This is a genomic window from Paracoccus pantotrophus (assembly GCF_008824185.1).
Classification (GTDB): Bacteria; Pseudomonadota; Alphaproteobacteria; order Rhodobacterales; family Rhodobacteraceae; genus Paracoccus; species Paracoccus pantotrophus.
Map to the genome: position 1 here is coordinate 307,274 of NZ_CP044423.1, position 109,166 is coordinate 416,439.

Below are 109,166 nucleotides of genomic sequence, written 5' to 3' on the forward strand. Positions count from 1 at the left end.
CTGCGCCCAATAGGCGACGTCGGACTGGCTGAAGCCCGCCTCCATCGCGCCGCCGTTGATGGCGTTCACGTTGCCGACCGAGCCGTTCGAGGCCACTGCCGTCGCCACCAGCCCCGGCACCCCGCAGGAGCCGCCATCCTCGCAGGCGCGCGAGCCGGGCGGGTTCGAGATCGCATTCGCGATCAGCCCGCCGATCGGGTAATAGGTGCCCGCCGTGCCGCCGGTGCCGATGCGGAAGAACGACATCTCCTGCGCCGCCGCGGCCTGGCCGAAGGCGGCGATGGCGAAGGCTGCGACGATTGTCCTGAGTCTCATGGCATGTCTCCGTTTTCCTCGTGGTCCGGGCCGAGGCTAGGCAGAGCCGGCACGCAAGGCAACCGCTGGATGCGCGAAGATGCGCCGCTCCCGCGACGTCTCGGCCCCCGGCTCCCGGTTTTTTGGGGGGCGGTTTTCGCGGGCCTGGCTGGCGGCGGTGGCGGGCGGATCTGTTCTTCCGGTGCCGGCGCCGTCTTGATATGGGGCCGATTCCCGCCTAGCACCCGGCCGGAGCAGAAAGGCGGAACATGTCTGACAAGGATTTCGAGCCGCGGCACCTGGAGACGCTGGACCGCGATCTCGGCCGCTTCGCGCATATCGAGGCGGCCACGGCCTATATCGCCCGGCCGCTGGTGGCGCCGGGGATCGGCCTGGTCTTCGTCATCCTGGCCGGGCTGGCCGCGGCGGTGCTGCTGGGGCAGAGCGGCGAGACGCTGATCGTGGTCACGGCGGCGGTGTTCGGCGCCTATATGGCGCTCAATATCGGCGCCAATGACGTGGCCAACAATATGGGCCCGGCGGTGGGGGCCAATGCGCTCAGCATGGGCGGGGCCATCGTGATCGCGGCGGTCTTCGAAAGCGCCGGCGCGCTGATCGCCGGGGCCGACGTGGTCTCGACCGTGGCCAAGGGCATCGTCGCGCCCGAGGCGCTGGACACGTCCGCGACCTTCGTCTGGGCGATGATGGCGGCGCTGCTGGCCTCGGCGCTGTGGGTGAACCTGGCGACCTGGATCGGGGCGCCGGTCTCGACCACGCATGCCGTGGTGGGCGGGGTCATGGGCGCGGGCATGGCCGGGGCCGGCCTCGGCGCGGTCAGCTGGGAGCAGATGGCGGCGATCGCGGCCAGCTGGGTGGTCTCGCCGCTGCTGGGCGGCGTGGTGGCGGCGGGCTTTCTGTGGTTCATCAAGAGCCGCATCATCTATCGCGAGGACAAGATCGCGGCGGCCCGGATCTGGGTGCCGGTTCTGGTCGGCATCATGGCGGGCACCTTTGCCGCCTATCTGGTGATGAAGGGGCTCAGGCAGCTGGTCGATATCTCGATGGGGGCGGCGCTGCTTCTGGGCCTTCTGGTGGGGCTGGGCTGCTGGCTGGCGATGATCCCGGTGACGCGGCGGCAGTCCGCGGGGCTGGAGAACCGCAACAAGTCGCTGAAGGTGCTGTTCGGCATCCCGCTGGTCGCCTCGGCGGCGCTGCTGAGCTTTGCGCATGGCGCCAATGACGTGGCCAATGCGGTCGGCCCGCTGGCGGCCATCGTGCAGGCGGTGCAGACCGGCGATTTCAGCGGCGAGGTGACCATTCCGCTGTGGGTGATGCTGATCGGCGCCTTCGGGATCAGCTTCGGGCTGAGCCTGTTCGGGCCCAGGCTGATCCGCATGGTCGGCAGCGAGATCACCCGGCTCAACCCGATGCGGGCCTATTGCGTGGCGCTGTCGGCGGCGATCACGGTCATCCTGGCCAGCGCGCTGGGGCTGCCGGTCAGCTCGACCCATATCGCGGTGGGCGCGATCTTCGGCGTGGGCTTTTTCCGCGAATGGGATGCCGAGCGGCGGCTGAGGCAGGCCCGCATGGCCGTTCCCCGGCCCGCCGACCTGCCCGCCGCCGATCTGCCCCCCGCCGACCTGCCCCCCGACGAGCGCCGGCGCCGCAAGCTGGTGCGCCGGCTGCACGTGCTGACCATCGCCGCCGCCTGGGTCGTCACCGTCCCCGCCGCGGCAATGCTCTCGGCCATCCTCTTCCTCGTCCTGCGCCAGATCGCAGCCTGATACCCCCGACAACAAAGACCAATCAGCAGAAGAACAGAAAGGGGCAGCGCAGGGAAAGGCGGACCGGAATTGCTCAGGGGAAACGGAAAATCGCTTCTGGCTGCTGGGGGCTCCTTAACGCAACAGCCAATAGAGCAGCCCCATGCCGGAGGCATATGCCAATATCAGCAGCAGGATATTCCTGACGGCCTGCCTGCGGGAGGTCGTTATCCTGATCGGCTTTATTTCAAGGCTGTCGAGGTCGTTTCGGCCTGCGCCTTTTTTGCTCTTGATGCCTGGGTCTTTATTCTGGCTCATGTCCCGACCTGTAGGCTGCTTCATGCATGCGGCGCGGTGATGCGGTATTGCCCTTTGGCGCACAAATTTGCTCTATCCCGGCTTCCTGGCCTTTCGTGCCGGGGTTTGCATCGCTGGCAGGATGGCTTTGGGGCAAGGCTCTGCGATTTCCGCGCAAGAGAATTTTCAGCGAGCCGCTTTCACGCAGCAAGGCGACGGCAAACCGGACCTCGTCAATGGGCAGTCCCGTTCTGATGGATATGTCTTCGATGCCATAACCTTCTTTCAGCATTTGGCCGATCATTGGACGATTGCCCCCTTTCCCGGGTTCGAAATGCAATCGGCAGTCAGCAGCTCGCGGCCGAGGGGTGCCAAAGCCTCCGATGATCCGGGCTCCGTTGCCCTGTCGGGAAATTCATCACGGACATCGCAAGTCTTGCTGCGAGTATGTGCCTGCATCGCACATCTCCTGTCAGAAACGGGTTCAACCAGTCTCCGTAATCAGGGAGGAAGTCCCTGGGCGCACGCAGCACACGCCTTGCTGACAAGATAGCGATGCCGCCGGGTGGATCAAGGGGCAGGGGGCAAAACCAGGCCATAAGCCTTACCCGTGATCGCTCCGTGCGACGGATTCCCGTTTCGAGCGGACATCCCGCGGCGGCCGACCACATCTGGTTGCCGGTCAGCCCGCCCTGCACCACGGAATAGCCATGGGGATCAGGGTCTCGCGGATGATCGCGTGCTTGCGGTCGGCCAGCTCGACGGTGCCCGCGCCCGCCGCCCCCAGGCCGATCTGCTCGGCGGTCGAGAACTGGAACAGCGAGAACATCATGTTGCTGACCGTGTTCGAGCCGGCGACGAAGGCGCCCATGGCCCTGATCAGCGGCGCGAATATCGGCCAGGCATCGCCCACCACGGACGAGACACCCTGCGCCAGCACGATGGGCAGGCTGGCATGGCTGTCCGAGGCCGAGTTCAGGAACACCTGCACCATCGGCACGGCGAGCAGCAGCGGCCGATGCGCCCGCGATCATGGTCGTGCCCATGATCTCGTCCGGCCCGGCGCGCAGATCGGCATGGCGGTGACGGGATAGGCGACCTTCGCCAGCGCCACCGGCCGCGTGAAGACCGTGGCGATGGGCCGCTGGGCCAGGGACCGGCGGGTGCCGGAGGGCGCGTTCTGCCGGCAGGCGGCGCTACCTCCTGGAGGGATCAAGCCGCCGTCGCGGACAGGAGGAGGGCTCCCAGGTCACGGTGCCGACCGGCGTGTAAAATATTTACATTCCAGATATGCTCGTTGTCAAATTATTAACAAAATTCCCTTTATAAATAAATACTTAACACGAAAGCGGCGATCTGGTTAACATTGTGCTCGAGCTTTCCCGCGGCCGCCCAGGAGGGGGCATTTCGGCATGACGCTGCGGGCAAGGGGAAATGATGCGATCGCTGTGAGGGGGGAGCCATGAGCATTGAATCGATTAAGAAACATCCTGTTCCGGCTGGTTTTGAGGCTGCGCTGGTCACGCCTGGGGACTATGCGCGGCTCTATGCCGAATCGATCTCGGATCCGGCGGGGTTCTGGGGGCGCGAGGGGCGGCGTCTGGACTGGATCCAGCCCTATAGCCGGGTGAAGGACACCGATTTCACCCTGGGCCAGGTCTCGATCAAATGGTTCGAGGACGGGATCCTGAACGCCTCGGTCAATTGCATCGACCGCCACCTGCCCCGGCGCGCGACCCAGACCGCGATCATCTTCGAGCCGGATGATCCGAACCAGCCCGCCCGCCACATCACCTATGCGGAACTGTCGGACAAGGTGAACCGCTTTGCCAACGTGCTCCTGTCCCAGGGGGTGATGCGCGGCGACCGGGTGGTGATCTACCTGCCGATGATCCCCGAGGCCGCCTATGCCATGCTGGCCTGCGCGCGCATCGGCGCCATCCATTCCATCGTCTTCGCCGGCTTCTCGCCCGATGCGCTGGCCAACCGCATCAACGATTCGGGCGCCAAGCTGGTGATCACCGCCGACACCGCGCCGCGCGGCGGCCGCAAGACGGCGCTGAAGTCGAATACCGACGCGGCGCTTCTGCATTGCTCGGACCGGGTGCGCTGCCTGGTGGTCAAGCATACCGGCGACCAGACCAGCTGGATCGAGGGGCGCGACGTGGACGTGCTGAAGCTGATGGAGGAGGTCAGCCCCGACTGCCCGCCGCGGCCGATGGGGGCCGAGGATCCGCTGTTCATCCTCTATACCTCGGGCTCGACCGGCAAGCCCAAGGGCGTGGTCCATACCACCGGCGGCTACCTGCTTTATGCGGCGATGACGCATCAATACGTCTTCGACTACAAGGACGGCGACGTGTTCTGGTGCACGGCCGACGTGGGCTGGGTGACCGGGCACAGCTACATCGTCTACGGCCCGCTGGCCAACGGCGCCACGACGCTGATGTTCGAGGGGGTGCCGACCTGGCCCGATGCCGGCCGCTTCTGGGCGGTGTGCGAGAAGCACCGGGTCAACCAGTTCTACACCGCGCCGACCGCGATCCGGGCGCTGATGGGCCAGGGGCCGGAATGGGTCGAGAAGCACGACCTGTCGAGCCTGCGGGTTCTGGGCACGGTGGGCGAGCCGATCAACCCCGAGGCCTGGGTCTGGTATGACAAGCATGTCGGCAAGGGGCGCTGCCCGATCGTCGACACCTGGTGGCAGACCGAGACCGGCGGCCACATGATCACCTCGCTGCCGGGCGCGATCGAGACCAAGCCGGGCTCGGCGACGCTGCCCTTCTTCGGGGTCAAGCCGGTGGTGCTGGATCCGCAGAGCGGGGTGGCGCTGGACGGCGATGGGGTCGAGGGGGTGCTGTGCATCGCCGACAGCTGGCCGGGTCAGATGCGCACGGTCTGGGGCGACCACCAGCGGTTCATGGAGACCTATTTCCAGCAATATCCGGGCTATTACTTCACCGGCGACGGCTGCCGGCGCGACGAGGACGGCTATTACTGGATCACCGGGCGGGTGGATGACGTGATCAACGTCTCGGGGCACCGGATGGGCACGGCCGAGGTGGAATCGGCGCTGGTTGCGCATGAGAAGGTGGCCGAGGCGGCGGTGGTGGGCTATCCGCATCCGCTGAAGGGTCAGGGCATCTATGCCTATGTGACGCTGATGAACGGGGTCGAGCCCAGCGACGGGTTGCGCGCCGAGCTGGAGAAATGGGTGCGCACCGAGATCGGGCCGATCGCCAAGCCGGACCTGATCCAATGGGCGCCGGGCCTGCCGAAGACGCGTTCGGGCAAGATCATGCGCCGCATCCTGCGCAAGATCGCCGAGGACGATTTCGCCACCCTCGGAGACATCTCAACCCTCGCTGACCCAAGCGTCGTCGACGAACTCATCGAAAACAGGATGAACCGCGCCTGAAGACGGGCGCGGGAAATGCCTCCCCGCCCTTCCGCCGGGCGCCGGGAGGCGCAAATCCCAAAGGCGGAGCGAGACATGTCTGAAAAGGGAGGAAACGAAGGACATGAGTGACAGACAATCGTCAAACGCATATTGGCAGGCCAATCTGAAGCTGATCTGGCTGTGCATGATCATCTGGGCCCTGGTGTCCTATGGCTTCGGGATCGTCTTGCGGCCCTTGCTGGCGGGCATTTCGGTGGGAGGAACCGATCTGGGCTTCTGGTTCGCGCAGCAAGGCTCGATCCTGGTCTTCATCGTGCTGATCTTCTTTTATGCCTGGCGCATGAACAAGATGGACGCCGAACACGGCGTGGAGGAGTGAGGAGCATCCCATGAGCCAGTTTACCCTCAACCTCCTTGTCATCGGGGCATCCTTCGCGCTTTACATCGGCATCGCGATCTGGGCCCGCGCCGGTTCCACGGCCGAGTTCTATGCCGCCAACCGCGGCGTCAGCCCGGTCATGAACGGCATGGCCACGGCGGCCGACTGGATGTCGGCGGCCTCGTTCATCTCGATGGCGGGCCTCATCGCCTTTACCGGCTATGACAACTCGACCTATCTGATGGGCTGGACCGGCGGCTATGTGCTGCTGGCGATGCTGCTTGCGCCCTATCTGCGCAAGTTCGGCAAGTTCACGGTGCCGGAATTCATCGGCGACCGCTTCTATTCCGGCACGGCGCGGATCATCGGCGTGATCTGCCTGCTGATCATCTCGATCACCTATGTGATCGGCCAGATGACCGGCGTCGGCGTGACCTTCTCGCGCTATCTGGAGGTCTCCAGCTCGACCGGGCTGTGGATCGGCGCGGCGCTGGTCTTCGTCTATGCCGTTCTGGGCGGGATGAAGGGCATCACCTATACCCAGGTGGCGCAGTATATCGTGCTGATCATCGCCTATACCATCCCGGCGGTGTTCATCGCCCTGCAGCTGACCGGCCATGTGCTGCCGCAGACGGGACTGTTCGGCACGCATGACGCCTCGGGCGCCAAGTTCCTGGCCAAGCTGGACCAGGTGGTGACCGACCTGGGCTTCCGCTCCTATACCGGGCACCATAACTCGACGCTGGACATGGTACTGTTCACCATGGCGCTGATGATCGGTACCGCGGGCCTGCCGCATGTCATCATCCGCTTCTTCACCGTGCCGAAAGTGGCCGATGCGCGCAAATCGGCGGGCTGGGCGCTGGTCTTCATCGCGCTGCTCTATACCGTCGCGCCCGCGGTGGGCTCGATGTCGCGCTTCAACCTGACCGCGACCATGTGGCCGGGCGCCGAGACGGGCGAGACCTTCAGCCAGCCGGCCGTGTCGCTGGAGGACATCCAGAACCGCGAGGACTTGAACTGGATGCGCAACTGGCAGCTGACCGGCCTGCTGAACTGGGAGGACAAGAACGGCGACGGCCTGATCCAGTACTATAACGAGGCCGGGGCGGCGAACGAGCCGCTGGCCACGGTGATCGCCGAGCAGGGCCTGCAGGGCAACGAGCTGACCACGGTGAACAACGACATCATGGTCCTGGCCAACCCGGAAATCGCCAACCTGCCGGGCTGGGTCATCGCCATCGTCGCCGCCGGCGGCCTGGCGGCGGCGCTGTCCACCGCGGCGGGCCTGTTGCTGGCGATCTCGGGCGCGGTCAGCCACGACCTGATCAAGGGCGCGATCAATCCCGGCATCAGCGAGAAGGGCGAGCTGTTCGCGGCCCGCGTCTCGATGGCGGTGTCGATCCTGGTCGCCACGATCCTGGGCCTGAACCCGCCGGGCTTTGCCGCGCAGACGGTGGCGCTGGCCTTCGGCCTGGCGGCCAGCTCGATCTTCCCGGTGCTGATGATGGGCATCTTCTCGACGCGCATGAACAAGGAAGGCGCGATCGCGGGGATGCTGGCCGGGGTCATCTCGACGCTGGTCTATATCTTCACCTACAAGGGCTGGTTCTTCATCTCGGGGACCAACATGCTGCCCGATACCGCGGATGCCTGGCTGTTCGGCATCTCGCCGGCCTCGTTCGGCACCATCGGCGCGGTGATCAACTTCGCGGTGGCCTATCTGGTGTCCGCCGCCACCAAGGAGCCGCCCGCCGAGGTGCGCGACCTGGTCGAGTCGATCCGCGTTCCGCGCGGCGCCGGCGCGGCGCAGGCGCATTGACGAACAGTCGCGCCCCCTCGCGGGGCGCGGCCTTTCCGCCGTTCGGCAGGGCAGGGACCATGAACGACATCGCCGCATTCATCGCCACGGTTCATCCCTATGACAGCCTGCCGCAGGACGAGCTGGCGCGGGCCGCGGCGGCCTTCAAGCGCAGGGACTATCCGGCCGGCGGCGTGATCTATCGCCGCGGCGACCGGCTGGCGGGGCTTTACCTGATCGAAAGCGGCCGGGTCCGGGTCTCGGATGCCGCGGGGGATTCCGTTTCCGAGCTGATGGCGCGCAACTCCTTTGGCGAAAGGGGGCTGCTGCGCGACGGCGTGGCAGTCACCACTGCGACGGCCATCGAGGATTCGACCGTGCTGATGCTGCCCCGCGCCGAATTGATGCGGCTGATCGGCAGCCATCGTGCGGTTGCACGCTTCTTCGACCGCAGCGGCCTGCCCGGCAGTCGCGAAAGCGATCTGGCGCTGCTGAAGGTCGGCGACCTGATCGGGCGGCGGGCGCCGCTGACCTGCACGCCCGAGACCCCCGCCATCGAGGCCGCCCGCGCCATGCGCGATGCTCGCGTCAGCAGCATCGGCGTGCTGGACGGGGAGCGGCTGGTCGGGCTGGTCACGATCCGCGACATCTCGAACCGCATCGTCGCCGAGGGGCGCGACGTGAACGTTCCCGTCGCGCAGGTGATGACGCCCGATCCGATCACGCTTTCGCCGGCGGAGCTGGGCTATGACGTGCTCAACATCATGCTGGAGCGCCGCATCGGCCATCTGCCGGTGGTCGAGAAGGGCCGCTTCGTCGGCATGGTCAGCCAGACCGACCTGACGCGGGTGCAGGCGATCTCGGCCTCGGCGCTGATCCGCGACATCGCGCAATCGGGGGATGTCGCCGAGATGGCGGCGGCCACCGCACGCATTCCCGCATTGCTGGTGCAGCTGGTCAACGGTCATCACCGGCACGAAACCATCACCCGCATGATCACCGACATCGCCGATGCCGTGACCCGGCGCCTGCTGGTCATGGCCGAGGCGCGGCTGGGGCCGCCGCCCGGCCCCTGGCTGTGGGCGGCCTGCGGCAGCCAGGGGCGGCAGGAACAGACCGGCCTGTCGGACCAGGACAATTGCCTGATCCTGGGTGACGATTGCGACCCGGAGGATCTCTGGTTCGCGGATCTGGCGCGCTTCGTTTGCGATGGGCTGAATGCCTGCGGCTATGTCTATTGCCCCGGCGAGATGATGGCCGTCACCCCGCGCTGGCGCCAGCCGCGCCGGGTCTGGCGCGGCTATTTCCGCGACTGGATCGCCCATCCCAGCCCCGAGGCGCAGATGCTGGCCTCGGTCATGTTCGATCTGCGCGCCATCGGCGGCGATGCCGCGCTGCTGGAGGGGCTGCAGGCCGAAACCCTGGGGATGGCGGCGAAGAACTCGATCTTCGTGGCGCATATGATCTCGAACGCGATGAAGCACCGCCCGCCTTTGGGGCTGATCGGCGGCTTTGCCACCGCGCGCACGGGCGAGCATCGCAACCAGATCGACATGAAGCTCAGCGGCGTCGTGCCGGTGGCGGACCTGGCGCGCATCTATGCGCTGCAGGGCCAGCTGGCGCCCGTCAACACCAGGGCCCGGCTGGTCGAGGCGCAGGCGGCGGGCATCATCTCGGGCAGCGGCGCACGCGACCTGATCGCGGCCTATGACCTGATCCAGACCACGCGGCTGGAAAACCAGGCCGCGCAGATCCGCGCGGGCGAACGGCCGGGCAACCATCTGTCCCCCGCTGCGCTGCCCGATTTCCAGCGCAGCCATCTGCGCGACGCCTTCGTGGTGGTGCGGGGGATGCAATCGGCGCTAGGCCACGGCAAGGGAATGTTGGGATGAGGGGCATATGACCGGGATCGGGGTCGAATTGCTGGGCGTGATCGCGGTCGGCGTGGGCGCGGCGGCGCTGCTTTATGCCGGGATGCACCTGCTGCGCAAGCTGGGGCTGGCGCCGGCGCGCTGGCTGCTGCCGGCGGGCATCGGCCTGGCGATGGTCGGCTATGCGGTCTGGAATGACTACGCCTGGTATGACCGGGCGGTCGCCCGGTTGCCCGCGGGTGCGCAGATCCTGCTGGTGGGCCGCGACAGCCAGCCCTGGGCGCCCTGGACCTATCTGGCGCCGGTGGTGATCCGCTTTGCCGCCCTCGATCCCGCCGGCATCTCGGAGACCGCCGAGGGCACGCGCCGGGCCGGGATCACGCTGGTCGAGCGGCGCGGCCCGACGCTGGTCGTGCCGCAGGAATTCGATTGCGCCAAGGGGCTGGTCCGGCCGGCGCGCGGCGCGTGGTCGCCGCCGGGCCCCTCGGACCCGGCCTATTCCGTCGTCTGCGGAGGAGGGGGATGATGGCCAGCATCCTGGTGGTCGAGGATGAGGACAATATCGCCACCGCCCTGGATTTCCTGCTGTCGCGCGACGGCCACAAGCACCGCCGCATGGCCACGGGCGCCGGCGCGGTCGACGAGATCCGCGCCAGCCATCCCGATCTAGTGCTGCTGGACGTGATGCTGCCCGATGTCTCGGGCTACCAGATCGTGCAGGACGTGCGGGCCGATCCGGCGCTGAACGACGTGCGGGTGCTGTTGATGACCGCGCGCGGCTCGGTGGTGGAGCGCCGCAAGGGGCTGGCGCTGGGGGCGGACGGTTTCATCGCCAAGCCCTTCGAGCTGTCCGAGCTGCGGGCGGAACTGGCGCGGCTCCTGGGCGGGCGATGCTGACGCGGCTTTCGCTCCGGCTGCGGGTGCTGCTGATCTTTGCGGGGCTTGCGGCAGCGATCCTTGCGGCCTTGGCCGTGGCGCTCTGGGTGGCGGGGGCGGGCCTTGCGGGCCGGGGCGTCCCGGTCCAGGCGATGCTGGACGCCCTGGTCCAGGCGGCGCTGATCGCGGGCTTCGGCGCGCTGGGGATGGTGGTCTGGATCTGGCTCCTGTTCGACCGCAACGTGGCCCGCCCGATCGAGCTGCTGGCCGGGGGCTTGCGCACCGGTCAGGCGCCCGAGATCGAGGAGGCCCGCTATCTGGCCGATCTGGGCCCCGCCGCCCGCGATGCCGCCGAGGCGCGGGCGCGTTCGGCCGAGGCGCTGGCCGATGCCATCGCCGAACATGCCGCCGACCTGCAGCGCGAAAAGGCGACGCTGGAATCCATTCTCGCCGATATCGGCGCCGGCGCGGTGATGACCGATCCGGCCGGCCGGGTGATGTTCTACAACGCCTCGGCCGCGCATCTTCTGCCCGGCATCGCGCTGGACCGCCCCATCGAGCGCCACCTGCCCGGTGGCGCGCTGGAGGCCGGTGCGGCGCGGTTGGCGGCGGGGGCGGCCGCGACCGACCTGACCTGCCTGAGCTCGGCCGGGCAACGGCTCTGGGGGCGCATGCGGCGCATCGATGGCGGCACGCTGCTGATCCTGAACGACCGCCCGCCGCAGCGCCCCGCGCCGCGCGACCTGCTGGAGACTCTGCGCCGCCATGCCGCGACCCTGGTGCCGATGCTGGGTGCGCTGGAGGGTCCGATCCCGCCCGCGCTGGCCCAGGCGATCCGGGCCGAGGGGCAGGGGCTTGCCAATGCCCTGCGCGCATTGACCGAGGCGATGAGCGGCGATGCCCCGCGCGGAGGGGCGGGGCTGAACGAGTTGGCCGCCGGGCTGGATCCGGCGCCCGACCTGCCGCCGCGGCTGATGCTGATGGCCGATGCGGCCGGGGTGAACGGGCTGCTGCGCCATCTGGACCGACGCCTGCGCGAACAGGGCGCGACCCCCCGCCTTGCCGCTGAGGTTGAGGCCGAGGCCGAGGCGTCCGAGGCGCGGCTCTTGCTGCTCTGGACCGGGGCGCCGCTGCCCATGGACCGGCTGGAATCCTGGCTGGCCGAGCCGCCCGACCCGGCGCAGCCCGAACTGACCGGGCACGAGATCCTGGCGGCCCATGCCACCGGCATCTGGACCGAGGCGCGGGACGGCCAGGCGCGGCTGGTCCTGCCGCTGCCCATCGCCTCGCACCGGCCGGACCGCGCCGGGCTGACCTATGACTTCGCCCTGGCGCGACGCGGCGCGGCCTCGTCGCGGCTGGCCGACCTGACCTGCGTGGTCTTCGACACCGAGACGACCGGCCTTGATCCCGCGACCGACCGCATCGTGCAGATCGCCGGGCTGCGCATCGCCCGCGGCCGCCTGACCGGCGAGCGTTTCGACACGCTGGTCAATCCCGGCCGGCCGATCCCGCCCGCCTCGACCGCCGTGCATGGCATCACCGATGCGATGGTGGCCGATGCTCCCGACATGGTCACGGCGCTGACCGCCTTTCGCCATTTCACCGAGGACGCGGTGCTGGTCGCCCATAACGCGCCCTTCGACATGGGCTTCCTGCGCCGCGCCGCGCCCGAGACCGGGGCGCATTTCGACAATCAGGCGCTGGATACGATCCTGCTTTCGGCGATGCTCTGGGGCCAGTCGGCGCCGCATTCGCTGGATGCGCTGACCGAGCGGCTGGGCATCGTCATCCCGCCCGAGGAACGTCACACCGCCATGGGCGACACCCGCGCCACGGCCGAGGCCTATCTGCGGCTGATCGCGGCGCTGGAGGCGAAGGGGCTGGAGCGGTTCGAGGACATAATGGCCGAGGCCCGCCGCCACCGCCGCCTGATCGATGACGCGAACAGGCCTGCGGGTGACGCCGCGTCCGGCTCCGGCCCGTCCGCAGGCTGACCGCGCGGCCCCTGCGCGGCCATGGGGAATGCATTCCCGCCGGCCGGATCGGCGGAACGGACAGGCCGCGCCGGCCCGTTCCGCTGCGGCGCGGCCGGGTCAGGCAAGCTCTCGCCGCTTTCCGAGCAGACCCTTGACGATGGTCGAGGCGGGAATGCCGGGGAGGTTGGGGCTCTTCGGTATCGCCCACCGACAGCAGGGGGCGGATGCGGCCTTCCTTGCAGGCGCCCATGGCCAGGGCCGGGGTGAGGAAGCCCGGCTGATTTCGGACGAGACGGGGCGAGGTGACGCGGAATCAGGATGAAGTCGCGTCCTTCCAGGTCTTTCGGCCGCTTCGGCCGGCTGCCGGGCCCGTCCCGGTCGCCGGGGAAAGCCACGGCCATGCCGGAGGAATAGACGGGGATTCCCATCAGCTCCCCAGAGCCCTTCGGACGCAAGGGCGACAAGCCCGCATCCAGCCGTCCTGCGCGCAAAAGCAGAAGCTGCGCTTCGGGCAACAGGCGGCTGAAACTGATCGGCATATCGGGCAAGGCGCGACGGAGCCTGCCGATTTCCGATGGAATGACCTGCATGACGGGCAGTCCCAGCGACAGCGCGACCCGCGTGGTGGCGAGCTGGCTCGAAGCCGTTGAGCAGGCGCACGGCATCGCGCCGAAGCTGCTTGCCGGCATCGGTCGGCGTCACGGGTCGCGCGCTTGGAAGGCTGCGTGTCCAGGTCGGCCGCAGGCTCGCGGACTTGCCGGGTCAGCGCCGGCTGGGCGATGCAGAGGGATTGCGCGGCCGCGCTGATGCTGCCGCGCTCGGCGACCGACAGGAATGGCGCAGCTGTCTCAGATTCATGGCCATGCCTGTCTTGCATGGACTTGATGCTGGTAACGTATTTCACCGTATGGCGTCAGCCTGACATCCCTTCGTCGCCGGAGCGGAACGCATCCCCGCCGCCCGTCGGAGACTGGTCGGAAGGGCGCCGATCGGCGCCATCCCGAATGGCCATGTGCCGTGACGGGGATCGCGCGAAACGGAGGGACGAATGCTGGATATCCTGCAAGAGGCCGGGGCCGGCCGGGATGGCGTGTCAGCCGTCTGGCGACATCGTCCCGCCAATCCCGAACCGCCGTTGCATGGGGCCGGCATGTCGGGGCTGATCGGCCCGGAACCGGACGGCGTGGGCATCGGGAGCCGCAGCGCCGGTATCGGCTCGGGCTTTCCGCACCCTCACCCGAATTTCGACAGGGACGACAACTCGCCCTTTCCGGGCGCGGCCCTGCCTGCCCGATATGCGTTCGAAAGCTTTTTCGGTGGCAGAGAGGCGCGCCAGGCGTGACGCGGCAGTTGCAGAAAGAACGGGCCGCTGAACGCGGTCGAGCGCATCGGCGGCAAGTCACCCCCGGCCCGATCCTTCGGAGGGAGCCTGCGTCGCGACATGAAGCAGCTTGCTCCATGCCCCCGATTTCCGCGCATGTGCACGCGCAGAGGACTTCAGGCAATGGATGAACATTTCGGCGGCGGGGCTCATCGGTGTGTGTCTCCGGCTGATCAGGCAGAGATCGCAGGCCATGAACCGCTCGCGTAACGCGAGGATCACCGTGCGCCCTTCGAACATCGGTGCGACCGCCATGATTTTCGGCACCCAGGTACACATGTCGCTTTGCTCGACCAGCGATTGCGCCAGCAGCGCCGAGTTGGCCTGCACGATCCGCCTGGGGTCCAGCTGGGCGCCATGGCGGGTGAAGACCTCCTCGATCAGCCGTTCGCGCCCGTCGGGCGCGAAGTTCAGCAGCCAGTCCTGGTCCAGCAGGCCGTGGATGCTGTCGCAGCCCATGCGCGGGTGATCGCGCCGGACCATGATGCCCGTCTCGTAGCGAAGGATCGGCTCTATCCGAAATTCCTGCGGCGACATGCCGGGCGAGGGCTGGCCGATGATCAGATCCATCGACCCCGTGCGCAGCAGCGGCTGGGCGATCATGGCGAAACTGTCGAAAAGCTCCAGCTGCACCTCGGGCATGTGCTGTCGAAACGCGCGCAGCACGTCTGGCAGCAGGATCAGCGAGACCCAGGGCGTGATGCCGACGCATAGCCTGCCTTCCAGGCGGCCGCGCCGCAGGCCCATCTGTTCCTCGGCCTGCCGCATCTGGTTCAGGATCAGCCGGGCATGCGCCAGCAGCGCCTGCCCGTGATCCGTGAAACTGAGCCCCGTGGGCGAGCGCACCAGCAGGGGCAACTGCTGCTCTGTCTCCAGTTCGCGCAGCGCGCGGGTGACTGCCGGTTGCGAAATGCCAAGCCGTCGGGCGGCGCTGCGCACGCTGCCGGTTTCGGCGCTGGCGACGAGCGCCTCGAGTTGATGCAGCTTCATCGTGCCACCATGACAACCATTGGTTATATCCATAAGAAAGTTTTGTCTCCGCCGCAACATTCTCGCTGCGCTATGGTGCCTGACAGACCCCATGCCGGGTCGGCGACGAGAGGGGGGAGGAGGATGGACAAGGCGATATTGCCGGAGATCGGCAAGATCAGCGCCGAGGCGGTTCATATCCGCCGCCGCATCCATGCCAATCCCGAACTGGGTTTCGAAGAAACGGCGACCGGCGACCTGGTGGCGGGGCTGCTGGCGCAATGGGGCTATGAGGTGACCCGGATGGCAGGCACCGGGGTCGTCGGGCGGCTGCGCAACGGCGCGGGCCGCGCGCTTGGCCTGCGCGCCGACATGGATGCCCTGCCGATCCACGAGGCCACGAACCTGGCCTGGCGCAGCACGATACCGGGCCGGATGCATGCCTGCGGCCATGACGGCCACACGGCCATGCTGTTGGCCGCGGCGCGCCATCTTGCGGAAAGCCGCAATTTCGCCGGCACGCTGAACCTGCTCTTCCAGCCGGCCGAGGAAGGGCTGGGCGGTGCCGCGCGCATGCTGGCCGAGGGGCTGTTCGACCGGTTCCCCTGCGAGGCGGTCTTCGCCATGCACAACCTGCCCGGCCTGCCCACGGGTCAACTGGCGTTTCGCGCTGGTCCGGCCATGGCTTCGGCCGACAGCGCCCGCATCCGGGTCGAGGGGATGGGCGGCCACGGCGCCACCCCGCATGCGACAATCGATCCCGTGGTCGTGGGGGCCGCCATCGTCTCGGCACTGCAATCCATCGTGGCGCGCAATGTCGATCCGCAGGCGGCGGCGGTCGTCACCGTGGGCAGGCTGCATGCCGGCGACACCGCCAACGTCATCCCCGAGACGGCCGAGATGGAACTGACCATCCGCTGCCTTTCGCCCGATCTGCGGGACATGCTGGAAAGCCGCATCCGCCGGCTGGCCGAGGCCCAGGCGGAAAGCTTTGGCGCCCGCGCGGTGGTGGATTACCGCCGCAGCCACCCGGTGCTGGTCAACCACCCGGCCGAGACGGCCATGGCCCGCCGGGTGGCCGAGGGCTGGCTGGGCCGCGAGGCCATCGTCCCCGACCTCCGCCCGGCCATGGCCAGCGAGGATTTCGCCCTGATGCTGGAGCATTGCCCCGGCTCCTACATCCATATCGGCAATGGGGTGAACAGCGCCCCGCTGCACAATCCGCATTACGACTTCAACGACGAGGCCCTGGCCATGGGCGCGAGCTATTGGGTCAAGCTTGCGGAAGCGTTCCTGGCGCCGGGCGCGGCGGCGGAAACGGCAGGCGCCCAGGGCGGCCATTGCCAAGCCTGAGATCATCACGACAGGGAAACATCATGCTCAACACCATCAGGATTTCGCTTCTTGCCCTGCTTTGCGCGGGCGCTGCCCAGGCCGAGGACCGGACCGGCCAGACCATCCGGCTGGGCGTCGATCCGACCTATCCGCCGCTGGAATACAAGCAGCCCGACGGCTCGCTGACCGGCTTCGGCATCGAGATCACCGAGGCGATCTGCGCGGAACTGCGCGCCAATTGCGTCTGGGTCGAAAGCAACTGGGACGGCATCATCCCTTCGCTCCAGGCGCGCAAGTTCGACGTCATCGCCTCGTCCATGACCATCACCGAGAAACGGGCCGAGCAGATCGCCTTTTCGGACAAGTATTCCAACGCGCCCTCGCGCCTGGTGGCGCGCAAGGGCTCGGGGCTGGAACCGACGGCCGCTTCGCTGCGCGGCAAGCGGATCGGGGTGCAGCAGGGATCGTCCCAGGAAAACTTCGCGCGCGCGGTCTGGATGCCCGAGGGGGTCGAGATCGTGTCCTACCAGACCCAGGACCAGATCTATGCCGACCTGATCAGCGGCCGGCTGGACGCCTCGCTCCAGGCCTCGATCCAGGCCAGCGAAGGCTTTCTGAAAAAGCCCGACGGCGCCGGCTTCGAGTTCGCCGGTCCCGACATGAACGACCCGGCCTATTTCGGCATCGGCTCCGGCTATGGCTTCCGCAAGGATGATGCCGCGCTGCGCGAGGACTGGAACAGGGCCTTCGCGGCGATCCGCGCCGATGGCACCTATCGCAAGATCAACGACAAGTATTTCGATTTCGACGTCTATGGCGACTGAGCCCGGCCGGTTGCGCCCGGTCCCCGCCCCATGAGGGCGGGGCGGGCATCCCGCGCGATCCGCGCGACAAGCCGGTCACGGAGGGAGGGAGCATGTTCCTGAACGGTTACGGCCCGCTGGTGCTGGCGGGGCTGATGATGACGCTGAAGCTGGCGCTGCTGGCGATGATCGGGGCCTTCCTGCTGGGGCTTGTCGGCGCGGGCTGCAAGCTGTCGCGCAGCCGCGGGCTGCGGGCGCTGGGGGCGGGCTATACCACGGTGATCCGCAGCGTGCCCGACCTGGTGATGATGCTGCTTCTGTTCTACAGCCTGCAGATCTGGCTGAACCGGCTGACCGACGCGCTGGGCTGGGCGCAGATCGACATCGACCCGTTTTCGGCCGGGGTGATCACCCTGGCGGTGATCTATGGCGCCTATTTCACCGAGACCTTCCGCGGCGCCTTCGCGGCGGTGCATCGCGGCCAGATCGAGGCGGCGCTGGCCTATGGCATGCCGCCCTGGACGCTGTTTCGCCGCGTGCTGTTTCCGCAGATGATGCGCCACGCCCTGCCGGGCATCGGCAACAACTGGCAGGTGATGATCAAGGCCACCGCGCTGGTATCGCTGATCGGGCTGAACGACCTGATCAAGGCGACGCAGGACGCCGGGAAAGGCTCGGGGCAGTTCTTCTATTTCAGTATCCTCAGCGCCCTGATCTTTCTGGCCCTGGCGACGGTCATCAACCTGGCCGTCCTGCTGCTCGAACGGCGCTTTTCGGCCGGGTCCCGGAGGCATGCCGCATGATCGAGATCCTGCAGGAATACGGGAAAGCCTATCTCTGGACCGACGGCTACAAGATCACCGGCGTGGCGATGACGCTGTGGCTGCTGATCGCCTCGCTGGCCCTGGGCTTCGTGCTGGCGGTGCCGCTGTCGGTGGCGCGCGCCTCGGCCAATCCCTGGCTGCGGCTGCCGGTCTGGCTGTTCACCTATGTCTTCCGCGGCACGCCGCTTTATGTGCAGCTGCTGATCCTCTATAGCGGCGTCTACAGCCTGTCCTTCGTGCAGTCCCAGCCCCTGCTGAACGGGTTTTTCCGCGAGGGGATCAACTGCGCCATCCTGGCCTTCGGCATCTGCTCCTGCGCCTATACGACCGAGATCTTTGCCGGCGCCATCCGTGCCGTGCCGCCGGGCGAGGTCGAGGCGGCGCGCGTCTTCGGCATGACCAGCCTTGGCGTCTATCGCCGGATCGTCCTGCCAAGCGCGCTGCGCCGCGCCTTGCCCGCCTATGGCAACGAGGTGATCCTGGTCCTGCATGCCACCTCGATCGCCTTCACCGCGACGGTGCCGGACATCCTCAAGATCGCCCGCGACGTGAACTCGGCCACCTATGCGCCTTTCAGCGCCTTCGGCATCGCGGCGGTTCTCTATGCCGCCATCGCCTTCACCCTGGTCTGGCTGTTCCGCCGTATCGAGGCGCGGCTGCTGGCCTTTCAGCGCCCCCAGTCGACAGGCCGCGCCGCATGACCCGCCATTTCCCCGAGGAAACCATGTTTCATCCCAAGCCCGACCCGCAATCCCCCCTCGCCGTCCGGGTCGAGGATCTGCACAAGCGTTACGGTCCGCTGGAGGTGCTGAAGGGCGTCGATCTGACCGCGCGCGAGGGCGAGGTGGTGTCGATGATCGGCGCCTCGGGTTCGGGAAAAAGCACCTTCCTGCGCTGCATCAACCTGCTGGAACTGCCCAGCCGGGGCCGGATCGAGGTCGCGGGCGAGGAACTGGCCTTGCGTCCCGGCCGCGACGGCGACCTGCATGCCGCCGATCCGCGCCAGTTGCGGCGGATCCGGACCTCGCTGTCGATGGTGTTCCAGAGCTTCAACCTGTGGCAGCACATGACGGTGATGCAGAACATCGTCGAGGCCCCGGTGCATGTGCTGGGCCTGAGCCGCGCCGAGGCCCGCGACAAGGCCGAGGCGCTGCTGCACAAGGTCGGGCTTTACGACAAGCGCGACCAGTATCCCGCCCATCTGTCGGGCGGCCAGCAGCAGCGCATCGCCATTGCCCGGGCGCTGTGCATGGAGCCGCGGGTGCTGCTGTTCGACGAGCCGACCTCGGCGCTTGACCCGGAACTGGTGGGCGAGGTGCTGAAGGTGATCCGCGGCCTTGCCGAAGAGGGCCGCACGATGATCCTGGTCACGCACGAGATGAAATTCGCCCGCGACGTGTCGAGCCAGGTGATCTTCCTGCACAATGGCCGGATCGAGGAGCGCGGCGCACCGGCACAGGTCTTTGGCGATCCACAAAGCGAACGCTGCCGGCAATTCCTGTCGCGCACCTGCTAGCCTTGGCCGGGCCGGCATGATCGGGCCGCGGCCCCGGGGCGGGGAGGATGCCATGGCGGCGGGCATCGCGGCTCGGGCCTTGCGCGCCCCGCCGGCGCCGGCACCTGCCGCGATTCCGAGAGTGCAACCTGGCGCTGCATCTGCTAGACTGACAGATGAGGACGGTTCGGCCCGGCGTATTCCGCGGGCGGGGGCCGGGTTCTCCGGCTGACGCCTCGCCCGGTTCCGGGCCCTCCAGGAAGGGAGGATGCAGCCATGCATCGAGACACGATTGGAAACCCGCTGAGCTGGAGCGCGCAGAGGCTCGCCGGCATGGGCCGCGGCGCCGGGGCGGCGGTGGACGGGATCGGCAGCCACGAGATGACCCTGCCGGTGGTCAACCGGATCGGCCTGGGCGACATCCGCGACGCGCTGCGCAAGGGCGTCGAGGACTTCGCCGCGCTGCGCACCGACGTGATCACCGCGGTGGCGCTTTATCCGGTGATCGGCTTCGTCCTGGCCGCCTGGGCGTTCAATGCCGGGCAGGTACACCTGCTCTTTCCGCTGGCGGCGGGCTTTCCGCTGGTCGGACCGGTCGCGGCGATCGGCCTTTACGAGATGAGCCGGCGGCGCGAACGGGGCGAGGACACGAATTGGGGCGCGGTGCTGGCCACGCTGACCGGCAGGGTGCTGGGGCCGGTGCTGGCGCTGGGCTGCCTGCTTGCGGTGATCTTCGCCTTCTGGCTGCTCGCCGCGCATGCGATCTGGGTCGTCACCCTGGGGCCCGGACCCTATGACAGCCTGCTGGCCTTGTTTCGCGACGCATTTACCACCAGCGCGGGCTGGACGATGATCCTGGCCGGGTTCGGCGTCGGCTTCGTCTTTGCGGCGGTGGTGCTTTGCGTCAGCCTGGTGTCGTTCCCGTTGCTGATCGACCGCCCGGTGGGGGTGCCGGTGGCGCTGGCGACCTCGCTTGCCGTCGCGCGCCGCAACCCCGGCGCGACCGCGCTCTGGGGGTTGATCGTGGCCGTGTCGCTGGTGCTGGGGATGATCCCGCTGTTCGCCGGGCTGATCGTCGTGCTGCCCATCCTCGGCCACGCCACCTGGCATCTTTACCGCCGCGCGGTGGCCTAGAGGGATCGGGAAAACCCCATGCGGCGGCAAGCCCGCCATGTCCCACTGTCCTGGGGATGACGACGGGAATCCGGATGGGCTGCCGTGAGCCGAGGGCCGGCAGCGCGAACAGCATCGTCTGTCCGACAGCCGCTCCTGATAGATGGGACAGCGCGGTCCAGGCGGTGCCATAGCCGCCCTCCATGCCGGCGACCGGTTCCTCCATCGCCGTGCCGGAGGAGACGCCCTGCGCGGGCGCGCCGGTGATCTCCAGCGAACGGATGCCGCCATAGCGCCCGGCTCTGCGCCTGCTGGTTCCAGTCCTGCGCGGTGAAGGCGGCGAGGCGTGTCAATGCCCGGTGCATGTGAATACCGTAGCCAGCCAGAAGCACCGCGCCCTGCTGCGCAGCCGCAAGCTCCTGCAGGAAAAGGCTCTTGCGATCGAAAGCGACATCCGCGGCCTGTTGTGCAATTTCGGGCTCAAGGTGGGTATTGTTGGTGCGGGAGGATTCGAACGTAAGCGCTGTGCTGAGCCCACCTTCCTGCTGAATCCGTAAGCTGCGATGCGGCCCTGTGTGGGGATTTGCATGGGAGGTTTCATTGGGAGGCCATGGGGAGCGCAGTATGGAGGCCGTTGGGTTCGTGGAGCTTTTGGCGGCTCCGGCAGCCAAGCGGCGTTGGTCGGACGAGGCGAAGGGCCGGATCGTGGCCGAAACGCTGGTGGGTGGCGTTACGGTGAACGAGGTGGCGCGTCGTCATGGGGTGAAGGCCAACCACCTGTCCTCGTGGCGGACGTTGGCTCGGCAAGGCAAGCTGGTCGTGCCAGAGGTTGCGGGGGCCGAATTTGACGTGCCGGCGCTTACGGTGCCGCCGCTGGACGCGCTGTCGACGACAGCGTCGATTGAACTGGTCATCGGCCCTGTGACGGTGAGGCTGGATGCTGCCACGCCTGCGGCCCGGGTTGCGGACCTGGCCATGGCACTGCAGGCCCGCCCGTGATCTTCCCGTCGAACCGGGTGCGGATCATGGTGGCGACGAAGCCCGTCGACTTCCGCAACTATGCGGCGACCATGATTATGCGGAGTTGGCGTTGCCGATCGATAGATTAGGGCTTTTTTACAGATACCTAAGTAGCCCGAGAGCAGGCTTTCGCTCCGCATAACTATGCTCCCTCGCGATGGTTCAATATCGTGAGGAGAGCAAAGATGGATGCCAATAATCGTAATCACTGGTTCCTCGATCCGGGACCGTTGTCGTCGTGGATCGATCAGTTCGCGGCCGACCTTGCCGCTCAGAGATATACGCCGCTGACGATTGAAGGCTACACGGCCTCGGCGCGTCATTTTGCGGCTTGGCTTGGTAGCGCAGGTATCGCGATCGATGATATTGGTGACGATGTCGTTCGTCGCTTTGCCGAACATCGGTGTCGATGTCCTGGTGGGCGGCGATGGCTGCGTGTTTCACCAAAGTATTCGCGCCGCGCCGGGCGGTTCGTTGTTTTCCTGCAAAGGAAAGGTGTCGCGCGACCATCCGTGAAGGTCGCCTCGTCATATCCCCTGCTTGACGATTATCGGAACTGGTTGCGCATCCACCGGGGACTGTCGGAACGGACGATCGCCCGCCATCTTCGCCACCTGCATAAGTTGTTGCCGGAACTCGGCACGGCGACCCACGACTATGATGCCGCCCTCGTCCGCAATGTTGTCCGCGAGTGGCGCGAGCGAACCGGACCGGCGGACCTGCGGACCATAACGAGCACCTTGCGCAGCTATCTCCGTTTCCTCGCGGGTGCCGGCCTCTGTCGCCCCAACCTCGATCACGCCATCCCGCCGGTCGTGCAATGGCGCCTTTCGTCTTTGCCGCGGTATCTTGCTGCCGCCGATCTCGAACGCGTCGTTGCATCCTGCGATCAACTTACCAGGGGGCGCCTACGGGACCGTGCGATCCTGCTCCTGCTCGCACGCCTGGGGCTGCGGGCCGGGGATGTCGCTGGACTCAGACTCAGCGATCTCGATTGGACGTCTGGCATGCTGCGCTTGAGTGGCAAAGCGCGCCGGCAGGTTCGGTTGCCGCTCCCGCAGGACGTCGGCGATGCGATCCTCGCCTACATCGAGCTGGAACGGCCGCGCGTGGATCAGGAGGCGGTCTTTCTCATGATGGTCGCACCCTACCGATCATTCTCGCAGTCCAGCCACGTCTCCACGATCGTAGCACTGGCGCTGAAGCGGGCGGGCATTTCCGATGCTCCGTCGACCGGAGCCAGCCTGCTGCGCCACTCCGCGGCGACCTCGATGCTGCGCTCGGGCGCCACGCTCGAGGCTGTCGGCACGGTGCTGCGTCACCGTTCGCTCGATATGACCGCGCATTACGCCAAGGTCGACATTGCGATGCTGGAGCAGATTGCCCAGCCCTGGCCGGGAGAGCTGGCATGCTGAGTCAGCTCCTCACCGATCATGCAGCGCTGCACCGTGCACTGGGATTCAAGTTCCGGACCCCGGGCATCCTCCTGCGCAACTTTGTCGCCTTCGCCGAGCATCGCGGGGAGCGTGTCGTCACGACGGCGACCGTGCGCGAGTGGGCACTGCAGGCACCATCGCCCGAGCAACGACGCAACCGTCTGCTGACAGTGCGCCGCTTCGCGATCGCGCTGCATGCCGAAGATCCGCGCCACGAGGTGCCCTCGGCTGACCTCTTCGGCCGCGCCAGTCACCGGCGCCGCACACCCTATATCTACGATCCCAGGGATATCCGACGGTTGATCGATGCCGCGCATCGCCTTGGTCCCGACGGTTCGATCCGACCGATCACCTACGCCACGATGTTCGGGCTGATCGCGGCGACCGGCATGCGCGTTTCGGAGGCGCTTGCCATTCGGCTGCCGGACGTGATCGACGATGGGCTGATCATTGCCCAGACCAAGTTCAAAAAGAGCCGGTTGCTGCCGCTCCATTCAACGACCCGGCGCGCATTGGACGGATACTTCGCCACTCGCCTGAAGGCCTCGAGCCAGAGCGATGCACTCTTCATTTCGCATCAGGGAACGCCGCCCGCCTATCCGACAGTGATAACTGTCTTCCTGCAAATCATTCGATCGATCGGCTTGCGCGGCGCTCCAGGATCGCAAGGACCACGTCTCCACGATCTTCGCCACACATTCGCCGTTCGCTCTCGAACGCTGTGCGCACGATGCCCAGGCGGTAGCACGGCATATCACCGCCCTGAGCACCTATCTGGGGCACGCCCATGTGACCGATACTTACTGGTATCTTGAGGCGACGCCCGAGCTGATGGCGCACATGGCGGCAGCCGGCGAGGCCTTGCATCGGGAAGTGCCGGCATGACCCAACTCGCCCCGCATCTCACCGCGTTCCTTCGCGAACACCTTCCCCGCGAACGACGCGCCAGCGTGCATACCTGCGATGCCTATGCCTATAGCTTCCAGCTGCTGGTGACGTTCGCCGCGCGACGATTGCGCAAGAGGCCTTGCCTGCTGCAGATCGAGGATCTCGACGTGCCGATGATCCTTGCCTTCCTCGAACATGTCGAGGAGGCGCGCGGCAACAAGGCCCGTTCGCGCAACGCAAGGCTGGCGGCCGTGAAGTCCTTCTTCCGCTATCTCGAGCACCGCGTCCCCGCGGTTCTCGATCAGGCCCTTCGGGTGCACGCCATTCCCATGAAGAAGGTCGACGAGGCGCTGGTCGCTTCCCTTTCGCGCGCCGAAGTTCAAGCGCTGCTCGACGCACCGGACCGGCGGACACCATCGGGCATTCGCGATCGGGCCATGCTGCATCTCGCCTTCGCCGGCGGGCTGCGCGTTTCCGAACTTGTTGGTCTCGCCCTCGACCAGTTCGACGGACGGTCGCCGGCCAGCATCCATATTATCGGGAAGGGACGGCGGGAGCGCGTGCTGCCGCTCTGGCAGGAGACCGCCGCCGCGATCCGGGCCTGGGTCGCGGTCAGACCCAAGGATGGCGACACCGCGCTCTTCCTCAACAAGGCCGGCCGGGCGATGACGCGCGCCGGCTTCGAATATATCCTGACAAAGCACGCCGCGGTTGCGGCGAAGGTCGTGCCCTCGCTTGCCGCCAAGCCAATATCGCCTCATGTTCTGCGTCATAGCTGCGCGATGCACATGCTTCAGGCCACCCGGGATATCCGCAAGGTAGCGCTGTGGCTCGGTCATGCCACTCTCCAGAGCACCGAGATCTACTTGCGCGCTGACCCGGCCGAAAAACTCGAGATGATCGACGCTTTGGCGCCGCTCGGCATCAAGCCAGGCAAATTCCGCCCGCCGGACAAATTGATCGCGATGCTCGCTGCGCGATAGCGTATTGTTATGTGGAGTCGACAGATGTCGTGAGGCCCGGAAATGCGCCCGTCAGCGTCCGCGACTCCGCATAATCATGATCGCCGCATAGTTACGATTATGTGGTGCACCACATAACAGGAAGGGCCATGACAGCCTGGCTGCGATGGTGAAGAACGAGCTGCGCAAGGATCCGTACACCGGGACGGTCTTCGTGTTCCGGGCCAGGAAGGCGGATCGGCTGAAGCTGCTCTACTGGGACGGCACTGGGCTGGTGATGGCCTATAAGCGGCTGGAAGAGCATACGTTTACCTGGCCCGCCGTGAAGGACGGGCTAATGCTGATGAACCACGCACAGTTCGAGGCGCTGTTTGCCGGGCTGGATTGGCGGCGGGTTCGGGCCATCGAGGCGAAGGCTCCCGAAGCCGTGGAGTGAACGGTGCAGGCTGCGGCAGGATGACTCAGCCGGTGCTTTCCAGAGGCGTAGCCAGTGGCGGTTTGGTAAAGACCGGCCATGCCTAATACCGCTGATCTGCTTAAAGAAATTGCTGCGCTGAAGGCGATGCTGATCGCCGCGGAAGCGCGCGACCGGCGCAAGGTCGAGCGGATCGAACGCGTTGAGAAGCTGGTCGCGGCCTTCAAGCAGGCGGCCTTCGGGCGGCGGTCGGAGAAGAGCGATACGGACCAGTTCGAACTGGCGTTGGAGGATCTGGAAACGGCCATGGCGGTCATTCATGCCGAGGAGGATGCCGAGGATCGCGCTGCCAGCGCCCCACCAAACCACGTGCCCCCAACCGTGGTGCATTGCCGAAACACCTGCCGCGCATCGAGGAAGTGATCGAGCCGGAAAGCCTGACCTGCGCCTGCGGCGGCTGCCTGCATTGCATCGGTGAGGATGTGTCGGAGCGGTTGGATATCGCGCCCGCCCAGTTCCGCGTCATCGTCACCCGCCGCCCCAGATTTGCCTGTCGGTCCTGCACCGACGGCGTGGTTCAGGCGCCGGCCCCTGCGCGGTTGATCCCGGGAGGCATGCCCACCGAGGCGATGGTCGCGCATGTGCTGGCGAGCCAGATATGCCGACCATCTTCCGCTTTACCGTCAGACCCAGATCCACAGCCGTCAGGGTATGGACCTTGACCGTTCGACCCTTGCGGATTGGGTGGGGCGGGCCGCCTTCGAACTTCGCCCCGTTTGCGATGCGCTGATGGCCGACCTGAAACGGTCGACAAAGCTGTTCATGGACGAGACACGCGCGCCGGTCCTCGACCCGGGGGCCAGAAAGACCAAGACCGGATACTTCTGGGCGCTGGCCCGCGATGACCGGCCTTGGGGCGGAACAGCGCCGCCGGGTGTCGTCTTCACTGACGCTCCCGGTCGGGGCGGGCAGCATGCCGAACGGATATTGCAGGGCTTCGGTGGCATCCTGCAGGTCGACGGCTATGCCGGATACAATCGGCTGATTGCGTCGGACCGGATCGGTCCCGGCATCCAGCTCGCCCATTGCTGGGCGCACGCGCGCCGCAAGCTGATCGAGATCACCCGCACCGGGCCCGCGCCGATTGCCGAGGAGGGCGTGGCCCTCATCCGCGACCTCTATGCCATCGAGGCCGATATCCGCGGAAGCGACCCTGCTGCCCGACTGGCTGCACGGCAAGAGCGCTCCGCCCCGATCCTCGCCCGCCTCGACGACTGGCTGGCCCATCATCGTGCCCGCGCTTCAGCCAAATCGTCCCTCGGCGAAGCGCTCGCCTACATCGCGAAATACCGCGACGGGCTGGGGTGCTTCATGACTGATGGTCAGGTCGAGATCGACTCCAACACCGTCGAACGCACCATCCGGCCCATCGCCCTGAACCACAAAAACGCCCTCTTCGCCGGCCACGACGCCGGTGCCGAAAACTGGGCCGTCATCGCCTCGCTGATCGAGACCTGCAAGATGAACGGCGTCGATCCTCACGCATGGCTGACCGCCACACTCACCGCCATCGTTAAAGGCCACAAACAAGGCCAGATCGACGACCTGCTACCATGGAACTGCTCCGTCTCCGGGTGACCGGGACAGCGCTTACATTCGAACTCCGGGTCAGGGATCTCATCGAGGCCTTGCCGGATCTGGGAGAGATGTTCGGCGTTTTGCGGGCCGCAAGACAAAAGCTCCGGGAGGCCTTCTCCCAGCTGCATCGCAAGGTGCTGGGCATTGTCAGGGACATGTCGGCGCGGTGGCCGCTGCCAAGATGGAGAAACGTGATCATTGGAAGGAATGATGAGCGTACTCGATGCCGTTTGCCTCGCAGATCATGTCGAAGCGCATCGGCCGGGAGTAGATCGTGTTCCGGTTCCAAGGCTGCTCGGCAAACTGGATCCCGTTATCGGTGAGAATGGTGTGGACCCGGCAGGGAACGGCTTCGAGCATATGCTGAAGCAATTCCCAGGCGGTCTTCCTGTCGGCCTTGTCGACGAGTTGGGTCACGGCGCACTTGCTCGGCCGGTCGATGCCGACGAACAAATATAGCTTGCCTTCAGCGGTCTGAACCTCGGCACTGTCGATGTGGAAGAACCCTGTGGGTAGAGCTTGAACTTCGACCGCTTCGGCCTGTCGCCCTCCAGATCAGGCAGGCGCGAGATGCCGTGTCGTTGCAGGCACCGGTGCAGCGCGGATCGCGTCAGGTGGGGGATCGAGGACTGCAGGGCATAAAGGCAATCGTCCGGTGGCAGCAGCGCATGGCGCCGGAAGGCCACGACCATCGCCTCCTCCGCCTCGGTCAGCATGGTGGATCGCGGCTCCGACGGCCCGGTCTGCAAATCCTCGGCCGTCGCGCGCTTGCGCCACTTCGCGACGGTCTTGGGGTTGATGCCCCGCTTCCGGCTCAGCGGCGCGAGCGAAGCTTGCGATCATTCGGGCCAGCCCTCGGACCAATGGCGGGCAGGCCCTCATTATTGCTGCTTGGATCGCGTGCGTGGTCGTGGCGCTTCCATGACGAACTTGTCCCATAAGGCATCCTTCCATTCCAAAGAATGGAGCGCACCATCAAACCGTGGGATCAAACAGTCTAGGGATCGGCGGGGGTCGGTGGTTCCGGCCGGGCAAGGTGCCAGCACCGCCAGGATGCAACGTGTCGCCACATCGATGATTGCGTATAGGTATCTGCGGCCCTTTGGGATTTTTCCGCGGATCTCCGGTGACAGCGCGCGCAGCTGGCCAAGAAGCGATGCACATCCCAGAGGCCCGGCACCACCGGCGGCTTGTCGCGCATCCTGTCGGTGGCAACGACATTGGGCAGCACCCGGCCACAGGCCAGCTTCGACCGGCGGCGGAATTCGTCGGCGGGCCGGGCGAAGCCGGTATCCACCAGCAGGTGGAAACTCTCGAAGGGCACCGTCTGATTGAACTCGAATTCCAGCCGGGCGCGCAGCAACGGGTCATCGACGATATGCTGAAAGCCCCGCCGTTCGTCGGGATGCACGAAGAACGTCTCCAGCAGCGCAGCACGTTTTGCCAGCGGTGCAAGGTCATAGAGCAACAGGAAGTCCGGGTCGTCGCCCATCGCGCTCGCCTGCCGGGGCACTGCCGGTTGCCGGTTCATCGGCTTACAAGTCCAGGTTAGATGGCTTGACCTCGGGATTCTTGATCGTATCAAGGATCTGGCGGTCCAGCTCCTCGCGGTGCAACCGGCCGAGTTCATAGCCGGTGAGGGCAAAGCCGATCCTGCTCGACATCATAAGTGACCTTATATGTGGCCACGCAGCCCAGCATCAGGGGTTTCCGGCGCGGCCAGGCGAAGTCCACCGCACCCGGCTGTCGACATAGGTGTGAAACACGCAGGGCTGATTACTCTCGATGACCTTGGTCATGCTGCCGTCGGGGATCTCGGAGCGCATCGGCGGCTGGCCCATAAGATCGGGGATGAAACCCTCCTCGCCCCGGGCATAGGTCGGGGTCATGGAGGTGCTGCCGATCTCGGTCAGCGAGGCCGGGCCGTAGAGCCCTTCGATCTGCGCCTTCAACTCCAGCAGTTCGGGCATTTCTGCGGCAGGCTTGTGAATGCCTCGGCTGATCACCATCGGGCGTTTGCCCAGAGGCGCGGATGCAGCCCGACGACATCAAGACATGGCATGTCCGCAACACCGCAGGCGACAGGGTGCCCTTCATCTGGGCGATCCCGCGCGCATCATTGCGGTCGATTTTGTCCACCTGCGCCTTGATGAAAGCCTTGGCGTGGCGCGTCTCGATGCAGATCGCCGGAAGGCCGGCCTTGGCCAGGCCCTCGGACAGCCATTGGGATAATGGGCCCGCTTCCGGCCCGACCCTCTCAAGCCGGGCACCCACGCCATTCAAGGCGCGAGAGATGTCCTCCGGGTGGCTTATGACCTTGAGTTCCCGACGGATCCGGCCACCTCGTCGAGGATGCAGATCGCGGTCTCTTTTACCGATACATCCAGTCCGGCATAGTAGCTTCGTGCTGCGCTTCCTTCCCTGATGCTAGTGGCGGCTTCTCACAGACCACGTTCTACCATCGGCCCGAAGCGCAGCACCTCATGACGAGCGGGAAGGGAAGTGGGGCGCCAGCCGAATACCCCAACTGAGCCTAAGACGCCGCCCGGCCGGGCATTCATCCGCGGGCTTCCTGAAACGGGCGGATAGGGCGACGCGCCCTGCAAGGGGTGCGGGCGCGAGGATCTTCATGGGCATCCGGCCAGTGACGATCAGGATCGTCGGCCTCTGCCGTGCCAGGATGCCCATGACGCGAGAGGATGGCGCAAGCCCTCTCCCGTGACCCTCAATAGTGGTAGCAGGAGGTGGTTTTGCCGTGCTGCGTGCATTGGGTTGTCTTTGGCGGCGTGTATTGCGGCCCGCGGAACGGGAAGCTGGGAAGCCGGCCATCGGACTTGCCGCATTGATAGGTCATGTAATACCAGGTGACCGGACCCGGCGTGACATCTGCCAAAGTGCCGCCAGCCTTGCTGTAGCTGTCGACCACCTGATACGAGCTTCTGCATTTCTTCGCCGCTTCCGTGTAGCAGCCTTCGGGCGAAGTCGTGCAACGCGACGTGTGGATGGTGTTTCCACCCGGCCCCGACATCGTGCTTGTCTCGGGTTCGGCGCATCCGGCCAACACGAATCCCGTAGCCGCCAATGCCAAAAATATCCGCATCTCAACCTCCTAACCAACTAACGAATCACGCAGAACCGTTATCATCATCGGCCGTGATCCGGGAAGGCTTTTCATGCAGATGCCCCGGCTTTGCACAGCGTAGGCATGCCTGCGTCGTCGCCATTTCCAAGCTGAACGGAGCCGGTCCTGAAGGATCCGGCCCGGCTGTTGCCGGGCAGCGGGCCCATTACAGGTGGTTGACGATCAACCCCAGACCGCCTCGAACTCGCGCCATTCGCCCTTGCTCATGCCGCTGTTCTCCTGCGTGACGGCCTCTCCCGCCAGGCGGCGCTTCAGCGCCTCGACGCCCTTGGCGGAAAGCTGCACCCCGCCCAGCCGGTAATCCTCGAAGGCGGCATAGGCGAAGGGCACCCAGTCGCGGACGATGCCGCACATGGTCTGGGCATAGGCGCGGATCTCGTATTGCGCATGGGCATCGGCGCGCAGGCGCAGGAAATGGAACAGGTTGTGCAGGTCCACCTTCCAGTACCATTGCGTATAGACATTGGCGGGCAGGTTCATGCGCGCCAGTTCGCGCGCCAGGCCCTGCTGGCCCTCCTGGCTCAGCATCGCTTCGTAATGGTCATAGCTGCGCATCGCGTCCTCGCGCAGGATGTCGAGGACGCGGGCGGCCTCGTCGCCCTCCAGCACCTGGCCGCGGCCCTGGTTGTTCACCGTCGATTGCGCGGCAAGATGTTCGGGCGCGGGAATGTAGAATTCGCGGTCCAGGATCGAATAGCGCGCCGAATATTCGTTCACGTTGGCGGTGCGGTGGCGGATCCATTGCCGGGCGACGAAGACCGGCAGCTTGACGTGGAACTTGACCTCGCACATCTCGAACGGGGTCGAGTGCCAGTGCCGCATCAGGTAGCGGATCAACCCCTCGTCGTTGCTGACCGACTTGGTGCCGCGGCCATAGCTCACGCGCGCGGCCTGGGTGATCGCGCCGTCGTCGCCCATGTAGTCGATGACCCGCACCAGCCCGTGATCCAGCACCGGATGCGCCCGGTAGAGATGGCCCTCCATCCCCTCGGAGACGGCGCGCAGGGTGGGGCGCGGGCTGGCGCGCAGCTCGTCGATCTCGGCCTGTTGTTCGGGGGTCAGGGGCATGGCGGAATCCTTCGTGCTGTTGGGCATATCTTGTGGCACCGACGGGGGATTCAATCAACCGGCAGTATTGGCGCGGCGGGTGCAGCCGATCGCCCCACGTTGCGGTCCGGCCGCCGCCATGCCAGTCTGGCCGCAGCGAACGGAAAGGAACGACAGATGAAGGTCCGCTATCTGCACACAATGGTCCGCGTGCTCGATCTGGAAAAGACGATGGAGTTCTTTCGCCTGCTCGGGCTGGAGGAGACGCGGCGAATCGATAATGAAAAAGGGCGCTTCACCCTGGTCTTCATGGCGCCGCCCGGCCAGCCGGAATGCCCGGTCGAGCTGACCTGGAACTGGGACGGCGACGATGGCCTGCCCTCGGACAGCCGGCATTTCGGCCATCTCGCCTATCGGGTCGAGAACATCTACGAGATGTGCCAGAAGCTGATGGATGCCGGCGTGACCATCAACCGCCCGCCGCGCGACGGCCACATGGCCTTTGTCCGCAGCCCCGACAACATCTCGATCGAATTGCTGCAAGAGGGCGAGTCGCTGGCGCCGCAAGAGCCCTGGGCCAGCATGGGCAATATCGGCCACTGGTAAGGCGGCGCGGCGCGCGGGGGACGGGGCGCGTCCGGGCCCTTGAGCCGATGGCGCTGCAGGGCGATGCGGTGCGCCGCATGGAGCCCTTCCGGTCCGGGCGAGGAGGCGATTTCCCTTGTGGCCGTCTTGCGGCCGGCCAGCCCGGATCGGGCTGAAAGGCAGCGCGGGCGCAGACGGAGGAATGCCGCCTGGCGCAACTTCGCCTGCGGGCTGTCGGCCCAGTGGCCGGGCGTGATCGTGACCCGGATCGGCCGGCCGAACGCGTCCGCGGCCGCATGGGGTTGCGTCGTCAGCCCGCCGCGGGACCGGCCGATGGCGTGGGCCTCAAGCCCCCTTCTGCGAGGTCGCGTCGGCATGGACCTTCGAGATCGTCGCCTCGATCAGCACCCATTCGGAAGCGGGACCGGCGCCCAATGCCTTGAAAAGCCGTTCCCATGCCTCGGCGCGGTCCACCGCCGGAACCAGGTGCGGACCGCCTGCCAATGTCCCGGCGCCGGTGGCGGGTCGCGCCAGGGCGAAGCGCCCCGTGCCAGCCAGAGGATCGCGTCCGTGAACGGCCGGTCGTCGGCACCGCTGCGGCCCCGAGCACCGGCCTTGCCGGGCAGCAGCGGCCCGGTGCTGCCTGTCGGCCCGCCGGCATGCGCCCGAGTCGATGCCAAAGGACGAAAGGAGCCGCCAGGCCCCATGTCGCCATGCCTTTGCGCTTTCTGCATGCGCCCGTGGCCGGGTGCTGCCCAGGCCCTGCCCGGCGGGGCGCTGATGGTCCGGACAGGGGGCCGCGAATTCATCGCAACTTGGAGATGTTCGCACCACCCGCAGGCCATGCCAGCAAAATACATTGAAAACAAACCACTAACACTACCTTGTTAACGGTCCGTTAACCTATCTTAAAGGGCAACTGGCCTAAACCGAACAGATCGTTTTAATTGTAAGTCATTGCGTGATCTCTATTGTTGGTTGGTGAGTGATGTTGGTGAATGGCAAGGCCACGCATGCCGCGGGCATGCATTATCCCCTGGGCGACAACGGTTGCCTGAGCTTTCTTCAGGATCCGGGCATCGGGGTCGGCAGCCGAAGCTTTTCGGGCTCGGTGGCGGATTGGTGCGAGCAGGGCTTCTCGATCTGCGAAAGCTACCTGATCGAGGCGCAAACCCTTTCCATAGAAGGCGATCCCTCGGGTTTCGTTGCCATGGCCGAGGCGCAGTTCGACGACGAGCTGGCCGACGAGGTGCTGCTGCACGCCAACGCCCTGCTGAGGGGCATGGCCTTCCGCCGGTTGGGTGGGCGGCTGCAACTGGTCGAAACCGGTGACGCGCCGCTTGGCCTGAACTGGACCGCCATCGCGAACCTGTGGTGCGCGATGGAGACGACCAAGGGTGACATGCGCCTGCCGCGCCTTGACCCGCAGTTCGAAAAGCGGATGCGCGCGGCGATGCGGCTGTCCTGAGCCGGTCGGCGCTGCCGGAACGCTTGGATCGGCGGCCGGTTTTGTCTAAGACGGCGTTCCAGTCAGCAGAGGATGCCGCCCGTGGACGCGACCGACCGCATTGCCCGCACCATCGCCGCCGAGATCGCTGCCCGCCCCGACCAGGTGGCGGCGGCGACGGCCCTCTTGGACGGGGGCGCCACGGTTCCCTTCGTCGCGCGCTATCGCAAGGAGGTGACGGGCGGGCTGGACGACACCCAGCTGCGCACGCTGTCCGAGCGGCTGGCCTATCTGCGTGAACTCGAGGCGCGGCGGGCGGCGATCCTTGACTCCATCAAGGGGCAGGGCAAGCTGACCGAGGATCTGGCCCGCGCCATCGCCGGGGCCGAGACCAAGGCCACGCTGGAAGACATCTACCTGCCCTTCAAGCCCAAGCGGCGCACCAAGGCGATGATCGCGCGCGAAAACGGGCTGGAGCCGCTGTTGCGCGCCATCCAGGACAACCGCGCCGCCGAGCCCGAGGCGCTGGCGGCGGGCTACCTGACCGAGGCGGTGCCGGACGTGAAATCGGCGCTGGACGGCGCGCGCGACATCCTGGTCGAGGAACTGTCCGAGAATGCGGCGCTGCTGGGCCGGCTGCGCGAGTTCATGCAGGCCGAGGCGATCATCTCGGCCAAGGTGGTGCCGGGCAAGGAACAGGTCGGCGCCAAGTTCAGCGATTATTTCGACCAGTCCGAGAAATGGGCGGCGATCCCGGCGCATCGGGCGCTGGCGATCCTGCGCGGCGCCAAGGAAGAGGTGCTGGCCATCGAGATCGCCCCCGAGCCGGAAACCGGCGCGGCGCGGGCCGAGGGCATCGTCGCCGCGGCGCTGGGCCGGCTGGGCGACGGTCCCGGCGACCGCTGGCTGCGCAAGGTGGCCGGCTGGTGCTGGCGGGTGCGGCTGTCGAACACGATGTATATCGACCTGCTGACCGAGTTGCGCTCGCGCGCCCATGCCGAGGCGATCCGGGTCTTTGCCCGCAACCTGCGCGACCTGCTGCTGGCCTCGCCCGCCGGGCCGCGCCCGACCATCGGGCTGGACCCCGGCATCCGCACCGGGGTCAAGCTGGCGGCGGTGGACGGCACCGGCAAGCTGGTCGAGACGGCGACGCTCTATCCCTTTCCGCCGAAATCCGACCTGCGCGGGGCGGAAGCCGCGCTGGCCGCCGCCATCACCCGCCACAGGATCGAGCTGATCGCCATCGGCAACGGCACTGCCAGCCGCGAGACCGAGCGTTTCGTGGCCGAGGTGCTCAAGCGCCTGCCGCAGGGGGTGAAGCCGCCGGTGAAGGTGATCGTCTCCGAGGCCGGCGCCTCAGTCTATTCCGCCTCGGAACTGGCGGCCAGGGAATTCCCCGGCCTCGACGTGTCGCTGCGCGGCGCGGTCTCCATCGCCCGGCGCCTGCAGGATCCGCTGGCCGAGCTGGTCAAGGTGCCGCCCGAATCCATCGGCGTCGGCCAGTATCAGCATGACGTGGACCAGCGGCAGCTGGCAAAGACGCTGGAGGCGGTGGTCGAGGATGCGGTGAACGCGGTGGGGGTGGACCTGAACACCGCCTCGGCGCCGCTCTTGGCGCATGTCGCCGGGCTGGGGCCGTCGCTGGCGCAAAACATCGTCGCGCATCGCGATGCCGCGGGCGCCTTCCGCTCGCGCGCGGCCCTGAAGAAGGTGACGGGGCTTGGCCCGCGCGCCTTCGAGCAATGCGCGGGCTTTTTGCGCATCCGCGACGGCGACGAGCCGCTGGACGCCTCGGCCGTCCATCCCGAAGCTTACGGCGTCGCGCGCAAGATCGTCGCCGCCTGCGGCCGCGACATCCGGCAGATCATGGGCGATGGTGCGGCGTTGAAGGGTCTGCGCGCCGAGCAGTTCGTGGATGAGCATTTCGGCCTGCCGACGGTGCGCGACATCCTGTCCGAACTGGAAAAGCCCGGCCGCGACCCGCGCCCCAGCTTCGTTACCGCCAGCTTTGCCGAGGGGGTCGAGGATATCAAGGATCTGCGCCCCGGCATGGTGCTGGAGGGCACGGTGACGAATGTCGCGGCCTTCGGCGCCTTCGTCGATATCGGCGTGCATCAGGACGGGCTGGTGCATATCAGCCAGCTGGCCGACCGTTTCGTCAAGGATCCGAACGAGGTGGTCAAGGTCGGCGACGTGGTCAAGGTGCGCGTGACCGAGGTGGACGTGGCCCGCAAGCGCATCGGCCTGACCATGCGCAAGGACGGTGGCGCCGCAGCCCGCGATGCGCAGAAGGAACGCGGCCCCAAGGCCCAGCCGGCGCGCGGCCCGAAATCCGCCGCGCCCGCCGGCAAGGAGCAGCCGGGCGCCCTGGGCGCGGCGCTGCTGAACGCACTGCGCAAGGGCTAGGGCGCCGGTCGCCTAGGGCGCGACCGAGGATCGCCGGGGGATCAGAGCGGGCAGCTCCGCTTCGACCGTGCGGGCGGTTCCCTCGATCCGGTCCAGCAGCAGGTGGACCGCCTGTTCGGCGATCGCCGGAAGATGCAGGTCCAGGGCGGTCAGCGGCGGATCGGACAGCTTCGCCCGCAGCCCGTCATAGCGGGTGGCGATGCGCAATTGCCGCGGCATCGCCAGCCCCAGCTCATGCGCCGCCCGCACCGCGCCGCTGGCAAAGGCGTCGATGGCGGCGAAGATCCCGTCGATCGAGGGATCCGCGGCAAGCAGGCGCAGGGTCTCGCGATAGGCGATCTCTTCGCCCTCATCTTCGTCCAGGATGACCAGGGTGGCCTGCTGGCCGCGCCGGGCGGCAAAGGCGCGATAGGCCTGCTCGGCCTCGATCTGGCTGGTCCGCGGGGTCGAGCCGATCAGCGCCGCGACATGGCGGCAGCCCTGCTGTGCCAGATGCTCCAGCAGCAGCAGCGCGGTTTCCCGCGAGCGGATGTTCACGGCGGGGATGTCGGGCCGGCCCGGCACGGTGCCGATGGAAACGATGGGGGTCTTGCGCTGCTCGAACAGGGCGACCAGCGGGTCGTCACGCATGGGCTCGACCAGGATCACCCCGTCGAAAGCGACCGAGCCGTGGCTGCGGACCGAAGGATGCGGCGGGATCAGGCACAGCGCCAGCTGGCGCGTCAATGCCGACATCGCGGCCGAGGCGGCGATCTCCATCAGGAAGCCCAGCCGTGACGGCCCGGCGGCAATGGCGAAGGGCATCGAGGAGGCCAGCGCGATGGTGCCGCTGCGGCCGCTGCGCAGCGCCTGCGCCATGCGGCTGGGGTGATAGCCCATTTCCTCGGCGATGGCGTGGATGCGCTTGCGGGTTTCGGGGTCGACGTGGCGGCGGCCGCTGAACGCATGGGACACGGTGGTGACCGAGACCCCCGCGGCCCTGGCCAGATCCGATATGGTGGGTTTGCGCAACGCGTCCCTCATCCGTCCGTTCATCGCCGCAAGGCTAGCAGCATTGCCGTGCCAGAGGCAACAAAACGATTTGCACGAATCGCATCTCATGCTATTCCGAGAAGTAAGCAAAACGATTTGCATAAATGTGAACACCGCTTCAACAACAGGGAAACGCCACGATGGCCAATACGAGAACGCTTACGCCGCCCGATCCGGTGGATCGGGTTCTGCCGCTCCGGGATCTGATCCTTTACGGTTTCCAGCATGTGCTGGTGATGGCCGCATCGCCGATTACGGCGGTGTTCCTGGTCGCGCAGACGCTGGGCTTTGACACGGCGCTGACCGTGTCGATCATCAGCGCCACCTTCCTGGTCTGCGGCCTGGGCTCGATCCTGCAAAGCTACGGGCCGGCCGGTTTCGGTGCCCGGCTGCCCTTCATCATGGTTCCGGGCGGCGCGCCCATCGCGATCTTCCTGGCCATCGCCAGCCAGACCGACGTGCAGACGGCGGTGGGCGCGGTGCTGATGACCGGGGTATTCTATTTCCTGGCGCTGCCGGTCTTTCGCCGGCTGCTGCGCTTTTTCCCGCCCATCGTGGTGGGCACCATGCTGCTGCTGGTGGCGGTCAACCTGGTCAAGATCTATGGCGGCACCATCACCGGCAAGCCCGGCAGCGACGGCTTTGCCGATCCGGTCAACGTCGGCTTGGCGCTGGCGACCATCGCGCTGACGGTGATCTTCTCGCGCGTGTTCACCGGCACGCTGCAGCGCATCTCGGTGATGCTGGGGCTGATCGCGGGGACGCTGCTGGCGGCGGCGCTGGGCCGGCTCGACCTGTCGGGCGTGATGCAGGGGCCGCTGGTCGCGGTGCCGCAGCTGTTCCCGTTCGGGATGCCGAAATTCGACCTCATCGCCTCGCTGCCGCTGATCATCTTCTCGATCATCTCGATGGCCGAGGCGACCGGCCAGACCATCGCCACGGCCGAGATCGTGGACCGCAAGGGCGATGCCCATGCCATCGTGCCGCGCACCATCCGCGGCGATGCGGCGGCCTCGATCCTGGGCGGGCTGTTCGGCACCTCGCTGATCATCACCTCGGGCGAGAACATCGGCATCGTCCGCGCGACCGGGGTGCGCTCGCGCCATGTCACCGCCATGGCGGGGGTGATCCTGGTGCTGATCGCGCTGCTGGCGCCGGTGTCGCGGCTGGCCAGCGTCCTGCCCGGCCCGGTCGTCGGCGGCACGGCCGTCATCGTCTTTGCCATCATCGGCGTGATCGGCATCCATGTGCTCAGCCGCGTCGACCTGCGCGAGCATGGCGCGATGTTCACGCTGGCCTCGGGCCTGGCCATGGGGCTGATGCCGATCCTGGTGCCCGGCGTCTACAGCCAGTTCCCGCAATGGTCGCAGATGATCCTGGGCAACGGGCTGGCCATGGGCACGATCACCGCAGCCGTGGTCAACGCCTTCTTCCAGTTCAGCGCCCCCAAACCCGTCGATACCGCGGAGCAAGCCCGATGACCGACCTGCACCAGATCTTTGCCCGAACCGACGAGACGATCGTCGCGCCGGGGCGCCTGCTTCTTGACGGAGGGCCGCAGCGCGACATGGCCGTGCTGCTGCGCGCCGGCCGCTTTGCCGATGTCGGCGATGCCGCGGCGCTGCGCGCCCGCCACCCCCAGGCGCGGCTGGTCGAACTGCCCGATCACCTGTTGATGCCGGGCTTTATCGACACCCACACCCACCTGACGCAATCGCTGGGCAAGTCGCTGGTCTTCGGCGAGCCCTCCGAGATCTTCCGCCGCATCTGGGTGCCGCTGGAGGGCAGCCTGGACGAGCACATGGTCTACCTGTCCTCGAAGCTGGCGGCGCTGGAATGCCTGCGGGGCGGCTTTACCACGGCGATCGACGCCGGCACGCGCTCGGCCGGCCATATCGGCAAGCTCGCGCTGGCCTCGCGCGAGGTGGGGCTGCGGCTGGTGGTGGCGCAGATCTGCAACGACCTGGGCGGCGCGGCCGTGGTGCCTGACCGCCCCGAGATCCTGCGCCGGGCCGGGGCACACCTGGCCGCCTGCCAGGGCGATCCGCTGATCCATGCCTCGCTGGCCATCTCGATTCCCGAGGCGGCCAGCGACGGGATGCTGCGCGAGGTCTCGGCCATGGCGGCCGAGGCGGGCGTCACCTTCCAGACCCATGTGAACGAGCATCTGGTGGCGGTCGAGCGATCGCTGGTCGCGCATGGCCGCCGGCCGCTGGAGCATCTGGCCCATGTCGGCGCTCTGGGGCCGCAGACCCTGATCGCGCATTCGACGCTGGTCACGCCGTCGGAACTGAACCTGCTGCGCGACACCGGCACCGCCGTCGCCTACAACCCCGTCGCCTCGGTCTGGAAGGGGAACGCGGTCGCGCCGGCCCTGCAGATGCAGGCGCTTGGCATCCGCTTCGGGCTGGGCACCGACGGCACGCGGGCCGACGGGTTCCGGCTGATGGACGCGGCCGAAAGCATGCAGCGCGTGGCCTATGGGCTGGCCTCGGGCGACAGTTCCTGCGGCGGCGGCTGGCTGTGGCTGGATGCGGCGACGCGGATGGCCGCCGATGCCGGCGGGCTGGCCGGCGTGACCGGCCGCATCGCCAAGGGGCTGGCGGCCGATTTCCTGCTGGTCGACCTGGACCGGCCGGAATTCACCCCCTCGCACGACCTGAGCTGGGAACTGGTGCGCTATGGCAACCGCGACCAGATCGACGCGGTCTTTACCAACGGCCGGCTGAGGATGGTGCAGGGCTGGCCGGTGGACTGGGACGCGCGCGCGCTGATGGAGGAGATCCGCGATCTGGCCGCGCCGGCCATCGCCGCCGCGCCGATCCAGCGCATCCATCCGACCGCCGACAGCCTGATCGACATGAGGCTGGCGTGACCCTGACCGTATTTCTCGGCCTGTCGCTGCTGGTCGCTGCCTCCGCATTCGTGCAGGGGGCGGTGGGCATCGGCTTTGCCCTGATCATGGCGCCGGTCTTCGGCTTTATCGATGCCAGCTATCTGCCCGTCACCCTGCTGATCCTGATGCTGCCGCTGAACTTCCTGGTCGCATGGCGCGAGCGGCGGATGATCGACCGGCAGGGGACGGGGTGGATCACCTTTGGCCGCTTCTTCGGGACATTCCTTGGCATGGCGGTGCTGGTCGCACTGTCGGTGCGCCAGCTCGAAATCGCCGTCGGCCTGCTGACCGTCCTGGCTGCCGTGGCGGCCCTGCTGGCGCCGCCCTTCGCCCCCAGCCGTTCGGCCTCGCTGGGGGTGGGGCTGTTCACCGGCGTGACGGAAACCGCGACCGGCATCGGCGGCCCGCCGCTGGCGCTGCTTTACCAGCATGCTCCCGGCCCGGTGCTGCGCTCGACCGTGGCGACCTGCTTTCTGGTCGGAGAGGCGATCTCGCTGGTGATCCTGCTGGCCGCGGGGCGGATCGGCGGGCCGCAGATCCTGGCGGCGCTGGCGCTGGTCCCGGCGGTGCTGATCGGCAGCCTGCTGTCGCGGCATGTCCACGCCCATGTCAACGGGCCGGCGCTGCGGCTGGCGGTTCTGGTCTTTTCCATCGTCAGCGGCGCGGCGCTGGTCCTGAAGGGATAGGGGGCGCGGGGCTTGGCCGGGCTTGCGCCGCCTTCCTGCGGGACGCGGGCTTTTTCGCCGCCCGTCCCGCGCCTTCGCGCCGCGCCGCCATCAGGTCCAGGGCTTTCTCGCGCCTGGGCGCCGTGCGCACCCGCCGGAACAGCGCCGCCGCCCGCTTGCGGTGCATGCCCTCGCGGATCAGGGCAAAGGCCTTTTCGGCCGTGCGGTCCGCCGGCGTCAGGCAATAGCAGTGGTCGGAACAGGCGTCGTCGATGTCCTTGCAGGCGCTGAAACCCGCGACGGCCAGGGTCTGATCGTGTTCCTGCACGGCCGCGGCGATCTCGTCGGGAACAAGGGCGAGGGAATCGCCCTCGCCGAGCTTATAGCCCTTGACCTGGTCGTCCTTCTCCACCGGCTTGCTGGTGTCGCTGCCGATGAACTGCCGGCGCACCCGGTTCCCGGCCGCCCGGTGCGGCATGTGACCGGCGATCCGCTCCACGGTCGAGGCCGCGGCGTGAAGTGCGACCGGGCAGCTGAGCTCGGCGATCTTCGGCATCCCTTCCAGATCGCCCGCGGTGCCATGGCCTGCCTTCCTGGTCAAAGACGATGACGGCCCCACGTTCCCGGCCCGCGGCGGTTCTGGCGACCGGGGGGGAATCCGGCGCGCGTCGCGGGTCTCGGTCCCCGCTCGTTCAATAGTTCCCCGGCGGATCGCTGGCCGGGAAGGATTCGTCGCCTTGCTCGTCCACGATGTCCCAGCTGCGCGGCGGGTTTTTCATCAGCCGCCGGCCGGCGGGGCGGATCTCCTCCCGGCGCGGGCGGTGGCTGCGGCCGGGCCCTGCGGCGGCGGGGCGGGCCAGCGCATCGCAGGCACCCTTGAGCGCGAAACCGGCGGCAAGGCCGCAAAGGAACGCAAGATGGCGGTTGTTCATGGTCGGCTTCCTTCTCAGATCGTCGGTTTGCAGCCGGTGACGGCGATGGTGGCGGCCGAGACATGGCTCGGCCTCGGCTTGGCCGGCATGACATCGGCCTCGGCTGCTTCGACCGGTGGGGCGGGCCGCTTCATGGCGCAGGCGGCACCGAACGCAGCCATTGCCTCGGCCGACGTGCCGGCCGGGATCAAGGGCGTCCCGACCGGGCCGGGGGCCATGGCATTCACCCCGATATCGAACTCGTGCGCCGGCCCGGCGATGCGGTTCTGGATCGCGCCCCCGGTCATGGCATGGGCTGCGTCGGCTGGCCGGTTCCGGCTGCGGGCGCGGTTTCGGGGCCGGGCAGGGTGGCGGGTGCGGTTTCCACGCCGGTTTCCATGCCGGCCGCGGGGGGCTCGGCGATCTCGTCTACCGGCCCCGGCACCTGGCCGGGGATTTCGGGATCGCTGGTTTCGTCGTTGAACCACCAGACGAATCCCGCCAGCACGATCAGCACGGCCGCGAGGATGCCGAGGATCGGGACAAGGTGGCGGCGCCTCTGTTTTTCCAGATCGGTGCGTGGTGCAGACATTGCAAGGCTCCTGTGCAGCTATCGGATGGGCCCCTCGCCCCCCAGGCATCAGGAAAACACCCTCCGGACCGCCCTTGTTCCCGCCTAATCGTTCCCCCAGGCTGCCAGGATCTCCTGGAGCGGCGCCGTCTCGATCTGCTGCGAGAACCGTTCGCGGTAAAGCGTCATCGCCGCGTCATGGCCCCGGTCGGTCGAGGAACAGACCGCATCAGCGACCAGAACCACCCGATAGCCCAGGTCGACCGCCCCCATCACCGTGCCCAACACGCAGACATCGGTCTCGCCGCCCGTCACCACCAGCGTCGTGACCCCCGCCCCCCGCAACCAGCCGTGCAGCCGCCCGTCATGCCAGGGGGAATAGACCGGCTTGTCGATCACCTTGGCGGGGGGCGCGTGCCGCGCCAGCTCCGGCAACAGTTCAAGCCAGCGGCCGTCCAGCCGTTCGCGCAGCATTTCGGGCCATTGGGCGTAATAGCGCGCCCAGGCGCCGGGTGCCGCCCCGAGCCGGGCGGGCGGGATGAAGCGGGTGAAGACCGTGCGCTGCGGCCGCGCCGCGACCAGCGTCGCCACTGCGGGCCGGATCCGCTCGATCCAGGGCACCGCCCAGGGCGAGCCCGGCCCGAACAGCCGTTGCATGTCGATGCAAAGATGGGCCGTTGCCGCCGGAAGGCGGCCGAAGCGAAGGGTTTCCGTCATGGCACCTGGTCGCGAATGATGGGCTTGTCATCCCGAACCGGGCAGCGGCGGAATCGTTCCGCGGCAAGGCCGGCGTGGCGCAGGTTTTTCCGGCGGTATTCCCGCAGCCAGACGGTACGATCCGGCGCCGGTCATTTTCCCCGCCGCCGCGCGCCGCGTTGGGAAACCGCCGGGCAACATCCCGCGTTGCGCTGTTTTGCGTCGGGCGGGAGCGGGCGGCAGGGGGACGGCGGAGATGGGCGGATCGGTGCATTTTCTGGATGGCGGCGGCGAGATGGGCAGGGCCATCCGCAACCATGACTGGTCCGCCAATCCGCTGGGTCCGCCCGACGGCTGGCCCTCGGCGCTGAAGATCGCGCTGGGGATGGCGCTGAACTCGAAATTCCCGAAATGCATCGTCTGGGGGCCGGGGCTGATCACCCTGCACAACGACGCCTTTCGTCCGATCCTGGGCGACAAGGGCAATGTGCTGGGCCGCTCCTTCGCCGAGGTCTGGCGCGAGGCCTGGGCCGAGATCGGCCCCATCGCCGAACGCGCCTATGCCGGCGAGGCCACCTTCGTCGAGGATTTCCCGCTGGTCATCGACCGCTACGGCTACCCCGAGCAATGCCATTTCACCTTCTGCTACAGCCCGATCCGCGACGAGAACGGCGTGGTGCGCGGCATGATCGACACGGTGATCGAGACCACCGGCAAGGTCGAGGCCGCCCGCCAGTTGCGGTTGGTGAACGGCGAGCTGGGCCACCGGATCAAGAACACGCTGACCGTGGTCTCGGCCATCGTCAACCAGACGCTGCTGAGCCATGACGGCCCCGAAGCGCGCGAGATCCTGCGCCAGCGCATCGGCGCCCTGGCCCAGGCGCAGACGCTGCTGACCGATTCCAGCGCGCTGGATGCCGAGATCGGCCAGGTCGTCCAGCAGGCGTTGGCGCCGTTCCGCACCGGGCGGCGGCGGTTCCGCATCGCCGGCCCGCCGGTACGGCTGTCGGCCAGGCAGGCGCTGACGCTGGCGCTGGCCATCAACGAACTGGCGACCAATGCGCTGAAATACGGCGCGCTGTCGGTCCCCCAGGGCGCGGTGGATCTGGGCTGGACCGGCGGGCGGCCGGGCAGCGACGACCCGTTCCGGCTGCTCTGGGCGGAATCGGGCGGCCCGCCCGTCGCCTCCCATGCCGGCAAGGGCTTCGGCTCGCTTATCATCGAGGAGGCGCTGGCCCAGGACTTCATGGGCGAAAGCGTGATCCGCCTTGATCCCGAGGGCCTGCGCTGCGAATTGCACAGCCGCATGAGCCACCTGGGCGCGGGTCAGGGCGCGCAGGCCTGATCCCGGCCCGCTGGCCTATTCGATCACCGCGCAGGCCAGCCGGTCGCCGGCGCCGCCGGTGGGCTGGGTCTGGTAGTCGTCGGGGCCGGCATGGATCATCAGCGCCCGGCCCTTGATCGCATTCTCGCCCTCGGCCAGCGTCACCAGCGGGTTGAAGACCTGCGCCCGCGCCGTCCCTTCGGCATCGACCCAGATATTGGGCATGTCGCCGGCATGGGGGCCGCCCTCGGCCAGCACGCCATGCGGGGCCTGCGCGGGGTTGAAATGGCCGCCCGCCGATTCGTGCCCGGTGGCATGGTCGCAGCTGCCGGTTTCGTGGATGTGGAAGGCGACCCATTGGCCGGCCGGCAGCCCGGTCGCCTCGACTTCGATCAGTACGCCTGTGGGCGTCGCGGTCAGGGCCGCGGTTCCCGCCTCTTGCCCCCGGGTGTCGAGGAACACCGCCTTGGCATCCTGGGCATGGGCCGAAAGCGGCAGCAGGGCGAGGCCGAGGGCCAGAAGATGTTTGGGCATTGCTGTTTCCTTCCGATGCTGCAACTCGGCGGGGGAACCCCCGGCTGGCGGGCTTTGTTCCCGCGCGCCGGGGAAATCCGCCGCCAAGCGACTCACAGGCCGCGGCGGAACTCTTCGACCAGCCAGGCGACGATGCCGCGAAAGGCTTCCTGCGGCGTGGCCCCGGCAGCGATGGCCGCGGCGTAGAGCGCGCGCTGCTGTTCGGCCGCGCTGCCGCGGGCGATCATGTCGCGCAGCCCGGCCACCGCGGGCTGGCTGTCCAGCGCATCGGCATCCTCGGCGATGGCGGCCAGCCAGGCTTCGGCGATCTCGTCGAAGGGGATGATGCGGCGGGTGCCGAAATCGATCAGCCCCTCGGTCAGCCCGTAGCGCGTCGCCCGCCAGCGGTTCTCGCCCAGCAGGAAGTTGTCGTATTGCCGCCAGCGCAGGTTCTGCCGCGACAGCCGCCACAGCATCCGCAGCGTCGCCTGCACCAGCGCGACCAGGGTGATGGTGTCGCCAAGCCGCGGGCAGGCGTCGCAGATCCGCGTCTCCAGCGTGGGAAAGCGCGCCGAGGGGCGCAGATCCCACCAGATCTTGCTGGCATCGCCGATGATCCCGGTCTCGGTCAGCGCCGCGACCGAGCGTTCGTATTCCGCCCAGCTGCCCAGCCGCGGCGGCAGGCCGGTGCGGGGATAGCCGGCAAAGACCGTGGTGCGATACGAGGCGAGCAGGGTCTCCTCGCCCAGCCAGAACGGGCTTGAGGCCGAAAGCGCCAGCAGATGCGGCAGGAACCACGAGAACTGGTTCATCAGGTCGATGCGCATGTCCTGGTCGGGGATGCCGACATGGACATGCATGCCGCAGATCAGCATGCGCCGGGATACCCCGCCCATTTCCTGCGAGATCTGGTTGTAGCGGTCCTTGTCGGTATGGTCCTGGCTGCGCCAGTCCGCGACCGGATGGCAGGCGACGGAAATCGGCGCCAGGCCGAACTCGGCGGCATGGCGTGCGATGCTGCCGCGCAGCCGGGCCAGATCATCGCGCGCCGCGCGCACATTGGCGGCAACGGGGGTGCCGATCTCGATCTGGCAGCGCAGGAACTCGGGGCCGACCTGGTCGGCCAGCTCGGCCTTGCAGGCGGCCATCAGCGCATCGGGCGCCTCGCGCACGTCGCCGGTCTCGGGATCGACCAGCAGGTATTCCTCTTCGACGCCCAGCGAGAATTCGGGCTCGTCGGCCATGTCCAGCCCCTTTCGTCGAATGCCGCCTTCCCTGCCGAACCCCGAGCGGGCGGCGCTTGTTCCCGATGCCGATGCCGGCGGCGCGAAGGATGCTTGGCAGCAGCGCCGCCCGCCTCTCGGCTGGGCAGAGGCGCTGCCCCTGGCCCTTGGGCGCGGCCCCGGGCCGGCCGCCGCGCCCGGGATGCCGGCTTTCCCGGTTTTCGCCCCTGGTCGTGCCGGTATCCCTTGCCTGTGGTCTTCCCGGAACGTCAGGCTGACAGCCGCAGGGCCGCGCGATGTCCCAGACGCCCGGCCCGGGCTTTTCCCGGCACAAGCGCCGCAGGATCGGGTCTCCCGCCCAGGGGCTTTCGCTGCCGCGCTGGGTTTGCGAGTACGCTGCAGGGCACGGCGCGGGACATGAGGCGCCGAGCAAGCCACGGGCAACCGTTTTCTCCTCCGCCCCCGGTGTTCGGCATCATCGCCAGCGCCGGCATTGCGGCGGGGGGTCTTGGGGCAGCGCCTCTCTGCATGGGGCAGGCCGAGGTCAGCGTCTCGGGCTTTGCCCCGCAGCGGCAGGTCAGCCTGCAGCGCGGCCAGGTGCTGGTGTCGCCGCAGGGCATGCAGGCCGATGCCGAGGGCGGCTTCGGCCTTGCCTTCGACCTGCCCCCGGATGCGGTGGCCGGCACGCAGCCGGTCGTGGTCCGGACCGAGGGTCCGGACATGGCCGGCGTGGCCGAGCTGAAGGTCTCGCCCCGGGTGCCGCCGGCGGGGGCGAGCCGCTCGACCAAGGTGGCGCCCGGTCTGCCAGGTCGCCCAGAGCGCGCGGAACGGCACGGTTTTCGTCGCCTCGGCCCTGGGCCGGCCGTTCGGGGGCGGGTCCGGCATCACCAACTGGACGCCGAGAGGCTGGAGGATCTGGCCGAGGTCAGCCCCGGTGATTTCGGCATTGCCGCGGGCGATGCGAAGGGTACCGTCTGGGCCGCGAATACCCGCCAGAACGCGGTCGCGGTCTTTGCCCGGGACGCCCTGCCGCTGGTGCGGCCATTCGAGGTCGGCTCGGTCGAGAAGCCGCGCGACGTGGTGATCGACGCCGCGCGCGGTCGCGCCCATGTCAGCGCCCATCGCGGCTGGATCGAGGCTTGCGGCATCAAGGCCCCGGAAAAGCTGGACGGGTTCGAGCTGCAATCCGTGGCGCGCGGCGGCCAGCCCGGCACCATGAGCCTGGCGCCGGATGAAAAGGCCGACCGGCTTTACACCCTTCCGCTGCGCAGGCCGGAACTGGGGCGCATCCATCTGGGCTCGGGCGCGGCGAAGATCCTGGCGCTGCCGGGCGCCAAAGCGTCCTCGGGCGTTGATTTCGATCCGGCGACCGGGCGGGTTGTCATGGCTTCGCAGGGCAGCGACATCGTGATCGCGCCGGAGGGCGAAAGCGGCGCGGTGCTGTTCGACACGCCATGCCTGGACCGGGCTGCTGCTGGGCTGGCTGCTCTTGCGATCTTCCTGACCGGGACCATCGCCTATTTCGGCGTCGAGATGCGCTGTTGGATGCGCCCAGAACGGCTTGGCCCGGCCGCGGGCGCGGATCCGGTCGGGCGTGCCCTGGACCGGCTGGCCGAGGTCGCGCCCGCCGGCGGCAAGCCGGTTCCCGACTAGCGCAGCCCGGCGCCCGTCCTGTCCTGGGCGAAACCCGGCGCGCAGGCGTGGCGGCGCGGTGGCAAGGCCATGGCGACCGACGCCGCCACGGGCGCCCCGCTTTCGCCGCGCCAGACGGCGGGGGGCGAGCTCCTCTATCGCTTTCATTTCGAGCTTTGCGGCCTGCCGCGCAACCTGGCGCGCTGGATCCTCGGCATCGCGACCATGGCGATGTTCGTCGCGATCATCAGCGGCGTCATCGCCCACAAGAAAAGCCTCAAGGCGTTCTTCACCTTCCGTCCCGGCAAGGGCCAGCGATCCCGGCAGGGCATGCACAACATGGCCACGGCGCTGACGCTGCCCTATCATGTCGTGATCGCCTTTTCCGGGCCGGTGCTGTTCGCGGCGAGGCTGACGCCCCTGGTGGTGGAGCGTCCCGCGCCGCGCGGCCCGGCCCGGCCCCGGCGGCGCTCCCGCCGCGTGCGCTGTCGCCACCGGTTCTGCCGACCCCGCTTATGGCGCCGGCCGCGGTGGCCCGGTCCATGCCGGTCGGCCGGATCGGCATCGAAAAGCCGGCCGGCCCCGGCCCGAGATCGTCTTGCTCCCGCGGCGCAATCCGGCGCTGACGGTGCAGAGCGGCTTGGGCTCGGACCGGGTCGGGCGGATGCGCTTCGACGGACTCGGCGGCGTGCTGATCCAGCGGCCCGGCCGGCCGGACGCCGCGGCCGGCACCAGGGCGAACCATGCGCTTCGTGCGCTGCTTCGCGTCCGCTTTGCCGATACGGCGCTGCGCTGGCTGGTCTTTGCGGCCGGGCTGGCCGGGGACCGTCATGGCCGGCAGCGGGCTGGTGCTTGCGGTGTCGAAGCGTGCGGCCGGGCCTTCCCGCGCCGAGACGCAGCCGCGCGGGCTGTGGCCGATCGCGCGGCTGAACACCGGCGCCATCGCCGGGCCCATGCTGGCCACGGCGGGCCATTTCCGGGCCAACCGGCTGATCCCGGCCGATGTGCCGGAACGCGCGTTGCAGAAGATCCGCGCCTTTTGCTGATCCGGCTTGCGGCGGCGATCTGGCCCCTCCTGCGCCTGCCCGCGAAAGCCTGGGGCGCGCGGCTGGCCCTGGCCGCCGGGCTGCTTCTGGCCTTGCCGCTGCCGAATGGCGGCGACCGGGCCGTCCAGCCTGTTGCAGGCGATGGGGCAGGGGGATCGGGTGCTGGCCTCGGTCGATCCGGTGCCGATCCTGTGCGGCCTTGCCTGGCCCATGCCGCCTGGCTGGCCCGTCCCGGCCGGGTGAAGGCGCCGAAGCCGCGGACTTGCCTCCGGGAAAGCCGGGCTTGGCGAGCGTAGGGTGCCGGTCCGGCCGTCCCTTGTCCTTTGCTAGCCGGGGTTCCTCGCGCGGGCCGGGGCGATGCCGCGGCATCACGAGCAACTGCGCGGCCGAAAAGGCGGCCGCCGCCCGGCCTGGCTGTTGCGAATCGCCGGCATGGGCTGCTCGGCCTGTCCGCCCGGTCGGCCCCGGCGGGACGGGGAAACCCCGCAATCGCGGTTTCGGCATGGCCGAGCATCCTGTCCGTGGCGGCTTTCGCGGTCGCGACGATGCTGACCTGCGCTTGCGCCTGGTGGCGAATGACGCTGATCGCGGCCATGGTCGCGACCGGCATCCTGCTGGTCACGCCGGCGCTTTCGCATCCGTAGCCGCCGGTGGCCTTGCCGCGCGGTCCTGTTGTCGCCTGTTTTCATGCGTTATCAGTCCTCTGGCTCATGCCGGGGCGCAGGAGGGGTTTCCCCTCATGATCCCGATTTCCGCATGATCCCATGTGGTGCAGGGACGGCCGCGGTCCTCGGCCCTTCCTCGGGCATTTGTCCTCGTCTACGCTTGGGCCAGAAAAGGTGGCAGGCGGGCGAGACTGCCGGCAGTCAGCGCGGGCACAAGGGGATCGGACATGCCCGGCGCCGCAATGGGCGGCAGGATCGTCGACGGCCCTTGTTCCGTTCGCGTTTCCGGATCTGCTTCCCAGGCCTGGCGGACAGCGCATGGCCCCATGTAGGGGGGGTGCGCCTGCCGATCGCGACCGCTTGTGCCGTCCGGGCGGGCAGGCAGGCTGCGGCGGATCCGCGATCCATTCGGCCGTGGCCCGGACCTTGCCGGCATCGGGTATGGGCAGGACGGCCGAGCCGGCGGGACGGCATGCCCGGCGCGGCCCACGCCTGGCCCCGCCATCGGCTTGCGCCGAAACACGCCGAGCAATAGGCCGGTCTGCCCTTGCGGCATGATACGCCAGAACCCCGCCCCGCTGCCCCGAGACTTCCTGCAAGGCCAGGTTTCCGGGCCGGCGGCATGGCGCATGTTCGGTGCCGGTGTCGCGGGTCCGGGGCAAGGATCGTGCGGGTCGGCATCACTTCTGCCACCGGCCGGCGCACCGCTATGCCGATGGCCAAGCGGACGACCCGGATCATGGGTGAAAGGGACATTCGCTCGGTTCCGTGCTGATTTCGCGATCAGGTTGCATCGCACGTCACCGTGCCGCGGCAATGGAATATTGCCCCGCGGCGCATCACTTGCGAAGACAGAGAGAGCAGAAAATCCTTGCGCTGGCCTCCCGCTGCAATGCGGTCCGATCCGCTGGAATGGCGCCACGATCCGCAACCGAAGATGCCTGGTCGAATCCGAATCATTCGCGCAAAGCACTGACCTGGTCGATTCTCGCAGAACCGCCACCTTTCAGGACAAGTTCTGGGCCGTTCGCTGTCAATTCGACCCCGGTTACACGGCTATAAGCTTCGACATCTCGCGCAACATAGCTTCCGTCGCTATTCTGCTCCTCGATACGGAAGCTGTAGAATCCGGCCGGGAGAGATGTGCCATCCGCATGTCGACCAGACCATTGCATTTCCCCTGGGACGGCCCCCAGAATTTGTCGTTGCACTTCTCGGCCCTGTCCGTTCAGCGTGACGAGCGTGGCGCCTTCGGCATTCGTGATATTGTCCATCGCCAATGACAACGAAGCTCCGTCAAACCATACAGGGGAATTCGTTCTTACCTCACGGCCTATCCAGTTGGAATACTGGCCAAGCCCTCCTCCGTAGGTATCGCTCAGAAGCTGGGACAGAAGCAGATTGGTCTGGACCTGTTGCTCGACCCCGGAAAAAGTCGCAAGCTGAACGGCGAATTCCGTATTCTCCATGGGGTTGAGCGGATCCTGGTTCTTGATCTGTGTTGTCAGCATCCTCAGGAACATCTCAAACTGATCCTTGGTACTGGATTCGACCGATCTTCGGGAAGATTGGTAGCTTCCTGCGTTCACTCCTTCGGCAGCTGAAGCTGAATTGAGATTCATCATCCATTTCCCCTATATTCTTATATCAATTCCGGAATTTGGGTAACCGGCCGATTGTTACCGCGGCGACTGAGCCTTGATGCGGGCGACGAGTTCCGCGTCATCGACAAAGTCGTCGAGGAACGCGTGCCAGGTTTCGGTGGTGATGCGCGCGTCCCTGAGCATGTCTTTCAGTTCATCGATACCGTCATCGGTCAGGGCGGTGACGGTGTCATCCGGGCCGGTATAGACGCTGATGATCGAGCCATAGGTCAGGTTGTCGTCGTTGTAGACGATGGCTTTGAGAAGCTCGGGGTCTTCGCCCAGCATCTTTGCGATGTAGTCGAGGGTGCAGACGTGGGTGACGGTTGCCATCAGGCGGCCTCGTGCAGGGCGGAGGGCAGCGGCGACCAGTTCCAGGGCAACAGATCGTCGAGCCGATTGATCTTGTGATCATGGATGCGGGCCAGGATGTCGGCCAGATAGGCTTGGGGGTCCAGGCCGTTCATCTTGGCGGTTTCAACGATGGTCATGGCGCGGGCCAGCGTTTCGGCTCCGGTATCCGCACCGGCGAAGAGCCAGTTGCGGCGCCCGACACCGATCGGGCGCAGCGCGCGCTCGGCAGGATTGTTGTCGATCGCCACCCGGCCGTCCTCAAGGAACAGGCTGAAAGCGTCCCGGCGGCTCAGCCCGTAACGAAAGGCCTTGGCCAGATCGCCCTTGCCGGGGATCCGCGAGAGCTGCTGCTCTGACCAGGCGAAGAAGACCTCGACCTTCGGAACGCTGTGTTTCCGGCGCGCGGCAAGGCGGATATCGGCGGGATGGCCGGTGATCTCCCGCTCGATGTCATAGAGCGCGCCGATACGGTCGAGTGCCTCGCGGGCGATCGTTGATTTGGTCTTGGTCCATTCATCATGGAAGTCACGCCTCAGGTGAGCCCAACACGCGGCCTCCCGAAGGCGGGGCTTCCCGTCGGGTTCCGGTTCATAGAGCTTGGCATAACCCTTGTAGCCATCGGCCTGGAGAATGCCGCGGGTGTTGGCGAGATGGCCGTGGACGTGCTCTTCCTTCCAGTCGGGCGCGAAGGCATAGACCGCGCCGGGCGGTGAGGCGCCTGCCCAAGGGCGCTGATCGCGGACATAGGCCCAGATCCGGCCCTTCTTCACACCCTTGCCCACCCCCTTGTCGCGGCCCGCGCGATCCAGCACCCGGATCGGTGTGTCATCGGCATGAAGGAGGTCGCTGGCCATCACATCCACCTCGATCCGCTCGATCAGCGGTGCCAGCACCTTCATGGCGCGACCGCACCAGTCGACCAAGGTACTGTCCGGGATGTCGGCGCCCATCCGGGTGAAGATCTCATGCTGGCGATAAAGCGGAAGGTGGTCGTCAAACTTGGAGACGAGGATGTGGGCGAGCAGGTTCGCACCGGCCATGCTGCCGGGGATCGGCCGGCTGGGGGCCGGCATCTGCACCATGCGTTCACAGCGGCGGCAGGACTTTTTCAGGCGGGCGATCTGGACAACCTTCAATTGTGCCGCGATCAGATCCAGCATCTCGCTGACATCTTCGCCCACCAGGCGCAAATCGCCGCCGCAATCGGGGCAGCAACTGCCGGGGTCGAGCTCCCGCCGCTCGCGCGGCGTGCTGTCCGAGACCCGGGGACGTCGGCGGGATGGGCGCTCGGCAGCTTCATCGGCAGGTGCCGTTTCCAACCCATCATCGTTTTGGCCGTCGTTCACGACGTCAGGCTGGCCTTCGGCCGCTGCGATCATGAGATCCTCGAGCGCCAGCTCCAGCTGTTCGATCTCGCGCTCGATCTTTTCCGAGGACTGGCCGAAGACCTGCTTCTTCAGCCTGGCAATGCGCAGCCGCAGGGACTGGATCAACTGGTCATGGGCGCGCAACGTGGCCGAGATCTTCGCGTTTTCCGCCTGCAACGCCGCGATCAGCGACTTCAGAAGCGCCGGATCATCAGGAAGGGTCTGGGCCGCATTCGACATGCGCCCACCTACCACAAGGCAGGCAAAATTGCCATAAAAACAAGGCGTTTTAGCAGGGTAAATCAGCCCACCCGGGCCGGTGGCGCGCCCCAATCCGGCCTGCGCCAGTCAATGCCTTCCCACAGCATGGCCAGCTGCGCCGAGGTCAGGCGAACCGCACCATCCCCGCGCATCGGCCAGGGAAAGCGCCCCTTCTCCAGCACCTTGTAATACAGGCAGAAGCCCTGACCATCCCAATGAAGCAATTTCAACCTGTCGCCGCGACGCCCGCGGAATGCAAAAACCGCACCGCCGGCCGGCTTCTGGCGCAGAACATCCTGGGCAAGTGCAGCCAGCCCGGAGATTCCCTTCCTCATGTCGGTCACGCCGCAGGCCAGATAGACACGAACGCCGGTTCCCGGCCCGATCATGCCCCTTCCACCGCACGGATCACATGTGTCAGCGTCACGGTATCCAGAGCCGGATCGAAGCGCAGGCAGCGACCATTCGCCAACTGCAACTCGATCTGGGCAGGCCGAGGCGCTCCTGTGCAGATGGCCGCTGTCTGCATCACCAATTCCGTGGGCCGGTCCAATCCAACCGGCAGAAACAGCGTCTCCGGAGACGCCGAAACCACGCCCTTCTTCTTCAGTTGGTGCCGCCAGGCATAGATTTGCTGCCGCGTCACATCGTGCCGCTGTGCAACCTGCGTCACCGTCGCCCCGTCCACGCCGACCGACAAAACGATCTCGAGCTTCTCCTCGTCGCTCCACCGCCGCCGCCGCTCCAGTCCAAGAATATCGCCCCGCATCCCCACACCCGCATAAGACACGTCATTAAGGATCGTCTGAACTACCGCTTCGGCTTCGCGGATTTTCGGGCAGAGGCGGTCTGACGAGGGCACGTCGACCGGGTATGCCGACGATTTCCGGGTATCGGCCCGTTCGAAGGGCCGGGATCGGCACCTGTGGGCAGACTCCACCTCATGCCAGCAGCCTTCGTCGGACGAGGAACAGGTTGCCGAGGGCGAACAGGGTGAAGAGCTGAGCACGGTTCTTTGCAAGCCCGCGGTAGCGGGTCTTGAGATACCCGAACTGCTGCTTGATTACCCGGAAGGGATGCTCGACCCGAGCGCGCACCCTGGCGATGACCCGGTTGATGTCCGCGTCGACGGGATGCAGCGCACCGCCCCTTGGCGCCTTGCGCATGACGCCCCAGAACTTGCCCGGCCCGGAGAACGCGGCCTCCCGCGCCGCGCTGACATAGCCCCTGTCCGCCCAGACTGATGTCTCCCCGCCGTGCAGGAGCGCGTCCCAGACCTGGCTGTCATGGACCTTCGCCGTCGTCGTCTCGAGGCTGTGCACGATGCCGCTGTCAGCATCGACGCCCACATGCGCCTTCATGCCGAAGTACCAGGTATTGCCCTTCTTCGTGGATGACATCTCGGGGTCGCGGGCCTTTGCCTCGTTCTTGGTCGACGAGGGCGCGTCGATGATGGTTGCGTCCACCAGTGTCCCGGAGCGCAGCGTGATCCCCTGATCGGCCAAATGGCTGTTCACCTCGGCGAACAGCTGCTCGGTCAGTCGGTGCTTCTCCAGCAGGTGGCGGAAGTTCAGGATCGTGGTCTCGTCGGGGATCCGATCGTCGCCAAGCTCGATGCCCGCGAACTGCCGCATGGCGTCGCTGTCATACAGTATCTCCTCGGCCAGCGGATCGCTCAGGGCGTACCACTGCTGCAGGAAGTAGACCCGCAGCATCGTCTCCAGCGGCATCGGGGGTCGCCCGCCCTTCGGCCCAGCCTTGGGGTAGTGCGGCTCGATCAGTGAAAGGAGGCGGCTCCACGGCACCACAGCCTCCATCTCGGCGAGGAACTTCTCCCGCCGCGTCTGCTTCTTCTTCATCGATTGGCGGAGGCCGGGAAAGGCAGGCTGCTTGGGCATCGGGGCGCATCCTCTGATGTCCCGCCCAGTCTACCTCAAGGCGCGCGAGGCGCGAGGTTTTTCAGACCTTCCTTAACGACGTCACTATGCACGTGCCTTAATCCATCAGCCCAAACTCAGGCAGGCGGTAACAATCGGGCCGTTACGAATTTGGCGAGGTTGCAGTATTTTCTTGCGGCGTTATCGGCTCTGGCTGCAGCCGGATGTCACCCTGCCTCAAGAAGTCCGATTTTCTTGTCGGAAAGTTGTTTTGCGAACTCCATCCATCCTTTCCATCAGAAAATGAGATATCAGCGCCAGCAAGCCCGGCATCACGGAGCTCCTTTGCCAGTAAGTCCATGTTTCTTTTCAGGAAATCAAACGTTTCCTGTCGCTCTGCAAGCACGATGACGGCTGGATTCTCGCCCGGCGATATAACCATCCGAACTTTCCCCAGTTCTGCCGGATCAAGAACAATCTCTATGCGCCCGGCGTGCGCAGATGCGGCCTCTCCGCTGATTTGGCGCATGACCTGGCGCGGATCAATACCCGGTGCCTTGCCGATCCGTTCGGTGGAGCTTATCTCAGCAGCGCTTGGAGCCCTTATATTATAATCCTTCAAGGATATGCTGTCGTCCTGGAAATTTATATCAAGGTAACCGGCGTCAGATCTGGATCCAGAAACATCCTCTGCGAAGAAAGGGGGAGGTCTTGAAGGCATTTCGGTATTCGGCAGGGCGATGTCGATTTTGCTGTCGTATGCCTTGGCAAGGTATAGAAATCCGTCGCCAAATGACCTTCTGGTGAAATTGTAGGGAGGGTGACATTCTCTGGAGGCGTCGCCGTGGGTATGGGCTTTGTTCGATGAACCAGCGTGATCGGCGCGGTCCTGATCCGGGAGATATTGAAGCCGGATCTCCGTTCTCGACGATCTTCGATCGGCACCATCCGGCGGCTCGGATATCGCTCTCTCGACTTCTTCGATCAACGGCATTATTGTTGCTTGTCCTTTATCGGCGGATGCAGCATGCTCCGAACCGTCAAGGGGTTTGTAATCGGCGGCAAGGCCTCGGTCGATCAGCAAGACTGAAGCCGGATTATCGGCTTCTTCCACATCATCAGCGTCGGCATTCTGATTTTCAAATGTGACGGGATGGTGGATCGAATCGGCTTGGCACGCGGAGGTGTCAACCTGCGGCTGATCATCAAAAAACATGGAAAAAGCGCCAGATCTGCAATCGCCAGGGCAAGTAACGCTGCTATTGCGTCCGTCAATCGAAGCTGTACCCGTCTGGCGACACGTAAATTCCACCTCCACCCGGATCTCCTCTGCGTGGATCAAGTTGCTGTCACATTGGCAGGGCAAGATTACCAAATATTTACTTGTACCGGCTAAAGTCAGCAGTTGTCGAAAATTTTACTCAGAAAGGAGAGTGCCATGGAGAAGGTTCTGGCGGCAGGGACGGCCCGCATGACAACCGGATCGAGGCAGGGCGTGATAGACGGCCTCGAGCAGGCATTTCTTGCGGAAATGTTAAAATACGCGGGACTAGGGCAGGCGAGGGGTGAATTCGGAGGCGGCATCGGCGAATCGCAATTTGCAGGGCTGCTGAACGAAACCTATTCCGAAGCGATCGCCAGGAGGATCGATCTGGGATTCCAAAGGCGAAACGGGGTGGCCGGATGACAAAATCGCTATATCTTCTGGAGCAGGCGAGAGAGGATCTTCTCGCGTTCAAGGCCGAGTCGGCCCTTGAAAGAATAACCGATTTTCAAGAGCTTGTTCGTTCTGGATCGATATCAAAGGATTGCGTCGGGAAAGGTGCCGAGATGTTACGCGACATTCTGTCCCTTGCCGGAGCTGCCCGTGACGGGGTGGCTGCCGCGCAGCGTCAGCTTGCCGAGATCGCAGCCTTGTCACGGCATCTGAACACCTATGACCGTCAGGGCCGCAAGATCGGTAATCCCATCGCTCCTCCGCGCGAGAGGCGATTTTGAATAAATTTGTCCGTAGTCTTTGATTGCTTCGAAAGGCGTGTCAGGAGTTTATTTGGAAAAGGCGGATAGGTCGAATGGCGTGACATGGGTCTTCGGGTCCGCCCGCAGGTCAGAAGGCCTTTTGCACTTGAAACGGGTAAATTGCCCAGGATTGGAGATTGAAGATGTCCAGCATTCTGACCAACAACGGCGCGATGGTCGCGCTGCAAACCCTGAAGGGAATCAACGCGAACCTGATGAAGGCGCAGAACGAGATCTCGACCGGGAAAAAGGTTGCGACCGCACAGGATAATGCTGCGGTCTGGGCCATCTCGAAGGTGATGGAATCCGACCAGACGACCTTTAAGACGCTTCAAAGTAACCTGAACCTTGCCGAGGCCGTGGTGACGACCGCTCGCACCGGCGCCGAACGAATTCGCGAACTTCTGGACAAGATGAGGGGGTTGGCTGCTAGTGCGGGCAGCGACGCGAATGACTTTGGAACCGTTAATGACCAGGTCATCGCGTTGAAGGATCAGATTGTCTCGATCATCGATGGAACTCAGATGAACGGGGTAAATCTTCTCAAGACCAACCCGATCGGTACGGCGACATCGTTCAGCGTTCTTGCGTCCCTGGATCGGACGGCCGGTACGGTTGCGACTGCCGCACAGACGATCACGGTCAATTCTGTCGACTTCGAGGCGGATATCGAGGCTGCGACGATTACGGCCATTACGGACAGCACCACGGCACGGACTGCTGTTAGTGAAATAGAAGCGTTGATCGATATTGCGAAAAAGGGAGCTGCCGAACTTGGCACGGCTGCCAAGAGGATCAACGATCAGTCGAATTTCATTTCAGAACTGGCGGATTCTCTTACGGCGGGTATAGGTGCACTCGTAGACGCTGATATGGAGGAGGCGTCGGCCCGTCTGCAGGCCTTGCAGACCCAGCAGCAACTTGGGGTTCAGGCATTGTCGATCGCCAACCAAGCGCCGCAAACGATCTTGTCGCTGTTCCGATGATCTAGGAAGGGCGCCCTCAAGGCGCCCTTCGTTTTGGCCAAGGTCTAGAATGGATTTCTGACGTGAAACGTGCAGCTTTTCAAAGCAGTGAGGGAAGTTTTGGTTCACAATGTATTCGAACGGACAGAGATAACGAATATTTTGCGTTTTTGCGAGTAACACAAAAACTCAAGAATGCAAGTAAAAGCGATAATCGTTATGCAATGATAGAAGCAGCAAGTGAGAGCAACCAGCTTTGGACCATTATAGCTGCCGATCTTGCTCATGAGGAGAACGGTCTGCCTTTGGCCACAAAGGCGGGTTTGCTGTCTCTTGCAATTTACTCGCTCAAGCAAGGCCGTCGCGTTATTTCGGAATGTGCATCTGTTGAGCCCCTCATAGAAATCAACGTGATGATAATGAGGGGGTTGCGAGGAGACGTGCACCCATGACCGGTCTGATTCTCAAGTTGGCCCCCGGAGAAAGGGTTCTCGTGAATGGCGCCATTATAGAAAATGGAGATCGTCGGTCCAGAATATCAATTCTTACACCGAAGGCCAATATTCTTAGATTGAGAGATGCCATACACCCGGAATCGGTTGATTCGCCAGTTTCCAGGATATGTTATATTTGTCAGCTTGTACTTACCGGGGACGCGGTTGAAGGTGAAGGCCGCAGGCAGATTCTTTATGGAATTGAGAAGCTTTCTCAGGTTTTCTGCGACCCGGACAGTAGCAATTTGTTGGCTTTTGCATCCAATGCGATAATTGAGGGAAATTACTATGCGGCCTTTAGAAGCCTCAGATCTCTTATTGCTAGAGAATCGAGATTAATGGCGATAGGCGCGCCATGAGCTATAATGTTCAAGTGGGATCGGGGGGGTACTGGGGATGGAAGATCCTTGAGCGTACCATGGTGAGACAGCGCAGCGCTTTTCTCCAGGCTCATAGCATGAAAGTCTCTAGGGACTACTTTCGGGAGACCATTCATAACATAAAGTCCGCGGAAGACTTGGTCAACGATCGGAAGCTGTTTTCGATAGTGTTGCGAGCTTTTGGGTTGGACTCCGACATAAGCAATAGATTCTTTATCAAGAAGGTTCTCGAGTCTGATCCTGCCGATAAGGCGAGTTTGGTCAATAAGCTTGCGGATAAACGTTATGCAGATCTCAATCGAGGGCTAGCTCTCTATGCTTCATCACAGGAGAAAAGTGTAGCGGTTGATACTGCGGAGATTATTGACAGATATGAGTCGAGATCCTTCGAAAAAAACATTGGGGAAAGGCATGCCGAAATAGAGTTGGCGCTGAATGCGCAACGAGAGGTGCTGAATATAGCAATTTCAGATGCAAGCGAAAATGCAAAGTGGTACCGGATCCTCGCTTCTAAGCCGCTGCGGCAAGTATTCGAAGGGGCTTATGGCCTTGGAGCCGGTTTCGCCTCGCTTTCCATTGATAGGCAGCTTTCGGAGTTGAAAGATAAGACGAAAAAACTTACCGGAGACAGTAGTGTCAGTCAGTTCGAATTGCGAGATAAGCTTGAAGTTGTTATTAGGCGCTTTCTTCTGCGTGGTCATCTCGGCGTGTCATCGGCGAGCTCTCGCTATGTCAATGCTCTTGCGCTGTTGAGGGCGTAATTTTCTGGTCCTAGGTGTTCAGTCCCGGCATCTGGTGGATCGGGTTTAGGATGAATCTGTGGGGCTCTGATATCCAGATCTTGCAGGTGTATTCGTAAGGGGGTGCGACGGCATTATTTTCAGAAAGTCGGACTGAGGCGTGACTTCCCCTTCTCCCTTCATGTTCGGACCCCGCGGACGATCTCGGCGGTGCCGAGTGCATTGAAGCGGTTCATGAGTGCGACGCGGAGCTCACCTCGATTTCGGCGGTTTGGCGGCCTGGGTCTCTTGCGGCGATGCGCTCGCCGAATGCCTTGAGGCAGCGCATCCTTGCCTCGGCTCGGCTGCGGGCATGGTATCTTGTCCATCGTTTCCAGAACGCGCGGCCGGAGTGGTGCGTGGCGCGCAGGGTTTTGTTCCGGGGCCGGGCGGCTGGGCTGTCCTCCTTCCACGCTCGACCAGTCTTGCGGATCGGGATGATTGCCGTGCCACCGCACGCGATGATGGCGCTGTGGCAGCGGCGGCTGACCTTCGCATCCAACAAGCGCGACGAGGACGATTTCGATCACACCTCATGGCCAAACCTCCAGGATTCCGACCATCTTTTGATTTTTCAAGTTTCCCTGGCTCTGCTATCTGCCAGCGAAAAGGGGGACGCCTATGTATCGAATCTGGAATTTTGTTTCCGAATATTCTCTGCTCTTGGTCGGCGGTGCATTGGCCGCGCTGCTCTGGGCCAATACGGCGCCCGACAGCTATCATCACCTTGTCCACCTGCCGCTGTGGGTCGATGCGCCGATCGGCATGATCGAAGAGCATGACGGCCTGGCCACCCGTGTCCTGACCCTGCATTTCCTGATCAACGACATGCTGATGGCACTTTTCTTCGCCATCGCTGCGAAAGAGGTGTGGGAGGCGGTCATTCTTTCGGGCGGCTCGCTGCGGGGCAAGAAGGCGCTGACACCCCTGATCGCCACGCTTGGAGGGATGGCGGGACCGGTCCTTGTCTATCTGGCGTTGGCGGGGATGCTGGGCGTCCTGGCCGAGGTCGGCCGGGGTTGGGCCATTCCGACTGCGACCGACATCGCTTTCTCCTATCTGGTCGGACGCATTGTCTTCGGCGCGCGCCACCCGGCCATCGGCTTTCTGCTGCTTCTGGCCATCGCCGACGACGCCGGCGGGCTTGCGATCCTGGCGATCTTCTACCCCACGGGCGAGGTGGTGCCGATGTGGCTGCTGCTGTCGCTGTTCGCCGCCGTCGCGGTCTGGTTCCTGGCCTGCTGGCTGCCCAGGCGGTTGGACCGTGGCAAGCAGGATCGGCCGAACTCGACCTGGATGCGGCGGAACCTGGGCGCCTGGCCCTATGTGATCGCGGGCTGCATAAGCTGGTATGCGTTCTACCGCGCGGGCCTGCACCCGGCGCTTGGCCTGCTGCCGATCGTGCCCACCATCCCCCATGCCGAACGCGACTTCGGGATCTTCGCCGAGGTCGAGCGTCATTCGACCGACCTGCTGAACACCATCGAACATGCGCTGAAAATCCCGGTGCAGCTGGTCCTTTGTGCCTTCGGCCTGGTCAATGCCGGGGTCGAGTTCGGCGCGATCTCTGCCCCCACCTGGCTGGTTCTGGCGGGGCTGGTGATCGGCAAGCCGCTGGGGATCACGCTTTTCGGCTGGTTTGCGGCCAATGTGCTGCATCTCGGCATGCCCGAGGGGATGAGCTTGCGCGACCTGCCGGTGGTGGGTTTCGTCGCGGCCATCGGCTTTACCGTGGCGCTGTTCGTGGCCTCGGTCGCCTTCCCGGCCGGGCCGGTGCAGGATGCCGCCAAGATGGGGGCGCTGTTCAGCCTTGGCAGCGCCGTGCTTGCGATCCTTGCAGGACGTATCGCGCGGGTGCGGCGATTGACGTGACGGTGGATGGCCGAGCGGAAAGACTCCTTTCCGCCGGTCTTCGGGCCCATCGTATCGGGACGGGATTCAGCGTCACTTCAAGGGGGGCGGCCGGTGCGAGGCCGCATCCTTTACCACCGGCGCCAGGCCTGGAATACGGCCTTGCCATTCCTTCAGGCGCAACCCGGGGCAGCGGTCAGAAAATCCTTCAAGGCGATGTCAAACTGTGCCGCGGATTCCTGGCTCACGATATGCCGCCCTGGCAGGGACAGGTGACCTCCGCAGCGCACCGCTTCGGCGATCCCGGCCAATTCGGCGGGCGGGCAGACCGGATCGTCCTTGCCGGAAATCGCCAGCAGCGGATTGGCGATCTCGGGGAGGCGGTCGCGAAGATCCGCCCTGGCAAGCGCCGCGCAGCATCCCACATAGCCCTCGACCGAGGTGGCGGCGAAACCGTCCAGGATCGCCTTGACGCTGGCAGGGTTGGCCGCGCGGAAGCGGGGCGTGAACCAGCGTTCCGCAGTCGCCGGAACAAGACCGCTCAGGCCGTTCGCCCGGACCTCGTCGATGCGGGCATGCCAGCTTTCGGCGCTGCCGATCCGGGCGGCCGTCGCGCAAAGAACGATGCGCCCCAGCCGCGCCCCGGCATGGATGCCCAGCCATTGCCCGGTCAGGCCGCCGATGGACAGGCCGCAGAAATGGCTGCGCCTGATGGACAGCGCGTCCCACAGCGCGATCACGTCGCCGCCCAGATCGGCCAGTTCATAGGGCGGCGTCGGGGCGCCCGACCGGCCATGGCCGCGGCGATCATAGCGCAGGATGCGGAAATCCCCTGAGAGGCTTGCCATCTGGGCGTCCCACATGTGCAGGTCGGTGCCCAGGGAATTGCAGAAGGTCAGCCAGGGCTTGTCCCCTTTCCCTCCGTCGATGCGGTAGTGCAGGCGGTGGGTGGGCAGGTCCAGATAGGGCATGGTCGGCCTTTCATGCGGATTTTGGCGCGCGGCGAGGGGCCGCGCGCCTTGTTGCGAGGAGGCTCAGGCGGCGGCAAGCCGCGTCGCGTCGCGAGCGCGCCCGTTGGCAAGCGCAAAGACCAGCATCGCCAGCGCGGAGAGCGCCGCCGGGATCGCGAAGATCAGGAAGTTCTGCCCCAGCGGCAGCTCTCGCGCCAAGAGTACCCCGCCCAGCGTCGGCCCGACGATGGCGCCGATCCGGCCCACGCCCGAGGCCCAGCCAAGACCGGTCGAGCGCACCGACAGGTTGTAGAGCTGCGCCACGCTGGCATAAAGCAGGATCTGCGTGCCGATGGTCGTGGCACCCGCGACGAAGACCAGCAGGAACAGGAGCCCCGGCGCCGGGTTGAAGCCGATCAGCGTAATCGAGGCCGCCGCCGCGGCGAAAAAGCCCACCACGACCTTCGGCAGTCCGAAGCGGTCGCCCATCCTGCCGCCGGCGATCGCCCCCGCCATGCCGCCGAAATTCAGCGAGAACAGCGACAGAAGGCTGGCGCGTTCGGCATATCCGGCCTCTTGCAGCACCTTGGGCAGCCAGGAGGACAGCAGATAGACCAGCAGCAGGCAGCAGAAGAAGGACAGCCACAGCATCAGCGTGCGCAGCGCCCGGCCATGGCGGAACAGCTCCGCCACGGATGCCGATGCGCCCTTGGCCTCGGCAAAGACCAGCCGGTCCTCGGCGGCCAGCGGCGTGGCCGGGTTGATGCAGGCAAAGATGCGCCGCGCCTCGTCCTGCTTGCCCTGGCGGATCAGGAAGCCCAGCGATTCCGGCAGTTTCCACAGCACCAGCGGCAGCATCAGCAGCGGCACGGCGGCGATGAAAAACATCGGCCTCCAGCCGAAGCTGGGGATCAGGCCGATGCCCAGGCCCGCCGCGACCATGCCGCCGACCGAATAGCCCGAAAACATCAGCGCCACCATGGTGCCGCGCAGGCGCCTGGGCGCATATTCGTTCATCAGCGCCACCGCGTTCGGCATCAGCCCGCCGCAGCCCAGGCCGGCGATGAAGCGAAAGACCTTGAACTGCTCGGGCGAGTTGGCAAAGCCCGTCAGCACGGTGGCCGAGGTGAACAGCATGAAGCTGATCGCAACGCCTTTCTTGCGTCCGATCCGGTCGGCCAGCGGGCCAAGGATCAGCGCGCCGAACATCATCCCGAACAGCGCCCAGGCCTGCAGCGCGCCCGCCTGCGGCTTGGTCAGGCCCCATTCCGCGATCAGCGTGGGCAGCACCGTGCCCGCCACGAACACGTCGTAGCCATCAACCACCAGCAGCGCGCCGCAAAGCGCGACCACCCTCCATTGAAAGCTGCCGAACCGGCCTTGGTCTATGGCCTCGTTCACATCTATGCTGCGCATTCCTTGTCTCCTCCCTGTCTTGTCATTGAAATCGCGGTCGGCCGGTGTTGCGCCCCCGCGACGCTCATCCTGTGTCGCCCCCCGCGACGGGCAGGACCGAGCCGGTGATGTAGGATGCCTCGTCCGAGGCCAGGAACAGGATCGGCGCCACCTGTTCCTGGATGGTCCCGTAGCGGCGCATGAAGGCGGATTGCTTGACCTGGTCCACGACCTCGGCCATCCATTGCCGTTCGGCAGGGCTGTCGCCCTCGGCATTGCGCGGCACGCGGCGCGGCGGCGCCTCGGTCCCGCCGGGGGCGGTGGCGACGACGCGGATGTTCTGGGCTGCCATCTCCATCGCCAGGGATTGCGTGATCGCGTTGATGCCGCCCTTGGCCGCCGAATAGGGGACGCGGTGGATGCCCCGCGTGGCGTTGGACGAGACGTTGACGATGGTGCCGCCGCCGCGCGCCGCCAGATGCGGCAGCACCGCATGGCAGCAATAGAGCGTCGGCATCAGCGAGCGCCGGATCTCGGCGTCGATCTGGGCGGGCTCGAACTCGGCAAAGGGCCGCATGCGGATCGCGCCGCCCACGTTGTTGATCAGGATGTCGATGCCGCCGAACGTTTCGGCGGCATGGCGCATCGCGGCATCGGCGCCGTCCCAGGTTTCCAGGTCGGCGGTGAAGGCGGCGGCACCGCCGCCCGCCTCGGCCGCCACCTCGGCCACGAAATCGGCGCGGTCCACGAACAGCACCCGCCCCCCTTCGGCCGCCGCGCGCAGCGCGACGGCGCGGCCGATGCCCTGTGCGGCGCCGGTCACGACCAGCACCTTGCCCGCAAAGCGGCCCGCGAAGACGGCCCCGGTCATGCGATGGCCTTCAGGGGCGCGTTGGGGGTGAACTTCTCGTAATGGAAGCTGGCGGGGCGGATGCCGTTTTCATCCAGATAGTTACGCACGGCATCGACCATGGGCGGGGGCCGCACAGATAGACATCGACCCCGCCCGCCGCCAGCATGTCGCCGGGCATGTGCTGCGTGACCCAGCCCTTGCGGGGATGGTCGGATGCCGGGTCCGCCACGACGGTCGCGTAGGTGAAATTCGGCAGGCGGCCGGCATAGGCCGCAAGCTCATCGACCAGCACCAGATCCTGATCGCGCGTCACGCCATAGATCAGGTGGATCTGGCGCCGCGACCCGGCCCGCGCCAGCACCTCCAGCATCGACAGGAAGGGCGCCAGGCCGGTGCCGCCCGCCAGGAACAAGAGCGGCCCGTCGCCATCCCGCAGATAGAAGCTGCCCATCGGCCCGGTCAGCTCCAGCCTCTCGCCCGGCTGCGCACGGGCCAGCCAGCCGCCCATCAGCCCGCCGGGGATCTTCTTGATCAGGAAGCCCAGCCGATGCTCGCCCGGAGCCGAGCTGAAGGAATAGGAGCGGTGATCGCCGCTGCCCGGCACGGCGATGTTGACATATTGCCCCGGCAGGAAGGCGGGGGCGTCCTCTACGTCAAGCTCCAGCACCACGGCGGCGTCCTGATGCGGCTCGATCCGGGCCACGGTGGCGGCGAAGACCTGCTGGCCGGTCTTGCAGGCCTGCGAGGTCGTGGGCACCGACAGCACGCAATCCGAGGAGGGCACCATCTGGCAGGTCAGCACCAGCCCCTCGGCGGCCTCGTCCTCGGTCAGGGCGTCCTCGATATAGTCCTCGCCCATGTCATAGGCGCCGCTTTCGGCGCGGCACTTGCAGGTGCCGCAGACGCCGTCCGAGCAGTCCATCGGCAGGTTGATCTTGTTGCGGAACGCGGCGTCGAGAACCTTCTCGCCCGGCTTGCAATCGACGAAGCGGGTGATCCCGTCCTCGAAGTTCAATGCGATGCGGTAGCACATGATCGCCTCCTCCTTGCGGTTGTGCGGGGTCTGGCGGCCGTCAGACGTGATAGACGTCGATGACCTGGCGGATGTAGTCGTTTTTCAGGACGATCTTCTTGGCGGCGATGACCAGCCCGTCGCCGTCCTTGCGCAGGGTCACGAAGATGGTTCCGAAGAACTGGTCCGTGACCTTGTAGCGGTGGTTCAGCGTGTGGAAGTTGTAGCGGACATCCACCTCGGGCCCGCGATCCTCGATCACCTCGACGTTCAGGACGGCGTGGCTGGTGCGCGGCTCCGGGGTCGAGGCGCCCGACCGCTCGGTCTTGATGCGGAAGACACGGTCCTCGAGCCCCTCGCGGTTCGGGTAATAGATCAGCGAGATCTCGGATTGCGGATCCTCGGTGATCTGGTCGTTGTCGTCCCAGGCGGGCATCCAGTAGGACGCATCGGGGGCATAGCAGGTCAGCCATTCGTCCCATTGCCGGTCGTCCAGGAGGCGCGCCTCGCGATAGAGGAAGGCGCAGATGGCGTTGTAATCCAGGCTGGTGCCGGTGGTGTCGTGATCCAGGCTCATGCGGCTTCTCCGGTCTTTTCGGCGGCCAATGCCTTGCGCATCACGCCGGCCCAGTATTCGTGCTGGCAGACGAACAGTCCCTCGTCCTCGCTGCGCTCGCCCGACAAGAGCGGCTTCAGCCCCATGCGGCGGGCGTTCTCGTCCGGGCCGTCGATCCACAGCGGCGCGCCGCGCGACATGTCGTTCCACAGCGACACGGTGCCGGCATAGGCGGTCTGGCAGGCGCGGAACTCCTCGAGGTCGTCCGAGGTGCCCATGCCCGAGACGTTGAAGAAATCCTCGTATTGGCGGATGCGATGGGCGCGGTCCTCGGCGTTTTCCCCCTTGGGGGCGAAGCAGAAGATGGTGACTTCGGTCTTGTCCACGGCAAGCGGGCGCACGACGCGGATCTGGGTGCTGAACTGATCCATCAGGAATACGTTCGGATAGAGGCACAGATTGCGGGTCTGGTTGACGATGAAGCCGGCCTTTTCCTCGCCCAGGCGGGCGGCGATGTCCTCGCGGCGGTTCCAGACCGGGCGGACCTCGGGGTTCCGGGTGTTGGTCCACAGCAGGATATGGCCGTTCTCGAAACCATAGACGCCGGCGACCGATTTCGACCAGCTGTTGGCATCCACCGCCTTGGTGCCGGTTTCGCTGCGCCGGTCCATGGTCGTGGCATAGTTCCAGTGCACCGAGCTGACGTGGTAGCCGTCGCAGCCGTTCTCCATCTGCAGCTTCCAGTTGCCGTCGTAGATATAGGAGGAATTGCCGCGCAGCACTTCCAGCCCCTCGGGGGCCTGGTCGACGATCTGGTCGATGATGATGCGGGTCTCGCCCAGGAACTCCTCCAGCGGGGCCACGTCGGGATTCAGGCTGCCGAACAGGAAGCCGCGATAGGACTCGAACCGGGCCACGCGGGTCAGGTCGTGCGAGCCGTCCTTGTTGAACTGCTCGGGATATTGCGTGGTCTTGGCATCCTTGACCTTCAGGAGCTTGCCGGTGTTGGAAAAGGTCCAACCGTGGAACGGGCAGGTGAAGCTGCCCTTGTTGCCTTGCTTGCGGCGGCACAGCATGGCGCCCTTGTGGGCGCAGGCGTTGATGACCGCGTGCAGCGTGCCGGTCTTGTCGCGGGTGATGACGATGGGCTGGCGGCCGATCCAGGTGGTGTAATAATCGTTCGGTTCCGGGATCTGGCTTTCATGCGCCAGATAGACCCAGTTGCCTTCGAAGATGTGCTTCATTTCCAGCGCGAACAGATCCTCGTTGGTGAAGATGTCGCGGCGGCAGCGGAACAGGCCGGCTTCCTTGTCGTCCTGCACGGCGACGGCCAGCATCTGTTCCAGATCGCGTGCCTTTTCGATGATCGCGGACATGAGTTCTCTCCCCCAGGGCAGGCGCGTTTTGCGCGCCGGTCCCTGCCAATGTCGGTGATGAAAGGTGGGTTCGGGCCGGGCGGCCGCCCCCCCCTTCCGAGGGGCCGCCCGGAGACGCGGGTCAGGCGACGGCGCGGCGGCGCTGTTCGTTGACCTGGTTGTCCACGCCGTCGATCAGCGCGGTCAGATGGATGTCGAACCGGATCTCGGCGAAGGGGCCGTTGAGGTTGTTGGCGTGGATGCTTTCCTCGTCCGTGCGCTCGACGACCTTCGGCACCAGCCCTTCGCGGGTGGCATAGGCGAAGTCGTCGTCGATCAGCGGATCGCCCTCGATATTGATCTGCGTGGTCAGCTTGCGATGGCCGTCGGCGCTGATGAAGAAATGGATATGCGCCGGCCGCTGCCCGTGGCGGCCAAGCGCCGACAGTAGCGCCTCGGTCGGGCTGCCGGGCGGCACGCCATAGCCGCTGGGCAGGATGCTCTGTAACTTGTAGCGGCCGTCCTGGTCGGTGATGATGGTGCGGCGCATGTTGAACGGCGCCTGCTTTCCGGTCGGGTCGAAATGCGAATAGAAGCCGCGGGTGTCGCAATGCCAGACCTCGACCTTGGCGCCCGCCAGCGGCTGGCCATCCGCGCCATGCACGATGCCATGCATGATCAGCGTGTGGCCGTCGGCATCCGTGCCGTCGTCGAGCCGCGCGAAGCCCACCGATTCCGGGGCGCCGGCGACGTAAAGCGGGCCTTCGATGGTGCGCGGCGTCGGGTTCTCGATCCCCAGCGCGGCGTCGATGGCGTCGAGCCGTTCATCCAGGAAATGGTCGACGCCGAGTCCGGGCGAGATCAGCCCGGCCTGCCCGGCCGCGCCCAGATCGTTCAACCAGGCCACGCCCGTCCAGTATTCGTCGGGGGTTATGTCCAGGTCGTCGATGGCCTTGAACAGGTCGGACATCAGCCGGTGGATGATCTGCTTCATGCGCGGGTTGCCGCTGTCGCTGTTCAGCCCGCTGAGTTCGCGCAGGAACGCCTGCACGTCGGGCCGGTCGAAAATCTTGACAGTCATGGTCTCTCCTCCTGGATTCTCGTGGAAACTGGGACGGGTCGGCTCCTCCGCCGGCCCTTCGGGAATGATGGCTCTAGCGGTCGTCCTCGCGGATCGAGGAAGGGTGACGCAGCAGCGGCGTCACCTCGATCTTCATGAAGGGAAACAGCGGCAGGCCCGACAGGATTTCGTGCAGCTCGGCATTGTCCCGGACGTCGAGGATGCTGAAATTCGCGTATTCGCCGGCGATGCGCCAGATGTGCCGCCACTTGCCGCTGGCCTGCAGCGCCTGCGAATAGGCCCTTTCCCGGGCGATGATCTCGGCCGCCTCCTCGGCGGGCAGGTCGCGGGGGATGGTCACGTCCATCCGAACGTGGAACAGCATCATGGCTCTCCTTGGCCGGCGGGGTAGGTCTTGCGGTGCAGGCCGTCGCGGGCAAAGAACGCCACGCGCTCGTCGTCCAGCTGGATGCCGAGGCCCGGCCCGGACGGAACCGTCAGCGCGAAGTCGCTGTAATCCAGCGGCTCGCGCAGGATCTCCTCGGTCAGAAGTAGCGGCCCGAACAGTTCCGTGCCCCATTGCAGGTTGGCGAAGGTCGAGAAGGCATGGGCCGAGGCGATGCTGCCCACCGCGCCTTCCAGCATGGTGCCGCCGTAAAGGCCGATCCCCGCCGCATCGGCGATGGCCGCCACCCGCAGTGCATTGAAGCAGCCGCCGCATTGCTCGATCTTGACGGCAAAGACATCGGCGCCATGCACGCGGGCGAGTTCGAAGGCCGATTCCGGGCCCGAGAGCGATTCATCGGCCATCAGTGCCGTGGGAAAGCGCCGCACCAGCCGCGCCAGCCCCGCGGCCGTGGCCACGGGCTGCTCGACCAGTTCGCAGCCGGCATCGGCCAGGGCCGCCATGCCATGGGCCGCCTCGGTCTCGCTCCAGGCCATGTTCACGTCGACCCGCACCGCGGCGCGGTCGCCAAGCGCGCGCTTGATCGCCGCGACATGGGCGATGTCGTCGCGGATGTCGCGGGCGCCGATCTTCAGCTTGAAGATGCGGTGGCGGCGCAGATCCAGCATGCGCTCGGCCTCGGCGATGTCGGTCGCGGTATCGCCCGAGGCCAGCGTCCAGGCCACCGGCAGCCGGTCGCGGCGCCGGCCGCCCAGCAACTCGCTGACCGGCAGGCCCAGCCGCTTGCCATGCGCATCCAGAAGCGCGGTCTCGACGGCGCTCTTGGCAAAGCGGTTCTCCTTGACCGCCTTGCCAAGGCGCGCCATCAGCGCCTGGATGCGGGTCGCGTCCTGGCCCAGCATCGCGGCGGCGAAATAGGTGTCGATCGCCAGTTTCATGCTTTCGGGGCTTTCGCCGCCATAGGCCAGCCCGCCGATGGTGGTGCCTTCGCCGATGCCGGTCACGCCGTCGCTGCAATGCAGCCTGACCAGCATCAGGGTCTGGCCGGTCATCGTGGCGACCGACAGCTTGTGCGGCCGGATGGTCGGCAGATCGACCAGGATGGTCTCGATCCGGTCGATGACCGGGCTGATGGTGGTGGTCGGGGCGATGGGTGCGAATGTCTGGTTCATGCCGCGCAGATTGCAGCTGGCCTCATGTCTTCGTCCAACACCGTTTGGGTTTGATACCATACCCTGATGGTATTATGATGCGAATTACCCCGCATATCAGCGGTTTGTTCCGCTGCAAGATACCTGGAAAACGCGTAAGCTGCGTCTGGCAGACAGGAGGGTTCCGATGGATTTGCGGCAGTTGCGCTACTTCGCCGCCGTCGCGCGAGAGCGCAACTTTACCCGAGCGGCCGAGAGCCTGCACATCGCCCAGCCGCCGCTGAGCCGGCAGATCCAGCTGCTCGAGGAAGAGCTGGGCGTCGTCCTGATCATCCGCAAAAGCCGGCCAATCAAGCTGACCGATGCGGGACGGCTATTCTATGAACAGGCGCTGCAAGTGCTGGGACGGGTCGACCAGATGAAGGATGCGACGCGCCGGGTGGGCATGAACCGCAACCGGGTGCTGTCCATCGGCTTCGTGGCCTCGACGCTTTATGGCGGCCTGCCGTCGCTGGTCAGGAAGCTGCGCCAGAGCGCGCCCGAGCTGGACATCCAGCTGCTGGAAATGCTGTCGATCCAGCAGATACCCGCGCTGAAGGAAGGCCGTATCGATATCGGCTTCGGCCGCCTCATGCACAGCGACCCGAATGTCGTCGGCACCGTCCTGCGCGAGGAGCGCCTTGTCGTCGCGCTGGCCCAAGGCACGCCCCTTGCCCGGGACGACGCGCCGCTGCCGTTGTCCGCCATCGCCGGGCAGAAGCTGATTGTCTATCCCAAGGAGCCGCGCCCCAGCTATGCCGACCAGGTTCTGGGCATGCTCCAGGACGAGGAGATTCGCCCGTCCGAAGTGCTGGAGGTCCGGGAAATCCAGACCGCCCTTGGCCTGGTTGCCGCCGATTCCGGCATCTGCATCATCCCGTCATCGGCCCGGCAGATGCGGTCCGACGTGCAGTATCGCGCGATTGACGACCTGCGGGCGGTGTCCCCGGTGATCCTCAGCCACCGGGCAGGCGAAAACTCGCGCTATCTCGACCTGGTCAAGACGCTGATCCGGGACATGTATGCCGAAAATCCGGCCTGGCTCGAAGCCAACAACCTTCGCCCGCCCCCTGCCGAAGCCCGCAAGCCGGACTGCGCGTAAGCAGGGCCGGGCGGCAAGTCGCATGGCGGCGCCGACGGTTGCCACCGGAAGCGCGCCTTCCGCGCCGGCATGCCATCATCAGCACCGGCAAGCGACGCCAGCTTCCAGGCCCTCCCCGAGGCTGGTCTCAGCCATTGGCGGTCCTGACCGCGTTCATGCTGGAAAGCGCCAGGCGCGGCCCGGCCTTCATGACCTGGCCGGGCAGCTCCCTGCCCAGAATACGCTCGGCGGTGCCGGCGGCCTCGATCAGCTTGCCAAGGTCGATGCCGGTCGGGAAACCGGATTCCTCGCACATGTAGACGAAATCCTCGGTGGCGATATTGCCGGTCGCGCGCGGCACGAAGGGACAGCCGCCGATCCCGCCCACGCTGGCTTCGAAATCGCGGATCCCGTGCAGCAGGCCGGCATAGGCGCAGGCCAGGCCGACGCCGCGCGTGTTGTGGAAATGCAGCGCGATCCTCACCTCGGGCACCGCCTTGCGCAGGGCATCGAGCGCCGGCGCGACATTGCCCGGCGTCGCCATTCCGGTCGTGTCCCCCAGGGTGATCCGCGCGATGCCGAGATCGCGATACCGCAGGGCCTGATCGACCAGCTGGCCGACGGGCACGTCGCCTTCGAAGGGGCAGCCGAATGCCGTGGCGATGGCGCCGTGCAGCGCGACGCCGGAGCCTTCGGCGAGGCGCGCGATCTCATGAAACCCGGCCAGCGAATCGGCGCGCGAGCGGTTCACGTTCTTCCGGTTGTGGCTTTCCGAGGCCGAGGCGAACATCACGACGGCATCGATTCCCGCCGCGATGGCGGCCTCGGCGCCGCGCGGGTTCGGGACCAGCGCGCTGAAGCGGATCCCGGCCCGGCCGCGGAAATGCCGCACCAGCTCGGCCGCATCGCGCATCTGCGGCACGGCGCGCGGCGAGACGAAGGATGTCAGCTCGACCGAGCGGATGCCGGCCGCGACAAGGCTTTCGACGAGCCGGATCTTGTCCTCGGTCGGGACGAAGGCTTTCTCGGATTGCAGGCCGTCGCGGGGCGAAACCTCGGTCACGGCGACTTGCCTGCCCGGTGCGGATGCGGGGGCGGTCATGTCACGCCGCCTCGCCCGAGGGGGCCTTGGCGGCCGCGGCGATTTCCTCGGGCGTCAGGCCGAGACGGCCGAGGATTTCGGCATTATGCCCGCCGATGCCGTCCACATCGCCCCCGCCGGCCAGCGAGGCGCCGTCGATCTCGATCGGCAAGGCCGGCGCCCGGAAGGTCCGGCCATCCGCGGTCTGGGACGAGGCGAGCCCGCCCTGCCGCATGACATGCTGGTCGCGAAACAGGTCCGAGGGCTTGGCCACCGGCGCAAAGGGGATCTCCATCTTCTCCAGCGCGGGCAGAAGCTCGGCCATGGGCCGCCTTGCGACCGCCGCCGCGACCAGGGGCACCACCCAGGAGCGGGCGTTGATGCGGGCCATCCTGCTTTGCAGCTCGGGGTGCTGCAGCAGGTCGTCGAGGCCGAGATAGCCGCAAAGCCGGGTCCAGTGGCCGTCGCTGACCGCGCCGATGAAGATCTGCCCCCCCTCGGCATCGGCAAAGACGTCATAGATCGGCCAGCTGAAGGCCCGTTCGGGCATCGGTTCGGGATCCCTGCCTTCCAGTTCGAACTGCACCATGTGCTGCGAGACCAGCAGCAGGCAGTTCTCGAACAGGCCGACGCGGATGGTCCGCCCCTCGCCGGTCTTGCCGCGTTCGAACAGCGCCGCGATGACGGCGAAGGCGCCGAACAGCCCGCCCATGATATCGTTGGCCGAGGTGCCGACGCGCAGCGGCCGGCCCTTGGGGCCGGTCATATAGGCCAGGCCCGACATCATCTGCACCACCTCGTCCAGCGCCGTCCGGCGCTCGTAGGGGCCTGACAGGAACCCCTTGTGGCTGGCGCAGATCAGCTGCGGAAAGCGGTCGTGCAGGGTTTCGGCATCCAGCCCCATGCCCTGCAGGGTGCTGTCCTTGAAATTGTCGATGAACACGTCGGCCGAGGCCAGCAGCCGGTCCAGCGCCTTCCTGCCGGCCGGCGTGCGGCTGTCCAGGACGACGGATTTCTTGCGGCGGTTGAACAGCGGAAAGAACGCGCTGCCCATGCCGGTCAACTGGCGGGTCTTGTCGCCTCCGGGCGGCTCGACCTTGACCACCTCGGCCCCCAGGAAGGCCAGGAACATGCCGCAGCTCGGCCCCATCACCATATGGCTCATCTCAACGACACGGATTCCCTCGAGGGGTTTGAACTCGGCAGTCATGAGGCCTCCCATACCATCGGCGACAGGATAGGATTGCCTGACTATTCTTACAATTATATAATACTTACAGATACGTTCTAAAGATTAGCACAAGTGCGAGGCGCTCTTGGATCTGAAGCAATTGCGGTATTTCTGCAGCATCTACGACAACAAGAGCCTGTCTGCGGCGGCGGATGCCGAGAGAATCGCGGTTTCCGCGCTGAGCTATCACCTTTCCAATCTCGAGGCCGAGATCGGCGCGCCGCTGTTTCACCGAAAGTCGCGCGGGCTCGAGGCCACGGCGGCGGGCGAGCGGCTTTACTTTCATGCCCGGTCCATCCTGAAGACGGTCGAGGTGGCGAAAAGGGATCTCTCCACCTTTCGCGACGATGTCTCGGGCGAGGTGTCGCTGGCCCTGGCCTATTCCGCGATCCAGGCCATCGGCGTCCAGCTGGCCAAGGTCGTGGTCGAGGATTACCCGAACCTGCAGCTCAACATGATCGAAAGCCTGTCCAGCACCACCCTGCTGCATCTGTCCTCGGCCGATGCCGACCTGGGGCTGGCCTACAATCCGCCGCTGACCAGCACCTTCAAGGCCACGCCGATCCTGGAGGAGGATCTGGTCCTGATCGGCAAGCGCGAGATCATCGGCAGCGGGTCGGAACCGGTAACGGTATCGGAACTGCTGGATTTCAAGATCATCATGCTGCGCCAGGGCATGGCGGCGCGGGCGCTGCTGGACCATCACAAGACCCTGGAACAGATCTATGCGACCAGCCAGCTGCAGATGAATTCGGTTCATGCGATTTCCGGCGCGGTCCGCGAGGGGCTGGGCTGCACCATCGGAACGACGCTGTTCATGGGCGAGGAGATCAAGTCCGGCAGGCTGCACTGGCGGCCGATCATCTCGCCGACCCTGACGCGGACGCTTTATCTTTGCGAGCAGACGGACCGGCCGCCGACCATCGCGCTCGAGACGATCCGCGACCTGATCCGCGACCTGATCGTCCGCGCCGTCAAGGACGGCATCTGGCCGGCAAGGCTGGTCGAGGCGGAATGACGAAGGCCCCGTCCGGGCGGACGGGGCCTTTGCATCGGTTTCACCGCTTCACCGTTGCGCCGAGACCTTTTCGACATAGGCATTGGTATAGGTCTTGCCCAGGTCGACCTTGGCGCCGGCGACCTCGGGCAGGTTGAAGCTCAGCATCGTTTGCACGGCTTCGGCGCCCTTCGCATCCACCAGCCCGGTTTCCGACAGCATTTCCATGCTGTTGTTCAGCGATTCGATATAGATCTGCGGGTCGGCGCCGACCAGATTGGGCGGCATCTTCGCCGCGATCTCCTCGGCGGGGGTGTTGTGGATGTATTCCAGCGTCTCGACGATGGCGGCGGCCAGCGCCTGGGCCTGTTCGGGGTGCTGCTCAAGCCATTCCGTGCGGGTATAAAGCGCCGCGCCGGGATAGTCGGCGCCGAACAGGGCGTGGGTATCCGCCTCTTTCCGGGTATCGACCAGTACGGGCAGGTCGGCATGCCGGTTCTGCAGCTGGGTGATCGCCGGATCGGGCGTGACCACCGCGTCGATCCGGCCCTGCTCCAGCGCCGCGACCGCGGTGGCGCCGACGCCGACGCCGACGACCGAGGCGGCATTCGGGTCCAGCCCGTTCTGCGACAGCATGTATTTGAGGAAGAAGTCGGTCGAGGAACCCGGCGCGCTGATCCCCACGGTCTTGCCGGCAAGATCCTTGATCGTCTTGACCTCGTCGGTCTTGCCGGGCGCTACGGCCACGGCGATGCCGGGCAGCCGCCCCATCAGCACGAACGAGGACAGCTCCTGCCGCTTGGCCGCCAGCGTGATCGTGTGTTCGTAATAGCCCGAGACCACGTCCGCGCTGCCGCCGACCACCGCCTTCAGCGCCGCCGAGCCGCCCTTGAAATCCACGAGCTCGACATCGACCCCGTGCTTTTCGTAAAGGCCCAGCTGTTCGGCCAGGACGACGGGCATGTAGCAGATGCAGCTGGCCCCGCCGATCGCGATCTTGACGGTTTCGGCCGCCGCAGGCGTCGCGCCCGCCACCAGCGCCGCCGCAAGGATAGTCCTGAGCATCGTCATCTTTGCTCCTCCCTTCAGTGATTGTTGTCGGGCTGCCAGACCAGCAGCTTCCTTTCCACCAGCGTCACCCCCCAGTCGATGAGAAGGACAAAGGCCGACAGGACGAACATGCCCGCGAACACGCCGGCGATGTCGAACATGCCCTCGGCCTGCGCGATCAGATAGCCGAGCCCGGCGGAAGACCCCAGGTATTCGCCCACCACCGCGCCGACCACGGCAAAGCCGATCGAGACATGCAGCGAGGAGAACACCCAGCTCAGCGCCGAGGGCAGGTAGACATGGCGCAGCAGCTGGCGCTCGGTCATGCCCAGCATCCGGGCGTTCTGCAGCACGGTGCGGTTCACTTCTTTCACGCCCTGGTAGACGTTGAAGAAGACGATGAAGAAGACCAGCGTGAACCCCAGCGCCACCTTGGACCAGATGCCCAGGCCGAACCACAGCGTGAAGATCGGCGCCAGCACCACGCGCGGCAAGGCATTGGCGGCCTTGACATAGGGGTCGAAGACCGCGGCCAGCCTGGGCCGGCGCGCCAGCCAGAACCCGGCGATCATCGCGGCCACCGCGCCGATGACGAAGGCCAGCGCCGCCTCGACCAGCGTGATCCACAGATGCCGCCAGATCTCGCCGCTCCTGAACCATGCCACGATCTGCCAGAACACATCGGCGGGCGTCGAGAAGAAGAACTGGATCCGCGCCGGATCGCCCAGGATCGAGGTCTGGGTGATCACCCACCACAGCGCGACGGCAACGACCGCCACGAGGATCTGCAGGGTTGTCAGGACGGTTCTGCTCATGCCCGCTCCTCCCGGTTCTGGTTGCCATAGGCCTTGAGCACCTGCTCTTTCAGCAGGTGCCAGATGTCGCGGTGCAGCTCCTGGAACTCGGGGACAGCTTGATCTCGGACACGTCCCGCGGCCGCGCCAGGGGAATGGTGAAATCCCCGATCAGCTTGGCGTCCGGCCCCGTCGACATGATGACCACCCGGTCGGCAAGCGCGATGGCTTCCTCGAGGTCGTGGGTCACGAACATCACCGCCTTGCGGTCCTGCTGCCACAGGTCCAGCAGCAGGTCGCCCATGATCAGCCGGGTCTGCGCGTCCAGCGGGCCGAAGGGCTCGTCCATCAGCAGGATTTCCGGGTCGCGGATCAGCACCTGCGCCATGGCGACGCGCTTGCGCTGGCCGCCCGAGAGCATGTGGGGATAGCGGTGCCCGAACCCCTTCAGGCCGACCTTTTCCAGCCATTCCTCGGCCCGCTCCAGGGCTTCGCGCCGCGGCGTGCCCGAGATCTCCAGCGCGATGGCGACATTGTCGCGCGAGGTCTTCCACGGCATCAGCGCATCGGCCTGGAACAGGTAGCCCGCGCGCCCGTTGAGGCCCTGGAGCGGCTGGCCCTGGATCTCGACGGTGCCGGCCGAGGGCTTCAGCAATCCGGCGGCCGCGTTCAGCAGCGTCGATTTGCCCGAGCCCGTCGGGCCGACGATGGCGACGAATTCGCCCTTTGCAACGCTCAGATTGGCCCCGGCTACCGCGCGGAATACAGTCTTTCCCGTCCCTCCAAAGCTGATGTCGACATTGTCCAGGCGCACGGCGTGCTGCATTCATCCTCCCTAACCGTCATCGCGCACGCCATCGCCGGGCGGGATGCCGGGTTGATCCGACATGCCCCGACTGAATGCCGAGCATTGACTGAATATTGCCCTACCGCAGGCCTCCTCATGCGGTTCCCCTCACATTATCGAAGCCAGATCATGCTCACAATTATATAATTTCATATGTTTTGTTCTATTTATTTGAAATCTGCCTGCGCCGTCTTCAGAACGCCTCCAGATGACCGGCACCCTGGAAATCGGCCGGAACGCGCGCAAGGCGACGAAGCCGGCCCATGGCTGGCGCGCAAGGCGCGTTCCGGATTCGACCCCCGCCGCCCAGGCGGCATGGTCGCAGACGCTGGCCGAATAGGCCGGGCCATCGACAAGCGCGACGACCTTCGGAGGTTGTTCGGCCTGCCTGCCTCAATGCGCCATCAGCCTGTCCATCGCGCCGGGCTTGTCATGGATGGCAAGCCTGTCGACGATGGTCTCCGATGCCTCGTTCATGCCGAAGAGCTCGACCTGGGCCCCGCCGCGGCGGAACCTCAGCACCGCCATGTCCAGCGCCTGCACCGAGGAAATGTCCCAGATATGGGCGCGGCTGACATCGATGATCACCTTCTCGACCGCCTCGTTAAAGTCGAAGGCCGCCATGAAATCCTCGACCGAGCCGTAGAACAGCTGGCCCTCGATCACATAGCTGCGCACCCGGCCGCCCGGAGTGAGATGGGTCGTGACCTTGAACAGCTGCGCGATCTTGGCAGCAAAGAAGATGCCCGAGAGCAGAACGCCGGCCAGCACGCCGATGGCGAGGTTGTGGGTCCAGACCACGATCGCCACGGTCGCGAGCATCACCGCCGAGGAAGACCGCGGATGGGTCCGCAGGTTCTTCAGCGACGACCACGAGAAGGTGCCGATGCTGACCATGATCATGATCGCCACCAGCGCGGGCATCGGGATCCGCGCCACCCATTCCCCCAGAAAGACCACCAGGATCAGCAGCACGAAACCGGCGGTAAAGGCCGAAAGCCGCCCGCGTCCGCCGGATTTCACGTTGATCATGCTCTGCCCGATCATCGCGCAGCCGGCCATGCCGCCGATGAAGCCGGTGGCGGTATTGGCGATGCCCTGGCCGATGCATTCCTGGTTGCGGTCCGATTTCGTGTCGGTCAGCTCATCGACCAGGTTCTGCGTCATCAGGCTTTCCAGCAGGCCCACCACCGCGATGGCCAGCGCATAGGGCAGGACGATCAGCAGCGTCTGCCCCGTCAGCGGGATCTGCGGGAGCATGAAGACCGGCAGCGTGTCGGGCAGCGCGCCCATGTCGCCCACCGTGCGCACGTCCCAGCCGAAGGCCATCGAGAGTGCCGTCAGCACGACGATGGCGACCAGCGGCGAGGGGATCGCCCTGGTCAGCCGCGGAAACAGGTAGATGATGGCCAGCCCGGCCGCGACCAGAACATAGGTCAGCCAGGTGACCCTGGACGGGTCCAGTTCCGGCAATTGCGCCAGGAAGATCAGGATCGCCAGCGCATTGACGAAGCCGGTCATCACCGATTTTGACACATAGCGCATGACGAAACCCAGGCGCAGCAGCCCGGCGCCGATCTGGATCAGCCCGGCCAGCACGGTGGCGGCCAGCAGGTATTGCAGCCCGTGGTCGCGCACCAGCGTGACCATCAGCACCGCCGTTGCCGCCGTGGCAGCCGAGATCATGCCCGGCCGCCCGCCGGTAAAGGCGATCAGCACCGCGATGGAAAAGCTGGCGTAAAGCCCGACCTTCGGGTCGACGCCGGCGATGATGGAAAAGGCGATGGCCTCGGGGATCAGCGCCAGCGCCACGACCAGCCCGGCCAGCAGGTCGCCGCGGATATTGCCGAACCATTGGGCCCGGTAGGTATCAAGTGAAATCATGTCATCCGTTCCTGACCGATCAGGGCCCGGCATGGGGCCGCATGTCGAGTTTTCGATCTTGGGGTTTAGGTTCGGGTTGTCCGGCGGATCGGCGGCCGGAAGAGCCAGCCGGGAGTTGCACCCGGCTCCATGCGTTTCGGGCGCCTGTTATGCGCAAACATGTCGCATTGGCAACCCGGAATTGCCATGCCGAAGCAGGGAGCAAGCGTGATGACCCTGGCGATCTGACCGCCCCGGACGACTTCGCGCGGCCATGGCAGGGTTCTGCCCGCAGGGTTTCCGGCCGCATGTCCATGTCCCGGACCACCTTTCCTCAGCCGAACAGCGCAAGGCCCGCGCCACCCAGCGCCGCGACGATGACGACCAGCCATGGCGGCGTTTTCCATGCCGTGAGCATGACGAAGCAGGCCAGCGCCAGTGCGAGATCCCGCAGATCCCCGACCGCGCCGGTGAAGACCGGCGCATAGAGTGCCGCGCCGAGGATGCCCACGACCGCCGCATTTGCTCCTCGCATCAGGGATTGCGCGGTGGCCATGGACCGGAACCGGTCCCAGAAGGGCAAGACCGCGATCAGGATCAGGAAGCCGGGAAGAAAAACGGCCAGCAGCGCCAGGGCTGCCCCGATTGCGCCGTTCGGCTCCGGCCCCAGCGCCGCACCCAGATAGGCGGCGAAGGTGAAGAGCGGTCCCGGCACCGCCTGGGCCGCGCCGTAGCCCGCAAGAAATGCGTCCGGCGTGACCCAGCCGGGCCGCACCACCTCGGCCTGCAAGAGCGGCAGCACCACATGCCCGCCGCCGAAGACCAGAGAGCCCGCGCGGTAGAAGCTGTCGACGACCGCCCATGCCTGGCCGTGGCCGGCGACGACCGGCAGCAGGACCAGAAGCGCAAGGAAGGCAATGAATGCGCCGATCGCGGCTCTGGACGAGACCGGCATGGAGACATGCCCGCCGACGGGCGTGCCCGCGCTGCACCGCAACAGCAGGCCCGCGGACGCGCCCAGCAGGATCGCGCCCACCATGCCGAACGCGCCCGGCACGAAAGCCAGCACCGCGACAGCGCCGACCGCGATCGCCGCGCGTTCCTTGTCGGGGCAGAGGGTCTTCGCCATGCCCCAGACCGCCTGCGCGACAATCGCTACCGCGACGATCTTGAGCCCGTGAAGCACCCCAACTCCCCCAGGCCCCGAAATGCCGGCCGCCGTCATGGCGAAAGCCGCAAGCATCAGCGCCGAAGGCAATGTGAAGGCGGTGAAGGCCGCCAGCGCCCCCAGCCAGCCGGCCCGCATCATTCCCAATGCAAAGCCCACCTGGCTGGAGGCCGGGCCGGGAAGGAACTGGCACAACGCCACCAGGTCGGCATAGGCGCTGTCGCTCAGCCAGCCGCGCCGTGTCACCACCTCGTCGCGGAAATAGCCCAGATGCGCGATCGGCCCGCCGAAACTGGTCAGGCCGAGCTTGAGGAAGGTCGCAAAGACCTCTCCTGCTGTCCCTTGCGCTGGCCGCAATGCGGTCATCTTCATTCGGTCCTCTCCGATCACTTGGCTTGGGTACCGCCGGGCCCGCGTGACGTGGAATGTCACGCCGGGCCATTTCTCTATACGCAATGCCACGCCGATATGAATGCCGGGCTTGGCCGGGGTTTCCGTTCTGCATCCCCGAATATGGATAACGCGGCGCGGCGGAACGGCCGCTTCTTCCGAGGCACAGGTTTTGCGGGGACCGGTCCACGAGGGAAGCGAACCGGTATTCGCGGCACCCTGCCACCAGTCCGAGCGCGGCGGCTTGACACATACCGCTCTCGGCGGCATATGACTCAACACATATTGAGGGGTTGATTCGATGGAAGAGCAACGCGCCCTTGCCGGCTTCGCGGCGCTGTCGCAGGAGACCCGGCTGCGCATCGTCCGGCTGCTGGTCAAGGCCGGGCCGGAGGGCATGGCGGCCGGGGCGATCGGCGAGGCCCTGGGGGGTGCCAGCACCTCGCGGCTGTCGTTCCACCTGACCCATCTCGAACATGCCGGGCTGATCCGGTCCCGGCGCGAGGGGCGCTTCATCATCTACAGCGCCGTCTTTGCGACATTGGCCGGACTGATCGCATTCCTGATGCGCGATTGCTGCGACGGCCACCCCGAGATCTGCGCGCCGGTCGCGGCCGCGCTGTCCTGTTCCTGTGAACCCAGCAAGGATGCCCTGCATGGCTGACGCCTCGCCTCGTGTCTTCAACGTGCTGTTTCTCTGCACCGGCAACTCTGCCCGCTCGCTCATCGCCGAAAGCGTGCTGCGCAAGGAGGGCGGCGCGCGGTTCCGCGCCTTCTCGGCCGGCAGCCAGCCGAAGGGAGAGGTGCATCCGCGGACCCTGAAGATCCTGCAGAACTACCATTACCCGACCGAAGGGCTGCGCTCGAAAAGCTGGGACGAATTCGCCGCGCCCGACGCGCCGGTGATGGATTTCGTCTTCACCGTTTGCGACGACGCGGCGGGCGAGGCCTGTCCCTATTGGCCGGGCCAGCCGATGACGGCGCATTGGGGCCTTCCAGACCCGGCAGCCGCGACCGGCAGCGAGTTGCAGCGCGACATGGCCTTCATCGAGACGCTGCGCTACATGAAGGCGCGCATCCAGGCCTTTGCCGCCCTGCCGATCGGCACCCTCGATCGCGCCAGCCTCGTCTCCAGGCTGCACGAGATCGGACGCTCCGAAGGCGCGGCCGGGGCGGGGGCCGACATGGATGTCGTGATCTATCACAACCCCGACTGCGGCACCTCGCGCAACGTGCTGGCGCTGATCCGCAATGCCGGGATCGAGCCGCATGTGGTGGAATATCTCAAGACGCCGCCCTCGCGCGCGATGTTGAAACAGCTTATCGCCCGCATGGGCATCGCCCCGCGCGATCTGCTGCGCCAGAACGGCACGCCCTATGCCGAGCTTGGCCTGGACGACCCGGCGCTGACCGACGCCGCGCTGATCGAGGCGATGATGGCGCATCCGGTGCTGATCAACCGGCCCATCGTGGTCAGCCCCAGGGGCGTGCGGCTTTGCCGGCCCTCGGAGCAGGTGCTGGACCTGCTGCCGCCGCAGCGCGCCGCCTTCAGCAAGGAAGATGGCGAGCAAGTCGTGGATGCCCAAGGCAACCGCATTCGCCCGGCCTGAAAGGAGCAGGTGATGACCCCCGACAGCCCGGCCCGCCGGCTTTCCTTTCTCGACCGCTACCTGACCTTGTGGATCTTCGCGGCCATGGCGCTCGGCATCCTGCTGGGCACGCTGTTCTCCGGCCTGCCGGATGCGCTGAACGCCATGGCGGTCGGCTCGACCAACATCCCCATCGCCATCGGGCTGATCCTGATGATGTATCCGCCGCTGGCCAAGGTGCGTTACGAGGACCTGCCCCGGGTCTTTGCCGACAGGCGGGTGCTGGTGCTGTCGCTGGTGCAGAACTGGCTGATCGGGCCGGTGCTGATGTTCGCCTTAGCGGTGATCTTCCTGCGCGACCAGCCGGAATACATGACCGGGCTGATCCTGATCGGCCTGGCGCGCTGCATCGCCATGGTGCTGGTCTGGAACCAGCTGGCGCGCGGCGACGGGCAATATGTCGCCGGGCTGGTGGCCTTCAACTCGATCTTCCAGATCCTGTTCTTCTCGACCTATGCCTGGCTGTTCCTGACCGTGCTGCCGCCCTTGTTCGGGCTGGAGGGCAGCGTGATCGAGGTGGGTTTCCGGACGGTGACCGAGGCGGTTCTGATCTATCTCGGCATCCCCTTCGCCGCCGGCTTCCTGACCCGGCATGTGCTGATCCGGCGCAGGGGCGAGGAGTGGTATCGGGACGTCTTCCTGCCGAAGATCAGCCCGATCACGCTGGCCGCGTTGCTCTTCACCATCGTGGCGATGTTCAGCCTGAAGGGCGGCGATGTCGTGCGCCTGCCGCTCGACACCATCAGGATCGCCGTGCCGCTGGTGCTCTACTTCGCCATCCAGTTCGCCGTCAGCTTCGCCATGGGCCGCCTGATCGCGCGGGACTATCCGCGCAGCACCGCCATCGCCTTCACCGCCGCCGGCAACAATTTCGAGCTGGCCATCGCCGTCGCCATCGCCGCCTATGGGCTGGCCTCGCCCGTGGCCTTCGCCGCGGTCATCGGCCCGCTGGTCGAGGTGCCGGTGCTGATCCTTCTGGTCAACGCCGCCCTGTGGCTGGGCCGCCGCTGGTTCCCCGCAGCAACCCCGCAAGAGGCCCGCGCATGATCCCCGACCTGCCGAACCTGTCGCCCGACTGCCTGCGCGCGCCCGCGGTCCCCGACCTGCCGCGAGTAACCCATCCGCCGCGCATCCTGTTGCTCTACGGCTCGCTGCGCGAACGCTCCTACAGCCGCTTCGCCACGCTGGAGGCCGAGCGCCTGCTGCGCCATTTCGGCTGCGAGACGCGGGTGTTCCACGCCAACGGCCTGCCGCTGCCCGAGGATGCCGACCCGTCGCATCCCAAGGTGCAGGAGCTGCGTGAGCTGTGCCTGTGGTCCGAGGGCCAGGTCTGGACCAGCCCGGAACGCCACGGCGCGATGACCGGGGTGATGAAGGCGCAGATCGACTGGATCCCGCTGTCGATGGGGGCGATCCGGCCAACGCAGGGCCGCACGCTGGCGGTGATGCAGGTTTCGGGCGGCTCGCAGAGCTTCAACGCGGTGAACCAGATGCGGGTGCTGGGCCGCTGGATGCGGATGTTGACGATCCCCAACCAGTCCTCGGTCGCCAGGGCGTATCAGGAATTCGACGAGGCCGGCCGCATGCGGCCGTCGAGCTATTACGACCGCATCGTCGACGTGATGGAGGAGTTGGTGAAGTTCACCCTGCTGACCCGCGACCTGTCGGCCTTCCTGACCGACCGCTACAGCGAGCGCAAGGAGACGGCCGCAAAGCTCGAGGAACGGCTGAACCTCAAGGCCGCGACATGAGGCCGGAGAGGCCCGATATCGGGTGGAGAGCGATCACGAGACGCAGCCGGATCGCGCCGTAAAGGCGACCGAACCGGGTCTGAACCGGGTAACCGATGGCTTTTCCTGCGCCGTCGTCACCCCACCTTCCGATTGTTATCGCACGGATCGGAGACGAAGGGGCGCGACCCTCCCCGATCCTGCAAGGGCCAATGCGATGATCGGCCATGATGGCGCATTACATTTCTGTCGCGTCGCCAGCGGCAGCGCCCTGGTGGATCATCCGATCCGGGCAAATCAGACCGGCGATCCCGGCCGGTCACGAGAGGCTGCCGATGGCCTGAACCGTGCTAGGGTCAGGATTCATAACCAATAAATGACGGTTGCCGCGAGCGCGATGGCCGAGAGGAAGACCTTCGGGCATCTGTCGTATCGGGTTGCCACGCGCCGCCAGTCCTTGAGCCTGCCAAACATGATCTCGATGCGGTTGCGCCGCTTGTATCGGCGCTTGTCGTATTTGACCGGTGTCTTGCGCTGCTTTCGGCCGGGGATGCAGGCTCGTATCCCCTTGTCCTGCAAGGCTTCCCGGAACCAGTCGGCGTCATAGCCGCGATCCCCGAGCAGCCAATCGACCTTTGGGAGGCTGCTGAGCAACGCCCGCGCCCCGATGTAGTCGCTGACCTGCCCTGCGGTGACGAACAGGTCGAGCGGTCGGCCCTGGCTGTCACAGATGGCATGCAGCTTCGTGTTCATGCCGCCCTTGGTCCGGCCGACGAGGCGTCCACGCCCCCCTTTTTCACGGCCAAGCTGGTCGCGGTGCGGTGCGCTTTCAGATAGGTCGCGTCGATCATCACGGTCTTTTCCTCGCCGTGGTCGGCGGCCAGCCCGATCATCATCCTGGCGAAAATGCCTTTCTCGCTCCAACGCTTCCACCGGCTGTAGAGCGTCTTGTGCGGCCCATACTCCCTGGGGGCATCTCGCCAGCGCAAACCATTGCGATTGATGAAGATAATCCCGCTTAGAACACGCTTGTCATCGACGCGTGGCTTGCCGTGCGACTTCGGGAAGAAAGGGGCAAGCTTGGTCATCTGCTCGTCGGTCAGCCAGTACAGGTCGCTCATGTCACCGCTCCGTTTTCCGAGCCGTGAATCACGTAGCACACTGAAAATCAATGCATCCTGACCCTAGACTTCTTCGATCCGCAGCTCGACCGGTTCGCCGGCGATGACGCCGGTGCGCGGCAGGGCCTCGATGGCGTGGTCGATGGCCTCGGGCGTGGTCTTGTGGGTGACGATCAGCACCGGCGCCACGCCTTCGGTGCGGGAATGGCCGTATTGCCGCATGCGGTCGATCGAGATGCCGGCATCGCCCAGCACCGAGGCCACCTTGGCCAGCGCCCCGGGCTTGTCGGTCAGTTGCAGGCGAATGTAATAGGCCGCCGGCACCGCGGTCCGCGCCGACTGCGGGCTGGCCAGCGTCGCGGCCGGCTGGCCAAAGCTGGGCATGCGCACGCCGCGCGCGATCTCGACCACGTCGGACATCACCGCGCTGGCGGTCGGGCCCTCGCCGGCGCCGGCGCCGCGCAGCACGATCTGGCCGACCGCATCGCCCTCGATCACCACCATGTTGGTGCCGCCCTGCAACTGCCCCAGCGGGCTGTCGGCGGGCACCAGGCAGGGCGACATGCGCTGCTCGAGGCCGCGCCCGGTCATCTGCGCCACGCCCAGCAGCTTGATGCGATAGCCCATGTCGGCGGCGCGGCGGATGTCGTCGATGCTGACCCGCTCGATGCCCTCGATCTCGACCGCGTCGAAGCTGGGCCGGGTGCCGAAGGCGATGGCGGCCAGGATCGCCAGCTTGTGGCTGGCGTCGATGCCGCCCACGTCCAGCGTCGGATCGGCCTCGAGATAGCCCAGCTGGCGCGCCTCCTCGAAAACCTCCTCATAGGGCAGGCCGGCGCTTTCCATCCGGGTCAGGATATAGTTGCAGGTGCCGTTCATCACCCCCATGATGCGGCGGATCTCGTTGCCGGAAAGCGATTCGGTCATCGCCTTGATCACCGGGATGCCGCCGGCCACCGCGGCCTCGAAACGGATCACCCGGCCATTGGCCTCGGCCAGTTCCGCCAGTTCCTGGCCGTGGATCGCCAGCAGCGCCTTGTTGGCCGTCACCACGTCCTTGCCGGCGCGCAGCGCGGCCGTCACCGCCTCGCGCGCAATGCCCTCGTCGCCGCCGATCAGCTCGACGAAGACATCCACGTCCTCGCGCAGGGCGAGCGTGCGGGCGTCATCCTCCCAGGCATAGCCGGACAGGTCCACATCGCGGTTCTTCATCCGGTCGCGGGCGCTGACGGCGGTGATGGCGATCGGCCGGCCGGCGCGCAGGGCCAGCAGGGCGGCGTGTTTCTGGATGATCTTGACGGTGCCGGTGCCGACCGTCCCAAGGCCAGCGATGCCGAGACGCAGCGGAGAGGCGTTTTGCCCCTGGTTCTGGGCGGACATATGAAACTCTTATCTATGGACGAAGCGGTGTTAGCGGATGGCGCGGCACGTTGCAACGCGCATGGGATCAGGCCTCGTCATCCCCCGCCCAATAGCCCTTGACGCCGGTCGCCCGCATCACCCGCAGCACGCGGGTGCCGATCTCGACCGTATCGGCGCGGATAGCCTCCAGGTCGGCGATGCTCAGCGGCTGGCGTTGCACCTCGCCCCTGGTGTTGACGAAGGCGGGGTGCCAGCGCGCCTTGTCCTCGGTCGGCCGCCAGGAGGCATGGCAAAGCAGGTTGCGTTGCAGGCGGATCTCGGCCAGCCGGTCGGTGATGCGGTTGCGGTCGCGCAGGCCGGGATAGCGGCGCATGGCGGCGTCGAGCTGCTCGATCAGCGTGCCCATGGAATCGTCGGCGATCGAGACCATGCGGGTCAGCCAGCTTTGCAGCTCTTCCTCGGTCAGGTCGTCGGCCAGCCGCGCCCGGTCCAGTGCATAGATGGTGCGCTTGATGATCTCCTCGAGCCAGCCGAAATTCGCCACGCAATGCCCCAGGGCGGCGGCGAAATCCGCGGGCAGAGTGTAATGCGTCTCGGGTGGTGCGCCTATCCTGGCCATGATGCACCACCGATGCAGGCAACAACGGGAAGCAGGCCACGGCGCAGGCCCGCATGCGGTGGGTCGCCGAATGCCGCCTGCCCAGGATCAGGCGGTGCGCCCCGGCGCAGCAGGATCGCATCGGGCGGCACGAAGGCCGTTATCCCGCGGGGGGCATGCACCTTGCGTTTCAAGAAAACGCCTTTCCGGCCGATTTTTCCATTGCCCGCGATGCCGGTGATCTGCCCGCCCCTGCCGTCGTCCATCCTGTCCCCGCGCTTGCGGGCCCGAGTGTTCCATAGCACCCGGCGGCAGGCAAGCCGGGTCAGAGGATCTTTTGCAGCAGCACCAGGTCCAGCCACCGGCCGAACTTGCGCCCCGCCTGCGGCACCTGCCCGACCTCGCGATAGCCGATGGCGCGGTGAAAGGCGAGGCCGGCCTCGTTCTCGGCTGAAACCGCGGCGATCATGCCATGCGCGCCCCGCACGCGGGCATGATCCTCCAGCGCCGCCATCAGCGCCCGGCCGATGCCGCGCCCGTGCGCGGCGGGCGACAGGATGACGGTATGCTCCATGCAATGGGCATAGCCGTCGCCGGGGCGGAACTGGTCATAGCTCGCCAACCCCAGCACCGCGCCGGCCTCCTCGGCGACCAGGAAGGCCCGCCCCGCGGCCAGCCGCCCCGCGATCATCCGCGCCAGCCCTTCGGCCGTCTTCTCCTCGCTGGAAAAGGTGATCGTGGTCTCGCGGATCAGCGGGTTCCAGAACGCCAGGATCGCCGGAATATCCCGGTCGGTCGCAGGACGCAGCATCATCGCCGGGCCTCCTTTGCCGCGCCGTCCCTCGGGCAAGGGCCGCGCGCTTCTTCGTTCCCCAAATACCCCTGCGGCCGCGACGCCAGGCGCCCCGGCCGCAGGTCTGTCATGCCGCCCGCGCCGCGCGGATCAGGCCCAGGATGTCGCGCGCCGCCGCGGGGATGTTGGTCCCCGGCCCGAAGATCGCCTTCACCCCGGCCTTCTTCAGGAAATCGTAATCCTGCTGCGGGATCACGCCGCCGCAGATCACGATGATGTCGCCCGCGCCCTGCTCCTTCAAGGCCGCGATCAGCTTCGGCGCCAGGGTCTTGTGCCCGGCCGCCTGAGACGAGATGCCCACCACGTGCACGTCGTTGTCGATGGCATCCTGCGCGGCTTCCTCGGGGGTCTGGAACAGCGGCCCCACGTCGACGTCGAAGCCGATATCGGCAAAGGCGGTGGCGATGACCTTGGCGCCGCGGTCGTGGCCGTCCTGGCCCATCTTGACCACCAGCATGCGCGGGCGGCGGCCTTCCTGCTCGGCGAAGGTTTCGACGTCGCGCTGGATCTGCGCGAAATCGTCGTCGCCTTCATAGGCGGCGCCATAGACGCCGGCCAGGGTCTTGACCTCGGCGCGGTGGCGGCCGAATTCCTTTTCCATTGCCATGCTGATTTCCCCCACAGAAGCGCGCGCGCGCGCGGCTTCGACCGCGGCTTCCAGCAGGTTGCCGCCTTCCTTTGCCCGGCGCGACAGCTCGGCCAGCGCCGCCTGGCATTGCACCTCGTCCCGCGTCTCGCGCATCTTGTGCAGCCGGGCGATCTGCGCCTCGCGCACCTTCATGTTGTCGATATCGAGGATGTCGATCGGGTCTTCCTTGGCCAGGCGATACTTGTTCACCCCGACGATCACCTCCTCGCCGCGGTCGATCATGGCCTGGCGGCGGGCGGCGGTCTCCTCGATGCGCAGCTTGGGCATGCCCGAGGCGACGGCCTTGGTCATGCCGCCCATGGCCTCGACCTCCTCGATCAGCGCCCAGGCCTTCTCGGCCAGCTCATGCGTCAGGCTCTCGACGTAATAGGAACCTGCCAGCGGATCGACGACATGGGTGATGCCGGTTTCCTCCTGCAGGATCAGCTGGGTGTTGCGGGCGATGCGGGCGCTGAACTCGGTCGGCAGCGCGATGGCCTCGTCCAGCGCGTTGGTATGCAGCGACTGCGTGCCGCCAAGCGCCGCCGCCATCGCCTCGTAGGCGGTGCGGACCACGTTGTTGTAGGGGTCCTGTTCCTGCAGGCTGACGCCCGAGGTCTGGCAATGCGTGCGCAGCATCAGCGAGCCCGGCTTCTTCGGCTCGAACTCCTTCATGATCCGCGTCCACAGCAGGCGCGCGGCGCGCAGCTTAGCCGCCTCCATGAAGAAATTCATGCCGATGGCGAAGAAGAAGGACAGCCGCCCGGCGAACTGGTCCACGTCCATCCCGGCCTTCAGCGCGGCGCGGACATATTCGCGCCCGTCGGCCAGGGTATAGGCCAGTTCCTGCACCAGGTTCGCGCCGGCCTCCTGCATGTGATAGCCCGAGATCGAGATCGAGTTGAACCTGGGCATCTCGTGCGAGGTGTATTCGATGATGTCCGCGATGATCCGCATCGAGGGCTCGGGCGGATAGATATAGGTGTTGCGGACCATGAACTCCTTGAGGATGTCGTTCTGGATGGTGCCCGACAGCACGGCGCGGGAATGGCCCTGTTCCTCGCCGGTGACGATGAAATTGGCCAGCACCGGGATCACCGCGCCGTTCATGGTCATGGACACGGAAACCTTGTCCAGCGGGATGCCGTCGAACAGGATCTTCATGTCCTCGACGCTGTCGATGGCGACGCCGGCCTTGCCCACGTCGCCCTCGACCCGCGGATGGTCGCTGTCATAGCCGCGATGTGTGGCCAGGTCGAAGGCGACCGAAACGCCCTGCTGCCCTGCGGCCAGCGCCTTGCGATAGAAGGCGTTCGATTCCTCGGCGGTCGAGAAGCCGGCATATTGCCGGATGGTCCAGGGCCGGCCGGCATACATGGTGGCACGCGGGCCGCGGGTGAAGGGCTCGATGCCGGGCAGGCTGCCCAGATGGTCCAGGCCCTTCACGTCCTCCTCGGTGTAGAGCGGCTTGACCGCGATCCCCTCCAGCGTATGCCAGGTCAGGCTGTCGGGATCGGCGCCTTTCAGCTCTTTGCTGGCGAGCCGGCGCCATTCCTCGAGGGCGGCTTTCGTGCTTTCGGTCATCTTGCATCCTTTCCCATGGCCCCTCGGCTCTTATATGAATGAGGAGAAGAGGGGGCGATGAAACTGAAACGGTTGATTTTGCTGGTCGTGGTGCCGCTGGTGGCGGCGATGGGTCCAAGGCCCGAAGGCGAGGCCGACGGCCATCGCCCATATGTCCGCGGCGAAGTGCCCGCCGCACGAAGCGAGGGGGCGACGCCCGCGCGTCCCCAGACGCCTGCGGGCGAATTGACGGTGCTGCCCGCCGCCGAGGCCGATCCGGCCGAGTTCATGTGGCAGGCGCGGCCGGTGGTGATCTTTGCCAATACCGCCGCCGATCCGGCCTTCATCGAGCAACTGTCCGCCTTGCAGCGCGATCCCGCGCCGCTGATCGCCCGCGACGTGGTGGTGATCACCGATGCCGACCCCGCGGCGGCAAGCATCTGGCGCCGGCAATTGCGCCCCGAGGGCTTCTCGCTGGTGCTGATGGACAAGGACGGCCAGGTCAAGCAGCGCAAGCCCGTGCCCTGGTCGGTGCGCGAGATCACGCGGGCCATCGACAAGTTTCCGCTGCGCTTGCAGGAAATCGGCCGCGCCGGGCTGCCGTGACGCGGGCTTGCGAAAATCGCACCGATTTCATTGCGGGACGGGCGCGCAGCCATTATCTTGGGGGCAGGGCAGCATGGATGCCCGCTGAACAGGAGGACTGCCATGGCCAAATCGCCCCGGCCGCGCGTGACGGAAGACGCCGCCCCGGCGACGGGAGCCGGCCAGGCCAAGCCCGGTCCGGCCAATGCCTCGCTGGCCGAGCGGCTGGCCCGCGCCCGCACCGCCAATGAAATGGCCATCATCGTCGGTCTGAAACCCATCAAAGGCCGCTCCGGTCCGAAGATCGCTTACTGAGGCGGTCGCGCAGTTCCGCCAGCTCGCCGGGCAGGGCGGCGGCGATGCGCCCGGCGCCGGCCCGTTCTTCCTGCTCCAGCAATTCCTGAACCGCCCGCTCGCCGCCGAAGATGCTGGCCATGAGCAGCCGCATGGCTTCGTGCCCGGTCTCGCGTGCCGCCTCGGTCAGCCCCAGGTAATCCCCGAACATCTCGACCGCCCGCGCCGGATCCTTTCTGGCCTGGTCGCGGATCGCCTCGGCAAAGGCGGCCATGACCGACAGTTGCCGGTAATAGGTTACTACCGGATCGATGACCGAGGCGGGCAGGATATGCACCTCGTCGATGATGGCGGCGAAGATCCGGTCATTGGCCTGGGTCGGGATCACCGGCACCCGGCCGCTGGCGCGCAGGCCGTCCAAGAGCTGCCGCGCCTCGTCCTCGTCCAGCCGCTGCGCCTCCAGCGCGACGACATGGGCGCGGATCTCGGCCAGAAGCGCGCGCTGCACGTCGCCGATCCGCTCGGCGCGCAGCTTGGCGTCGCGGCGGCGGTTCTGCAGGGCGACGACCCACCAGCCCGCGGCGATGAACAGCCCGGCGATCAACGCCTGCTGCGCATGGGGGCTGAGATAATCGTCGAAAACCGGCATGATCCCCGATCCCTGGGCCGGGCGCTGGCGGGCGCCCGGCGGCTTCCTGTCACTCGAACTCGATGATCACGTCATCGACCTTGAGGCTTTCGCCCGGCGCGGCATTGACGGATTTTACCACCGCCTTCCTTTCGGCGCGCAGGATGTTTTCCATCTTCATCGCCTCGACCGTGGCCAGGGCCTGGCCTTCCTGCACCTCGTCCCCGGCCTCGACATTGATCCTGACCACCAGGCCGGGCATCGGGCAGAGCAGGAATTTCGAGGTGTCGGGCGGCAGCTTCTCGGGCATCAGCCGCGCCAGTTCCGCGGCGCGCGGCCGGCGCACATAGGTTTTCAGGTCGGCGCCGCGCACCCGCAGCCGGAAGCCCGAGGGCAGCCGGTCCACCTTCATCACCAAGGGCGCGCCATCGACCGTCAGCCGCGCCAGCGATTGCCCCGGCAGCCAGTCGCTTTCGACGCGCAGCTTGCGGCCGTCGATCTCGACCGTCGAGCCCTGCTTGTCGGCGGTGATGCGCACCGGGATTTCCTTGCCGGCGGTGAAGACGACCCAGTGCTCGCCGACATGGCGTTCATGGTTGTCCAGCCGGCCCGAGATGCGGGTGCGCCGGATTTCCGCCACGCGGTGCATGGCCGCGGCCGAGGCGGCGACGCGGGTGATCTCGGCATCGGGCAGGGTCGCGCCCAGGAAGCCCTCGGGATATTCCTCGGCGATGAAGGCCGTCGAGATGTCGCCCGAGACGAATTTCGGATGGTCCATCACCGCCGACAGGAAGGGCAGGTTGTGGCCGATGCCCTCGACCTCGAATTCGTCCAGCGCCAGGCGCATCTGCTCGATGGCCTCGGCCCGGCTTGGTGCCCAGGTGCAGAGCTTGGCGATCATCGGGTCGTAATACATGCTGATCTCGCCGCCCTCGTAGACGCCGGTATCGTTGCGCACCCCGGTCGCCGCGGCGGGCGGGTGATCGCCGGGATGGGCAGGCACCCAGGTATCGGCGGCCTGCATCGGTCCGGCCGCGGTCTCGACCGGCGGGCGATAGCGGGTCAGCCGGCCGATCGAGGGCAGGAAGTTGCGATAGGGATCCTCGGCGTAAAGCCGGCTTTCGATGGCCCAGCCGTTGATCTTCAGATCCGCCTGCGCGAAGGGCAGCGTCTCGCCGGCGGCGACGCGGATCATCTGCTCGACCAGATCGATGCCGGTGATCAACTCCGTCACCGGATGCTCGACCTGCAGGCGGGTGTTCATCTCCAGGAAATAGAAGTTCTTCTGGCCGTCGACGATGAACTCCACCGTGCCGGCCGAGGTATAGCCCACCGCCTTGGCCAGGGCCACGGCCTGCTCGCCCATGGCCTTGCGGGTCGCCTCGTCCAGGAAGGGCGAGGGGGCCTCCTCGATCACCTTCTGGTTGCGGCGCTGGATCGAGCATTCGCGTTCATGCACATAGACGCAATTGCCGTGCTTGTCGGCCAGCACCTGGATCTCGATATGGCGCGGCTGCGTCACGAATTTCTCGATGAAGATGCGGTCGTCGCCAAAGCTGTTCGCCGCCTCGTTCTTGGAGGATTCGAAGCCCTCGCGCGCCTCCTGCTCGGTCCAGGCGATGCGCATGCCCTTGCCGCCGCCGCCGGCGGATGCCTTGATCATCACCGGAAAGCCGATTTCCTTCGAGATCTTCACCGCCTCGTCGGCATCGGCGATCAGGCCCATATAGCCGGGAACCGTGCTGACCCCGGCCTCCTGCGCCAGCTTCTTCGAGGTGATCTTGTCGCCCATCGCCTCGATGGCGGGCGAGGGCGGGCCGATGAAGGTGACGCCCTCCTTCTCCAGCGCCTCGGCGAATTTCATGTTCTCGGACAAAAAGCCGTAGCCGGGATGCACCGCCTCGGCCCCGGTCCGGCGGATCGCCTCCATGATCCTGTCGATCACGATATAGGACTGGTTCGCCGGGGGCGGGCCGATATGGACCGCCTCGTCCGCCATCTTGACATGCAGCGCGTTGCGGTCGGCGTCGGAATAGACGGCGACAGTCTGGATGCCCATCTTCTTGGCGGTCTTGATGACCCGGCAGGCGATCTCGCCCCGGTTGGCGATCAGGATTTTCTTGAACATGCTTCTTTCCCTTGGGGCAGATCCCGAACGTGAAAAAGCCGCCCCGGCAAGATGCCGGGACGGCTGGAAAAAGGCTTGACCGGCGCGCGAGGGCGCGCCGTCAGCTTGGCGAAAGCCTTACTGGCACAGACGCACGTCGTCGCAAAGCGCGCCGGCGACAGCGCCGATTGCCGCGCCCTTGGCGACGTCATGGCCGCCCAGATGGGCTGCGGTTGCACCGACACCGGCACCGATGATGCCGCGATCCATGTCGGTCGGATTGATGCCTTGGGTGCAGCCGGCCAGGCCGAAAAGGCCCAGGCCAAGCGCAAAGACGAGTTTCTTGGACATCTCGTTTGCTCCGAGAGATGGGCGGCGGCGCGGGAATGCGATCCGGCGCCGACGGCCCGGTTGCAATCAGTAGCGGCGCTGGCAGACGCCGGCGTCGTCGCAAAGCGCGCCGCCAGCCGCACCGATGAGCGCGCCGGTGGCCACGTCACCGTCGATGATCTTTGCCACGGCCGCACCGGCGAGCGCACCGCCAGCCGCGCGCTGCGCGTCGGGCGAAAGGGTCGAGCCGCCGCCATAGCCCTGTTCGCAGGCGGCAAGGCCGGCGACCAGCAGGACCGCGCCGGAAAGACGGAGGATGACGGATTTTTGCATAGCGTTTTGCCTGTATTATGGACCCGCTTCCGGGCCGTTGGTGATAGAGGTGCGCACAATATTGCACGCGCCAACCCCGGAAGAAACTGACAACGGTGTGAAAAGACAAGACTACGCGGCAATCCGCCCATCCCCCGTCTGGCCATCAGTCTTCGTCCTCGTCGTCCCAGTCGCCCTCGTCCCAGCCGGATTCCTCCCAGTCGAACTCGGGGGCGTCCGCGGCGAAAAGCTCGGGAAAGCTGGCTTCGGCGCGCTTCATGTCCACGCGCAGCAGCTGGTCGTAATCGGTGGGATCCAGCTTGCCGACCGCGACCACCTCGCGGCCGATCAGCCAGGACAGCCGCCCGGCATCGAGATTGCCGCGCGGGAAAGGCTCCTCGCCGAAATGCTGGATCAGCGCGGCCAGAAAGGCGGTATCGGCGCGGCGGTCGGCCGGCTTGCGGTCGCGGTAACGCTCGCGCCGGACCAGCGGTGTCGCGCCCTTCTTGTTGGCGCGGCGGATGATGAACTGGAAATCGGTGCCGGGAAGGCGGCCCGGAAAGCCGCGATGCTTCAGCATGTCTTGCCCCCTTGCAGGATTGCGTTGTCGCGCGGGGGCCGGGCGGAACGCAGATGGCGCGGGCCGCCAGGCAGCCCGCGCGCGGCCAATGGCTTAGTTGGCGCCGTATTTGCCCTGGAAAACAGGCTCGGGCTGGACCGGAACCGGGGTGACTTCGGGCTCTTTCTTGGCGCAGGCTGCGGCGAGGCCGACCAGGACGAGGGCGAGTGCAAGCTTTTTCGACATATCGTCGTGCTCCTGTGATGCGGGACCGTCAAGTCCCGACTGCTCGGTTGAGATTCGGTCGCCTCATGCGACCGCGGCGGCATGATAGCCAGCGCCGCGAAGCGCCGACAGGCAGCTTGAAGCCGCGGCCGCGCGGGTGCGCGGCGCTGTGGCAGGCTTGCATCAGGATGGCCAGGGGCGCGCATCACCACGGCTCCCATTCGCAGGCGTCGCGGTCGCTTGGCAGGCTGAAACCCTCGAAAACCTGCACCGCTTCGGGGTCGAAGGCGCCGAAAACGCTTTCGCGGTCGGTCAGGTTAATGGTGATCTTGCTGGGCCGCGGTGCAGGAGGGGCGGCGATGCGGGGCAAGGCCCAGTTCTCGCACAGCCAGACGATGTCCTCATGCACCGGATCCTGCGCCAGCACATCGGGCGCGGCGGGCAGGACCGGGGCGCCGACCAGGGCGTCGGCGGCCTCTTCGTCGGCCGGGGCGGGGATGTCCGCCTCGGCCGGCTCGGCCAGGGTCGCGGGGTCGATCAGCCCGTCATCCTCCTGCTCGCCCCAGGCCTCGCCGCTTTCGGTGTCGATTTCGATGGAACCGCGCGCTTCGTCCGGCGCGAAGTCCGAGGCCGGCCCGGCGGTCGTGGGCACCCGCTGCGCCAGGTCGGGCATGATGAAGCGGAAGCGATAGGTCAGGCCCAGACCGCCGGCATTGTCGTGGCGGGTCTCAAGCCAGCGCACCACCGCGCCCGAAGGCAGGGTGATGTCGGCGCCCGGCTCTTGCGCAGGGGCAACGCCCGCCGCCCCGGCCAGAACGGCCGCAGGCACCAGCGCAAGACCGATTGCCGCCAGTCTCGACATGCTTCCTCCCTTCGTTTCCCGCAGTTACAGCGGGATGTTGTCGTGCTTCTTCCAGGGGTTCGACAGCTTCTTGCCGCGCAGGCTGGCAAAGGCGCGCGCCACGCGGCGGCGCGTCGAATGCGGCTGGATCACCTCGTCGATGAAGCCCTTCTCGGCGGCGACGAAGGGATTGGCAAAGCGGTCCTCGTAATCCTTGGTGCGCGAGGCGATCTTTTCGGCATCGCCCAGCTCGCTGCGATACAGGATCTCGACCGCGCCCTTGGCGCCCATCACCGCGATTTCCGCCGTGGGCCAGGCATAGTTGAAATCGCCGCGCAGGTGTTTCGAGGCCATGACGTCATAGGCGCCGCCATAGGCCTTGCGGGTGATGACCGTGACCTTCGGCACCGTCGCCTCGCCATAGGCGAACAGCAGCTTGGCGCCATGCTTGATGACGCCGCCATATTCCTGCCCGGTGCCCGGCAGGAAGCCCGGCACGTCGACGAAGGTCAGGATCGGGATCTCGAAGGCGTCGCAGAAGCGCACGAAGCGCGCGGCCTTGCGGCTCGAGTCGATGTCGAGGCAGCCGGCCAGCACCATCGGCTGGTTGGCGACGACGCCGACGGTCTGGCCCTCGATACGGATGAAGCCGGTGATGATGTTGGCGGCGAAATCCTTCTGGATCTCGTAGAAATCGCCCTCGTCCGCGACCTTCAGGATCAGTTCCTTCATGTCATAGGGCTGGTTCGGGTTGTCGGGGATCAGGGTGTCGAGGCTGGGCTCGACGCGGGCCGGGTCGTCGAAGAACGGCCGGGTCGGCGCCTTCTCGCGGTTGTTCAGCGGCAGGAAATCGACCAGCCGGCGGATTTCCGACATGGCCTCGACATCGTTTTCGAAGGCGCCGTCGGCGACCGAGCTTTTCTTCGTATGGGTCGAGGCGCCGCCCAGCTGCTCGGCCGTCACCACCTCGTTCGTCACCGTCTTGACCACGTCCGGGCCGGTCACGAACATGTAGCTGGTGTCCTTGACCATGAAGATGAAGTCGGTCATCGCCGGCGAATAGACCGCGCCGCCGGCGCAGGGGCCCATGATGACGCTGATCTGCGGCACCACGCCCGAGGCCATGATGTTGCGCTGGAACACGTCGGCATAGCCGGCGAGGCTGGCGACGCCTTCCTGGATGCGCGCGCCGCCGGAATCGTTCAGCCCGATCACCGGGGCGCCGTTCTGCACCGCCATGTCCATGATCTTGCAGATCTTCTGCGCATGGGTTTCCGACAGCGAGCCGCCGAAGACGGTGAAGTCCTGCGAAAACACATAGACCATGCGGCCGTTGATCGTGCCCCAGCCGGTGACGACGCCGTCGCCATAGGGACGGTCCTCCTCCATGCCGAAATCGGTCGAGCGGTGGCGGACGAACATGTCGAATTCCTCGAACGACCCTTCGTCCAGCAACAGCTCGAGCCGCTCGCGCGCGGTCAGCTTGCCGCGGGCGTGCTGCGCGTCGATGCGCCGCTGCCCGCCGCCCAGCCGCGCATCGCGGCGGCGCGATTCCAGTTCGCCGAGGATGTCCTTCATGAGCCGTCTCCCTTTGGGTTTGCGGCAAACTACCGGCTTGCTGCGGATGCGGGAAGCGGAAAGGCGAAAATTTGCAAAATATGCTAGATAATTTCGCTGCAAATAGCAAAATTGCTAAAACCCTTGACGCGGGCCGGGGCAAGAGCCATGCCGCTGCCATGGGACTCGTCATTGATCTTGCGGCCGTCGTGGCCAATTGGAAGGCGCTTGCGGCCAAGGCTGCGGGCGCGCGGGCGGCGGCGGTGGTCAAGGCCGACGCCTATGGGCTGGGCGCGGATCGCGTGGCGCCGGCGCTTTACGCGGCCGGGGCGCGGGATTTCTTCGTCGCGCTGGCCTCGGAGGGGCAGGCGATCCGGCCGCTTCTGCCCGAGGATGCGCGCATCTTCGTGCTGTCGGGCCATATGGAGGGCGCCGACCTGGCCGGGCTGATCCCGCTGTTGAACAGCCCCGAGCAGTTCTTCCGCGACCGGGCATTGCGGCCGCGCGCGCCGTTCGGCATCCAGCTGGACAGCGGCATGAACCGGCTGGGCATCGAGCCCGGCGAATGGGCCGCCATCCGGGCCGAGGCGCTGGCCGCCGATCCGGCGCTGATCATGTCGCACCTGGCCTGCGCCGACGAGCCGGACCATGCGGCGAATGCCCAGCAACTCGCCGCCTTCCGCGCCATGACCGAGGGCGTGGCCGTGCCGCGCTCGCTGGCGGCGACGGGGGGCATCCTGCTGGGGCCGGACTATCATTTCGACCTGGTGCGACCCGGCATCGGGCTTTACGGCGGCGAGCCCTTTGGCGATGCGCAGCCGGTGGTCACGCTGGGCTTGCCGGTGATCCAGGTGCGCGAGGTGCGCCCCGGCGAATCCGTGGGCTACGGCTATGCCTGGACGGCCGAGCGGCCTTCGCGGGTGGCGACGGTGGCGGCGGGCTATGCCGACGGGCTGGCGCGGGCCCTGGCGCGGGAGGGCAAGCTGAGCCTCTGGGCCGGCGAGCATGCCTGTCCGGTGATCGGCCGCATCTCGATGGACCTGATCACCGTCGATGTGACCGATCTGCCCGACGTGCCCCCGGCTCTGGAGATCCTGAACGCGCGGCAGGGCGTCGACGCCCTGGCGGCGCTGTCGGGCACCATCGGCTATGAAATCCTGACCTCGCTGGGCCGGCGCTACGAGCGTCGCTGGCTGTGACCCCGATCCGGCTGACCGGCAGGGCGATGATCGGCCTGACCCGGATGACGGGACGGGTGACGCTCTTTGCCCTGCGCGGCCTGGCCGGCATCGGGCAGCATCCGGCGGAACTGGCGCGGCAGGTCATGCAGATCGGCTGGCTGTCCCTGCCGGTGGTCGGGCTGACGGCGCTGTTCACCGGCGCGGCGCTGGCCCTGCAGATCCATTCCGGGGGCGAACGCTTTCAGGCCGGCGACGTGGTCCCGGCCATCGTCGCCATCGGCATGGCGCGCGAACTGGGCCCGGTGCTGGGCGGGCTGATGGTGGCGGCCCGGGTCGCCAGCGCCGTCGCGGCGGAACTCGGCACCATGCGCGTGACCGAGCAAATCGACGCGCTGGTGACGCTTTCGACCGATCCCATGGGCTGGCTAGTCTCGCCCCGGCTCTGGGCGGCGCTGCTCTGCGTGCCGGTGCTGGTCGGCGTGGGCGACGTGATCGGCATCATGGGCGGCTGGCTGATCGGGGTGAACGCGCTGGGGTTCAACTCGGCCATCTACCTGTCCAATTCCTGGGCCTATCTGGAAAGCTGGGACGTGATCTCGGGCCTCTTGAAGGGCGCGGTCTTCGGGCTGATCGTGGCGCTGTCGGGCTGCTGGTTCGGCATGACGGCGGCGGGCGGGGCTGCGGGCGTCGGGCGGGCGACGACCAATGCCGTGGTCGCCGCCTCGGTCGGCATCCTGGCCGCGAATTTCGCACTGACGGGGCTGTTCTTCTGATGCTGGGGGTGCGCGGCCTTTGCAAAGCCTATGGCGCCAAGCGGGTGCTGGACGGGGTGGATCTGGACCTGGCCACGGGCGAAAGCCTGGTGGTGATCGGCGGCTCGGGCACCGGGAAATCGGTGCTCCTGCGCTGCATCCTGGGGCTGGAGACGCCCGATGCGGGCGAGGTCTTGTGGCAGGGCCGGCCGCTGGCCGGGCAGCGGGGCGCGTTCATGGAGCATTTCGGCATGCTGTTCCAGAACGCGGCGCTGTTCGACAGCCTGCCGGTCTGGCGCAACGTCGCCTTTCGCCTGCTGCGGACCATGCCCAAGGCGCGCGCCCGCGTCATCGCCATCGAAAAGCTGGCCCGCGTCGGGCTGGGCCCCGAGGTGGCGGATCTTTACCCGGCGGAACTCTCGGGCGGGATGCGCAAGCGCGCCGGGCTGGCCCGCGCCATCGCCGCCGATCCCGAGGTGATTTTCTTCGACGAGCCGACCACGGGGCTCGATCCGATCCGCGCCGCGGCGATCAATGCCCTGATCCGCGGCATCGTCGACGAGACCGGCGCCACCGCCATCACCATCACCCATGACATGAGTTCGGTGCGCGCCATCGCCGACCGGGTGGCGCTGCTGGATCGCGGGCGGATGCGCTGGCAGGGCACGGTGGCCGAAATGGACGCGGCCGAGGACGATTACCTGCGTGATTTCGTCGCAGGGCGCGCCCGGCCCATGGCGCGTGGTCCGCAGCCGTGATGTCCGTTTTTTCGCCGAATCGACGGCAAATCCGAAACTGCGGGGCCGCCCCCCTTGTGCGAATCCCGCTCAGTTGCAACCATGAGTTACTGAGAACCCCACCTCGGAGACGAATTTGGGTCTGACCCCTACGCATCCCGCGACCGCGACCCCCGGCGAAACCCTGCTGGAATTTCACGACAACCGGCTGCTGATCGATCTCTGCGGCCCGCATGACCGCTACCTCGCGCGGATCGAGGAGGCGCTGAAGGTGCATATCCTGCGACGCGGCAACCTTCTGTCCGTTGTCGGCCCCGTCGAGGCCCAGGCCGAGGCGGCGCAGGTGCTGCGCGCGCTTTACGCCCGGCTGGAGCAGGGCCGCCCGGTCGAGATGGCCGAGGTCGAGGCGGCCCTGCGTATGGGCGCCGAGACCGTCACCGAGGGCCCGAGCCCGGCCGAGCAGCTGGAAATGTTCCAGACCGGCCCGATCGAGCTGCGCACCCGCAAGAAGACCGTCGAGCCGCGCACCGATGCGCAAAAGGACTATGTCCGCGCGCTCTTTGCCAACGAACTGGCCTTCGGCATCGGCCCGGCCGGCACCGGCAAGACCTATCTGGCGGTCGCCGTGGGCGTGACCATGCTGATCGGCGGCCATGTGGATCGCATCATCCTGTCGCGCCCCGCCGTCGAGGCCGGCGAGCGGCTGGGCTTCCTGCCCGGCGACATGAAGGAAAAGGTCGATCCCTACATGCAGCCGCTTTACGACGCGCTGAACGACTTCCTGCCCGCCAAGCAGGTGCAGAAGCTGATGGAGGAAAAGCGCATCGAGATCGCGCCCCTGGCCTTCATGCGCGGCCGCACGCTGTCGAACAGCTTCGTGGTGCTGGACGAGGCGCAGAACGCCACCACCATGCAGATGAAGATGTTCCTGACCCGGCTGGGCGAGGGCTCGCGCATGGTCGTGACCGGCGACCGCACCCAGATCGACCTGCCGCGCGGCGTGCATTCCGGCCTGGTCGAGGCGGAAAAGATCCTCAAGGACATCAAGGGCATCAGCTTCAGCTATTTCACCGCCAGGGACGTGGTGCGCCATTCGCTGGTCGCCCGCATCATCGAGGCCTATGACGCCGAGGCCGAGGCGGCGCTGGCCCGCGGCGAGGTCTTCGACGAGCGTGGCCAGCGCATCCCGCGGCGCGAGCCGCGGCTGGCTTCAGGGAGGCAGGGCGATGCCTGACAAGGCCGATGCGCCCGAGGAGGCGCTGGAAATCGTCGACATCGTGCTGGAGGACGACCGCTGGGAGGATGCCGGCCTGCCCGCCATGGCCGAGCGGGCGGCCCGTGCGGTGGGCGAATGGCTGGATCTGGGCGCGTTCCAGATCGTCGTCATGGGGTGCGACGATGCCCGCATCGCCGCGCTGAACGCCGAGTTCCGCGGCAAGCCCAAGCCGACCAACGTGCTGAGCTGGCCCGCGGTCGAATTCGATGCGCGCCGGCCCGGCGCCCCTCCCGAACCGCCCCGCGTCGAGGAGCTGGGCGATATCGCCATTTCCTACGACACCTGCCTGCGCGAGGCCGAGGCGCAGGGCAAGCCCTTCGCCGACCATGCCATGCATCTGCTGGTCCATGCCATGCTGCATCTTGCGGGCTATGACCATATCGACGACGCAGATGCCGAAACCATGGAGGATGCCGAACGCTCGATCCTGGGCAAGCTGGGCATCCCCGACCCTTACCTGGAACACGAGACATGACCAACGACCGAAGTCCCGACACGCCCGTCTCCGCCGAACCCGCCTCATGGGCGGATGGCACAGGCGGGGACGGGCGTGACCTGCCGCAATCGCGCGGCTTTCTGGGGCGTATCCTGGGCGCCTTCGGCGGCGGCGAAGCCGAGCCGGCCGGCGCCGAGGCCCGCGACAGGGGGCCGGCCGCCCCGACGGCGGGCGTTCCGGGGATGGTCAACCTGCGGCGGATGCGCGTCGACGACGTGGCCGTGCCCAAGGCCGAGATCGTCGCTGCGCCGGTCACGGCCACGCTGCCCGACCTGGTCGAGATGTTCCGCGAACACGGCTTTTCCCGCATCCCGGTGTTTCGCGGCACGCTGGACAGCCCGCTGGGGCTGATCCACCTGAAGGATCTGGCGCTGAAATACGGCTTCGGCGCCAGGGTGCCGGTCAAGTTCGCCCTGCGTCCGATGCTGCGGCCACTGCTTTATGTGCCGCCCTCGATGCCGATCGGCGTTCTGCTCCAGCAGATGCAGCAAAAGCGCATCCACATGGCGCTGGTGATCGACGAATATGGCGGCGTGGACGGGCTCGTCACCATCGAGGATCTGATCGAGCAGGTCATCGGCGAGATCGAGGATGAGCATGACGAGATCGAGGGCGGCCTGGTCATCCAGGAACAGCCCGGCCAATGGCTGATCCAGGCCCGTGCCGCGCTGGAGGATGTCGAGGCCCAGACCGGCCTGCGCCTGGCCACCGACGAGGAGGAGGAGGAGATCGACACGCTGGGCGGGCTGATCTTCATGCTGACCGGCCGGGTGCCGGTGCGCGGCGAGGTGATCCCGCATGAAAGCGGCGCCGAGTTCGAGATCGTCGACGCCGATCCGCGCCGGGTCAAGCGCGTGCGGCTGCGGTTGCCGCAAGCCGAGCCGCCGCCCCCGGCCGAAGGCTGAGCCGGCTCAGACCCCGGCGAAGGCCGGGGCGTGGGCGATGCGGCTGCCCGCGGGCAGCCGCGGCCCCAGCGCCATCAGATGCGGCCCGGCATAAGGCGACGCCAGTTCGGCCGGCGCAAAGCCGAAGCGGCGGTAATAGGCCGGATCGCCCAGCACCACGATGGTATGGTCGCCGAATGCGGCGAGCGCGGCGCGAACCAGTGCCGTGCCGATGCCGCGCGACTGCACGGCGGGATGCACCGCCAGCGGCGCCAGCGCCAGGGCCGGCCCCTCGGCTGCCAGCGGCGACAGGGCGACATGGCCGATCACCGTGCCCGCGGCCTCGGCCACCAGCGCCAGCGCAAGGTCGCCGGCCTCGCGCAGGCTGTCCACCAGCCGCGCCTCGGCCGGGCCGTCGAAGGCGCGCACCAGCAGGTCGGACACCGCGGCGCGGTCATGCGCCCGCTCGGCCCGGATGCGCGGCAAGGGATCGCTGCGGGTGAAATCGCGCCCGATGCCCTGGCTCTCGCGGGCCCAGCGGCTATGTTCCAGCCGGGCGCGATGCGCGGCGAAAGCCTCGTCATCGGCGTAAAGCTCGTTCAGTTCCCAGACCAGCGGATCCTCGGACTGCCACAGGTCGAAACGCAGGTTGCCGGGTTCGGCCCGGCTCAGCGCCACATGCTCGGTCAGCAACTCCATGGCCAGCATCATCTGGGCCGCATCCTTGCAGATCAGCCGGCCGGTCAGCGAGACCAGCGGTTTCTCCAGGGGAATCTCCTCGCCGCCCAGGATGGGCGGGGGGCGTGGTTGTGGTTCTGCCCGCAGGCGCAACTCATGGCAAGATCCTCGTCGTGAACAGGCCGCAACGATGGACGACGGCGGCTTCCCGCGGCCGGAGCCGTTAGCAGCGATAACCTTATCGGGCGGCATTGCGCCGTCCTTGTCAATTTGCAAAGCCGCGCCTTGCGCCGGATGCGGCCCCCGAAACGAAAAGGGCGGCGCAGCGGCCGCCCCTCGGGATCATTCCCACTCGATGGTGCCCGGCGGCTTCGAGGTGATGTCATAGGTGCAGCGGTTGATGCCCTTGACCTCGTTGATGATCCGCGTCGCGGTCTCGCCCAGGAACTGGTGGCTGAAGGGATAGTAATCCGCTGTCATGCCATCGACCGAGGTCACCGCGCGCAGGGCGCAGGCATAGTCATAGGTGCGCCCGTCGCCCATGACGCCAACGGTGCGCACCGGCAGGATGGCGACGAAGGCCTGCCAGATCTCGTCATAAAGCCCGTGCTTGCGGATCTGGTCGATGAAGACCGCGTCCGCCTTGCGCAGGATGTCCAGCTTGTCGCGGGTGATCTCGCCCGGACAGCGGATGGCAAGGCCGGGGCCGGGGAAGGGATGGCGGCCGATGAATTTTTCCGGCAGGCCCAGTTCGCGGCCGAGCGCGCGGACCTCGTCCTTGAAAAGCTCGCGCAAGGGCTCGACCAGCTTCAGCCCCATCTTCTCGGGCAGGCCGCCGACATTGTGGTGGCTCTTGATCGTGACCGAGGGGCCGCCCGAGAAGCTGACCGATTCGATCACGTCCGGGTAAAGCGTGCCCTGAGCCAGGTATTCCGCGCCCTCGATCCCGCTCGCATATTTCTGGAACACGTCGATGAAGAGCTTGCCGATGGTCTTGCGCTTGACCTCGGGGTCGCTGACGCCCTCCAGCGCGCCGATGAACAGGTCGGCCTCGTCGGCATGAATCAGCGGGATGTTGTAATTGTCGCGGAACATGGTCACGACTTCCTCGGCCTCGTTCAGCCGCAAAAGCCCGTGATCGACGAAGACGCAGGTCAGCTGGTCGCCGATCGCCTCGTGGATCAGCACCGCGGCGACCGAACTGTCGACGCCGCCCGACAGCCCGCAGATAACGCGCTTGTCGCCCACCTGCTCGCGGATCTTGCGGATCGCCTCCTGGCGATAGGAGGCCATGGTCCAGTCGCCGGTAAAGCCGGCCATGCGGACGAAGTTCTCCAGCATGGTCCGGCCGTTCGGGGTGTGATGCACCTCGGGGTGGAACTGCACGGCGAAGAACCGGCGCGCCTCGTCCGCGATCATGGCGAAGGGGGCATTGGGCGAGGTGCCGATGACCTCGAAACCCGGCGCAAGCTGCGTCACCCGGTCGCCATGGCTCATCCAGACTTCCTCGCGGCCGGTGTCGAACAGGCCGGCGAAGATGCCGTCGCCCCGGTGCCCCTCGGCCGGGGCGATGAAAGCGCGGCCGTATTCGGCGTGGTGGCCCGATTCGACCCGGCCGCCCAGCTGCTCCATCATCACCTGCTGGCCATAGCAGATGCCGAAGACCGGCACCCCCATGCCGAAAAGCCCCTGCGGTGCGCGCGGCGAATCCGGCTGCGTGACCGAGGCCGGCCCGCCCGACAGGATCACGGCCTGCGGGGCGAAGTCTTTCAGGAAGGCGTCATCGACCGCGTTGAACGGGTGGATTTCGCAATAGACGTTCAGCTCGCGCAGGCGGCGCGCAATCAGCTGCGTGACCTGGGAGCCGAAATCGATGATGAGAAGGCGCTGATGCTGGGTCATGGCAAGGCTTTAGGCCGCGGCATGGCGCTGCGCAAGAGGGCTGACGCATCGCCGGCTGCAGCGCCGCCGGGGTATTTGAAAAACAGAGAAGGCCGGCCGTCGCGCCTCTACCGACGGTGCGGTCCAGTCCGAGCCAGTCGTCTTCTCTGTTCTTCAAATACCCCCGGCAAGAGCTGCCACCGGCACCTTCAGCGCCAGAGAACCCCCAGGGCTTCGGCCGGATCCGGTTCCGACCAGATCTCTGCCCCCAGGGCGATGAAATCGGTCAGCGGGGCCAGCTGGCCGATCAGCGCCGGGGTCAGGGCGCCCTCGGCGACCACCGGGATCTCGATCATCTCGGACCACCATTGGAACAGGTTCAGCGGCGCGGTCTCGCCATGGCCGAGCGCCGTGGCGCCGCAGGGGCCGAAGCTGACATAATCCGCCCCGGCCTCGGCCGCGTTCATGCCGTCATGGCGCGAGGCGCCGCAGAACGTGCCGACGATGGCGTCCTGGCCCAGTTCCTTGCGGGCATGGCGCACCCCGCGCGCGCCATTGGTCAGGTGCACGCCGTCGAGCCCGTGGCGCTGCGCCAGCTGGACATGGTCCTCGATCACCACCGCCACGTCGCGGGCATGGGCGATCTCGCGCGCGAGATCCGCGATGCGGCCCAGCTCCTCCTCGGTGCCGGCGCCGGGGATGCGCAGGCAGGCGATGGGAAAGCGGTCCATGACCTCGGCCAGCATCGGGCCCAGCGTCGAGGCGGCCGCGCCGACCGGGGCGATCAGGTAGAGTTGCGGCGTATTGGGCTGGTCTGTCATGGCGCTGTCATCCCTCGTGGTTCGCCAGCAGATAGCGCAGTGCCGCGCGCCTTGCCAGTGGGTCTGCGGAAGGATATGGCCGCGGCCATGGAACCGGCGATCATCCTTGTCCGCCCGCAGATGGGCGAAAACATCGGCGCGGCCGCGCGCGCCATGCTGAATTTCGGCCTGACCGACATGCGCCTGGTGGCGCCGCGCGACGGCTGGCCCAATCCCAGGGCCGTGGCCATGGCCTCGGGTGCCGCTGGCCGCGTGCTGGACCGAGCGCGGGTTTTCGCGACGCTGGCCGAGGCCATGGCGGATGTGGATTATGCCTATGCCACCACCGCGCGCGGGCGCGAGCTGACCAAGCCGGTGCTGACCCCGGCCACGGCCATGGCCGATGCCCGCGCGCGGGTTGCGCAGGGCGGCCGGGTCGCGGTGATCTTCGGGCCCGAGCGCGCTGGGCTGGAGAACGAGGACGTGGCGCGCGCCAATGCCATCATCACCGTGCCGGTCAATCCCGATTTCCCCTCGCTGAACCTGGCGCAGGCGGTGCTGCTGGCCGGCTATGAATGGGCCCGCGACAGCCTGCCGCCCGAGCCTGCCCCGCAGGGCCGCCGCCCCGATGGCGAGGCGCCCGCGACGCGGCTGGAGATCGAGCGGCTGGCCGATCACTGGGAAGAGCGGCTGGCCGAAGCCGGCTTCTTCTTTCCGCCCGAGAAGGCGCCGGCGATGAAGCTGACGCTGCGCAACCTGTGGTCGCGCCTGCCGCTGACCCGCGCCGACACGCGCATCTTTCACGGCATGCTGCGGCAGTTGATCCGTCGCGGCTGATTGATTTCCGGGCGCGGGCGGGCCAAGGTCGCGCCCGATCGAGAAGGAAGCTGACATGGCAAGACGTCCCGTCTTTCAGGAAGTCACCGAGACCACCCCCCGCAGCACGCCGCCCGCCGGCGGCATGATCGACGCCGGTCCCAAGGGCGCGCGCGGCGCGATCCGCATCTGGCTGATCGTGCTGTTCGTCATGGTCGCGGCGATGATCGCGCTGGGCGGCGCGACGCGGCTGACCGGCTCGGGCCTGTCGATCACCGAATGGAAGCCGGTGACCGGGGCGATCCCGCCGATGGATGGCGCCACCTGGCAGGCCGAGTTCGACAAATACCGGCAGATCCCGCAGTTCCAGCTGGTCAATTCCGACATGGACCTGGCAAGCTTCAAGCGCATCTACTGGTGGGAATGGTCGCACAGGCTGCTGGGGCGGCTGGTGGGGCTGGTCTGGGCGGCGGGCTTCGTCTTTTTCCTGGCGACGAAGCGCATCCCCGCGGGCTGGGTGCCGCGGCTGCTGTTGCTGGGCGTGCTGGGCGGCGCCCAGGGGGCGATCGGCTGGTGGATGGTGCATTCCGGCCTGTCGGGTGAGATGGTGCGGGTGGCCTCTTACCGGCTGGCCACGCATCTGGGGCTGGCCTTTGCCATCCTGGGCCTGATCGCCTGGCAGGTGCTGGCGCTGTCGCGATCCGAGGCGGCGCTGCTGCGCGCCCGCCGGGCGGGCGAGGGCAAGCTCTTCTCGATGACCACCGGGCTGATGCACCTGGCCTTCGTCCAGATCCTGCTGGGGGCGCTGGTGGCGGGGATCGATGCGGGGCGCATGTATACCGGCTGGCCGACCATGGGCGGCGAATGGATCCCGGCCGAGATCTGGGACGCGGCGCTGGGCTGGCGCAACTTCTTCGAAAACCCGGCGCTGGTACAGTTCATCCACCGCATGGTGGCCTATCTGCTGGCAATCTTTGCCGTGGTGGTGTTCCTGCGCGCCCGGCGCTCGCCGCATCCGGTGACGCGCGGCGCCTATGCCGCGATGCTGGTCGCCCTGGCCGTGCAGGTGTTTCTGGGCATCATGAACGTGCTGCATGCCTCGCCGCTGGCTTTGGCACTGGCGCATCAGATCGGTGCCGTGGCACTGTTCACGCTGATCCTGCGCGCGCGGCACCATGCGCGCTATCCAATCGAAACTTCGGTCCGGGGAACAGTCCGATGAGCGCCTTCGACGATCTTCTCGCCTTCCAGCGCCAGACCGAGGCGCTGTCCTCGGTTGCCGAGCGGCTGGCCTGGGACCAGGAAACCGTGATGCCGCGGGGCGCCGTCGAGCAGCGCGCCGAGGAAATGGCGGCGATGGAAGCGGTGCTGCACGAGCGCCGTACCGATCCCCGCCTGGGCGAATGGCTGGACCAGGCCGAGCCCGAGGATGCCGAGGACGCCCGCGTCATCGAACTGATCGCGCGCGATCATCGCCGCGCCTCGCGCATCCCGTCGCGGCTGGCGACGGAACTGGCGCGGCAGACCTCGCTGGCGCAGGGCATCTGGGCCGATGCCCGTGCCAAGGACGCGCCCGAGGATTTCCTGCCGGCGCTGAACGACATCCTGATGCTGAAGCGCGAGGAGGCCTCGGCCCTGGCCGATGGCGGCGATCTTTATGACGCGCTGCTGGACGATTACGAGCCGGGCATAACCCAGGCCGAGATCGCGCGGCTTTTCGATGCCATGCGGCCGCGGCTGGTGGCGCTGCGCGAGGACGTGCTGGGCGCCGCGTTCCAGCCCGAGCCGCTGATCGGGCATTTCCCGCAAGAGACGCAGCTGCGCCTGGCGCGGACCTGCGCCACCGCCTTCGGCTATGACTGGACGCGCGGGCGCATGGACATCGCCGTGCATCCCTTCAGTTCCGGGCGCTGGCAGGACAGCCGCATCACCACGCGGGTGGTCGAGACCGACCCGTTCAACTGCCTTTACTCGACCATCCACGAGGTCGGGCATTCCAGCTATGAGCTGGGCATCGACAGCGATTATGCCTTCACGCCGCTGGGCCGCGGCGTCTCGATGGGCACGCATGAAAGCCAGAGCCGCATCTATGAAAACCAACTGGGCCGCAGCCGCGCCTTTACCGGCTGGCTCTACCGGCGCATGTCGGACGCCTTCGGCGGGCTGTCCCTGCCCGATGCCGATGCCTTCTACGGCACCGTGAACCGCGTGACGCCCGGCTTCATCCGCACCGAGGCCGACGAGGTGCAATACAATCTGCACATCATGCTGCGCTTTGACCTGGAGCGCGACCTGATCGCCGGGCGGCTGGATGTCGAAGACCTGGTCGAGGCCTGGAATACCCGATTCCTGCGCGATTTCGGCGTGGCGGTGGACCGGCCGGCCAATGGCGTCTTGCAGGACGTGCATTGGGCGGTGGGGCTGTTCGGCTATTTCCCGACCTATGCGCTGGGGAACGTCTATGCCGGCTGCCTGCATGCCGCGCTGCGCGCCGCGGTGCCGGACCTGGACGAGGCTTTGGCGCGCGGCGAGGCCGACCCGGCGGTCGAATGGCTGCGCGAGAACGTCCAGCGCCATGGCGGACTTTACCCGCCGCGCGAACTGATCGGGCAGGCGACCGGGGCCGATGTCGGGGAGGGGCCGCTTCTGGACTACCTGGAAGAGAAATTCTCGGCCATCTACCGGCTTTGAGGCCGGATTCGGGTATTTGGGGA

117 protein-coding genes, 5 pseudogenes and 1 other annotated feature (1 of these 123 cut by a window edge) are annotated in these 109,166 nt (G+C 66.5%); of the genes and pseudogenes, 59 read left to right on the forward strand and 63 right to left on the reverse strand.

Going from position 1 to position 109,166, the window contains the following annotated elements; translation table 11 throughout:
* A protein-coding gene (locus tag ESD82_RS01455; RefSeq protein ID WP_024845635.1) for a TAXI family TRAP transporter solute-binding subunit crosses the window boundary here: on the reverse strand, positions 1 to 315 show its 5' end (the start). It extends 684 nt beyond the left edge of the window; 315 of the gene's 999 nt are visible here — the first part of the coding sequence; the start codon lies at positions 313 to 315; the stop codon falls past the left edge of the window.
* Positions 316 to 563: 248 nt separating this feature from the next.
* Here ESD82_RS01455 and ESD82_RS01460 point away from each other — a divergent pair, with 248 nt between their 5' ends.
* Complete coding sequence (locus tag ESD82_RS01460; RefSeq protein ID WP_147428382.1) at positions 564 to 2,078, forward strand: inorganic phosphate transporter; 1,515 nt, start codon at positions 564 to 566, stop codon at positions 2,076 to 2,078.
* Between the two features lie 114 nt (positions 2,079 to 2,192).
* Here the strand turns inward: ESD82_RS01460 and ESD82_RS01465 are convergent, their stop codons facing one another.
* From ESD82_RS01465 to ESD82_RS01475, 3 genes are all read right to left on the reverse strand, one after another.
* Positions 2,193 to 2,375 carry a hypothetical protein gene (locus tag ESD82_RS01465; protein ID WP_147428380.1) on the reverse strand — a complete coding sequence of 61 codons (183 nt, stop codon included), beginning with the start codon at positions 2,373 to 2,375 and terminating at the stop codon, positions 2,193 to 2,195.
* Entirely contained in the window at positions 2,362 to 2,646 is a 285-nt protein-coding gene (locus ESD82_RS01470) for a hypothetical protein (RefSeq protein ID WP_147428378.1), read from the reverse strand. The genes ESD82_RS01465 and ESD82_RS01470 overlap by 14 nt, the downstream gene beginning before the upstream one ends.
* Positions 2,647 to 3,036: 390 nt before the next feature.
* Positions 3,037 to 3,348, reverse strand: coding sequence for an L-lactate permease (locus ESD82_RS01475; protein ID WP_147429160.1), 312 nt, complete (start codon positions 3,346 to 3,348; stop codon positions 3,037 to 3,039).
* 468 nt (positions 3,349 to 3,816) lie between these two features.
* Here ESD82_RS01475 and acs point away from each other — a divergent pair, with 468 nt between their 5' ends.
* From acs to ESD82_RS01510, 7 genes are all read left to right on the forward strand, one after another.
* On the forward strand, positions 3,817 to 5,772 hold the full coding sequence (gene acs / locus ESD82_RS01480) for an acetate--CoA ligase (protein ID WP_147428376.1): 1,956 nt from the start codon (positions 3,817 to 3,819) through the stop codon (positions 5,770 to 5,772).
* A gap of 103 nt (positions 5,773 to 5,875) precedes the next feature.
* Positions 5,876 to 6,133 (forward strand): DUF4212 domain-containing protein, encoded by a 258-nt coding sequence (locus ESD82_RS01485; RefSeq protein WP_010400161.1) that lies wholly within the window; start codon positions 5,876 to 5,878, stop codon positions 6,131 to 6,133.
* A gap of 10 nt (positions 6,134 to 6,143) precedes the next feature.
* On the forward strand, positions 6,144 to 7,955 hold the full coding sequence (locus tag ESD82_RS01490; RefSeq protein ID WP_147428374.1) for a sodium:solute symporter family protein: 1,812 nt from the start codon (positions 6,144 to 6,146) through the stop codon (positions 7,953 to 7,955).
* 59 nt (positions 7,956 to 8,014) lie between these two features.
* The gene (locus tag ESD82_RS01495) at positions 8,015 to 9,826 is read left to right on the forward strand and encodes a DUF294 nucleotidyltransferase-like domain-containing protein (protein ID WP_147428372.1); all 1,812 of its coding nucleotides are present in this window, start codon (positions 8,015 to 8,017) and stop codon (positions 9,824 to 9,826) included.
* Between the two features lie 7 nt (positions 9,827 to 9,833).
* Positions 9,834 to 10,331 (forward strand): hypothetical protein, encoded by a 498-nt coding sequence (locus ESD82_RS01500; protein ID WP_010400164.1) that lies wholly within the window; start codon positions 9,834 to 9,836, stop codon positions 10,329 to 10,331.
* Positions 10,331 to 10,702, forward strand: a complete 372-nt coding sequence (locus ESD82_RS01505) for a response regulator transcription factor (protein WP_010400165.1) — start codon at positions 10,331 to 10,333, stop codon at positions 10,700 to 10,702. The genes ESD82_RS01500 and ESD82_RS01505 overlap by 1 nt, the downstream gene beginning before the upstream one ends.
* Entirely contained in the window at positions 10,696 to 12,678 is a 1,983-nt protein-coding gene (locus tag ESD82_RS01510) for a 3'-5' exonuclease (RefSeq protein WP_147428370.1), read from the forward strand. Before ESD82_RS01505 ends, ESD82_RS01510 begins: the two co-directional genes overlap by 7 nt.
* Positions 12,679 to 13,087: 409 nt before the next feature.
* Here the strand turns inward: ESD82_RS01510 and ESD82_RS22535 are convergent, their stop codons facing one another.
* Positions 13,088 to 13,537 (reverse strand): helix-turn-helix domain-containing protein, encoded by a 450-nt coding sequence (locus ESD82_RS22535; RefSeq protein ID WP_081750596.1) that lies wholly within the window; start codon positions 13,535 to 13,537, stop codon positions 13,088 to 13,090.
* 273 nt (positions 13,538 to 13,810) lie between these two features.
* Here ESD82_RS22535 and ESD82_RS01520 point away from each other — a divergent pair, with 273 nt between their 5' ends.
* Positions 13,811 to 14,002 (forward strand): hypothetical protein, encoded by a 192-nt coding sequence (locus ESD82_RS01520; protein WP_024845827.1) that lies wholly within the window; start codon positions 13,811 to 13,813, stop codon positions 14,000 to 14,002.
* Between the two features lie 57 nt (positions 14,003 to 14,059).
* On the opposite strand, the gene ESD82_RS01525 is transcribed toward ESD82_RS01520, so the two are convergent.
* Positions 14,060 to 15,031 carry a LysR family transcriptional regulator gene (locus ESD82_RS01525; RefSeq protein WP_074991104.1) on the reverse strand — a complete coding sequence of 324 codons (972 nt, stop codon included), beginning with the start codon at positions 15,029 to 15,031 and terminating at the stop codon, positions 14,060 to 14,062.
* 123 nt (positions 15,032 to 15,154) lie between these two features.
* Between ESD82_RS01525 and ESD82_RS01530 the strand changes: the two genes are divergently transcribed.
* From ESD82_RS01530 to tnpC, 13 genes and pseudogenes are all read left to right on the forward strand, one after another.
* Positions 15,155 to 16,363 carry a M20 aminoacylase family protein gene (locus tag ESD82_RS01530; protein ID WP_114669352.1) on the forward strand — a complete coding sequence of 403 codons (1,209 nt, stop codon included), beginning with the start codon at positions 15,155 to 15,157 and terminating at the stop codon, positions 16,361 to 16,363.
* A 23-nt stretch (positions 16,364 to 16,386) separates the two neighbouring features.
* Entirely contained in the window at positions 16,387 to 17,169 is a 783-nt protein-coding gene (locus ESD82_RS01535) for an ABC transporter substrate-binding protein (protein ID WP_024845829.1), read from the forward strand.
* Positions 17,170 to 17,261: 92 nt separating this feature from the next.
* A complete protein-coding gene (locus tag ESD82_RS01540; RefSeq protein WP_147428368.1) occupies positions 17,262 to 17,951 on the forward strand; it encodes an ABC transporter permease in 690 nt (229 codons plus the stop codon).
* Positions 17,948 to 18,673: an ABC transporter permease gene (locus tag ESD82_RS01545; protein WP_024845831.1), complete on the forward strand. Its 726-nt coding sequence runs from the start codon at positions 17,948 to 17,950 to the stop codon at positions 18,671 to 18,673. The genes ESD82_RS01540 and ESD82_RS01545 overlap by 4 nt, the downstream gene beginning before the upstream one ends.
* A 23-nt stretch (positions 18,674 to 18,696) precedes the next feature.
* The gene (locus ESD82_RS01550; protein WP_147429159.1) at positions 18,697 to 19,488 is read left to right on the forward strand and encodes an ABC transporter ATP-binding protein; all 792 of its coding nucleotides are present in this window, start codon (positions 18,697 to 18,699) and stop codon (positions 19,486 to 19,488) included.
* A 255-nt stretch (positions 19,489 to 19,743) separates the two neighbouring features.
* On the forward strand, positions 19,744 to 20,601 hold the full coding sequence (locus ESD82_RS01555) for a DUF2189 domain-containing protein (RefSeq protein ID WP_147428366.1): 858 nt from the start codon (positions 19,744 to 19,746) through the stop codon (positions 20,599 to 20,601).
* A 335-nt stretch (positions 20,602 to 20,936) separates the two neighbouring features.
* A pseudogene (locus ESD82_RS01560) lies at positions 20,937 to 21,101 on the forward strand (IS110 family transposase); the annotation flags it as partial.
* 103 nt (positions 21,102 to 21,204) lie between these two features.
* Positions 21,205 to 21,579, forward strand: coding sequence for a transposase (locus ESD82_RS01565; protein ID WP_147428365.1), 375 nt, complete (start codon positions 21,205 to 21,207; stop codon positions 21,577 to 21,579).
* 206 nt (positions 21,580 to 21,785) lie between these two features.
* Complete coding sequence (locus ESD82_RS01570) at positions 21,786 to 23,015, forward strand: tyrosine-type recombinase/integrase (RefSeq protein WP_028710450.1); 1,230 nt, start codon at positions 21,786 to 21,788, stop codon at positions 23,013 to 23,015.
* Complete coding sequence (locus ESD82_RS01575; RefSeq protein WP_208852044.1) at positions 23,009 to 23,851, forward strand: tyrosine-type recombinase/integrase; 843 nt, start codon at positions 23,009 to 23,011, stop codon at positions 23,849 to 23,851. The genes ESD82_RS01570 and ESD82_RS01575 overlap by 7 nt, the downstream gene beginning before the upstream one ends.
* Before the next feature lie 66 nt (positions 23,852 to 23,917).
* Positions 23,918 to 24,907 (forward strand): tyrosine-type recombinase/integrase, encoded by a 990-nt coding sequence (locus tag ESD82_RS01580; protein ID WP_024846203.1) that lies wholly within the window; start codon positions 23,918 to 23,920, stop codon positions 24,905 to 24,907.
* A 145-nt stretch (positions 24,908 to 25,052) separates the two neighbouring features.
* Positions 25,053 to 25,322: an IS66 family insertion sequence element accessory protein TnpB gene (gene tnpB, locus ESD82_RS01585; protein WP_147428363.1), complete on the forward strand. Its 270-nt coding sequence runs from the start codon at positions 25,053 to 25,055 to the stop codon at positions 25,320 to 25,322.
* A gap of 78 nt (positions 25,323 to 25,400) precedes the next feature.
* Positions 25,401 to 26,939: pseudogene (gene tnpC / locus ESD82_RS01590) on the forward strand (IS66 family transposase).
* Between the two features lie 216 nt (positions 26,940 to 27,155).
* Here the strand turns inward: tnpC and ESD82_RS01595 are convergent.
* The 6 genes and pseudogenes from ESD82_RS01595 to thyX all read right to left on the reverse strand — a co-directional run.
* A pseudogene (locus ESD82_RS01595) lies at positions 27,156 to 27,878 on the reverse strand (IS481 family transposase); the annotation flags it as partial.
* 58 nt (positions 27,879 to 27,936) lie between these two features.
* A complete protein-coding gene (locus ESD82_RS01600) occupies positions 27,937 to 28,431 on the reverse strand; it encodes a hypothetical protein (RefSeq protein ID WP_147428361.1) in 495 nt (164 codons plus the stop codon).
* Between the two features lie 43 nt (positions 28,432 to 28,474).
* Positions 28,475 to 28,606 carry a hypothetical protein gene (locus ESD82_RS22395; protein WP_276510796.1) on the reverse strand — a complete coding sequence of 44 codons (132 nt, stop codon included), beginning with the start codon at positions 28,604 to 28,606 and terminating at the stop codon, positions 28,475 to 28,477.
* A gap of 33 nt (positions 28,607 to 28,639) precedes the next feature.
* A complete protein-coding gene (locus ESD82_RS01605) occupies positions 28,640 to 28,909 on the reverse strand; it encodes a hypothetical protein (RefSeq protein WP_147428359.1) in 270 nt (89 codons plus the stop codon).
* 755 nt (positions 28,910 to 29,664) lie between these two features.
* Positions 29,665 to 30,039 (reverse strand): hypothetical protein, encoded by a 375-nt coding sequence (locus ESD82_RS01615; protein WP_147428357.1) that lies wholly within the window; start codon positions 30,037 to 30,039, stop codon positions 29,665 to 29,667.
* 204 nt (positions 30,040 to 30,243) lie between these two features.
* On the reverse strand, positions 30,244 to 31,149 hold the full coding sequence (gene thyX, locus ESD82_RS01620) for an FAD-dependent thymidylate synthase (RefSeq protein WP_024846205.1): 906 nt from the start codon (positions 31,147 to 31,149) through the stop codon (positions 30,244 to 30,246).
* 156 nt (positions 31,150 to 31,305) lie between these two features.
* Between thyX and ESD82_RS01625 the strand changes: the two genes are divergently transcribed.
* Positions 31,306 to 31,734 carry a VOC family protein gene (locus tag ESD82_RS01625; RefSeq protein WP_024846204.1) on the forward strand — a complete coding sequence of 143 codons (429 nt, stop codon included), beginning with the start codon at positions 31,306 to 31,308 and terminating at the stop codon, positions 31,732 to 31,734.
* A gap of 324 nt (positions 31,735 to 32,058) precedes the next feature.
* Here ESD82_RS01625 and ESD82_RS22055 read toward each other — a convergent pair whose 3' ends face one another.
* Positions 32,059 to 32,217 (reverse strand): hypothetical protein, encoded by a 159-nt coding sequence (locus tag ESD82_RS22055; RefSeq protein WP_231486896.1) that lies wholly within the window; start codon positions 32,215 to 32,217, stop codon positions 32,059 to 32,061.
* Positions 32,218 to 32,237: 20 nt separating this feature from the next.
* A pseudogene (locus tag ESD82_RS22540) lies at positions 32,238 to 32,573 on the reverse strand (hypothetical protein); the annotation flags it as partial.
* A gap of 164 nt (positions 32,574 to 32,737) precedes the next feature.
* On the opposite strand from ESD82_RS22540, the gene ESD82_RS01635 reads away from it, so the two are divergent.
* On the forward strand, positions 32,738 to 33,181 hold the full coding sequence (locus ESD82_RS01635) for a hypothetical protein (protein ID WP_231486944.1): 444 nt from the start codon (positions 32,738 to 32,740) through the stop codon (positions 33,179 to 33,181).
* A 72-nt stretch (positions 33,182 to 33,253) separates the two neighbouring features.
* Complete coding sequence (locus ESD82_RS01640; protein WP_244314480.1) at positions 33,254 to 35,566, forward strand: Tex family protein; 2,313 nt, start codon at positions 33,254 to 33,256, stop codon at positions 35,564 to 35,566.
* A gap of 12 nt (positions 35,567 to 35,578) precedes the next feature.
* Here ESD82_RS01640 and ESD82_RS01645 read toward each other — a convergent pair whose 3' ends face one another.
* Entirely contained in the window at positions 35,579 to 36,589 is a 1,011-nt protein-coding gene (locus ESD82_RS01645) for a LacI family DNA-binding transcriptional regulator (protein ID WP_244314481.1), read from the reverse strand.
* A 149-nt stretch (positions 36,590 to 36,738) separates the two neighbouring features.
* On the opposite strand from ESD82_RS01645, the gene ESD82_RS01650 reads away from it, so the two are divergent.
* From ESD82_RS01650 to ESD82_RS01660, 3 genes are read left to right on the forward strand one after another with little or no spacing between them, the layout of a single operon-like run.
* The gene (locus ESD82_RS01650) at positions 36,739 to 38,079 is read left to right on the forward strand and encodes a uracil-xanthine permease family protein (RefSeq protein WP_024845891.1); all 1,341 of its coding nucleotides are present in this window, start codon (positions 36,739 to 36,741) and stop codon (positions 38,077 to 38,079) included.
* Positions 38,076 to 39,473 carry an amidohydrolase family protein gene (locus tag ESD82_RS01655; protein WP_024845892.1) on the forward strand — a complete coding sequence of 466 codons (1,398 nt, stop codon included), beginning with the start codon at positions 38,076 to 38,078 and terminating at the stop codon, positions 39,471 to 39,473. The genes ESD82_RS01650 and ESD82_RS01655 overlap by 4 nt, the downstream gene beginning before the upstream one ends.
* Complete coding sequence (locus ESD82_RS01660) at positions 39,470 to 40,180, forward strand: sulfite exporter TauE/SafE family protein (RefSeq protein ID WP_147429156.1); 711 nt, start codon at positions 39,470 to 39,472, stop codon at positions 40,178 to 40,180. Before ESD82_RS01655 ends, ESD82_RS01660 begins: the two co-directional genes overlap by 4 nt.
* Here ESD82_RS01660 and ESD82_RS01665 read toward each other — a convergent pair.
* The 5 genes from ESD82_RS01665 to ESD82_RS01685 all read right to left on the reverse strand — a co-directional run bounded on the left by ESD82_RS01665 (position 40,149) and on the right by ESD82_RS01685 (position 42,358).
* Complete coding sequence (locus ESD82_RS01665; protein WP_208852045.1) at positions 40,149 to 40,715, reverse strand: Ku protein; 567 nt, start codon at positions 40,713 to 40,715, stop codon at positions 40,149 to 40,151. The genes ESD82_RS01660 and ESD82_RS01665 overlap by 32 nt on opposite strands.
* Before the next feature lie 136 nt (positions 40,716 to 40,851).
* The gene (locus ESD82_RS01670; protein WP_024845894.1) at positions 40,852 to 41,091 is read right to left on the reverse strand and encodes a hypothetical protein; all 240 of its coding nucleotides are present in this window, start codon (positions 41,089 to 41,091) and stop codon (positions 40,852 to 40,854) included.
* Between the two features lie 14 nt (positions 41,092 to 41,105).
* Positions 41,106 to 41,378, reverse strand: coding sequence for a Rossmann-fold NAD(P)-binding domain-containing protein (locus tag ESD82_RS01675; protein WP_147429155.1), 273 nt, complete (start codon positions 41,376 to 41,378; stop codon positions 41,106 to 41,108).
* On the reverse strand, positions 41,375 to 41,662 hold the full coding sequence (locus tag ESD82_RS01680) for a hypothetical protein (RefSeq protein WP_024845896.1): 288 nt from the start codon (positions 41,660 to 41,662) through the stop codon (positions 41,375 to 41,377). Before ESD82_RS01680 ends, ESD82_RS01675 begins: the two co-directional genes overlap by 4 nt.
* 84 nt (positions 41,663 to 41,746) lie before the next feature.
* Positions 41,747 to 42,358 carry a cysteine hydrolase family protein gene (locus tag ESD82_RS01685; RefSeq protein ID WP_147429154.1) on the reverse strand — a complete coding sequence of 204 codons (612 nt, stop codon included), beginning with the start codon at positions 42,356 to 42,358 and terminating at the stop codon, positions 41,747 to 41,749.
* A gap of 247 nt (positions 42,359 to 42,605) precedes the next feature.
* On the opposite strand from ESD82_RS01685, the gene ESD82_RS01690 reads away from it, so the two are divergent.
* Positions 42,606 to 43,682, forward strand: coding sequence for a sensor histidine kinase (locus tag ESD82_RS01690; RefSeq protein ID WP_244314482.1), 1,077 nt, complete (start codon positions 42,606 to 42,608; stop codon positions 43,680 to 43,682).
* 15 nt (positions 43,683 to 43,697) lie between these two features.
* Here ESD82_RS01690 and ESD82_RS01695 read toward each other — a convergent pair whose 3' ends face one another.
* Both ESD82_RS01695 and ESD82_RS01700 read right to left on the reverse strand, forming a co-directional pair.
* On the reverse strand, positions 43,698 to 44,195 hold the full coding sequence (locus tag ESD82_RS01695; RefSeq protein WP_147429152.1) for a superoxide dismutase family protein: 498 nt from the start codon (positions 44,193 to 44,195) through the stop codon (positions 43,698 to 43,700).
* Positions 44,196 to 44,287: 92 nt separating this feature from the next.
* Positions 44,288 to 45,418: a carboxylate-amine ligase gene (locus ESD82_RS01700; protein WP_024845900.1), complete on the reverse strand. Its 1,131-nt coding sequence runs from the start codon at positions 45,416 to 45,418 to the stop codon at positions 44,288 to 44,290.
* Positions 45,419 to 45,925: 507 nt separating this feature from the next.
* Here ESD82_RS01700 and ESD82_RS01705 point away from each other — a divergent pair.
* The 5 genes from ESD82_RS01705 (at position 45,926) to ESD82_RS22400 (ending at position 48,719) form a co-directional block, all read left to right on the forward strand.
* Complete coding sequence (locus ESD82_RS01705) at positions 45,926 to 47,050, forward strand: YncE family protein (RefSeq protein WP_147429151.1); 1,125 nt, start codon at positions 45,926 to 45,928, stop codon at positions 47,048 to 47,050.
* Positions 47,051 to 47,119: 69 nt separating this feature from the next.
* Positions 47,120 to 47,959 (forward strand): PepSY-associated TM helix domain-containing protein, encoded by an 840-nt coding sequence (locus ESD82_RS22545; protein WP_147429150.1) that lies wholly within the window; start codon positions 47,120 to 47,122, stop codon positions 47,957 to 47,959.
* A complete protein-coding gene (locus ESD82_RS21670; RefSeq protein ID WP_024845902.1) occupies positions 47,860 to 48,075 on the forward strand; it encodes a hypothetical protein in 216 nt (71 codons plus the stop codon). Before ESD82_RS22545 ends, ESD82_RS21670 begins: the two co-directional genes overlap by 100 nt.
* A gap of 105 nt (positions 48,076 to 48,180) precedes the next feature.
* Positions 48,181 to 48,318, forward strand: coding sequence for a hypothetical protein (locus ESD82_RS21675; RefSeq protein ID WP_167521684.1), 138 nt, complete (start codon positions 48,181 to 48,183; stop codon positions 48,316 to 48,318).
* 278 nt (positions 48,319 to 48,596) lie between these two features.
* Entirely contained in the window at positions 48,597 to 48,719 is a 123-nt protein-coding gene (locus ESD82_RS22400) for a hypothetical protein (protein ID WP_256233631.1), read from the forward strand.
* Positions 48,720 to 49,696: 977 nt separating this feature from the next.
* On the opposite strand, the gene ESD82_RS01715 is transcribed toward ESD82_RS22400, so the two are convergent.
* The 7 genes from ESD82_RS01715 to fliK all read right to left on the reverse strand — a co-directional run bounded on the left by ESD82_RS01715 (position 49,697) and on the right by fliK (position 55,458).
* Entirely contained in the window at positions 49,697 to 50,365 is a 669-nt protein-coding gene (locus ESD82_RS01715; protein ID WP_244314483.1) for a flagellar hook capping FlgD N-terminal domain-containing protein, read from the reverse strand.
* A gap of 54 nt (positions 50,366 to 50,419) precedes the next feature.
* Positions 50,420 to 50,716, reverse strand: a complete 297-nt coding sequence (locus tag ESD82_RS01720; protein WP_011746419.1) for a hypothetical protein — start codon at positions 50,714 to 50,716, stop codon at positions 50,420 to 50,422.
* The gene (locus ESD82_RS01725; RefSeq protein ID WP_011746418.1) at positions 50,716 to 52,344 is read right to left on the reverse strand and encodes an IS66-like element ISPpa5 family transposase; all 1,629 of its coding nucleotides are present in this window, start codon (positions 52,342 to 52,344) and stop codon (positions 50,716 to 50,718) included. The genes ESD82_RS01720 and ESD82_RS01725 overlap by 1 nt, the downstream gene beginning before the upstream one ends.
* Before the next feature lie 62 nt (positions 52,345 to 52,406).
* Positions 52,407 to 52,754 carry an IS66 family insertion sequence element accessory protein TnpB gene (gene tnpB, locus ESD82_RS01730; RefSeq protein ID WP_011746417.1) on the reverse strand — a complete coding sequence of 116 codons (348 nt, stop codon included), beginning with the start codon at positions 52,752 to 52,754 and terminating at the stop codon, positions 52,407 to 52,409.
* Positions 52,751 to 53,134 carry an IS66-like element accessory protein TnpA gene (tnpA, locus tag ESD82_RS01735; RefSeq protein WP_017998946.1) on the reverse strand — a complete coding sequence of 128 codons (384 nt, stop codon included), beginning with the start codon at positions 53,132 to 53,134 and terminating at the stop codon, positions 52,751 to 52,753. The genes tnpB (ESD82_RS01730) and tnpA overlap by 4 nt, the downstream gene beginning before the upstream one ends.
* A 172-nt stretch (positions 53,135 to 53,306) precedes the next feature.
* Positions 53,307 to 54,263, reverse strand: coding sequence for an IS5 family transposase (locus tag ESD82_RS01740; RefSeq protein ID WP_147427392.1), 957 nt, complete (start codon positions 54,261 to 54,263; stop codon positions 53,307 to 53,309).
* A 142-nt stretch (positions 54,264 to 54,405) separates the two neighbouring features.
* Entirely contained in the window at positions 54,406 to 55,458 is a 1,053-nt protein-coding gene (fliK, locus tag ESD82_RS01745) for a flagellar hook-length control protein FliK (RefSeq protein ID WP_147429148.1), read from the reverse strand.
* Positions 55,459 to 55,680: 222 nt separating this feature from the next.
* On the opposite strand from fliK, the gene ESD82_RS01750 reads away from it, so the two are divergent.
* The 6 genes from ESD82_RS01750 (at position 55,681) to ESD82_RS01775 (ending at position 58,861) form a co-directional block, all read left to right on the forward strand.
* Positions 55,681 to 55,929, forward strand: a complete 249-nt coding sequence (locus ESD82_RS01750) for a hypothetical protein (protein WP_074991416.1) — start codon at positions 55,681 to 55,683, stop codon at positions 55,927 to 55,929.
* Complete coding sequence (locus ESD82_RS01755) at positions 55,926 to 56,240, forward strand: hypothetical protein (RefSeq protein ID WP_028710840.1); 315 nt, start codon at positions 55,926 to 55,928, stop codon at positions 56,238 to 56,240. The genes ESD82_RS01750 and ESD82_RS01755 overlap by 4 nt, the downstream gene beginning before the upstream one ends.
* A gap of 164 nt (positions 56,241 to 56,404) precedes the next feature.
* A complete protein-coding gene (locus ESD82_RS01760) occupies positions 56,405 to 57,247 on the forward strand; it encodes a flagellin N-terminal helical domain-containing protein (protein ID WP_147429147.1) in 843 nt (280 codons plus the stop codon).
* A 62-nt stretch (positions 57,248 to 57,309) separates the two neighbouring features.
* Complete coding sequence (locus ESD82_RS01765) at positions 57,310 to 57,678, forward strand: flagellar biosynthesis regulator FlaF (RefSeq protein WP_167521685.1); 369 nt, start codon at positions 57,310 to 57,312, stop codon at positions 57,676 to 57,678.
* Positions 57,675 to 58,079 carry a flagellar biosynthesis repressor FlbT gene (gene flbT / locus ESD82_RS01770; protein ID WP_074991424.1) on the forward strand — a complete coding sequence of 135 codons (405 nt, stop codon included), beginning with the start codon at positions 57,675 to 57,677 and terminating at the stop codon, positions 58,077 to 58,079. Before ESD82_RS01765 ends, flbT begins: the two co-directional genes overlap by 4 nt.
* Positions 58,076 to 58,861, forward strand: coding sequence for a DUF1217 domain-containing protein (locus ESD82_RS01775; protein ID WP_074991426.1), 786 nt, complete (start codon positions 58,076 to 58,078; stop codon positions 58,859 to 58,861). The genes flbT and ESD82_RS01775 overlap by 4 nt, the downstream gene beginning before the upstream one ends.
* Positions 58,862 to 59,019: 158 nt before the next feature.
* Here ESD82_RS01775 and ESD82_RS01785 read toward each other — a convergent pair.
* Positions 59,020 to 59,366: pseudogene (locus ESD82_RS01785) on the reverse strand (IS5/IS1182 family transposase); the annotation flags it as partial.
* Between the two features lie 134 nt (positions 59,367 to 59,500).
* Here ESD82_RS01785 and ESD82_RS01790 point away from each other — a divergent pair.
* Positions 59,501 to 60,751: a Na+/H+ antiporter NhaA gene (locus ESD82_RS01790; RefSeq protein WP_024846141.1), complete on the forward strand. Its 1,251-nt coding sequence runs from the start codon at positions 59,501 to 59,503 to the stop codon at positions 60,749 to 60,751.
* A 152-nt stretch (positions 60,752 to 60,903) separates the two neighbouring features.
* Here the strand turns inward: ESD82_RS01790 and pcaD are convergent, their stop codons facing one another.
* From pcaD to ESD82_RS01835, 9 genes are all read right to left on the reverse strand, one after another.
* The gene (pcaD, locus tag ESD82_RS01795) at positions 60,904 to 61,701 is read right to left on the reverse strand and encodes a 3-oxoadipate enol-lactonase (RefSeq protein WP_147429145.1); all 798 of its coding nucleotides are present in this window, start codon (positions 61,699 to 61,701) and stop codon (positions 60,904 to 60,906) included.
* A 63-nt stretch (positions 61,702 to 61,764) separates the two neighbouring features.
* Complete coding sequence (locus tag ESD82_RS01800) at positions 61,765 to 63,096, reverse strand: MFS transporter (RefSeq protein ID WP_147429144.1); 1,332 nt, start codon at positions 63,094 to 63,096, stop codon at positions 61,765 to 61,767.
* Positions 63,097 to 63,160: 64 nt separating this feature from the next.
* Positions 63,161 to 63,946, reverse strand: a complete 786-nt coding sequence (gene benD / locus ESD82_RS01805; RefSeq protein ID WP_024846144.1) for a benzoate diol dehydrogenase BenD — start codon at positions 63,944 to 63,946, stop codon at positions 63,161 to 63,163.
* A gap of 10 nt (positions 63,947 to 63,956) precedes the next feature.
* Complete coding sequence (benC, locus tag ESD82_RS01810; protein WP_244314484.1) at positions 63,957 to 64,961, reverse strand: benzoate 1,2-dioxygenase electron transfer component BenC; 1,005 nt, start codon at positions 64,959 to 64,961, stop codon at positions 63,957 to 63,959.
* A gap of 40 nt (positions 64,962 to 65,001) precedes the next feature.
* Positions 65,002 to 65,517, reverse strand: coding sequence for a benzoate 1,2-dioxygenase small subunit (benB, locus tag ESD82_RS01815; protein ID WP_028710917.1), 516 nt, complete (start codon positions 65,515 to 65,517; stop codon positions 65,002 to 65,004).
* On the reverse strand, positions 65,514 to 66,872 hold the full coding sequence (locus tag ESD82_RS01820) for a Rieske 2Fe-2S domain-containing protein (RefSeq protein ID WP_028710918.1): 1,359 nt from the start codon (positions 66,870 to 66,872) through the stop codon (positions 65,514 to 65,516). Before ESD82_RS01820 ends, benB begins: the two co-directional genes overlap by 4 nt.
* Before the next feature lie 121 nt (positions 66,873 to 66,993).
* Complete coding sequence (catA, locus tag ESD82_RS01825; protein ID WP_147429142.1) at positions 66,994 to 67,932, reverse strand: catechol 1,2-dioxygenase; 939 nt, start codon at positions 67,930 to 67,932, stop codon at positions 66,994 to 66,996.
* Positions 67,933 to 68,005: 73 nt separating this feature from the next.
* Positions 68,006 to 68,299: a muconolactone Delta-isomerase gene (gene catC, locus ESD82_RS01830; protein WP_456152423.1), complete on the reverse strand. Its 294-nt coding sequence runs from the start codon at positions 68,297 to 68,299 to the stop codon at positions 68,006 to 68,008.
* On the reverse strand, positions 68,296 to 69,489 hold the full coding sequence (locus tag ESD82_RS01835; protein ID WP_208852046.1) for a muconate/chloromuconate family cycloisomerase: 1,194 nt from the start codon (positions 69,487 to 69,489) through the stop codon (positions 68,296 to 68,298). The genes catC and ESD82_RS01835 overlap by 4 nt, the downstream gene beginning before the upstream one ends.
* Before the next feature lie 166 nt (positions 69,490 to 69,655).
* Between ESD82_RS01835 and ESD82_RS01840 the strand changes: the two genes are divergently transcribed.
* Positions 69,656 to 70,609, forward strand: a complete 954-nt coding sequence (locus ESD82_RS01840; protein WP_028710922.1) for a LysR family transcriptional regulator — start codon at positions 69,656 to 69,658, stop codon at positions 70,607 to 70,609.
* A 127-nt stretch (positions 70,610 to 70,736) separates the two neighbouring features.
* On the opposite strand, the gene ESD82_RS01845 is transcribed toward ESD82_RS01840, so the two are convergent.
* Positions 70,737 to 71,690 (reverse strand): hydroxymethylglutaryl-CoA lyase, encoded by a 954-nt coding sequence (locus tag ESD82_RS01845; RefSeq protein ID WP_147429141.1) that lies wholly within the window; start codon positions 71,688 to 71,690, stop codon positions 70,737 to 70,739.
* 1 nt (position 71,691) lies between these two features.
* On the reverse strand, positions 71,692 to 72,879 hold the full coding sequence (locus ESD82_RS01850; protein ID WP_147429140.1) for a CaiB/BaiF CoA transferase family protein: 1,188 nt from the start codon (positions 72,877 to 72,879) through the stop codon (positions 71,692 to 71,694).
* Positions 72,880 to 72,985: 106 nt separating this feature from the next.
* Between ESD82_RS01850 and ESD82_RS01855 the strand changes: the two genes are divergently transcribed.
* Positions 72,986 to 73,918, forward strand: a complete 933-nt coding sequence (locus tag ESD82_RS01855; RefSeq protein WP_123130285.1) for a LysR family transcriptional regulator — start codon at positions 72,986 to 72,988, stop codon at positions 73,916 to 73,918.
* Between the two features lie 48 nt (positions 73,919 to 73,966).
* Here the strand turns inward: ESD82_RS01855 and ESD82_RS01860 are convergent, their stop codons facing one another.
* The 3 genes from ESD82_RS01860 to ESD82_RS01870 are packed head-to-tail and all read right to left on the reverse strand — an operon-like array spanning position 73,967 to position 76,567.
* Complete coding sequence (locus ESD82_RS01860) at positions 73,967 to 74,968, reverse strand: ABC transporter substrate-binding protein (RefSeq protein WP_123130284.1); 1,002 nt, start codon at positions 74,966 to 74,968, stop codon at positions 73,967 to 73,969.
* A gap of 14 nt (positions 74,969 to 74,982) precedes the next feature.
* Entirely contained in the window at positions 74,983 to 75,762 is a 780-nt protein-coding gene (locus tag ESD82_RS01865) for an ABC transporter permease (RefSeq protein ID WP_123130283.1), read from the reverse strand.
* A 49-nt stretch (positions 75,763 to 75,811) separates the two neighbouring features.
* Positions 75,812 to 76,567 (reverse strand): ABC transporter ATP-binding protein, encoded by a 756-nt coding sequence (locus ESD82_RS01870; protein ID WP_244314485.1) that lies wholly within the window; start codon positions 76,565 to 76,567, stop codon positions 75,812 to 75,814.
* Between the two features lie 229 nt (positions 76,568 to 76,796).
* Between ESD82_RS01870 and ESD82_RS22405 the strand changes: the two genes are divergently transcribed.
* Positions 76,797 to 76,928 (forward strand): hypothetical protein, encoded by a 132-nt coding sequence (locus ESD82_RS22405; RefSeq protein ID WP_276330390.1) that lies wholly within the window; start codon positions 76,797 to 76,799, stop codon positions 76,926 to 76,928.
* 53 nt (positions 76,929 to 76,981) lie between these two features.
* Here ESD82_RS22405 and ESD82_RS01875 read toward each other — a convergent pair whose 3' ends face one another.
* Positions 76,982 to 78,472 (reverse strand): SulP family inorganic anion transporter, encoded by a 1,491-nt coding sequence (locus tag ESD82_RS01875; RefSeq protein WP_147429139.1) that lies wholly within the window; start codon positions 78,470 to 78,472, stop codon positions 76,982 to 76,984.
* 74 nt (positions 78,473 to 78,546) lie between these two features.
* Positions 78,547 to 78,604: a sequence feature (sul1 is cis-regulatory element that is thought to sense ions involved in sulfur or methionine metabolism; They are found in Alphaproteobacteria), on the reverse strand.
* A 181-nt stretch (positions 78,605 to 78,785) separates the two neighbouring features.
* Positions 78,786 to 79,985 carry a chromate efflux transporter gene (chrA, locus tag ESD82_RS01880; protein ID WP_208852050.1) on the reverse strand — a complete coding sequence of 400 codons (1,200 nt, stop codon included), beginning with the start codon at positions 79,983 to 79,985 and terminating at the stop codon, positions 78,786 to 78,788.
* Between the two features lie 325 nt (positions 79,986 to 80,310).
* Here chrA and ESD82_RS01885 point away from each other — a divergent pair, with 325 nt between their 5' ends.
* The 4 genes from ESD82_RS01885 to arsH are packed head-to-tail and all read left to right on the forward strand — an operon-like array spanning position 80,311 to position 83,409.
* The gene (locus tag ESD82_RS01885) at positions 80,311 to 80,673 is read left to right on the forward strand and encodes an ArsR/SmtB family transcription factor (RefSeq protein WP_010400452.1); all 363 of its coding nucleotides are present in this window, start codon (positions 80,311 to 80,313) and stop codon (positions 80,671 to 80,673) included.
* Complete coding sequence (gene arsC, locus ESD82_RS22680) at positions 80,666 to 81,619, forward strand: arsenate reductase (glutaredoxin) (protein WP_147429138.1); 954 nt, start codon at positions 80,666 to 80,668, stop codon at positions 81,617 to 81,619. Before ESD82_RS01885 ends, arsC begins: the two co-directional genes overlap by 8 nt.
* Before the next feature lie 12 nt (positions 81,620 to 81,631).
* Positions 81,632 to 82,705 (forward strand): ACR3 family arsenite efflux transporter, encoded by a 1,074-nt coding sequence (arsB, locus tag ESD82_RS01895; RefSeq protein WP_147429137.1) that lies wholly within the window; start codon positions 81,632 to 81,634, stop codon positions 82,703 to 82,705.
* On the forward strand, positions 82,702 to 83,409 hold the full coding sequence (arsH, locus tag ESD82_RS01900; protein WP_147429136.1) for an arsenical resistance protein ArsH: 708 nt from the start codon (positions 82,702 to 82,704) through the stop codon (positions 83,407 to 83,409). The genes arsB and arsH overlap by 4 nt, the downstream gene beginning before the upstream one ends.
* Before the next feature lie 342 nt (positions 83,410 to 83,751).
* Here arsH and ESD82_RS01905 read toward each other — a convergent pair.
* The 6 genes from ESD82_RS01905 to scpA all read right to left on the reverse strand — a co-directional run bounded on the left by ESD82_RS01905 (position 83,752) and on the right by scpA (position 89,534).
* Positions 83,752 to 84,509 (reverse strand): IS5-like element IS1248A family transposase gene (locus ESD82_RS01905; RefSeq protein ID WP_114669439.1). Its coding sequence is split into 2 segments (ribosomal slippage): positions 83,752 to 84,188 and positions 84,188 to 84,509, totalling 759 coding nucleotides; the frame shifts between segments, so codons are not numbered across the junction.
* Positions 84,510 to 84,572: 63 nt separating this feature from the next.
* Entirely contained in the window at positions 84,573 to 85,889 is a 1,317-nt protein-coding gene (locus tag ESD82_RS01910; protein WP_147429135.1) for a homoserine dehydrogenase, read from the reverse strand.
* 67 nt (positions 85,890 to 85,956) lie between these two features.
* Complete coding sequence (locus ESD82_RS01915) at positions 85,957 to 86,490, reverse strand: hypothetical protein (RefSeq protein WP_024842423.1); 534 nt, start codon at positions 86,488 to 86,490, stop codon at positions 85,957 to 85,959.
* On the reverse strand, positions 86,478 to 86,735 hold the full coding sequence (locus ESD82_RS01920) for a hypothetical protein (RefSeq protein WP_147429134.1): 258 nt from the start codon (positions 86,733 to 86,735) through the stop codon (positions 86,478 to 86,480). The genes ESD82_RS01915 and ESD82_RS01920 overlap by 13 nt, the downstream gene beginning before the upstream one ends.
* A 59-nt stretch (positions 86,736 to 86,794) precedes the next feature.
* Positions 86,795 to 87,283, reverse strand: a complete 489-nt coding sequence (locus tag ESD82_RS01925) for a GNAT family N-acetyltransferase (protein ID WP_074990839.1) — start codon at positions 87,281 to 87,283, stop codon at positions 86,795 to 86,797.
* 106 nt (positions 87,284 to 87,389) lie between these two features.
* A complete protein-coding gene (scpA, locus tag ESD82_RS01930) occupies positions 87,390 to 89,534 on the reverse strand; it encodes a methylmalonyl-CoA mutase (protein WP_147429133.1) in 2,145 nt (714 codons plus the stop codon).
* A 57-nt stretch (positions 89,535 to 89,591) separates the two neighbouring features.
* Between scpA and ESD82_RS01935 the strand changes: the two genes are divergently transcribed.
* On the forward strand, positions 89,592 to 90,119 hold the full coding sequence (locus tag ESD82_RS01935; protein WP_024842426.1) for a DUF4174 domain-containing protein: 528 nt from the start codon (positions 89,592 to 89,594) through the stop codon (positions 90,117 to 90,119).
* Between the two features lie 102 nt (positions 90,120 to 90,221).
* Entirely contained in the window at positions 90,222 to 90,413 is a 192-nt protein-coding gene (locus ESD82_RS01940) for a hypothetical protein (protein WP_147429132.1), read from the forward strand.
* Here the strand turns inward: ESD82_RS01940 and ESD82_RS01945 are convergent.
* From ESD82_RS01945 to ESD82_RS01975, 8 genes are all read right to left on the reverse strand, one after another.
* Positions 90,379 to 91,041 carry a hypothetical protein gene (locus ESD82_RS01945; protein ID WP_024842428.1) on the reverse strand — a complete coding sequence of 221 codons (663 nt, stop codon included), beginning with the start codon at positions 91,039 to 91,041 and terminating at the stop codon, positions 90,379 to 90,381. The genes ESD82_RS01940 and ESD82_RS01945 overlap by 35 nt on opposite strands.
* A gap of 49 nt (positions 91,042 to 91,090) precedes the next feature.
* On the reverse strand, positions 91,091 to 93,148 hold the full coding sequence (locus tag ESD82_RS01950) for an acetyl-CoA carboxylase biotin carboxylase subunit (protein WP_024842429.1): 2,058 nt from the start codon (positions 93,146 to 93,148) through the stop codon (positions 91,091 to 91,093).
* Between the two features lie 117 nt (positions 93,149 to 93,265).
* Entirely contained in the window at positions 93,266 to 93,478 is a 213-nt protein-coding gene (locus ESD82_RS01955; RefSeq protein ID WP_024842430.1) for a hypothetical protein, read from the reverse strand.
* A gap of 66 nt (positions 93,479 to 93,544) precedes the next feature.
* A complete protein-coding gene (locus ESD82_RS01960; protein WP_011749921.1) occupies positions 93,545 to 93,790 on the reverse strand; it encodes a hypothetical protein in 246 nt (81 codons plus the stop codon).
* A 145-nt stretch (positions 93,791 to 93,935) separates the two neighbouring features.
* Positions 93,936 to 94,349, reverse strand: a complete 414-nt coding sequence (locus tag ESD82_RS01965; RefSeq protein ID WP_024842431.1) for a hypothetical protein — start codon at positions 94,347 to 94,349, stop codon at positions 93,936 to 93,938.
* Positions 94,350 to 94,442: 93 nt separating this feature from the next.
* On the reverse strand, positions 94,443 to 94,574 hold the full coding sequence (locus ESD82_RS22410; RefSeq protein ID WP_256233572.1) for a hypothetical protein: 132 nt from the start codon (positions 94,572 to 94,574) through the stop codon (positions 94,443 to 94,445).
* A gap of 184 nt (positions 94,575 to 94,758) precedes the next feature.
* Positions 94,759 to 95,415, reverse strand: coding sequence for a DUF6497 family protein (locus tag ESD82_RS01970; RefSeq protein ID WP_147429131.1), 657 nt, complete (start codon positions 95,413 to 95,415; stop codon positions 94,759 to 94,761).
* A 24-nt stretch (positions 95,416 to 95,439) separates the two neighbouring features.
* Positions 95,440 to 96,972: an acyl-CoA carboxylase subunit beta gene (locus ESD82_RS01975; RefSeq protein WP_024842433.1), complete on the reverse strand. Its 1,533-nt coding sequence runs from the start codon at positions 96,970 to 96,972 to the stop codon at positions 95,440 to 95,442.
* Positions 96,973 to 97,130: 158 nt separating this feature from the next.
* Between ESD82_RS01975 and alr the strand changes: the two genes are divergently transcribed.
* The 6 genes from alr (at position 97,131) to ESD82_RS02005 (ending at position 102,298) form a co-directional block, all read left to right on the forward strand.
* Positions 97,131 to 98,150 (forward strand): alanine racemase, encoded by a 1,020-nt coding sequence (gene alr / locus ESD82_RS01980; protein WP_147429130.1) that lies wholly within the window; start codon positions 97,131 to 97,133, stop codon positions 98,148 to 98,150.
* Positions 98,147 to 98,905: an MlaE family ABC transporter permease gene (locus ESD82_RS01985; RefSeq protein WP_147429129.1), complete on the forward strand. Its 759-nt coding sequence runs from the start codon at positions 98,147 to 98,149 to the stop codon at positions 98,903 to 98,905. Before alr ends, ESD82_RS01985 begins: the two co-directional genes overlap by 4 nt.
* Entirely contained in the window at positions 98,905 to 99,642 is a 738-nt protein-coding gene (locus ESD82_RS01990) for an ABC transporter ATP-binding protein (protein WP_147429128.1), read from the forward strand. The genes ESD82_RS01985 and ESD82_RS01990 overlap by 1 nt, the downstream gene beginning before the upstream one ends.
* Positions 99,643 to 99,757: 115 nt before the next feature.
* Entirely contained in the window at positions 99,758 to 100,855 is a 1,098-nt protein-coding gene (locus tag ESD82_RS01995; protein WP_024842437.1) for a PhoH family protein, read from the forward strand.
* Positions 100,848 to 101,372 (forward strand): rRNA maturation RNase YbeY, encoded by a 525-nt coding sequence (gene ybeY, locus ESD82_RS02000; RefSeq protein ID WP_051419432.1) that lies wholly within the window; start codon positions 100,848 to 100,850, stop codon positions 101,370 to 101,372. The genes ESD82_RS01995 and ybeY overlap by 8 nt, the downstream gene beginning before the upstream one ends.
* Positions 101,369 to 102,298, forward strand: coding sequence for a CBS domain-containing protein (locus tag ESD82_RS02005; RefSeq protein WP_024842439.1), 930 nt, complete (start codon positions 101,369 to 101,371; stop codon positions 102,296 to 102,298). The genes ybeY and ESD82_RS02005 overlap by 4 nt, the downstream gene beginning before the upstream one ends.
* 6 nt (positions 102,299 to 102,304) lie before the next feature.
* On the opposite strand, the gene ESD82_RS02010 is transcribed toward ESD82_RS02005, so the two are convergent.
* The 3 genes from ESD82_RS02010 to ESD82_RS02020 form a co-directional block, all read right to left on the reverse strand.
* The gene (locus tag ESD82_RS02010; protein WP_244314486.1) at positions 102,305 to 103,108 is read right to left on the reverse strand and encodes a GNAT family N-acetyltransferase; all 804 of its coding nucleotides are present in this window, start codon (positions 103,106 to 103,108) and stop codon (positions 102,305 to 102,307) included.
* 189 nt (positions 103,109 to 103,297) lie between these two features.
* Positions 103,298 to 104,857: a glutamine-hydrolyzing GMP synthase gene (guaA, locus tag ESD82_RS02015; RefSeq protein WP_024842441.1), complete on the reverse strand. Its 1,560-nt coding sequence runs from the start codon at positions 104,855 to 104,857 to the stop codon at positions 103,298 to 103,300.
* A gap of 188 nt (positions 104,858 to 105,045) precedes the next feature.
* Entirely contained in the window at positions 105,046 to 105,657 is a 612-nt protein-coding gene (locus tag ESD82_RS02020) for a thiamine phosphate synthase (protein ID WP_147429126.1), read from the reverse strand.
* A gap of 75 nt (positions 105,658 to 105,732) precedes the next feature.
* On the opposite strand from ESD82_RS02020, the gene ESD82_RS02025 reads away from it, so the two are divergent.
* From ESD82_RS02025 to ESD82_RS02035, 3 genes are read left to right on the forward strand one after another with little or no spacing between them, the layout of a single operon-like run.
* Positions 105,733 to 106,473, forward strand: coding sequence for an RNA methyltransferase (locus ESD82_RS02025; RefSeq protein ID WP_024842443.1), 741 nt, complete (start codon positions 105,733 to 105,735; stop codon positions 106,471 to 106,473).
* Positions 106,474 to 106,528: 55 nt separating this feature from the next.
* Positions 106,529 to 107,674: a heme A synthase gene (gene ctaA, locus ESD82_RS02030; protein WP_147429125.1), complete on the forward strand. Its 1,146-nt coding sequence runs from the start codon at positions 106,529 to 106,531 to the stop codon at positions 107,672 to 107,674.
* Positions 107,671 to 109,143 carry a carboxypeptidase M32 gene (locus tag ESD82_RS02035; protein WP_147429124.1) on the forward strand — a complete coding sequence of 491 codons (1,473 nt, stop codon included), beginning with the start codon at positions 107,671 to 107,673 and terminating at the stop codon, positions 109,141 to 109,143. The genes ctaA and ESD82_RS02035 overlap by 4 nt, the downstream gene beginning before the upstream one ends.
* Positions 109,144 to 109,166: the final 23 nt, after the last annotated feature.

Coding starts and splice junctions, on each gene's coding strand:
- ESD82_RS01460 (WP_147428382.1), top strand. CDS start 564: ATGTCTGACAAGGATTTCGAGCCGCGGCACCTGGAGACGCTGGACCGC.
- ESD82_RS01465 (WP_147428380.1), bottom strand. CDS start 2,375: ATGAGCCAGAATAAAGACCCAGGCATCAAGAGCAAAAAAGGCGCAGGC.
- ESD82_RS01470 (WP_147428378.1), bottom strand. CDS start 2,646: ATGCTGAAAGAAGGTTATGGCATCGAAGACATATCCATCAGAACGGGA.
- ESD82_RS01475 (WP_147429160.1), bottom strand. CDS start 3,348: ATGGTGCAGGTGTTCCTGAACTCGGCCTCGGACAGCCATGCCAGCCTG.
- acs (WP_147428376.1), top strand. CDS start 3,817: ATGAGCATTGAATCGATTAAGAAACATCCTGTTCCGGCTGGTTTTGAG.
- ESD82_RS01485 (WP_010400161.1), top strand. CDS start 5,876: ATGAGTGACAGACAATCGTCAAACGCATATTGGCAGGCCAATCTGAAG.
- ESD82_RS01490 (WP_147428374.1), top strand. CDS start 6,144: ATGAGCCAGTTTACCCTCAACCTCCTTGTCATCGGGGCATCCTTCGCG.
- ESD82_RS01495 (WP_147428372.1), top strand. CDS start 8,015: ATGAACGACATCGCCGCATTCATCGCCACGGTTCATCCCTATGACAGC.
- ESD82_RS01500 (WP_010400164.1), top strand. CDS start 9,834: ATGACCGGGATCGGGGTCGAATTGCTGGGCGTGATCGCGGTCGGCGTG.
- ESD82_RS01505 (WP_010400165.1), top strand. CDS start 10,331: ATGGCCAGCATCCTGGTGGTCGAGGATGAGGACAATATCGCCACCGCC.
- ESD82_RS01510 (WP_147428370.1), top strand. CDS start 10,696: ATGCTGACGCGGCTTTCGCTCCGGCTGCGGGTGCTGCTGATCTTTGCG.
- ESD82_RS22535 (WP_081750596.1), bottom strand. CDS start 13,537: ATGCAAGACAGGCATGGCCATGAATCTGAGACAGCTGCGCCATTCCTG.
- ESD82_RS01520 (WP_024845827.1), top strand. CDS start 13,811: ATGTCGGGGCTGATCGGCCCGGAACCGGACGGCGTGGGCATCGGGAGC.
- ESD82_RS01525 (WP_074991104.1), bottom strand. CDS start 15,031: ATGAAGCTGCATCAACTCGAGGCGCTCGTCGCCAGCGCCGAAACCGGC.
- ESD82_RS01530 (WP_114669352.1), top strand. CDS start 15,155: ATGGACAAGGCGATATTGCCGGAGATCGGCAAGATCAGCGCCGAGGCG.
- ESD82_RS01535 (WP_024845829.1), top strand. CDS start 16,387: ATGCTCAACACCATCAGGATTTCGCTTCTTGCCCTGCTTTGCGCGGGC.
- ESD82_RS01540 (WP_147428368.1), top strand. CDS start 17,262: ATGTTCCTGAACGGTTACGGCCCGCTGGTGCTGGCGGGGCTGATGATG.
- ESD82_RS01545 (WP_024845831.1), top strand. CDS start 17,948: ATGATCGAGATCCTGCAGGAATACGGGAAAGCCTATCTCTGGACCGAC.
- ESD82_RS01550 (WP_147429159.1), top strand. CDS start 18,697: ATGTTTCATCCCAAGCCCGACCCGCAATCCCCCCTCGCCGTCCGGGTC.
- ESD82_RS01555 (WP_147428366.1), top strand. CDS start 19,744: ATGCATCGAGACACGATTGGAAACCCGCTGAGCTGGAGCGCGCAGAGG.
- ESD82_RS01565 (WP_147428365.1), top strand. CDS start 21,205: ATGGAGGCCGTTGGGTTCGTGGAGCTTTTGGCGGCTCCGGCAGCCAAG.
- ESD82_RS01570 (WP_028710450.1), top strand. CDS start 21,786: ATGGATGCCAATAATCGTAATCACTGGTTCCTCGATCCGGGACCGTTG.
- ESD82_RS01575 (WP_208852044.1), top strand. CDS start 23,009: ATGCTGAGTCAGCTCCTCACCGATCATGCAGCGCTGCACCGTGCACTG.
- ESD82_RS01580 (WP_024846203.1), top strand. CDS start 23,918: ATGACCCAACTCGCCCCGCATCTCACCGCGTTCCTTCGCGAACACCTT.
- tnpB (WP_147428363.1), top strand. CDS start 25,053: ATGGTGAAGAACGAGCTGCGCAAGGATCCGTACACCGGGACGGTCTTC.
- ESD82_RS01600 (WP_147428361.1), bottom strand. CDS start 28,431: ATGGGCGACGACCCGGACTTCCTGTTGCTCTATGACCTTGCACCGCTG.
- ESD82_RS22395 (WP_276510796.1), bottom strand. CDS start 28,606: ATGATGTCGAGCAGGATCGGCTTTGCCCTCACCGGCTATGAACTCGGC.
- ESD82_RS01605 (WP_147428359.1), bottom strand. CDS start 28,909: ATGCCCGAACTGCTGGAGTTGAAGGCGCAGATCGAAGGGCTCTACGGC.
- ESD82_RS01615 (WP_147428357.1), bottom strand. CDS start 30,039: ATGCGGATATTTTTGGCATTGGCGGCTACGGGATTCGTGTTGGCCGGA.
- thyX (WP_024846205.1), bottom strand. CDS start 31,149: ATGCCCCTGACCCCCGAACAACAGGCCGAGATCGACGAGCTGCGCGCC.
- ESD82_RS01625 (WP_024846204.1), top strand. CDS start 31,306: ATGAAGGTCCGCTATCTGCACACAATGGTCCGCGTGCTCGATCTGGAA.
- ESD82_RS01635 (WP_231486944.1), top strand. CDS start 32,738: ATGCATTATCCCCTGGGCGACAACGGTTGCCTGAGCTTTCTTCAGGAT.
- ESD82_RS01640 (WP_244314480.1), top strand. CDS start 33,254: ATGCCGCCCGTGGACGCGACCGACCGCATTGCCCGCACCATCGCCGCC.
- ESD82_RS01645 (WP_244314481.1), bottom strand. CDS start 36,589: ATGAGGGACGCGTTGCGCAAACCCACCATATCGGATCTGGCCAGGGCC.
- ESD82_RS01650 (WP_024845891.1), top strand. CDS start 36,739: ATGGCCAATACGAGAACGCTTACGCCGCCCGATCCGGTGGATCGGGTT.
- ESD82_RS01655 (WP_024845892.1), top strand. CDS start 38,076: ATGACCGACCTGCACCAGATCTTTGCCCGAACCGACGAGACGATCGTC.
- ESD82_RS01665 (WP_208852045.1), bottom strand. CDS start 40,715: ATGCCGAAGATCGCCGAGCTCAGCTGCCCGGTCGCACTTCACGCCGCG.
- ESD82_RS01670 (WP_024845894.1), bottom strand. CDS start 41,091: ATGAACAACCGCCATCTTGCGTTCCTTTGCGGCCTTGCCGCCGGTTTC.
- ESD82_RS01675 (WP_147429155.1), bottom strand. CDS start 41,378: ATGACCGGGGGCGCGATCCAGAACCGCATCGCCGGGCCGGCGCACGAG.
- ESD82_RS01680 (WP_024845896.1), bottom strand. CDS start 41,662: ATGTCTGCACCACGCACCGATCTGGAAAAACAGAGGCGCCGCCACCTT.
- ESD82_RS01685 (WP_147429154.1), bottom strand. CDS start 42,358: ATGACGGAAACCCTTCGCTTCGGCCGCCTTCCGGCGGCAACGGCCCAT.
- ESD82_RS01695 (WP_147429152.1), bottom strand. CDS start 44,195: ATGCCCAAACATCTTCTGGCCCTCGGCCTCGCCCTGCTGCCGCTTTCG.
- ESD82_RS01700 (WP_024845900.1), bottom strand. CDS start 45,418: ATGGCCGACGAGCCCGAATTCTCGCTGGGCGTCGAAGAGGAATACCTG.
- ESD82_RS01705 (WP_147429151.1), top strand. CDS start 45,926: ATGGGGCAGGCCGAGGTCAGCGTCTCGGGCTTTGCCCCGCAGCGGCAG.
- ESD82_RS22545 (WP_147429150.1), top strand. CDS start 47,120: ATGGCGACCGACGCCGCCACGGGCGCCCCGCTTTCGCCGCGCCAGACG.
- ESD82_RS21670 (WP_024845902.1), top strand. CDS start 47,860: ATGGCCGGCAGCGGGCTGGTGCTTGCGGTGTCGAAGCGTGCGGCCGGG.
- ESD82_RS21675 (WP_167521684.1), top strand. CDS start 48,181: ATGGCGGCGACCGGGCCGTCCAGCCTGTTGCAGGCGATGGGGCAGGGG.
- ESD82_RS01715 (WP_244314483.1), bottom strand. CDS start 50,365: ATGATGAATCTCAATTCAGCTTCAGCTGCCGAAGGAGTGAACGCAGGA.
- ESD82_RS01720 (WP_011746419.1), bottom strand. CDS start 50,716: ATGGCAACCGTCACCCACGTCTGCACCCTCGACTACATCGCAAAGATG.
- ESD82_RS01725 (WP_011746418.1), bottom strand. CDS start 52,344: ATGTCGAATGCGGCCCAGACCCTTCCTGATGATCCGGCGCTTCTGAAG.
- tnpB (WP_011746417.1), bottom strand. CDS start 52,754: ATGATCGGGCCGGGAACCGGCGTTCGTGTCTATCTGGCCTGCGGCGTG.
- tnpA (WP_017998946.1), bottom strand. CDS start 53,134: ATGCGGGGCGATATTCTTGGACTGGAGCGGCGGCGGCGGTGGAGCGAC.
- ESD82_RS01740 (WP_147427392.1), bottom strand. CDS start 54,263: ATGCCCAAGCAGCCTGCCTTTCCCGGCCTCCGCCAATCGATGAAGAAG.
- fliK (WP_147429148.1), bottom strand. CDS start 55,458: ATGTTTTTTGATGATCAGCCGCAGGTTGACACCTCCGCGTGCCAAGCC.
- ESD82_RS01750 (WP_074991416.1), top strand. CDS start 55,681: ATGGAGAAGGTTCTGGCGGCAGGGACGGCCCGCATGACAACCGGATCG.
- ESD82_RS01755 (WP_028710840.1), top strand. CDS start 55,926: ATGACAAAATCGCTATATCTTCTGGAGCAGGCGAGAGAGGATCTTCTC.
- ESD82_RS01760 (WP_147429147.1), top strand. CDS start 56,405: ATGTCCAGCATTCTGACCAACAACGGCGCGATGGTCGCGCTGCAAACC.
- flbT (WP_074991424.1), top strand. CDS start 57,675: ATGACCGGTCTGATTCTCAAGTTGGCCCCCGGAGAAAGGGTTCTCGTG.
- ESD82_RS01775 (WP_074991426.1), top strand. CDS start 58,076: ATGAGCTATAATGTTCAAGTGGGATCGGGGGGGTACTGGGGATGGAAG.
- ESD82_RS01790 (WP_024846141.1), top strand. CDS start 59,501: ATGTATCGAATCTGGAATTTTGTTTCCGAATATTCTCTGCTCTTGGTC.
- pcaD (WP_147429145.1), bottom strand. CDS start 61,701: ATGCCCTATCTGGACCTGCCCACCCACCGCCTGCACTACCGCATCGAC.
- ESD82_RS01800 (WP_147429144.1), bottom strand. CDS start 63,096: ATGCGCAGCATAGATGTGAACGAGGCCATAGACCAAGGCCGGTTCGGC.
- benD (WP_024846144.1), bottom strand. CDS start 63,946: ATGACCGGGGCCGTCTTCGCGGGCCGCTTTGCGGGCAAGGTGCTGGTC.
- benC (WP_244314484.1), bottom strand. CDS start 64,961: ATGTGCTACCGCATCGCATTGAACTTCGAGGACGGGATCACCCGCTTC.
- benB (WP_028710917.1), bottom strand. CDS start 65,517: ATGAGCCTGGATCACGACACCACCGGCACCAGCCTGGATTACAACGCC.
- ESD82_RS01820 (WP_028710918.1), bottom strand. CDS start 66,872: ATGTCCGCGATCATCGAAAAGGCACGCGATCTGGAACAGATGCTGGCC.
- catA (WP_147429142.1), bottom strand. CDS start 67,932: ATGACTGTCAAGATTTTCGACCGGCCCGACGTGCAGGCGTTCCTGCGC.
- catC (WP_456152423.1), bottom strand. CDS start 68,299: ATGATGCTGTTCCACGTTCGGATGGACGTGACCATCCCCCGCGACCTG.
- ESD82_RS01835 (WP_208852046.1), bottom strand. CDS start 69,489: ATGAACCAGACATTCGCACCCATCGCCCCGACCACCACCATCAGCCCG.
- ESD82_RS01840 (WP_028710922.1), top strand. CDS start 69,656: ATGGATTTGCGGCAGTTGCGCTACTTCGCCGCCGTCGCGCGAGAGCGC.
- ESD82_RS01845 (WP_147429141.1), bottom strand. CDS start 71,690: ATGACCGCCCCCGCATCCGCACCGGGCAGGCAAGTCGCCGTGACCGAG.
- ESD82_RS01850 (WP_147429140.1), bottom strand. CDS start 72,879: ATGACTGCCGAGTTCAAACCCCTCGAGGGAATCCGTGTCGTTGAGATG.
- ESD82_RS01860 (WP_123130284.1), bottom strand. CDS start 74,968: ATGACGATGCTCAGGACTATCCTTGCGGCGGCGCTGGTGGCGGGCGCG.
- ESD82_RS01865 (WP_123130283.1), bottom strand. CDS start 75,762: ATGAGCAGAACCGTCCTGACAACCCTGCAGATCCTCGTGGCGGTCGTT.
- ESD82_RS01870 (WP_244314485.1), bottom strand. CDS start 76,567: ATGCAGCACGCCGTGCGCCTGGACAATGTCGACATCAGCTTTGGAGGG.
- ESD82_RS22405 (WP_276330390.1), top strand. CDS start 76,797: ATGACCGGCACCCTGGAAATCGGCCGGAACGCGCGCAAGGCGACGAAG.
- ESD82_RS01875 (WP_147429139.1), bottom strand. CDS start 78,472: ATGATTTCACTTGATACCTACCGGGCCCAATGGTTCGGCAATATCCGC.
- chrA (WP_208852050.1), bottom strand. CDS start 79,985: ATGACCGCATTGCGGCCAGCGCAAGGGACAGCAGGAGAGGTCTTTGCG.
- ESD82_RS01885 (WP_010400452.1), top strand. CDS start 80,311: ATGGAAGAGCAACGCGCCCTTGCCGGCTTCGCGGCGCTGTCGCAGGAG.
- arsC (WP_147429138.1), top strand. CDS start 80,666: ATGGCTGACGCCTCGCCTCGTGTCTTCAACGTGCTGTTTCTCTGCACC.
- arsB (WP_147429137.1), top strand. CDS start 81,632: ATGACCCCCGACAGCCCGGCCCGCCGGCTTTCCTTTCTCGACCGCTAC.
- arsH (WP_147429136.1), top strand. CDS start 82,702: ATGATCCCCGACCTGCCGAACCTGTCGCCCGACTGCCTGCGCGCGCCC.
- ESD82_RS01910 (WP_147429135.1), bottom strand. CDS start 85,889: ATGTCCGCCCAGAACCAGGGGCAAAACGCCTCTCCGCTGCGTCTCGGC.
- ESD82_RS01915 (WP_024842423.1), bottom strand. CDS start 86,490: ATGGCCAGGATAGGCGCACCACCCGAGACGCATTACACTCTGCCCGCG.
- ESD82_RS01920 (WP_147429134.1), bottom strand. CDS start 86,735: ATGGACGACGGCAGGGGCGGGCAGATCACCGGCATCGCGGGCAATGGA.
- ESD82_RS01925 (WP_074990839.1), bottom strand. CDS start 87,283: ATGATGCTGCGTCCTGCGACCGACCGGGATATTCCGGCGATCCTGGCG.
- scpA (WP_147429133.1), bottom strand. CDS start 89,534: ATGACCGAAAGCACGAAAGCCGCCCTCGAGGAATGGCGCCGGCTCGCC.
- ESD82_RS01935 (WP_024842426.1), top strand. CDS start 89,592: ATGAAACTGAAACGGTTGATTTTGCTGGTCGTGGTGCCGCTGGTGGCG.
- ESD82_RS01940 (WP_147429132.1), top strand. CDS start 90,222: ATGGCCAAATCGCCCCGGCCGCGCGTGACGGAAGACGCCGCCCCGGCG.
- ESD82_RS01945 (WP_024842428.1), bottom strand. CDS start 91,041: ATGCCGGTTTTCGACGATTATCTCAGCCCCCATGCGCAGCAGGCGTTG.
- ESD82_RS01950 (WP_024842429.1), bottom strand. CDS start 93,148: ATGTTCAAGAAAATCCTGATCGCCAACCGGGGCGAGATCGCCTGCCGG.
- ESD82_RS01955 (WP_024842430.1), bottom strand. CDS start 93,478: ATGTCCAAGAAACTCGTCTTTGCGCTTGGCCTGGGCCTTTTCGGCCTG.
- ESD82_RS01960 (WP_011749921.1), bottom strand. CDS start 93,790: ATGCAAAAATCCGTCATCCTCCGTCTTTCCGGCGCGGTCCTGCTGGTC.
- ESD82_RS01965 (WP_024842431.1), bottom strand. CDS start 94,349: ATGCTGAAGCATCGCGGCTTTCCGGGCCGCCTTCCCGGCACCGATTTC.
- ESD82_RS22410 (WP_256233572.1), bottom strand. CDS start 94,574: ATGTCGAAAAAGCTTGCACTCGCCCTCGTCCTGGTCGGCCTCGCCGCA.
- ESD82_RS01970 (WP_147429131.1), bottom strand. CDS start 95,415: ATGTCGAGACTGGCGGCAATCGGTCTTGCGCTGGTGCCTGCGGCCGTT.
- ESD82_RS01975 (WP_024842433.1), bottom strand. CDS start 96,972: ATGAAGGACATCCTCGGCGAACTGGAATCGCGCCGCCGCGATGCGCGG.
- alr (WP_147429130.1), top strand. CDS start 97,131: ATGGGACTCGTCATTGATCTTGCGGCCGTCGTGGCCAATTGGAAGGCG.
- ESD82_RS01990 (WP_147429128.1), top strand. CDS start 98,905: ATGCTGGGGGTGCGCGGCCTTTGCAAAGCCTATGGCGCCAAGCGGGTG.
- ybeY (WP_051419432.1), top strand. CDS start 100,848: ATGCCTGACAAGGCCGATGCGCCCGAGGAGGCGCTGGAAATCGTCGAC.
- ESD82_RS02005 (WP_024842439.1), top strand. CDS start 101,369: ATGACCAACGACCGAAGTCCCGACACGCCCGTCTCCGCCGAACCCGCC.
- guaA (WP_024842441.1), bottom strand. CDS start 104,857: ATGACCCAGCATCAGCGCCTTCTCATCATCGATTTCGGCTCCCAGGTC.
- ESD82_RS02020 (WP_147429126.1), bottom strand. CDS start 105,657: ATGACAGACCAGCCCAATACGCCGCAACTCTACCTGATCGCCCCGGTC.
- ESD82_RS02025 (WP_024842443.1), top strand. CDS start 105,733: ATGGCCGCGGCCATGGAACCGGCGATCATCCTTGTCCGCCCGCAGATG.
- ctaA (WP_147429125.1), top strand. CDS start 106,529: ATGGCAAGACGTCCCGTCTTTCAGGAAGTCACCGAGACCACCCCCCGC.
- ESD82_RS02035 (WP_147429124.1), top strand. CDS start 107,671: ATGAGCGCCTTCGACGATCTTCTCGCCTTCCAGCGCCAGACCGAGGCG.